The 115,343-nt window shown below is 62.2% G+C and carries 102 protein-coding genes, 5 tRNA genes and 1 pseudogene (1 of these 108 running past the window's edge); 40 read left to right on the plus strand and 68 right to left on the minus strand.

The genetic code is table 11. The annotated features are described in order from the left end of the window. Positions 1 to 667, plus strand: a pseudogene (locus B8784_RS21720) (hypothetical protein); the annotation flags it as partial. A gap of 64 nt (positions 668 to 731) precedes the next feature. Here B8784_RS21720 and B8784_RS20435 read toward each other — a convergent pair. The 3 genes from B8784_RS20435 to B8784_RS20445 form a co-directional block, all read right to left on the minus strand. Continuing rightward, positions 732 to 1,790, minus strand: a complete 1,059-nt coding sequence (locus B8784_RS20435) for a Leu/Phe/Val dehydrogenase (RefSeq protein ID WP_084399922.1) — start codon at positions 1,788 to 1,790, stop codon at positions 732 to 734. A 62-nt stretch (positions 1,791 to 1,852) separates the two neighbouring features. Continuing rightward, positions 1,853 to 2,839, minus strand: a complete 987-nt coding sequence (locus B8784_RS20440) for an alpha/beta fold hydrolase (protein WP_084399923.1) — start codon at positions 2,837 to 2,839, stop codon at positions 1,853 to 1,855. Then, positions 2,836 to 3,426 carry a uracil-DNA glycosylase family protein gene (locus B8784_RS20445; protein WP_233356265.1) on the minus strand — a complete coding sequence of 197 codons (591 nt, stop codon included), beginning with the start codon at positions 3,424 to 3,426 and terminating at the stop codon, positions 2,836 to 2,838. Before B8784_RS20445 ends, B8784_RS20440 begins: the two co-directional genes overlap by 4 nt. Before the next feature lie 119 nt (positions 3,427 to 3,545). Between B8784_RS20445 and B8784_RS20450 the strand changes: the two genes are divergently transcribed. Both B8784_RS20450 and rlmJ read left to right on the plus strand, forming a co-directional pair. Then, positions 3,546 to 5,363, plus strand: a complete 1,818-nt coding sequence (locus B8784_RS20450) for a M28 family metallopeptidase (protein ID WP_084399925.1) — start codon at positions 3,546 to 3,548, stop codon at positions 5,361 to 5,363. 48 nt (positions 5,364 to 5,411) lie between these two features. Beyond that, a complete protein-coding gene (gene rlmJ / locus B8784_RS20455; protein WP_158085771.1) occupies positions 5,412 to 6,152 on the plus strand; it encodes a 23S rRNA (adenine(2030)-N(6))-methyltransferase RlmJ in 741 nt (246 codons plus the stop codon). Here the strand turns inward: rlmJ and B8784_RS20460 are convergent, their stop codons facing one another. After that, complete coding sequence (locus tag B8784_RS20460) at positions 6,153 to 7,799, minus strand: sensor histidine kinase (protein WP_158085772.1); 1,647 nt, start codon at positions 7,797 to 7,799, stop codon at positions 6,153 to 6,155. Between the two features lie 194 nt (positions 7,800 to 7,993). Here B8784_RS20460 and B8784_RS20465 point away from each other — a divergent pair, with 194 nt between their 5' ends. Next, entirely contained in the window at positions 7,994 to 9,262 is a 1,269-nt protein-coding gene (locus B8784_RS20465; RefSeq protein WP_084399928.1) for an FAD-dependent oxidoreductase, read from the plus strand. A 24-nt stretch (positions 9,263 to 9,286) separates the two neighbouring features. Further along, positions 9,287 to 9,841 (plus strand): acyl-CoA thioesterase, encoded by a 555-nt coding sequence (locus tag B8784_RS20470; protein WP_084399929.1) that lies wholly within the window; start codon positions 9,287 to 9,289, stop codon positions 9,839 to 9,841. 6 nt (positions 9,842 to 9,847) lie between these two features. On the opposite strand, the gene B8784_RS20475 is transcribed toward B8784_RS20470, so the two are convergent. Beyond that, positions 9,848 to 10,738, minus strand: coding sequence for a LysR family transcriptional regulator (locus B8784_RS20475; protein ID WP_084399930.1), 891 nt, complete (start codon positions 10,736 to 10,738; stop codon positions 9,848 to 9,850). A 105-nt stretch (positions 10,739 to 10,843) separates the two neighbouring features. Between B8784_RS20475 and B8784_RS20480 the strand changes: the two genes are divergently transcribed. Further along, a complete protein-coding gene (locus B8784_RS20480; RefSeq protein ID WP_084399931.1) occupies positions 10,844 to 11,953 on the plus strand; it encodes an S-(hydroxymethyl)glutathione dehydrogenase/class III alcohol dehydrogenase in 1,110 nt (369 codons plus the stop codon). 88 nt (positions 11,954 to 12,041) lie between these two features. On the opposite strand, the gene B8784_RS20485 is transcribed toward B8784_RS20480, so the two are convergent. From B8784_RS20485 to B8784_RS20535, 11 genes are all read right to left on the minus strand, one after another. Next, complete coding sequence (locus B8784_RS20485; protein ID WP_084399932.1) at positions 12,042 to 12,359, minus strand: 2Fe-2S iron-sulfur cluster-binding protein; 318 nt, start codon at positions 12,357 to 12,359, stop codon at positions 12,042 to 12,044. A 233-nt stretch (positions 12,360 to 12,592) separates the two neighbouring features. Then, positions 12,593 to 13,690 carry an aromatic ring-hydroxylating dioxygenase subunit alpha gene (locus tag B8784_RS20490; protein ID WP_158085773.1) on the minus strand — a complete coding sequence of 366 codons (1,098 nt, stop codon included), beginning with the start codon at positions 13,688 to 13,690 and terminating at the stop codon, positions 12,593 to 12,595. Positions 13,691 to 13,754: 64 nt separating this feature from the next. Continuing rightward, positions 13,755 to 16,274, minus strand: a complete 2,520-nt coding sequence (locus B8784_RS20495; RefSeq protein WP_084399934.1) for a TonB-dependent receptor domain-containing protein — start codon at positions 16,272 to 16,274, stop codon at positions 13,755 to 13,757. A gap of 153 nt (positions 16,275 to 16,427) precedes the next feature. Beyond that, positions 16,428 to 17,477, minus strand: coding sequence for a FecR family protein (locus B8784_RS20500; RefSeq protein ID WP_084399935.1), 1,050 nt, complete (start codon positions 17,475 to 17,477; stop codon positions 16,428 to 16,430). Then, complete coding sequence (locus tag B8784_RS20505; RefSeq protein ID WP_084399936.1) at positions 17,474 to 18,013, minus strand: RNA polymerase sigma factor; 540 nt, start codon at positions 18,011 to 18,013, stop codon at positions 17,474 to 17,476. Before B8784_RS20505 ends, B8784_RS20500 begins: the two co-directional genes overlap by 4 nt. 149 nt (positions 18,014 to 18,162) lie before the next feature. After that, a tRNA-Val gene (locus B8784_RS20510) sits at positions 18,163 to 18,238 on the minus strand. A gap of 96 nt (positions 18,239 to 18,334) precedes the next feature. Beyond that, the gene (gene lon, locus B8784_RS20515; protein ID WP_084399937.1) at positions 18,335 to 20,740 is read right to left on the minus strand and encodes an endopeptidase La; all 2,406 of its coding nucleotides are present in this window, start codon (positions 20,738 to 20,740) and stop codon (positions 18,335 to 18,337) included. Positions 20,741 to 20,885: 145 nt separating this feature from the next. Next, positions 20,886 to 22,151, minus strand: a complete 1,266-nt coding sequence (gene clpX / locus B8784_RS20520; protein WP_084399938.1) for an ATP-dependent Clp protease ATP-binding subunit ClpX — start codon at positions 22,149 to 22,151, stop codon at positions 20,886 to 20,888. Between the two features lie 120 nt (positions 22,152 to 22,271). After that, a complete protein-coding gene (locus B8784_RS20525) occupies positions 22,272 to 22,895 on the minus strand; it encodes an ATP-dependent Clp protease proteolytic subunit (protein ID WP_084399939.1) in 624 nt (207 codons plus the stop codon). A gap of 198 nt (positions 22,896 to 23,093) precedes the next feature. Further along, positions 23,094 to 24,497 carry a type I glutamate--ammonia ligase gene (gene glnA / locus B8784_RS20530; protein WP_084399940.1) on the minus strand — a complete coding sequence of 468 codons (1,404 nt, stop codon included), beginning with the start codon at positions 24,495 to 24,497 and terminating at the stop codon, positions 23,094 to 23,096. A gap of 58 nt (positions 24,498 to 24,555) precedes the next feature. Then, the gene (locus B8784_RS20535; RefSeq protein ID WP_084399941.1) at positions 24,556 to 24,894 is read right to left on the minus strand and encodes a P-II family nitrogen regulator; all 339 of its coding nucleotides are present in this window, start codon (positions 24,892 to 24,894) and stop codon (positions 24,556 to 24,558) included. A 310-nt stretch (positions 24,895 to 25,204) separates the two neighbouring features. On the opposite strand from B8784_RS20535, the gene B8784_RS20540 reads away from it, so the two are divergent. The 5 genes from B8784_RS20540 (at position 25,205) to tig (ending at position 29,043) form a co-directional block, all read left to right on the plus strand. Beyond that, positions 25,205 to 25,909 (plus strand): Coq4 family protein, encoded by a 705-nt coding sequence (locus B8784_RS20540; protein ID WP_084400060.1) that lies wholly within the window; start codon positions 25,205 to 25,207, stop codon positions 25,907 to 25,909. After that, the gene (locus B8784_RS20545) at positions 25,906 to 26,445 is read left to right on the plus strand and encodes a histidine phosphatase family protein (protein ID WP_084399942.1); all 540 of its coding nucleotides are present in this window, start codon (positions 25,906 to 25,908) and stop codon (positions 26,443 to 26,445) included. The genes B8784_RS20540 and B8784_RS20545 overlap by 4 nt, the downstream gene beginning before the upstream one ends. 168 nt (positions 26,446 to 26,613) lie before the next feature. Continuing rightward, positions 26,614 to 27,456 carry an NAD(P)H-hydrate dehydratase gene (locus tag B8784_RS20550; RefSeq protein WP_143435663.1) on the plus strand — a complete coding sequence of 281 codons (843 nt, stop codon included), beginning with the start codon at positions 26,614 to 26,616 and terminating at the stop codon, positions 27,454 to 27,456. A gap of 42 nt (positions 27,457 to 27,498) precedes the next feature. After that, positions 27,499 to 27,583, plus strand: a tRNA-Leu gene (locus B8784_RS20555). Between the two features lie 125 nt (positions 27,584 to 27,708). Next, positions 27,709 to 29,043 carry a trigger factor gene (tig, locus tag B8784_RS20560; RefSeq protein ID WP_084399944.1) on the plus strand — a complete coding sequence of 445 codons (1,335 nt, stop codon included), beginning with the start codon at positions 27,709 to 27,711 and terminating at the stop codon, positions 29,041 to 29,043. A gap of 14 nt (positions 29,044 to 29,057) precedes the next feature. Here the strand turns inward: tig and B8784_RS20565 are convergent, their stop codons facing one another. Beyond that, entirely contained in the window at positions 29,058 to 30,554 is a 1,497-nt protein-coding gene (locus B8784_RS20565; RefSeq protein WP_158085774.1) for an SdrD B-like domain-containing protein, read from the minus strand. Between the two features lie 234 nt (positions 30,555 to 30,788). Between B8784_RS20565 and B8784_RS20570 the strand changes: the two genes are divergently transcribed. After that, on the plus strand, positions 30,789 to 31,334 hold the full coding sequence (locus B8784_RS20570; protein ID WP_233356266.1) for a c-type cytochrome: 546 nt from the start codon (positions 30,789 to 30,791) through the stop codon (positions 31,332 to 31,334). Between the two features lie 18 nt (positions 31,335 to 31,352). On the opposite strand, the gene B8784_RS20575 is transcribed toward B8784_RS20570, so the two are convergent. Together B8784_RS20575 and B8784_RS20580 are read right to left on the minus strand one after the other, a co-directional pair. Beyond that, positions 31,353 to 32,048 carry a hypothetical protein gene (locus tag B8784_RS20575; RefSeq protein ID WP_084399947.1) on the minus strand — a complete coding sequence of 232 codons (696 nt, stop codon included), beginning with the start codon at positions 32,046 to 32,048 and terminating at the stop codon, positions 31,353 to 31,355. A gap of 47 nt (positions 32,049 to 32,095) precedes the next feature. Beyond that, complete coding sequence (locus B8784_RS20580) at positions 32,096 to 32,587, minus strand: MarR family winged helix-turn-helix transcriptional regulator (protein ID WP_233356267.1); 492 nt, start codon at positions 32,585 to 32,587, stop codon at positions 32,096 to 32,098. 350 nt (positions 32,588 to 32,937) lie between these two features. Here B8784_RS20580 and B8784_RS20585 point away from each other — a divergent pair, with 350 nt between their 5' ends. The 4 genes from B8784_RS20585 (at position 32,938) to dacB (ending at position 36,361) form a co-directional block, all read left to right on the plus strand. Further along, entirely contained in the window at positions 32,938 to 33,213 is a 276-nt protein-coding gene (locus tag B8784_RS20585; protein WP_084399949.1) for a hypothetical protein, read from the plus strand. A gap of 108 nt (positions 33,214 to 33,321) precedes the next feature. After that, complete coding sequence (locus B8784_RS20590; RefSeq protein ID WP_143435664.1) at positions 33,322 to 33,903, plus strand: GNAT family N-acetyltransferase; 582 nt, start codon at positions 33,322 to 33,324, stop codon at positions 33,901 to 33,903. After that, on the plus strand, positions 33,900 to 34,904 hold the full coding sequence (gene hemB, locus B8784_RS20595) for a porphobilinogen synthase (RefSeq protein ID WP_084399951.1): 1,005 nt from the start codon (positions 33,900 to 33,902) through the stop codon (positions 34,902 to 34,904). Before B8784_RS20590 ends, hemB begins: the two co-directional genes overlap by 4 nt. A gap of 65 nt (positions 34,905 to 34,969) precedes the next feature. After that, positions 34,970 to 36,361, plus strand: coding sequence for a D-alanyl-D-alanine carboxypeptidase/D-alanyl-D-alanine endopeptidase (gene dacB / locus B8784_RS20600; RefSeq protein ID WP_158085775.1), 1,392 nt, complete (start codon positions 34,970 to 34,972; stop codon positions 36,359 to 36,361). 30 nt (positions 36,362 to 36,391) lie between these two features. Here dacB and B8784_RS20605 read toward each other — a convergent pair whose 3' ends face one another. Genes B8784_RS20605 through B8784_RS20615 form a run of 3 tightly spaced genes read right to left on the minus strand, consistent with a single transcriptional unit; the run spans position 36,392 to position 38,726 of the window. After that, a complete protein-coding gene (locus B8784_RS20605; protein ID WP_084399953.1) occupies positions 36,392 to 36,826 on the minus strand; it encodes a DUF1801 domain-containing protein in 435 nt (144 codons plus the stop codon). Positions 36,827 to 36,856: 30 nt separating this feature from the next. After that, positions 36,857 to 37,855 carry a TIGR00341 family protein gene (locus tag B8784_RS20610; RefSeq protein WP_084399954.1) on the minus strand — a complete coding sequence of 333 codons (999 nt, stop codon included), beginning with the start codon at positions 37,853 to 37,855 and terminating at the stop codon, positions 36,857 to 36,859. A gap of 1 nt (position 37,856) precedes the next feature. After that, positions 37,857 to 38,726: an NAD(P)-dependent oxidoreductase gene (locus B8784_RS20615; RefSeq protein WP_084399955.1), complete on the minus strand. Its 870-nt coding sequence runs from the start codon at positions 38,724 to 38,726 to the stop codon at positions 37,857 to 37,859. Between the two features lie 199 nt (positions 38,727 to 38,925). Between B8784_RS20615 and B8784_RS20620 the strand changes: the two genes are divergently transcribed. Genes B8784_RS20620 through B8784_RS20650 form a run of 7 tightly spaced genes read left to right on the plus strand, consistent with a single transcriptional unit; the run spans position 38,926 to position 46,830 of the window. Beyond that, entirely contained in the window at positions 38,926 to 39,609 is a 684-nt protein-coding gene (locus tag B8784_RS20620; protein WP_084399956.1) for an OmpA/MotB family protein, read from the plus strand. 46 nt (positions 39,610 to 39,655) lie between these two features. Beyond that, positions 39,656 to 41,494 (plus strand): SLC13 family permease, encoded by a 1,839-nt coding sequence (locus B8784_RS20625; RefSeq protein WP_084399957.1) that lies wholly within the window; start codon positions 39,656 to 39,658, stop codon positions 41,492 to 41,494. Between the two features lie 18 nt (positions 41,495 to 41,512). Next, a complete protein-coding gene (locus B8784_RS20630; protein ID WP_084399958.1) occupies positions 41,513 to 42,271 on the plus strand; it encodes an arginyltransferase in 759 nt (252 codons plus the stop codon). A 49-nt stretch (positions 42,272 to 42,320) separates the two neighbouring features. After that, positions 42,321 to 43,436, plus strand: coding sequence for a TRAP transporter substrate-binding protein (locus tag B8784_RS20635; protein ID WP_084399959.1), 1,116 nt, complete (start codon positions 42,321 to 42,323; stop codon positions 43,434 to 43,436). Between the two features lie 9 nt (positions 43,437 to 43,445). Continuing rightward, positions 43,446 to 44,114, plus strand: a complete 669-nt coding sequence (locus B8784_RS20640; protein WP_084399960.1) for a TRAP transporter small permease subunit — start codon at positions 43,446 to 43,448, stop codon at positions 44,112 to 44,114. Continuing rightward, positions 44,104 to 45,684, plus strand: a complete 1,581-nt coding sequence (locus B8784_RS20645) for a TRAP transporter large permease (RefSeq protein ID WP_084399961.1) — start codon at positions 44,104 to 44,106, stop codon at positions 45,682 to 45,684. Before B8784_RS20640 ends, B8784_RS20645 begins: the two co-directional genes overlap by 11 nt. 15 nt (positions 45,685 to 45,699) lie before the next feature. After that, on the plus strand, positions 45,700 to 46,830 hold the full coding sequence (locus tag B8784_RS20650; protein ID WP_084399962.1) for a pyridoxal phosphate-dependent aminotransferase: 1,131 nt from the start codon (positions 45,700 to 45,702) through the stop codon (positions 46,828 to 46,830). Here the strand turns inward: B8784_RS20650 and B8784_RS20655 are convergent. Continuing rightward, positions 46,827 to 47,387, minus strand: a complete 561-nt coding sequence (locus tag B8784_RS20655) for a LemA family protein (RefSeq protein WP_084399963.1) — start codon at positions 47,385 to 47,387, stop codon at positions 46,827 to 46,829. The two genes, B8784_RS20650 and B8784_RS20655, sit on opposite strands and share 4 nt — an antisense overlap. A gap of 62 nt (positions 47,388 to 47,449) precedes the next feature. Next, positions 47,450 to 49,684 carry a DNA topoisomerase IV subunit A gene (gene parC / locus B8784_RS20660; protein ID WP_084399964.1) on the minus strand — a complete coding sequence of 745 codons (2,235 nt, stop codon included), beginning with the start codon at positions 49,682 to 49,684 and terminating at the stop codon, positions 47,450 to 47,452. 82 nt (positions 49,685 to 49,766) lie between these two features. On the opposite strand from parC, the gene B8784_RS20665 reads away from it, so the two are divergent. Next, positions 49,767 to 50,465: an extensin-like domain-containing protein gene (locus B8784_RS20665; protein WP_084399965.1), complete on the plus strand. Its 699-nt coding sequence runs from the start codon at positions 49,767 to 49,769 to the stop codon at positions 50,463 to 50,465. Here B8784_RS20665 and recO read toward each other — a convergent pair. From recO to rpoZ, 7 genes are read right to left on the minus strand one after another with little or no spacing between them, the layout of a single operon-like run. Next, positions 50,462 to 51,193 (minus strand): DNA repair protein RecO, encoded by a 732-nt coding sequence (gene recO / locus B8784_RS20670; protein ID WP_084399966.1) that lies wholly within the window; start codon positions 51,191 to 51,193, stop codon positions 50,462 to 50,464. The two genes, B8784_RS20665 and recO, sit on opposite strands and share 4 nt — an antisense overlap. Then, positions 51,193 to 52,140, minus strand: coding sequence for a GTPase Era (gene era, locus B8784_RS20675; protein WP_084399967.1), 948 nt, complete (start codon positions 52,138 to 52,140; stop codon positions 51,193 to 51,195). Before era ends, recO begins: the two co-directional genes overlap by 1 nt. Then, positions 52,130 to 52,900 carry a ribonuclease III gene (gene rnc, locus B8784_RS20680; protein ID WP_084399968.1) on the minus strand — a complete coding sequence of 257 codons (771 nt, stop codon included), beginning with the start codon at positions 52,898 to 52,900 and terminating at the stop codon, positions 52,130 to 52,132. Before rnc ends, era begins: the two co-directional genes overlap by 11 nt. Next, positions 52,897 to 53,310 (minus strand): holo-ACP synthase, encoded by a 414-nt coding sequence (gene acpS, locus B8784_RS20685; protein ID WP_084399969.1) that lies wholly within the window; start codon positions 53,308 to 53,310, stop codon positions 52,897 to 52,899. The genes rnc and acpS overlap by 4 nt, the downstream gene beginning before the upstream one ends. A gap of 23 nt (positions 53,311 to 53,333) precedes the next feature. Beyond that, a complete protein-coding gene (pyrE, locus tag B8784_RS20690) occupies positions 53,334 to 53,915 on the minus strand; it encodes an orotate phosphoribosyltransferase (RefSeq protein ID WP_084399970.1) in 582 nt (193 codons plus the stop codon). Next, a complete protein-coding gene (locus B8784_RS20695; RefSeq protein WP_233356269.1) occupies positions 53,912 to 56,155 on the minus strand; it encodes a RelA/SpoT family protein in 2,244 nt (747 codons plus the stop codon). Before B8784_RS20695 ends, pyrE begins: the two co-directional genes overlap by 4 nt. 6 nt (positions 56,156 to 56,161) lie before the next feature. Further along, positions 56,162 to 56,512 (minus strand): DNA-directed RNA polymerase subunit omega, encoded by a 351-nt coding sequence (gene rpoZ, locus B8784_RS20700; RefSeq protein WP_084399972.1) that lies wholly within the window; start codon positions 56,510 to 56,512, stop codon positions 56,162 to 56,164. 133 nt (positions 56,513 to 56,645) lie between these two features. On the opposite strand from rpoZ, the gene B8784_RS20705 reads away from it, so the two are divergent. The 7 genes from B8784_RS20705 (at position 56,646) to B8784_RS20735 (ending at position 64,962) form a co-directional block, all read left to right on the plus strand. Beyond that, positions 56,646 to 57,221: a LabA-like NYN domain-containing protein gene (locus B8784_RS20705; RefSeq protein WP_084399973.1), complete on the plus strand. Its 576-nt coding sequence runs from the start codon at positions 56,646 to 56,648 to the stop codon at positions 57,219 to 57,221. After that, positions 57,214 to 57,864, plus strand: coding sequence for a uracil-DNA glycosylase (locus tag B8784_RS20710; protein ID WP_084399974.1), 651 nt, complete (start codon positions 57,214 to 57,216; stop codon positions 57,862 to 57,864). The genes B8784_RS20705 and B8784_RS20710 overlap by 8 nt, the downstream gene beginning before the upstream one ends. Positions 57,865 to 57,972: 108 nt before the next feature. Further along, the gene (gene parE, locus B8784_RS20715; protein ID WP_084399975.1) at positions 57,973 to 59,973 is read left to right on the plus strand and encodes a DNA topoisomerase IV subunit B; all 2,001 of its coding nucleotides are present in this window, start codon (positions 57,973 to 57,975) and stop codon (positions 59,971 to 59,973) included. A 114-nt stretch (positions 59,974 to 60,087) separates the two neighbouring features. Further along, a complete protein-coding gene (locus B8784_RS20720) occupies positions 60,088 to 61,008 on the plus strand; it encodes a hypothetical protein (protein ID WP_084399976.1) in 921 nt (306 codons plus the stop codon). A 2-nt stretch (positions 61,009 to 61,010) separates the two neighbouring features. Next, the gene (locus B8784_RS20725; RefSeq protein WP_084399977.1) at positions 61,011 to 62,183 is read left to right on the plus strand and encodes a GNAT family N-acetyltransferase; all 1,173 of its coding nucleotides are present in this window, start codon (positions 61,011 to 61,013) and stop codon (positions 62,181 to 62,183) included. A gap of 95 nt (positions 62,184 to 62,278) precedes the next feature. After that, positions 62,279 to 63,700: an amidohydrolase gene (locus B8784_RS20730; protein ID WP_084399978.1), complete on the plus strand. Its 1,422-nt coding sequence runs from the start codon at positions 62,279 to 62,281 to the stop codon at positions 63,698 to 63,700. Then, a complete protein-coding gene (locus B8784_RS20735; RefSeq protein ID WP_084399979.1) occupies positions 63,697 to 64,962 on the plus strand; it encodes an amidohydrolase family protein in 1,266 nt (421 codons plus the stop codon). The genes B8784_RS20730 and B8784_RS20735 overlap by 4 nt, the downstream gene beginning before the upstream one ends. A gap of 9 nt (positions 64,963 to 64,971) precedes the next feature. Here B8784_RS20735 and B8784_RS20740 read toward each other — a convergent pair whose 3' ends face one another. After that, positions 64,972 to 65,706, minus strand: coding sequence for an NUDIX hydrolase (locus B8784_RS20740; RefSeq protein ID WP_233356270.1), 735 nt, complete (start codon positions 65,704 to 65,706; stop codon positions 64,972 to 64,974). A 196-nt stretch (positions 65,707 to 65,902) separates the two neighbouring features. Between B8784_RS20740 and B8784_RS20745 the strand changes: the two genes are divergently transcribed. Continuing rightward, positions 65,903 to 66,589 carry an EAL domain-containing protein gene (locus B8784_RS20745; RefSeq protein ID WP_158085776.1) on the plus strand — a complete coding sequence of 229 codons (687 nt, stop codon included), beginning with the start codon at positions 65,903 to 65,905 and terminating at the stop codon, positions 66,587 to 66,589. Here B8784_RS20745 and B8784_RS20750 read toward each other — a convergent pair. Beyond that, positions 66,586 to 67,758, minus strand: a complete 1,173-nt coding sequence (locus B8784_RS20750) for a DUF2336 domain-containing protein (RefSeq protein WP_084399982.1) — start codon at positions 67,756 to 67,758, stop codon at positions 66,586 to 66,588. The two genes, B8784_RS20745 and B8784_RS20750, sit on opposite strands and share 4 nt — an antisense overlap. A 112-nt stretch (positions 67,759 to 67,870) precedes the next feature. On the opposite strand from B8784_RS20750, the gene B8784_RS20755 reads away from it, so the two are divergent. Beyond that, positions 67,871 to 69,091: a CaiB/BaiF CoA transferase family protein gene (locus tag B8784_RS20755; protein ID WP_084399983.1), complete on the plus strand. Its 1,221-nt coding sequence runs from the start codon at positions 67,871 to 67,873 to the stop codon at positions 69,089 to 69,091. On the opposite strand, the gene B8784_RS20760 is transcribed toward B8784_RS20755, so the two are convergent. Next, complete coding sequence (locus tag B8784_RS20760) at positions 69,040 to 71,772, minus strand: M1 family metallopeptidase (protein ID WP_084399984.1); 2,733 nt, start codon at positions 71,770 to 71,772, stop codon at positions 69,040 to 69,042. The genes B8784_RS20755 and B8784_RS20760 overlap by 52 nt on opposite strands. A gap of 139 nt (positions 71,773 to 71,911) precedes the next feature. On the opposite strand from B8784_RS20760, the gene xth reads away from it, so the two are divergent. Further along, the gene (gene xth / locus B8784_RS20765) at positions 71,912 to 72,691 is read left to right on the plus strand and encodes an exodeoxyribonuclease III (protein ID WP_084400061.1); all 780 of its coding nucleotides are present in this window, start codon (positions 71,912 to 71,914) and stop codon (positions 72,689 to 72,691) included. A 3-nt stretch (positions 72,692 to 72,694) separates the two neighbouring features. On the opposite strand, the gene B8784_RS20770 is transcribed toward xth, so the two are convergent. From B8784_RS20770 to B8784_RS20810, 9 genes are all read right to left on the minus strand, one after another. Next, positions 72,695 to 73,078, minus strand: a complete 384-nt coding sequence (locus tag B8784_RS20770) for a hypothetical protein (RefSeq protein WP_143435665.1) — start codon at positions 73,076 to 73,078, stop codon at positions 72,695 to 72,697. A gap of 83 nt (positions 73,079 to 73,161) precedes the next feature. After that, on the minus strand, positions 73,162 to 74,889 hold the full coding sequence (ilvD, locus tag B8784_RS20775) for a dihydroxy-acid dehydratase (protein WP_084399986.1): 1,728 nt from the start codon (positions 74,887 to 74,889) through the stop codon (positions 73,162 to 73,164). 85 nt (positions 74,890 to 74,974) lie between these two features. Then, positions 74,975 to 75,619 carry a GNAT family N-acetyltransferase gene (locus B8784_RS20780; RefSeq protein WP_084399987.1) on the minus strand — a complete coding sequence of 215 codons (645 nt, stop codon included), beginning with the start codon at positions 75,617 to 75,619 and terminating at the stop codon, positions 74,975 to 74,977. After that, positions 75,609 to 76,550: an aldo/keto reductase gene (locus tag B8784_RS20785; protein WP_084399988.1), complete on the minus strand. Its 942-nt coding sequence runs from the start codon at positions 76,548 to 76,550 to the stop codon at positions 75,609 to 75,611. Before B8784_RS20785 ends, B8784_RS20780 begins: the two co-directional genes overlap by 11 nt. Before the next feature lie 12 nt (positions 76,551 to 76,562). After that, on the minus strand, positions 76,563 to 77,585 hold the full coding sequence (locus B8784_RS20790; protein WP_233356271.1) for an isoaspartyl peptidase/L-asparaginase family protein: 1,023 nt from the start codon (positions 77,583 to 77,585) through the stop codon (positions 76,563 to 76,565). Positions 77,586 to 77,601: 16 nt separating this feature from the next. Continuing rightward, positions 77,602 to 80,445 carry a valine--tRNA ligase gene (locus tag B8784_RS20795; protein WP_084399989.1) on the minus strand — a complete coding sequence of 948 codons (2,844 nt, stop codon included), beginning with the start codon at positions 80,443 to 80,445 and terminating at the stop codon, positions 77,602 to 77,604. A 90-nt stretch (positions 80,446 to 80,535) separates the two neighbouring features. Then, positions 80,536 to 81,390 (minus strand): DUF2497 domain-containing protein, encoded by an 855-nt coding sequence (locus B8784_RS22125; RefSeq protein ID WP_084399990.1) that lies wholly within the window; start codon positions 81,388 to 81,390, stop codon positions 80,536 to 80,538. Between the two features lie 102 nt (positions 81,391 to 81,492). Further along, positions 81,493 to 82,785: a TolC family outer membrane protein gene (locus tag B8784_RS20805; RefSeq protein WP_084399991.1), complete on the minus strand. Its 1,293-nt coding sequence runs from the start codon at positions 82,783 to 82,785 to the stop codon at positions 81,493 to 81,495. Positions 82,786 to 82,892: 107 nt separating this feature from the next. Further along, complete coding sequence (locus B8784_RS20810; protein WP_084399992.1) at positions 82,893 to 83,546, minus strand: protein-L-isoaspartate O-methyltransferase family protein; 654 nt, start codon at positions 83,544 to 83,546, stop codon at positions 82,893 to 82,895. A gap of 152 nt (positions 83,547 to 83,698) precedes the next feature. Here B8784_RS20810 and B8784_RS20815 point away from each other — a divergent pair. Together B8784_RS20815 and B8784_RS20820 are read left to right on the plus strand one after the other, a co-directional pair. Then, a tRNA-Cys gene (locus tag B8784_RS20815) sits at positions 83,699 to 83,772 on the plus strand. A 262-nt stretch (positions 83,773 to 84,034) separates the two neighbouring features. Then, a tRNA-Asn gene (locus tag B8784_RS20820) sits at positions 84,035 to 84,110 on the plus strand. 42 nt (positions 84,111 to 84,152) lie between these two features. Here B8784_RS20820 and B8784_RS20825 read toward each other — a convergent pair. The 17 genes from B8784_RS20825 to B8784_RS20905 form a co-directional block, all read right to left on the minus strand. After that, complete coding sequence (locus tag B8784_RS20825) at positions 84,153 to 84,671, minus strand: hypothetical protein (protein ID WP_084399993.1); 519 nt, start codon at positions 84,669 to 84,671, stop codon at positions 84,153 to 84,155. Then, positions 84,668 to 85,429, minus strand: a complete 762-nt coding sequence (gspN, locus tag B8784_RS20830) for a type II secretion system protein N (protein WP_084399994.1) — start codon at positions 85,427 to 85,429, stop codon at positions 84,668 to 84,670. The genes B8784_RS20825 and gspN overlap by 4 nt, the downstream gene beginning before the upstream one ends. Beyond that, on the minus strand, positions 85,426 to 85,923 hold the full coding sequence (gene gspM, locus B8784_RS20835; RefSeq protein ID WP_084399995.1) for a type II secretion system protein GspM: 498 nt from the start codon (positions 85,921 to 85,923) through the stop codon (positions 85,426 to 85,428). The genes gspN and gspM overlap by 4 nt, the downstream gene beginning before the upstream one ends. Then, positions 85,920 to 87,089 (minus strand): type II secretion system protein GspL, encoded by a 1,170-nt coding sequence (gene gspL, locus B8784_RS20840; protein WP_084399996.1) that lies wholly within the window; start codon positions 87,087 to 87,089, stop codon positions 85,920 to 85,922. Before gspL ends, gspM begins: the two co-directional genes overlap by 4 nt. Positions 87,090 to 87,092: 3 nt before the next feature. Further along, entirely contained in the window at positions 87,093 to 88,073 is a 981-nt protein-coding gene (gene gspK, locus B8784_RS20845) for a type II secretion system minor pseudopilin GspK (protein ID WP_084399997.1), read from the minus strand. Next, positions 88,070 to 88,696, minus strand: coding sequence for a type II secretion system minor pseudopilin GspJ (gene gspJ, locus B8784_RS20850; protein ID WP_084399998.1), 627 nt, complete (start codon positions 88,694 to 88,696; stop codon positions 88,070 to 88,072). The genes gspK and gspJ overlap by 4 nt, the downstream gene beginning before the upstream one ends. Further along, positions 88,693 to 89,076 carry a type II secretion system minor pseudopilin GspI gene (gene gspI / locus B8784_RS20855; protein ID WP_084399999.1) on the minus strand — a complete coding sequence of 128 codons (384 nt, stop codon included), beginning with the start codon at positions 89,074 to 89,076 and terminating at the stop codon, positions 88,693 to 88,695. Before gspI ends, gspJ begins: the two co-directional genes overlap by 4 nt. Then, entirely contained in the window at positions 89,066 to 89,551 is a 486-nt protein-coding gene (locus B8784_RS20860; protein WP_143435666.1) for a prepilin-type N-terminal cleavage/methylation domain-containing protein, read from the minus strand. The genes gspI and B8784_RS20860 overlap by 11 nt, the downstream gene beginning before the upstream one ends. Then, the gene (gene gspG / locus B8784_RS20865; RefSeq protein WP_084400001.1) at positions 89,552 to 90,004 is read right to left on the minus strand and encodes a type II secretion system major pseudopilin GspG; all 453 of its coding nucleotides are present in this window, start codon (positions 90,002 to 90,004) and stop codon (positions 89,552 to 89,554) included. A gap of 13 nt (positions 90,005 to 90,017) precedes the next feature. Beyond that, positions 90,018 to 91,232 (minus strand): type II secretion system inner membrane protein GspF, encoded by a 1,215-nt coding sequence (gene gspF / locus B8784_RS20870; RefSeq protein WP_084400002.1) that lies wholly within the window; start codon positions 91,230 to 91,232, stop codon positions 90,018 to 90,020. Between the two features lie 2 nt (positions 91,233 to 91,234). Beyond that, a complete protein-coding gene (gspE, locus tag B8784_RS20875; RefSeq protein ID WP_084400003.1) occupies positions 91,235 to 92,725 on the minus strand; it encodes a type II secretion system ATPase GspE in 1,491 nt (496 codons plus the stop codon). Between the two features lie 46 nt (positions 92,726 to 92,771). Continuing rightward, positions 92,772 to 94,718, minus strand: coding sequence for a type II secretion system secretin GspD (gene gspD / locus B8784_RS20880; RefSeq protein WP_084400004.1), 1,947 nt, complete (start codon positions 94,716 to 94,718; stop codon positions 92,772 to 92,774). Positions 94,719 to 94,725: 7 nt separating this feature from the next. After that, positions 94,726 to 95,535, minus strand: a complete 810-nt coding sequence (locus B8784_RS20885) for a type II secretion system protein N (protein ID WP_158085777.1) — start codon at positions 95,533 to 95,535, stop codon at positions 94,726 to 94,728. A 163-nt stretch (positions 95,536 to 95,698) separates the two neighbouring features. Then, a complete protein-coding gene (locus B8784_RS20890; RefSeq protein ID WP_084400006.1) occupies positions 95,699 to 98,383 on the minus strand; it encodes a TonB-dependent receptor domain-containing protein in 2,685 nt (894 codons plus the stop codon). 105 nt (positions 98,384 to 98,488) lie between these two features. After that, the gene (locus B8784_RS20895; RefSeq protein WP_084400007.1) at positions 98,489 to 101,371 is read right to left on the minus strand and encodes a hypothetical protein; all 2,883 of its coding nucleotides are present in this window, start codon (positions 101,369 to 101,371) and stop codon (positions 98,489 to 98,491) included. Positions 101,372 to 101,844: 473 nt separating this feature from the next. Beyond that, entirely contained in the window at positions 101,845 to 102,726 is an 882-nt protein-coding gene (locus tag B8784_RS20900; protein WP_084400008.1) for a glycoside hydrolase, read from the minus strand. A 161-nt stretch (positions 102,727 to 102,887) separates the two neighbouring features. Then, positions 102,888 to 103,385, minus strand: a complete 498-nt coding sequence (locus B8784_RS20905; protein ID WP_084400009.1) for a ferritin-like domain-containing protein — start codon at positions 103,383 to 103,385, stop codon at positions 102,888 to 102,890. A gap of 156 nt (positions 103,386 to 103,541) precedes the next feature. Between B8784_RS20905 and ligD the strand changes: the two genes are divergently transcribed. Continuing rightward, positions 103,542 to 105,125, plus strand: a complete 1,584-nt coding sequence (gene ligD / locus B8784_RS20910) for a non-homologous end-joining DNA ligase (RefSeq protein WP_084400010.1) — start codon at positions 103,542 to 103,544, stop codon at positions 105,123 to 105,125. 10 nt (positions 105,126 to 105,135) lie between these two features. Here the strand turns inward: ligD and B8784_RS20915 are convergent. Further along, positions 105,136 to 105,211, minus strand: a tRNA-Thr gene (locus B8784_RS20915). Between the two features lie 142 nt (positions 105,212 to 105,353). Here B8784_RS20915 and B8784_RS20920 point away from each other — a divergent pair. Together B8784_RS20920 and metG are read left to right on the plus strand one after the other, a co-directional pair. Continuing rightward, positions 105,354 to 105,809 carry a hypothetical protein gene (locus B8784_RS20920; RefSeq protein WP_084400011.1) on the plus strand — a complete coding sequence of 152 codons (456 nt, stop codon included), beginning with the start codon at positions 105,354 to 105,356 and terminating at the stop codon, positions 105,807 to 105,809. A gap of 176 nt (positions 105,810 to 105,985) precedes the next feature. Then, positions 105,986 to 107,728, plus strand: a complete 1,743-nt coding sequence (gene metG, locus B8784_RS20925; RefSeq protein WP_084400012.1) for a methionine--tRNA ligase — start codon at positions 105,986 to 105,988, stop codon at positions 107,726 to 107,728. Here the strand turns inward: metG and B8784_RS20930 are convergent, their stop codons facing one another. Both B8784_RS20930 and B8784_RS20935 read right to left on the minus strand, forming a co-directional pair. Continuing rightward, on the minus strand, positions 107,729 to 108,544 hold the full coding sequence (locus B8784_RS20930; protein WP_084400013.1) for a hypothetical protein: 816 nt from the start codon (positions 108,542 to 108,544) through the stop codon (positions 107,729 to 107,731). Between the two features lie 83 nt (positions 108,545 to 108,627). Further along, positions 108,628 to 109,410, minus strand: coding sequence for a hypothetical protein (locus tag B8784_RS20935; protein WP_084400014.1), 783 nt, complete (start codon positions 109,408 to 109,410; stop codon positions 108,628 to 108,630). Positions 109,411 to 109,576: 166 nt separating this feature from the next. Here B8784_RS20935 and B8784_RS20940 point away from each other — a divergent pair, with 166 nt between their 5' ends. Continuing rightward, positions 109,577 to 110,950: a M20 metallopeptidase family protein gene (locus tag B8784_RS20940; protein WP_407646501.1), complete on the plus strand. Its 1,374-nt coding sequence runs from the start codon at positions 109,577 to 109,579 to the stop codon at positions 110,948 to 110,950. Between the two features lies 1 nt (position 110,951). On the opposite strand, the gene B8784_RS20945 is transcribed toward B8784_RS20940, so the two are convergent. From B8784_RS20945 to B8784_RS20965, 5 genes are all read right to left on the minus strand, one after another. Next, positions 110,952 to 111,917, minus strand: a complete 966-nt coding sequence (locus tag B8784_RS20945) for an alpha/beta fold hydrolase (protein ID WP_084400016.1) — start codon at positions 111,915 to 111,917, stop codon at positions 110,952 to 110,954. Continuing rightward, positions 111,914 to 112,618 carry a hypothetical protein gene (locus B8784_RS20950; protein ID WP_084400017.1) on the minus strand — a complete coding sequence of 235 codons (705 nt, stop codon included), beginning with the start codon at positions 112,616 to 112,618 and terminating at the stop codon, positions 111,914 to 111,916. Before B8784_RS20950 ends, B8784_RS20945 begins: the two co-directional genes overlap by 4 nt. A 75-nt stretch (positions 112,619 to 112,693) precedes the next feature. Beyond that, positions 112,694 to 113,896 carry an acyl-CoA dehydrogenase family protein gene (locus tag B8784_RS20955; protein WP_084400018.1) on the minus strand — a complete coding sequence of 401 codons (1,203 nt, stop codon included), beginning with the start codon at positions 113,894 to 113,896 and terminating at the stop codon, positions 112,694 to 112,696. A 125-nt stretch (positions 113,897 to 114,021) separates the two neighbouring features. Further along, on the minus strand, positions 114,022 to 114,402 hold the full coding sequence (locus B8784_RS20960) for a hypothetical protein (protein WP_143435667.1): 381 nt from the start codon (positions 114,400 to 114,402) through the stop codon (positions 114,022 to 114,024). A gap of 112 nt (positions 114,403 to 114,514) precedes the next feature. Continuing rightward, a protein-coding gene (locus B8784_RS20965; RefSeq protein ID WP_084400020.1) for an acyl-CoA dehydrogenase family protein crosses the window boundary here: on the minus strand, positions 114,515 to 115,343 show its 3' portion. The gene runs 287 nt beyond the window's last position; 829 of the gene's 1,116 nt are visible here — the last part of the coding sequence; its start codon lies off the right edge, out of view — the gene reads right to left on this strand; it ends in the stop codon at positions 114,515 to 114,517.

A 115,343-nucleotide genomic window follows, 5' to 3' on the forward strand; every position in this document is an offset into this window, starting at 1 on the left:
GCTTTCCATAAGCGCACCGGCGCTGCTGGATGCCGAGCCCCCTGCCCTGCCGGACCCGGACGCAGCCAACCGCGCCTCGGCCCCGCAGCCGCAGCTTGCCAAAACGGTCGCCCTCGAAGCCGAGAAGGCCGACGAGTCAGGCCAGAACGACGGTGACGAGACCACCGAAGCCAGGACGGCTGAAACCGAGAAGGCCGAGAAGCCGAAGTCGCGCCGTCGCCGCAGCCGCAAACCTGCGGCCGCCAGGGACAAGGCCAAGAGCGAGCAGGCCAGCAGCGAGGCCGAAACGGGTGAAGCAACCCCCGCCGAGACCAAGCCAGCCGAAGAGCAGCCACCGGCTAACTCCAGCCCGGCCGAGGTGACGGCAGAGGAAGTTCCTGAGCCGGCCAAGCCAGAGCCGGAACCGGCAAAGGACAAGCCTGCAGACTCCAAAAAGGCGGTGAAGGCTGACAAGACCGAGTCCAAGGCCGAGACAGAGACGTCACCGGTGAACCCTGACCCCGCGCCTGAGCCGGAAGCAGCCTCCGAGACCGACAGCCCTGCTGCCGCCGTCTACGATCCCGACAAGCCGCTTGCGAGCGAGCCTGTCCTGGTCAATGAAGAGGGCGAGAAAGCCAAAGCTGAGGACAAGCCGAAGAAACGCGGCTGGTGGTCCCGCGGGCGCTAGTCCATCAGATTTTCAAGAACAGATCCTGAGCCCCATCCCGGTCTTCCGGGGTGGGGCTTTTCATTCAGTCGGATGTTTCGCCAGCCTTGGCGGCTGCGATCCGGGCCCGGGCAATGCGCTCGGCCACAAAGTTGGTCGGCTGGCCGTTGCTGAGCGCCTCGTCGAGGACTTCGCCCAGCGTCTCGATCAGGATGTTGAGCTTGCCCATCACCCAGTTACGTGAATAGGCGCCCGAGATCTCGGCCGCGACATTGATGATGCCCCCGCCATTGATGACATAGTCGGGCGCATAGAGAATGCCGCTCTCCTTGAGGGCGGCGTCCATGTCGGGACTTGCCAGCTGATTGTTTGCGCCGCCAGCCACGACTTTCGCTTTCAGGCGCGGCAGCGTTGCCTTGCTGATGACAGCCCCAAGGGCGTTGGGCGAGAAGATGTCGGCATCAACGTCATAGATGTCATCGGTCTTGATCATGGTCGCGCCCGTCCGCTTGCATACGTCATCGAGCGCGTCCTCGTCGACATCGCAAACAAAGAGCTTGGCGCCTTCCTTGGCGAGGTGATCGCAGAGATAGCCGCCGACCGAACCAACGCCCTGAACGGCAATCGTGCGTCCGGAGAGGTCATCGCTGCCGAAAGCGCGGGCGGCGCAGGCTTTGATGCCGCGATAGACGCCCAGCGCCGTGATAGGCGAGGGGTCGCCACTCGCGGCCTCGCCACTGTCGAGGCCGGCTACATATCTCGTCTGCCGGGCGACCATGGCCATGTCATGGGTATCCACTCCGACATCCTCGGCGGTGTAATAGGCTCCGTTCAGCGACTCCACGGCCCGCCCGAAAGCCTCGAACAGCGCTTCCGACTTGTCGGTCTTCGAATTGCCCCAGATGACGGCCTTGCCGCCGCCGAGCGGAAGCCCGGCCATGGCATTCTTGAAGCTCATCCCCTGGGAGAGACGCAGCGCATCGCGAAACGCCTGCTCGCCTGTCTCATAGTGCCACATCCGGCAGCCGCCGGCGGCTGGACCGCGTGCTGTGGAATGCACTGCAATAATTGCGCGCAGGCCGCTTTCTTCATCTTCGAAAAAGTGCACGCCTTCATGCCGGTCATATGAGGGATGGTCGAACATCGATTACTCCTGCAACTGTGATTGCGGCTTAGCGCCCCGACAGGCACAGTCAACCCGACACATTATCCTGCGGGAATGTTTGACGCACGAGATGGAAAGTCTGCCGAAGGATTTTCCAAAAATGACAGAATATCGGCAAAAACCATGTCCGCCTGAAGATCTCTCAGGAGCATATGGTAACCATCCTGATAGTACGCTGTGCGCACATGCTCCGGCAGGATGCGGAGTGTACGCTTCATCGCTGCCGGCGGAATGACAATGTCCTTCGCCCCGTAAGTCACCAGGGTCGGCAGCCGCTCAGGCAAGGTGGGCGCTGACTGGTGTGCCTCTTCCATAAGCGCCACGACCCCATAAACTTGGTCGATCCGGTTGTCTTTCAGCGTCAACGGGTCTTCCCAGAGGTCGCGCAGCATCTCGATATTGTCCGACGGTTCGATCTTCACCCCGCGCGGCGGGCGCACAACCCAGGCGGGGCGGACATGCGCGGACAGCCACAGACTGCCGCTATAGAGCCAGTTGAGTGCGCCCCAGCCGCGCAGGCCCGGTCCGGACAGGATCAACCGGTCGACCCCTTCGGGCGGGGCCTCGGACCCAAACGTGGTCATCGCCACGGCGCCGCCCATGGAAATCCCGATCACGGCCAGCGGCGTATCCGGATGCCGGGCCTTGGCGAGCATGATGGCGGTTCGCAAGTCCTGACGCATGAGTTGCGGCTCCGGCCATATGCCCGGTTCCGGCGAGCGTCCGAAGCCGCGCTGATCATAGGCATAGGTGGTCACCCCGCGCTCGGCCAGCCATGGCGCGATCATGTGGAAGGCATTGGCGTAATCGTTCATGCCGTGAAGGCCGACCACGATAAAATCGGGCTCCGTTGTATCAGCTTGCCAGACCGTCAGCCCAAGCCTGGCCCCGTCAAAGCTCACAAACTCATTGGCATCGGGCGAGAAGTGCGGGGTCACGATCGTATCCGGTTGAAGCGATTCCTGTAGCCGTGGCGTGGCACAGCCAGCGACAAGACAAAGCAATAAGCCAAGCGCGAGCCATCTCATAGCCGGGCCCTCACCATATCCCGCAAGACCGGCAGCACCTCGCCCTCGAACCACGAATTTTTCTTGAGCCAACCATTGTTGCGCCAGCTTGGATGCGGGGTCGGTAGCACACCATGGTTCTCAAGATAGGTTCGCCAGTGCATCACGGTTTCCGTCAGCGTTCTCTTCCGGGCGGCGCCCAGATGCCAGGATTGCGCATAGCCGCCGATCGCCAGGACGAGGTCGACCTGCGGCAGGCGCTCCATCAGACCCGGCCGCCAGGTCGGCGCACAGACCTTCATCGGCGGCAGGTCGCCGCCCTTGGCATCATAACCGGGAAAGCAGAAGCCCATGGGTGCAATCGCGATCCGGCTCTCATCATAGAACTCCTCGTCGCTGACGCCCATCCAGGTCCGCAGCCGGTCGCCTGACGGGTCGGCAAACGGCTTCGACAGCTTGTCGGCCAGATTACCGGGCGCCTGGCCGGCAACCAGTATCCGGGCGGTCGTCGTCGCCCGGATGATCGGGTTGGGCGCGCGCTGCATGGCGTCCTCACACAGACGGCACGCGCGAACCTGTTTCAGGAAGGGCTGCAGATCGTTGGTCACGCCTGAAAAATGCCCCTGCCCCCGGTAAGTTCAAGCGGATCTGTCATGCTCAGCCGCTTGCTTGTCCCGTTTGAAGGGCTGTGCAACAAAATCAGGCAATAGATATGGGAGATTCTCCAATGAGATCCTGGCTGGTCACAACTGTTGCCGCCATCGCGCTGGCAGCCTGCTCGCAGGCGAGCAACGACACCGAAACCACTGAGGCTGAAGGCGCAGACGCCAATGCTGCGGCCGAAACACCGGAAACCACCGATGGCGCGGAGTCGACGGAAACAGCGGACACCGCGTCTGGCGATATTCTCCTCCCGCTGCCGGAAGAGACGTCGGCAGAGATCACGGCCGACGATCTCGCCGTACGCATCGAGACACTCGCCAGTGACACCTATGAAGGCCGCGGGCCTGGCTCGGAAAAAGGGGAAAAGGCGGCTGACTGGATCGCGGCCGAGATGGGCCGGGTCGGCCTTGAGCCCGGCGGCGAGAACGGCTCCTGGTTCCAGACGGTCAATATGGTCGAGCAGACCCTCGACGAAGGCGCGTCCAGCCTGACCTTCGAAGGCGGCGCGTCCGGTGAGGCCATGCCCATGACGCTCAAGGAACAGGCCGTCATGTGGACCAAACGCCAGAACGCCAATGAACTCGAATTCGACGATTCCGATCTGGTTTTCGTCGGCTATGGCGTTGTCGCTCCGGAATATGACTGGAACGACTATGCAGACCTCGATGTCGAGGGAAAGACGGTCGTCATCCTCGTCAACGATCCGGGCTTTGCCCGCGGCACCGACGACCTCTTCAAGGGCAAGGCGATGACCTATTATGGCCGCTGGACCTACAAGTATGAAGAAGCGGCTCGTCAGGGTGCGACAGGCGCCATCATCGTCCACGAAACCGCGCCGGCCGCCTATGGCTGGGACGTGGTGAAGAACTCCTGGTCCGGCGCACAGGCCGACCTCGTTCGCCCGAATGGCGGCGCAGACCGGGCCATGTATGAGGGCTGGGTGACGCTGGACGTCGCCAAGAAACTCTTCGAGGAAGCCGGTCTCGATTTCGAGGCACAGAAGCAAGCCGCCAAGGAGCCGGGCTTTACCGCCGTCGACATGGGCGACCTGACGGCCTCGGGCAAGCTGGTTCAGTCGATCACCAAGATGGAATCCCGCAACGTGGTCGGCGTGCTTCCGGGCACCGAAACGCCCGACGAGTACATGCTCTACACCGCCCACTGGGACCATCTCGGCAAGAAGTCGGGTGAGAAGACCGGCGCTGCGGGCGAGGACTTCTACCGCGATGACATCTTCAACGGCGCCGTCGACAATGCCACGGGTGTCGCCGCGATGCTGGACATTGCCGAAGCCATGGCCACCGAGGAGCATCCTCGGTCCGGGCTGTTCGTGTCCGTCACGCTCGAGGAATCCGGGCTGCTCGGCTCGAAATATTATGCCGAGAACCCGACCGTGCCGCTCAGCGATATCGTCGCCGGTGTGAACATGGACGCCCTGCTGCCAGTCGGACGCACCAAGGACATGGTCGTGATCGGCTATGGCGCCTCCGAACTGGAAGGCATCCTGGAGTCCAAGATCGAAGCTCAGGACCGTACCATAAAGCCGGACACAAAGCCGGAAGCCGGCTACTTCTATCGCTCAGACCACATCTCCTTCGCCAAGAAAGGCGTGCCGATGCTGTATGCGGATGGGGGCGTCGACAAGCGCGATGGCGGGGAAGCCGCCGGCATGGCAATGGCCGAAGCCTATACCGTCCAGCGCTATCACAAGCCCATGGATGAGTATTCCGATGACTGGGACCTGTCCGGCATGGTCGAGGATGTCCAGGCGCTGTATCAGGTCGGCCTCGAAATCATCAATTCCGACGAGTGGCCCACCTGGTATGAGGGCAACGAGTTCGAGGCGGCCCGCAAGGAGTCGCTGGCCAACAGCGAAGACTAGGCCTTGCTCTCCTATCAACACGGCTTTCATGCAGGAAACAGGGCGGATGTGTTCAAGCACGCCGTCCTGTTTTCGATTCTGCAAATTGCGGCGCAGGCGCGGCATCCATGGCTCTATATCGAGACGCATGCCGCGGCCGGCACCTACGACCTGACCGATAACCAGGCCCGCAAGACGGGCGAGGCAGAGGAAGGCGTCGGCCGTCTGCTCGACATGAAGTCTCCGCCGGAGGCGCTTCAGCCCTGGCTGGACTATGTGCGCGGCCGCACCATTCGCAACTATCCGGGCTCCCCTGCCCTTGCCCGCCAGTGCCTGCGCGATCAGGATCGGATGATCTTCTTCGAGAAGCACCCGGCGGAATATGAAAAGCTCTCCAAATCGCTGTCAGGCGATATGCGCACGCGCGCCCTGAAGGAAGACGGCTACAAGGGCGCCCTCACCCTGCAGCCGCGCAGCAAGGAACGGCTGCTGGCCTTCCTCGACCCGAGTTATGAGACAGAACGCGACATGGAGGCGCTGGCCGAATGGCTCCCGCGGGCGATGAAGCGGTGGCCGAAAGCGGCCTTCCTGATCTGGCTCCCCCTTTTCAAGGATGAGCGCGAACAGGAGTTCGGCCAGTTTCTCTCCAGCCTGGATTTTGGCTTTGTCGCCGGCGCACACTGGCGCCCGGACTCCGACAAGGACACAGCCCTTGCCGGCTCGGCCATGATCGGCTTGCGCACGACCCCAGCCATGGCACGGCCGGCCTATGCGATTGCGGAAGCCCTCGACGCGCTGTGGGCGCGCTGATCAGGCGGCTTTCGGATCGGCCTTGTGACCGTCATCGATGACGGCCGATTGCGGCAGGGTCAGAACGGCGGTCGTCCCGACCCCAAGGCGTGATTTCAGCGTCACCTCACCCGACAACAGACGCGCCAGATGACGGCACAGGGTCAGCCCCAGTCCTGTCCCGCCATACTGCCGGTCGAGGTTCGAGTCGCCTTGATAGAAAGCCTCGAAGACCCGTTCGAGCTTGCTTTCGGCAATCCCGCAACCAAAGTCGCGCACCGCGATGAAGGGGTTGCCGTCATCGTCCAGGCCGGCCCGGATGACCACCTTCTGGCCCGGTCGATTGAACCGGATCGCATTGGTGATGAGGTTGATCAGGATACGCTTCAGCGCCGTCTCGTCCGTCATCAGCGTGGAGAGCTTGGAGGAAACGGCCACATCGAACGTATCGAGGGTGGACTTGTTCTCGAAACCGGCGGCCAACGTAATGGCTTCGGTAAGGACGGTCTTGGTGTCGATAGCCGTCGGATTGATTGCGATCCGGTCCAGGCCGACCTTGGAATAGTCGATGATGTCATTGATGAGCTTCAGGAGGTGCGTGCCGCTGGTGTGGATATTGTCGGCATATTCGCGCACATCGGCCTCTGACAGACGGATCTTGGAGTCGCCCTTCATCAGCTTCGAGAAGCCGAGAATGATGTTCATGGGCGTGCGCAGCTCGTGGCTCATCGTCGAGAGGAACCGGCTCTTGGCCGCATCCGCCTCGACGGCTTCGCGCTGAGCCTCGATCAGCTCGCGCTCGCGCGTCTTGAGCGCGGTGATGTCGGTATGCACCACCACGGCGCCGCCCTTGCTGGTCGGCCGGCTCGAACGCATCAGCCAACGGCCGTTCTTGAGCAGCACAGGGACGCTGTCATCGCCGGTATTGAAGTCCGGCTTCTCACCGCCGAACCAATCGCGGTGGCGGGCATTGGCGATCAGCAACTGGTCATCGGCATCGTAGAAGGCAAAGGCGTCGTTCGAGGATTCGATGGCGTCGGCCAGCAGCTCGCGCGAGGACTCGCTCTGCATCGCCTGCTCGATCATGTCGAAGATCAGCCGGTAGTTGCGCGCGCCGCCAATCAGAAGCGCGGCCGTGAACGACAGCGCCAGCAAGGTCACTTCCAGCGCGAAGGGCGAGTTGAGAATGATGTTGATGGTGAGCATCACCGTCACGCTGCCGATCAGGAAGCGGCTGCCCACACGCGCCACAGGCCCGAGGATCGACATCGTGCCGGCGCCCATGCCGGCGATCACGATACAGATGAAGAGGTTGGCCAGCTGGTTGTCGGAATGGAAGAGATACGCCGATCCGCCCCAGATCACGCCAAGCACAACCGACGAGGCTTCCGCCTTGCGCAGGAGGCGCACCGAGACCCGGCCCGTATTCTTGCGTTTCGAGAAACGCCACCAGGAATAGACCTGCATCGCTGAATAGAGCAGAACTGGCACAAACCAGACGGCGACTTTCCAGAATGCGACATATTGCAGGAAAGCGACCGAAAAGATCGTTCCGTTGACCAGATTGATAATGGCCATCGGCACAAGCAACCGCACGAGAAGCGACTGCATTTCGCCATACACACGGTATTCCACTGGCGTCTGAGGCGCCGGTAGTCGGTCAAACAAGAGTTTGATCCAGGAATGACTGGTTGCGGGCATGGCCATTGAAATACCGCTACACAAACATTCTTAACTTCCCGCAAAACAAAGCAGTCCAAATGATTTGAATACATTGAGAGGTTGGATAACGGCTCTTAATACTGCCTTGGCGTGTTCGGGCAGATTTTGTGGCCTGCGTCTTGCGAACCCGCAGTAGAGTTATGAAGCATTCCGCATCCCTTCCCAGCGTAGGCATTATCGGCGGCGGCCCGGCAGGGCTCAGCCTTGCCCGCCTGCTTCATGAGAGCGGCGCCTTCACCCCGACCGTCTTCGAATCCGAGGCCAGGCCCGGCGGCAAATCCTTCTCATTCATTCACGGCGAATCGGTTGTCGAAATGGGCACCTGCTACACCACGCGTGCCCACCATCGCGTGCTGGACTGGATGGGCCAGGCCGACATCGATCTGCGCCCCCTGGGCGAGCAGCTTTTCGATGGGGAGGACTTCCTCGATTATGTCAAACGCGGGCCCGGCGCCCCGCTGGCCGTGCAGACGCTGCGCTTCCTTCTGGCCCGCCGCAGGCTTGTCTCGGCGCTCAAGCGAAAAGCGATCCCGCACTGGGCCGAGGTCGAGGCCGCACAGCCGGTCAGCGAATGGCTGCGCCGGCGCAAGCTGCACAAGATCGAGCGCTTCATGTACCGCTCGCTCACCAATCTCGGCTATGGCTTTGTCGACGAAACCCCGACGGTCCAGGCTCTGCGCTGGAACGATCTGGACCTTATCCTGACCGGTCTGCTGAAACAGCTGAAGATGCCGGTCCAGGGCTGGACGACTTTCTGGGAAGGCGCATCCGCCGGACTGGATGTGCGGCTGGGCCAGCCCGTAAAGCGGCTTGACCGCAGCGGCGACAAACCCGTCATCGTGACGGCGGAAGGTGCCGAGCAGGCCTTCGATATGGTGGTCTGCTCCATCCCGCTCGACGATCTCGCCCGCATCGCCACGCTCAGCGAGAATGAGCAGGCCGTCGCCGACGCGATCCACTGGAATGGCTATACGACAACGCTGGTCGCGGTGGAGGACTGGTTCACCGACGTTCAGGTGCAGGCCTATAGCAGTGCTGTCCTGCCCGGCTCGCCCCGCGGGCGTATGCTTTCAGCCCGCCTCGACGGGCATGAAGCTGACCTTGGCGGCCACCTCTATCTCACCGGCCAGCTGACCGGCGATTATACCGGCCCGGAACTCGAAGAACTTCTACGTGCCGAGATCACGGAACGCGGCGGCCATCCGGTCAACGTCATCCTGCAAAAGCGCTGGAAGTATTTCGCCCGATACGACCGCACCGCCGTCGAGAACGGCCTGCTCAGACGCCTGCGCGACATGCAGGGCGAACAGGACACCTGGTACACCGGCTCCACCTTCTCCCACGAGGCTGTTTCCAACATCGTCAATTTCAACGCCAAACTGGTGCAGAATATGCAGGGCACGGGATAATCAGCTATCCATGGCCATGTCCCGATGAACCTTTTCCTCCGCCTCCTCATGACCTTCATCCGGGCCAGACTGTCGAAAGAGACCCCGGGCCTGTTCGAGACAACGCGGATCCGCTCGCGCGTCATGCTGACCGATCAGGACATGTTCGCCCATATGACGAACAGCCGGTATTTCTCCTTCAGCGATCTCGCCATCATCAACTACATCGTGCGCACCGGCTGCTGGACCAAACTGCGCAAGCAAGGCTGGTTTCCGGTGGTCTGTTCGGAATCGGTCACCTTTGCCCGCATGCTGCGGGCCCATCAGGCTTTCACCGTGGAAACCCGGCTCGTCGGGTGGACCGACACCTATATCTGCCTCGAACACTGTTTCCTGCGGGGCAAGAAGGAAACTGCGACGGTGCGCATCGTTGCCCGCTTTGCCAGCCGCAAGAAGGACCGCGTCCTGATGGAGGATGTGACCGCCCTGCTCGGCGTCGAGGACGCTTCGCCGGAGCTGCCGGACACCTATCTCGGCATGATCGACGACGTCCAGGAGGCACGCACCCGCAAGAGCGAGGCGAAAGCCGTCCCGGCCTGACACGTATCACACAGGCGCGTTCAGCTCCCCCGGCAGGTCCGAGACAAGCCGGCTGATCATCTCCTCGACCTTCGGCAGCGTGTGCATCCGGCGCGGATAGATCGCCCAGATTGGCTCCGGCGCCTCCTCATTTTCTGGAAGCAGACGCACGAGACTGCCGTCGCGCAGGAAGCTCGCGACATACAGCATCGGCAGCTGGCATATGCCCATCCCGGCCACGGTCGCGTCGAGAATGGCCGCACTGCTGGAGCAGCGCCAGCGCCCGGCCGGCTCATAGGTCACCGGGCCGTCATCATTCCTGAAATGCCAATGGGCGGAATTGCCGATCAGGCAGACATGCTCCTGCAAGTCCGCAATGGAGGACGGCTGGCCGTGCGCGGCCAGATAGGATGGCGCCGCGCAGAGCAGGAAGCGGCGTGTGCCGACCTGCTGGCCGATCAGTCGGCTGTCTCCGATATGCCCGGTGCGGATGCCGAGATCATAGCCCTCCCCGATCAGGTCCACGAGCCGGTTCGACAGGTCGAGACGGATCGAGATCCGCGGATACTGTTCGGCAAAACGGCGCGTGATGGGCGCCACATAGCGTTCGCCAAGCGAAACCGAGCACGTAATGCACAACTCGCCCTGCGGCTCGTCATCCCCCCGCACAAGCGCCAGGGCCGCATCGCGCTCCTGGATCAGCCGGCGGGCACGCACGATCAGCTCCTCACCGGCATGTGTGGGCCGCACGGTCCGTGTCGTGCGAAAGAAGAGCGGCACCATGACCCGGTCTTCCAGCGCGGCAACGGCCCGGCTCACATGCGAGGTGGAGACCCCGAGCAGGCGCGAGGCGCCTACGAAGCTGCCAGTATCGCCGACCGCGACGAGTTCTTCCAGGCCCTGCCAGTTCCGGTCCATGTTATCCCAATACAGCAACAAACAGTTTCAAAATACGTGGTTTATCCCAGTTTCCTTCGCGTAGTATAGGGAAATGCACACAGAAAGATCGGAAGGATCGCGACCATGAAAACCCGCGCCGCTGTTGCGTTTGAACCGAAAAAGCCACTTGAGATCGTCGAGCTGGATCTGGAAGGCCCGAAGGAAGGCGAGGTCATGATCGAGATCATGGCCACCGGCATCTGCCATACCGACGCTTATACGCTCGACGGGCTGGACTCCGAAGGCATCTTCCCGAGTGTGCTCGGCCATGAAGGTGCCGGCGTCGTGCGCGAAGTTGGCGCCGGCGTGACCAGCGTGAAGCCGGGCGACCACGTCATCCCGCTATACACGCCGGAATGCCGCCAGTGCAAAAGCTGCCTGTCGGGCAAGACCAATCTCTGCACCGCGATCCGGGCGACCCAGGGCAAGGGCCTGATGCCGGACGGCACGAGCCGCTTCTCCTATAAGGGCCAGACCATCCACCATTATATGGGCTGCTCGACCTTCTCCAATTACACCGTCCTGCCAGAAATCGCCGTTGCCAAGATCGATCCGGACGCGCCCTTCGACAAGACCTGTTATGTCGGCTGCGGCGTCACCACGGGCGTCGGCGCCGTCACCAACACCGCCAAGGTCACGCCCGGCTCGAATGTCATTGTCTTCGGCCTCGGCGGCATTGGCCTCAACGTCATCCAGGGCTGCAAGATGGTTGGCGCGGACATGATCGTCGGTGTCGACATCAACCCGGACAAGGAAGAATGGGGCCGCCGCTTCGGCATGACCCACTTCGTCAATCCGAAAGACGTCTCCGGCGACATCGTCTCCCACCTGGTCGAGCTGACCGGCGGGGGCGGCGACTATACGTTCGACTGCACCGGCAATACCGACGTCATGCGCCAGGCGCTGGAAGCCTGCCATCGCGGCTGGGGCGAGAGCATCATTATCGGTGTCGCCGAAGCCGGCAAGGAAATCGCGACCCGGCCCTTCCAGCTGGTCACAGGCCGCGTCTGGAAAGGCTCCGCCTTTGGTGGCGCAAGGGGCCGCACGGATGTGCCGAAAATCGTCGAATGGTACATGAAGGGCAAAATCGAGATCGACCCGATGATCACCCACGTCCTGAAGCTCGAGGACATCAATAAGGGCTTCGACCTGATGCATGCCGGAGAAAGCATCCGCAGCGTGGTGGTCTACTAGGAAGCGGGTTGGCGCGCACGAGGCTGTCTCGTGCCCAGCCAGCCACGCTCGAGATAGAGGCCGGGGCCCAGTGCCCCGGCCTTTTGTTTTACTCTTCCGGCGCGATCGTGATCCGGATCTGGCCGAGGTCGTCGGTCACCGGGATCTGGCATGACAGGCGCGAACGCTCCGTGCGGTGCTCGGCGAAATCCAGCAGATCCTCCTCATCGAGATCCATGGGCGGTATGGCGTCCGCATTGGCTTCCTCGACATAGACATGGCACGTCGCGCATGAGCAGCAGCCGCCGCATATGGCCTGGATTTCATCGAAGCCGTTCTCGCGCAGGGTCTCCATGAGCGACAGGCCCTGCTCGACCTCGATCGAGCGCGTCGTACCGCTGCGATCTGTAACCGTGATTTGAACCATAAAGTTTTTCCAACCTGCAAAACTGGTGTGAAGGCCTGCCCAGTGCCCGGTTCGACCCGGCGGGCAGACAAGGAAACGGCAAGCTGCGGCCGCCACAGCGTGACGGCCTGCAGCCTGACCGGCTTTCATGGTGGCGCAGATGAAGCGCGCACCACACTCGACACGATGGCGTGCCGGATATCGCGTCCGGGACAGGCCAAACGGGAGGTATGCCCTGCCCCGGACGCGCGCCGCTATTCAGCGGCAACCGCAGCCTCTTCCTGCTCCTCGGCGGCCATGCGCGCGAACATGCGCAGGACCCGGATGCCGCCCTCATCGGTCTTGATGATCTTCTCGCGGAAGTTCGGGCGGTGATCGCGTGCGACGATCTCCTCGATATCCTCGAGCGCGACCTTGTCTTCCATGAAGGCCCCCTCGCCGACCGTGCGCATGCCTTCGCGCAGTTCCTCGGTGTCGACCGCTTCATCATAGGCAATGGCCCAGAGATAGTGGGTCGAGGTCTGCGTTTCCGGCGTCATGATATGGATGACGTGCTGGACGTCGCGCTTGGGGGGCTCGGAGGCGTCCGTGGTGATCTGCGTGCCGACATGCATGCCCGGGATCTGCACCAGGTGCTGTGCCTCGCGGTTCATCGGCGCCTTCAGTGCCGCTGCCTCGACAAAGGCCGGCGGCAGGTCGGCATCCTCATGGATCTCGCGCTGGCGGATCATATTGCCGTCTTCTTCGATCTTTGAAGGCGCGGCAGCATGTTCGGGCCGGGCGATGTTCCACTTGGCGTGCAGGAACGCAAAGTGCGAAAGGTCCATCAGGTTCTCGTGAAGGCCGAGATAGTTGGCCTTCATGTACATGTAGCCTTTCACATGCGTCCAGCCGGGCGAGGTGCACCAGTCCTGATAGATCATGCGGGAATAGTCCGGATTGGCCGGATCGCCCATCCAGATCCACAGGAACGGCCCGTCCTCGACCAGCGGATAGGCATCGAGACGGATCGAGCGCGGCGCGGCATTGAGCGCCGGCACCAGCCCGCACGAGCCGTCCGGATTGAACTCGATGCCGTGATAGCCGCAAACGATCCGGTCGCCCTTGATCGTCCCCGTGTGCAGCGGGAAGGAGCGATGCGGGCAGCGGTTCTGCACCGCGACCGCCGTGCCATCCTGCGTACGGTAGAAGACAATGTCCTCCTCAAGAATGGTGCGCCGCATGGGCTCGCGCGTGATCTCGTCGGAAAACGCGGCGACGTACCAGTAATTCCGCAAGAGCGGCGTGTTGCGATCGGCGACCCCGGTCGATTTACTTCCAATTTTCATTTTCTTGTCTGCTTGCTGTTGCATGGTCCCTTCTCCTTTCATGTTGGGCACCGAAGACGTGTGGAGCGGTCACCCCGCCCGCCCCCTGTTAAAAATCCTTCGCGAGTGTGAAGCCGTAGGTTCGCGGCGGCGCATAGGCGGCCGAATCCTTGAGCGGCCCCGCCTGCAGGAATGTGTAATAGCGCTCGTCCGTGAGGTTCCTGGCCCAGAGGCGGACGCTCATCCCATTGTCCCAGCGATAGCCGGCGGACGTGTTGATCAAGCTGTAGCTCGGCTGCTCCAGCCGGTTCTCCGGATCGGAGAAGAAGCCCGAATTGTGATAGAAGCTTGCCGCCAGCGTCACCTCGCCATTCCCGGCGCGAAACGAATAGCGCGGGGCGAGGCTGAAGGTCAGGTCCGGCGCGCGCTGCGTCGTCTTGCCGGCCAGGTCTGCTGGCACGACTGCATTGCCGAACGGCGGCGCTTCATTCGGCACATAGGTCGGCCCGTTCGGAAACTCGGTATATTCGCTGTCGAGAAGGCCGATCCCGCCGGAAATATGGAAGCCGGTGCCCGCGCTGAAGGCGAAGTCGGCGTCGATCCCCTTGATCTCGGCCCCGGCGGCATTGACGACGAAGAGAGAGCCGGTCCGGGTGATGCTGACGGCCAGGTCCTGATAATCGTAGAAGAAGCCGGCGACATTGAAGGTCAGCGCGTCGAAGAAGGTCGTCTTCAGGCCGACCTCATAGGCATCGAGGACCTCCGGACGGATGGCCACCTGAGTGGCTTGCGTGCCAGGCTCCGGAAGGTTGTATCCGCCGCTCTTGAAGCCACGGCTATAGGAAATATAGCCGAGAATACCGGGCGCAAATTTGTGATCCAGGATTGCCCGGTATGTCAGCTTGTCGAAGTCATCCTCTTTTTCGAAAACCCCGCCCGGCACAGGTGTTTCAGCGAGACTCTGCGCGGAGAGTACCTGCCGGGTGGATTCGAATTCGTAAGCGTCCTGCGTATAGCGAATGCCAAGCGTGATATTCGTGGCGTCGAAGACCGCGTACGTACCCTCGGCAAAACCGGAATAGGAATCCAGTTTCTGCTTGTCCTCGAATTCGAAAGTATAGGTCGGGTCGGCGACGGCCGGATCGAAAATCAGGCCCGTCAGGCGGCCCGGGTCATACTGGCTGTTGGAGTGGAAGTAGTAGAGCCCCGTCACCCATTGCAGCGGACCGGCCGTATTCGAGACGAGGCGGACTTCCTGTGAAAAGGTCCGCGTCGGCGACGTCAGATCGAGGGTCAGGAACGGGGCAAGACTGGCATCCTGGTCGATCACCGCGTGCATGTCGGTCTTGCGGTAGGCGCTTATGCCGACGAGATCGGCAAAGGACATCTCATGATTGATGTGCAGGCTGACACCCGCCTGCTCGATCCGGGTGAGATCGCTGCCCGCCCCCGCTGTGTTGAAGTCTCCCGCGAACTCTGTGCCGCCCAGGCCAATCGTACCGGGAAAAATGCTCGGATTGGCCCCGAAATCGGACTCCAGTCTGGAATAGTCCCCCGAGATTTTGACGCTGGTCGCTTCACTCAGATTGATCAGAATCTGGGCGCGGACATTCCAGTCCTTGCTCTTCTGGGTTTCCGCCCCCGTCGTGACGGACTCGCCATAGCCTTCGGACTGCTTGCTGCCCGACAGGGCGATATTCGCCGCGATGGTCTCGCTTAGCGGGCCGGTCGCGTAAAAGTCGCCCTGTACCGTCTCATAATTTCCATAGCCCACCGAGACGCGCCCGGAGGGCTCGAGCGCGGGCTGTTTGGTCTTGATCTGGATAACCCCGCCCGTCGCATTCCGGCCAAACAGCGTGCCTTGCGGCCCCTTCAGCACCTGGACATTTTCGATATTGTCGAGCGCGAACAGGTTGGCATTGGGCGAGGCGATATAAACATCGTCGACATAGATCGCGACAGGCTGCTCGGCTCCGGCGCTGGCGGTCGCGCTGCCGACGCCACGCAGAAACGGGATGGCCGCGAACGAGCCTTGCTGGCTGAAATCCAGGGTCGGGGTTGTGACGGCAAGCGTATCGGTCGCATCGACGCCGATCAGTTCGGCTTGCTCACCGGAAATCGCCGAAACCGCGATCGGCACATCCTGAAGGCTTTCATCCCGCCGGCGCGCATTGACGATGATGACATCCAGCGTCGCGGTCTCGTCTTGCCTGGCTGTTCGTTGCGGCTTTCGCGACGGCGGTTCAGGCCGCGCCTGCGCAACTTTCCGCGGCCGTGTGGCCGCCTCTTCGCGTGGCTCGCTGGCATAGCCCCCGCCCACAAGCAGCGTGCCGTCCTCATTGACCGTATAGGCGATGCCCGCCCCGTCCAGCAGGAGGTGGATCGCCTGCTCGGTTGTGTAAGAGCCCTTGATATCCGGGCTGGTCTTGCCGCGAACATCGCGCTCCTGAAAGAAGACCTCGACGCCGCTTTGCTTGCTGAACTCCGTGAGGGCGAGGCCGAGATCCTGCTGCTTGATGGAGAGGTCGTGCGCGGCATCCTCGTCTGCATGGGCAAGGCCGCCCGCGAGAACGAGCACAGCCGCGCTGAGCATGGCGGACCTGTAGCCTTTTCTCGCCTGGTCTTGCATTGCACTCCTCCCGGGTACGCCGCCTTTTTTGTTCTGGCGTACGTCTTTCGACACCCATATTTTTTGTGGGCGTTCAATTTTTTATTGTTCTACTAGGTTCGACGCGCCAGTCGCAAAATGTTGTAAAACTTTTTTCGAAAAAGGCGTCGTGCGCTACTCGCGCCAGACCAGCGTCAGCTCCGTGGCGCCCGTGCGCTGCACCTCGACCGGTGCCATGTATTCAAGCGCGTTCAGAAAGGTCGAGGCGCGGCCGAGGTTGAAGGCGCCGGACACGCGCAGGTCGGCCAGGCGCGGATCATCGCCCAGCGCCAGCTTCTGCTTGGAATACCGGTTCATCTCGGCAATCACTTCCGACAGCAGGCGGTCGCGAAAGATGATCTTGCCGGAGCGCCAGCTTGTCATCTCCGTCACATCGACGGTCTCGACCTGCTGCTCCCGCCCAGACACGACGAGACGCTCACCCGGATGAAGGCGCACGCCGGACGCAGGTTTGGCATTCGCACCACCGCCGGCCGCCGATGGGGCGTCATCGACATCGACAAGCCCCTCAACCAGCGTGACCGCAATGCGCCTGGCCGGCTCGTAATGGACATCGAACACCGTGCCGAGCGCCATGACCTGCTTGTCACCGGCGGTAACGATGAAGGGCCGGTCGGCATCCTTGGCGACCTCGAAATAGCCCTGCCCGCGCGACAGCTCGATCTCCCGGCGGGCATCGGTAAACCGGACTTCCATCGCGGAATCGGTGTTGAGAACAACCTCGGAGCCGTCAGAGAGGGTAACCGTGGAGCGCTCGCCCACCGCCGTCTCATAGGTTTCGGCCGCGACATGGACCGGGGCTTGCGACACAGGCTCGTTCTGCGACATCAACACGGTCGTGACGGCAACAGCCGCCACCACACAGACGCAGGCGGCGACCGCCGACATGAGCGCGCCCGGCCGGCGCCATCCTGGCGCTTTATTGTCGGCATGCGCCTGGTCGATCAGCGCCTGCATGCGCGGGTCACCCAGCAGACGGTCGCCGACGGCATTGCCGCGCTGGATCCGCTCGAACACCTCGGCATGATACGGGCTCTGCGCCTTCCACGCCTCGAAGGCATAGCGGTCCTCGGGGCTCGCCTCCGGCGCGGACAGCTGCACGACCCAATAGGCGGCCATGTCTTCAACGCTGTCCTGATTGTCTTTCCGTTCCCGCGAGGTCATTTCCTATCACCAAGGGCGAGGCCCATATGTTTGGTTGCAGCCAGCAAGTGCTTGTCCACGGAACTGACAGACATCCCGAAGCGCCGGGCCGCCTCCTTGCGCCTAACCCCATCCATCCGGCAGAGCAGATAGACATCGCGCGTGCGAGACGGGAGCGCATCGAGCGCTTCCACGAACCGCTCAAAAGCTTCCTTACCTAATAAGACGCGCTCAGGGTCCAACCTTTCAAAGGAATGGACAAAATCATCGTATTCGACGTTCGAGGCCTCGCCGCGGCGGTGCGTCTTGCGCCAATGGTCGCGCCAGATATTGGCGGCGCACTGCATGAGGAAGGCTTCTGCGTTTTCGATCTCGCCTTCGCCCTGGCGTGCGGCCAGGCGGAGATAGACATCGTGCACGAGATCGTCGCAGAGATGAGCTGGCGCGCCCCGCCGCGCAAAATAGCGCCGCAAGGCCGCGCCATATTTTCTGGCGAAGAGGTCCAGTTGTATGGGCTCACCGCCCCCTGCCCTCGACTGTTTCCGATTGACACCCATGAGATCCTGCCAGGTTTGGCCGCGCGACTGGCGCAGATGACTGGTTCGCCGGATACGAACATATTTTCAGCCTGGGCGCCACTCGGCGGCGGAAACGCCTCCGGAAACAGCCGAAAAAGGATGCAATAACAAAGACATATCTGGGGGAATGGTGGGCGGTAACGGGCTCGAACCGCTGACCCTCTCGGTGTAAACGAGATGCTCTACCAACTGAGCTAACCGCCCTCTGTGTTCAGCGCTTTCTGCGGGACGTTGACGCGAAAAGCAAGACGGCCCCTGTCGTTTGAAGCAGGGGCCGTCTCTTATCCCTGGAGTATTCGCCTAGTGGCGGATGGTCTCTCCGGTTTCTTCCGTGCCGGGCTTGCCGGCGAGCGTGGCCTGCAGGGCCGCCTCGTCCTCGTCCGACCATTCGATCGGCGCAAGCGGACGGGTCAGCGCGCGGGCAAACACCTCATTGATGTCGGTGACAGGCACGATCTTCAGACCTTCCTTAACCTGATCCGGAATCTCGGTGAGATCTTTCTCATTCTCTTCCGGAATGAGGACCGTCTTGATGCCACCGCGCAGCGCGGCCAGGAGTTTCTCCTTCAGCCCGCCGATCGGCAGGACACGGCCCCTCAACGAGACCTCACCCGTCATGGCCACATCGCGGCGGACCGGATTGCCGGTGAGCAGCGAGACGATGGCTGTCGTCATCGCGATCCCGGCCGAAGGCCCGTCCTTGGGCGTCGCGCCGTCCGGCACGTGGACGTGGATGTCCGTCGTGTTGAACTGGCTCGGCTTGATACCAAGCATGACAGCCCGGGAGCGAACAAGCGAGCTTGCCGCCTGGATCGACTCCTTCATCACGTCGCGCAGGTTACCGGTGACCTTCATCAGGCCGCGTCCCGGCATCTGGACGGCTTCGATGGGAAGCAGGTCGCCCCCTGTCTCGGTCCAGGCAAGGCCGGTGACGGCACCGATCTGGTCTTCCTCGTCGGCCAGGCCGAAGCGGAATTTCCGGACACCGGCAAACTCGTCGAGATTGTCGGAAGTGACTTCGATGACGGTCTCGCCCTTCTGCGTGATCTGGCGCACGGCCTTGCGGGCCAGACGGGCCAGTTCGCGCTCGAGATTCCGCACACCGGCTTCACGCGTATAGTAGCGGATGAGGTCGCGGATGGCTTCCTCGTTAACGATCCATTCGCTCTCGGCAAGGCCGTGATCCTTACGGATCTTGGGCAGGAGGTGACGCTTCGCGATCTCCAGCTTCTCCGGTTCGGTGTAGCCGGCGATGCGGATGATCTCCATCCGGTCGAGAAGCGGCTGCGGCATGTTGAGCGAGTTCGCCGTCGTCACGAACATCACGTCCGAAAGGTCGTAATCGACTTCCAGATAGTGGTCGTTGAACGTCGAATTCTGCGCCGGGTCGAGCACTTCGAGAAGCGCCGAGGCCGGATCGCCGCGATGGTCCATGCCCATCTTGTCGATCTCGTCGAGCAGGAAGAGCGGATTGCCGGACTTGGCCTTCTTCATCGACTGGATGATACGGCCCGGCATGGAGCCGATATAGGTCCGGCGGTGACCGCGGATCTCGCTTTCGTCACGCACGCCGCCAAGCGACACGCGGACAAAGTCACGGCCCGTGGCTTCCGCAATCGAGCGGCCGAGAGAGGTCTTGCCGACGCCGGGCGGGCCGACGAGGCAGAGGATCGGGCCTTTCATCTTCTTGGTGCGCTTCTGCACAGCCAGATATTCGATGATCCGTTCCTTGACCTTCTCGAGACCGTAATGGTCGTGATCGAGCTGTTCCTCGGCCGCATCGAGATCGGTGGAGATCTCCTTGCGATTGCCCCAGGGCAGCGACAGCAGCCAGTCGAGATAATTCCGCACGACGGTGGATTCCGCCGACATCGGGCTCATCTGGCGCAGCTTCTTGATCTCCTGGTCGGCCTTGTTACGGGCCTCCTCGCTGAGCGGGGTCTCACGGATCTTCTCCTCGAGCTCGGCGACCTCGTCGCGTTCTTCACCGCCATCGCCCAGTTCGCGCTGAATGGCCTTCATCTGCTCATTCAGGTAATATTCGCGCTGGGTCTTCTCCATCTGGCGCTTGACGCGGTTCTTGATCTTCCGCTCCATCTGCATCATGCCCATTTCGCCTTCCATGAGGGCGAACACCTTCTCGAGGCGCTCACGGGCATTCGACAGTTCAAGCAGTTCCTGCTTGTCGGAGAGTTTGACCTGCAGCTGGGAAGCAACCGCATCGGCCAGCTTGCCGGCTTCGGTGATCTGCGAAACCGTCGCGACCGATTCCGGCGGAATCTTGCGGTTGAGCTTCGCATAGTTCTCGAACTGGTCGATCACGGCACGCGAGAGTGCCTGCACCTCGCCGGTATCGCCGGCTTCCGGCTCGATCAGCTCGACATCGGCATCGAAATAGCTGTCGCGGTCATTGAACTCGACGATCTGCGCCCGGCTGGCGCCTTCGACGAGCACCTTGACCGTCCCGTCCGGCAGCTTCAGCAGCTGCAGGATCGTGGCGACCGTGCCGATCTTGTGAATGTCGTCTGACGCGGGCTCATCGGTCGACGGGTCCTTTTGAGCAACGAGCATGATCTCGTTCTCGCCTTCGTCGACCATTTCCAGGGCCCGAACGGATTTGTCACGGCCCACAAACAGCGGTGCGACCATGTCGGGGAAAACAACTATGTCCCTCAGGGGAAGGACAGGGAGGGTCTTCTTGGGCATAATGCCTCCTCTCGATTCCATGGATCCTGCTCAGCAGCGATCCTGCCGGGCGCCCCCGCATGGTGGACGATTCCGGCTTCCTGATAAAGATGTGGAGGTAAACGCAGGCCATTCAAGCAGGCCTGCGCACAAGGAATGTCAGCTTTTAGGACGCTTCGCTCGGCTTGGCCGCCTTTGCGTGCACATGCAGCGGCGCCGCATGGCCTTCGACCACCTCGCCATTCACGACGATTTCCTCGACACCGCGCAGGTTCGGCAGCTCGAACATGGTGTCGAGCAGGATGCCTTCGAGGATGGAGCGCAGGCCGCGGGCCCCCGTCTTGCGGGCAATCGCCTTGCGGGCCACAGCGGTCAGCGCCTCGTCGGTAAAGGTGAGCTTCACCTCCTCCATGTCGAAGAGCCGCTGATACTGCTTGAGCAGCGCGTTCTTCGGCTGCGTCAGGATTTCGATGAGGGCTTCCTCGTCGAGATCCTCGAGCGTCGCGATCACCGGCAGGCGGCCGATGAATTCCGGAATGAGGCCATAACGTTGCAGGTCTTCCGGTTCCACATCGCGCAGGATCTCGCCGACGCCGCGGGCGTCCGGATCCTTCACGTCGGCGCCGAAGCCCATGCGGGTGCCTTCCCCGCGCGAGCTGATGATCTTGTCGAGACCGGCAAAGGCACCGCCGACAATGAACAGGATGTTCGTGGTGTCGACCTGCAGGAATTCCTGCTGGGGATGCTTGCGCCCGCCCTGCGGCGGCACAGCGGCAACCGTGCCTTCCATGATCTTGAGCAGCGCTTGCTGCACCCCCTCGCCGGAGACGTCGCGCGTTATGGACGGATTGTCGGACTTGCGCGAGATCTTGTCGATTTCGTCGATATAGACGATGCCGCGCTGGGCGCGCTCGACATTATAGTCTGCCGACTGGAGCAGTTTCAGAACGATGTTCTCGACATCCTCACCGACATAGCCGGCTTCGGTCAGCGTCGTCGCATCGGCCATGGTGAACGGCACATCCAGGATGCGCGCCAGCGTCTGCGCCAGCAGCGTCTTGCCGCAACCGGTCGGCCCGACGAGCAGGATGTTCGATTTCGCCAGCTCGACCCCGTCGGAGGTCGAGGCGTGCGAGAGGCGCTTGTAGTGGTTGTGAACCGCAACGGAGAGAATGCGCTTGGCGTGCGCCTGGCCGATCACATAATCGTCCAGCACATCGCAGATTTCGCGCGGGGTCGGCACACCGTCCTTCGACTTGAAGCCGGTCGCCTTGCTCTCCTCCCGGATGATGTCCATGCAGAGTTCGACGCATTCGTCGCAGATGAACACCGTGGGGCCGGCGATCAGCTTCTTCACTTCATGCTGGCTCTTGCCGCAAAAGGAACAATAAAGCGTATTCTTCGAATCGCCGGTGCCGTTCTGTTTCGTCATGGCTACCTCAATGCTTGCGATGAATTAACGCACGATTTATGCCGCGCGACATTCTCGCTTGATAATCGATCATATTTTTTCAGTCCGGACGCGCAAGTGCAGCTGCGCATCAATGCCGGACTATTTGTCCTCGTCGCCCTGACGGCGCTCATAGACCTGATCGAGCAGGCCGAAATCCTTGGCCTCGTCCGCCGTCATGAACGTATCCCGATCAAGCTTGCGCTCGATCGTATCGTAATCCTGACCGGTGTGTTTGACATAGATATCATTCAGCCGGCGTTTCAATTCGAGAATTTCCTCGGCATGGCGTTCGATGTCGGTCGCGACACCGCGATAGCCGCCGGAGGGCTGGTGAACCATGACGCGCGCATTCGGCAGCGCGATCCGCATGCCCTTCTCGCCGGCCGCGAGCAGCAGCGAGCCCATGCTGGCCGCCTGGCCGACGCAAACCGTCGAGACCGGGCAGCGGATGTATTGCATCGTGTCATAGATGGCGAGCCCCGAGGAAACATAGCCGCCGGGGCTGTTGATATACATCGAGATCTCTTTTTTCGGGCTCTCGGACTCCAGGAAGAGGAGCTGAGCCGTCACCACGCTGGCGGTATTGTCGTCGATGCCGCCGGTCACAAAGATAATGCGTTCCTTCAGCAGCCGCGAGAAGATGTCGAAGGCCCTCTCTCCGCGGCTCGTTTGTTCAACGACCGTCGGGACAAGGTTCAGAGCGGTGATGTAAGGGTCGGTCATTCGAGCGTTCCAGCCTGCTTGGTTCATTGTCGAGTGCGTATGTGGTCGCAGCTTGATGCATATTTGTCTATGCCGGGATTCACGCAAGGGCCAGAACGCATTTATCCACCGCCTGGCACTGAACTTCATCCTTACCCGGCAGAAAAACGCCCCGGACCGAAATCCGGGGCGCCTTGGTCATACGGGCCGTCTGTCGGCTTAGACCTTGTAGTACATGTCGAATTCGACCGGGTGCGGGTGCAGCTGCAGACGCTCCACCTCTTCCATCTTGAGATCGATATAGGCGTCGATCTGGTCGTCATCGAACACGCTGCCCTTTTTCAGGAAGCCGCGGTCGGCATCGAGGCTTTCGAGCGCCTCACGCAGCGAACCGCAGACCTGCGGGATCGACTTCGCCTCTTCCGGCGGCAGGTCGTAGAGGTCCTTGTCCATGGCGTCGCCCGGATGGATCTTGTTCTCGATCCCGTCGAGACCGGCCATGAGCAGCGCCGAGAAGGCCAGGTACGGGTTGGCCGTCGGGTCCGGGAAGCGCGTCTCGATGCGCTTGGCCTTCGGGCTGGAGCCAAACGGGATACGGATCGAGGCAGACCGGTTGCGGGCCGAATAGGCCAGCATCACCGGGGCTTCGAAGCCCGGCACCAGACGCTTGTACGAGTTGGTCGATGCGTTCGTCAGCGCGTTCAGCGCCTTGGCGTGCTTGATGATGCCGCCGATGTAGAACAGGCAGGTTTCCGACAGGCCGGCATACTGGTCGCCGGCGAACAGCGGCGAAGAGCCGTTCCAGATCGACTGGTGGACGTGCATGCCCGAGCCGTTGTCGTTGAAATACGGCTTCGGCATGAAGGTCGCCGTCTTGCCGTACTGGGCCGCCACATTGTGGACGACATACTTGTAGAGCTGCAGGCGGTCAGCCATCGAGGTCAGCGTCGAGAACTTCATGCCAAGCTCGTGCTGCGCCGGGGCAACCTCGTGGTGATGCTTCTCCGGCTCCAGGCCGAGCTCGCTCATGATGCCCAGCATTTCCGAGCGCATGTCCTGTTCGGAGTCGATCGGCGGGACCGGGAAATAGCCACCCTTCGTATGCGGGCGGTGGCCCATATTGCCCATCTCGTATTCCTTGTCCGTGTTGAACGGCAGCTCGGTGGAATCGAAGGAATAGCCGGTCTTGTGCGGCTCGGTGGACCAGCGGACATCGTCAAACACGAAGAACTCGGCTTCCGGGCCGAAATAGGCGGTCGTGCCGACACCCGATTGCTTCAAATAGGCTTCGGCCTTCTTGGCGGTCGTGCGCGGGTCACGGCCATAGGGCTGCTCGGTCATCGGATCGAGAATGTCGCAGACTACGGCCAGCGTCGTCTGTTGGAAGAACGGATCGATGACCGCTGCGCTCGGGTCCGGCTTGAGCAGCATGTCCGACTCATTGATCGTCTTCCAGCCGGCGACGGACGAGCCGTCGAACATCTGCCCTTCCACGAAGAAGTCGTCATCGACCATGCCCTTATCGAAGGTGACGTGCTGCATCTTCCCGCGCGGGTCGGTAAAACGAAGGTCAACGAACTCAACGTCCTTTTCCTTCATCAGCTTCATAAGATTTTCGGCCATTTAGCCCTCCAGTTTAAAACGTAAATCGTCCGGTTGTGTGTGTGCGGCTCAGGTCCCCTTAGAGCGCGCTTTCCCCGGTTTCTCCAGTACGTATCCGGACCGCTTCGCTGACATCCGATACGAAGATCTTACCATCGCCGATCTTGCCGGTATGCGCGGCTTTCGAGATCGCTTCAATGGCGCTGGGAACGCTGTCGTCCGCGATCACCAGCTCGACTTTCAACTTTGGCAGGAAATCCACGACATATTCCGCGCCGCGATAGAGTTCGGTGTGCCCCCTCTGGCGACCAAACCCCTTTGCCTCCGTCACGGTCATGCCCTGCATCCCCACAGCGTGAAGGGCCTCCTTCACGTCATCAAGTTTGAACGGTTTGATGATCGCTTCTATCTTTTTCATCGCCGGATAAACCCTTTCCACCTGTACTGTCGCTGACCTAACAGCCTCGTTCATTAGCGCGATATTTGAACCCGACAAATCGACGCCGTACAAATGCTTTTGCACGCTTTTTGATCGTCACTGGTGATTGTTTGTGCATAGCTTGATACCCCTGAAAATGACGGTCGCGTCATTGTTCAAAGGGGGCCGCCGTGCTAGTTAGTCTGTCAAATCAGCCCCTTCCGGCGACACGGATATGACCACCGCTTCTTATTATATAGATCCCGCGCGCGAGGCGCCGCGATTCCGCCCGCTGAAGGCGTGGCGTCACATGCAGAAGCTCATCGCCAACAAGGAAGATACCGAGCAAGTCTTTCACATCATCGAAGCCCTCAACGGCAAGGCGGCCTTCAAGGATTTCGAGCGCTTCATGGCGACGCCGGAAGGCCAGTCCCAGCTCAGCAAGCGCACCGTCCTGCCCCCGATTCTCGATGACCACACCCCGCTCCATTCGCTCCCTGAAGGCAGCGTTGGCCGCACCTATGCCGAATTCATGGAACGCGAAGGCCTCAGTGCGGCCGGCCTTGTCGCCGAAAGCGAGAAACGCCCGGCGGCCTGGCGCGAAATCGAGGATGATCTGCTCTGGTACGGGAATCGCCTGCGCGACACTCATGACATGATGCACATCCTGACCGGCTATGGCCGGGACGCGCTCGGCGAGGCCGCTCTGCTCGGCTTTACCCACAGCCAGCATGGCGGCGCGGGTGTCAGCTTCATCGCCTTTATGGGCGGGCGGCAGATTTCAAAGGCCGCTCCGAAAGCCGCCCGGATCCGCGACGTGATTCGCGAAGGTCGCCGCAATGGCAAGATCGCGCACCGCATCATCGAACAGGACATCGAGGCGCTTCTGCCGCGCCCGCTCGACGAGGTCCGCCAGGCGCTCAATATTCCCGAGCCGGTTCTCTACCGACGCGCGCTCGACATCATGGCGCAGGATGGCCTCGACCCATTCAAGGTCATGGAGACCGCGGCTTGATCTGTCTGGTACGTCACGGCGAAGCCGCCGCTGGATGGGGCCATGCGGCCGATCCCGGCCTCTCGCCGCTCGGCGAGAAACAGGCCGAAGCCGTTACCACAACACTGAAAGCCGCCAAGGCCGAGCGCATCGTGGCCAGCCCCATGGCACGCTGCCAGCAGACCTCCCTGCCCTTTGCACACGAAAGCGGCCTGGCCGTTGCAACCGACCGGACCGTCGGTGAGATCCCGACCCCGGACGGGCTTGAAGACCGCGTCGCCTGGCTGCGTGAGTTCATGGCGGGCTCCTGGTCGAATGCGCCCGCCCTGCTGAAGGGCTGGCGGGAGGACCTGATCCGCACGATCGAGACCATGCCGGACCACACGGTCGTCTTTACCCATTTCGTCGCGATCAACACCATTGTCGGGCATCTCGGTGGTTCGCAAAACGTTACCAGCTTCCGGCCGGGGCATTGCTCGGTCACCTGGCTTGCCAAGGGCGCCGACAGGCTGGTCGTCGAGCAACTTGGCAGCGAAGCCGCCACCAAAATTCTCTGAAGGCTTTTTCCTGCACCTTTGAGTGTACCCTTCAGGCGTACTCCCTACTGCACTCTCCAGGTGTACCGTCCCGAAACAGTCGGAGGGCCGTTTCGTCCGACCGGAGGGTTTTGCCCATCGCGGGAGCTTCGGTTATTCAGATGCCAGATCTCTCAGGTAGGATAGAGCATGTCCGGTATGGCCCACACCAACACTCCCGAACTCTGGATCGGCGCCTGGCCCTGGCCGTCCGATGACACGCACAAGCATGCCCGCGGGGCGCTGGGGTGTGTTTCGGGGCCAGCCTCCTCGACGGGCGCGGCCCGGCTTTCGGCCCGGTCCGGCCTGCGCATCGGCGCGGGCCTCGTGACGCTGTTCTCGCCACCCGGTGCCGTCCTCGTGAATGCCAGCCACGAAACGGCCGTCATGGTGAAAGCCTTCCGCGACACCGATGAGCTCGCCGCACTGGCCGGGACCTGCCGCTGCGGGCTGATCGGCCCGGGCGCCGGGGTCACCGATGAGACTCGCGCCAACACGCTGACCGTGCTGAAAGAAGCCCGTTCGGCCGTGCTCGATGCAGATGCCCTGAGCGTGTTCAAAGATGACACCGAGACCCTCTTCGCCGCGATCGACAAGCCGGCCATCCTCACGCCCCACCCCGGTGAGTTCAAACGCATTTTTCCCGACCTGCTGGATCAGCATGACCGCGAGACTGCCGCCCGGATCGCCGCAGAGCGCAGCGGCGCCGTGGTCATCCTGAAGGGACAGGTGTCCGTGATTGCTGCGCCTGACGGGCGCATCGTGCGCAACACCCACGCCACGCCCTTTCTGGCGACAGCCGGCAGCGGCGACGTGCTGGCCGGTATCGCCGGCGGCCTGCTGGCGCAGGGCATGACCGCGTTCGATGCGGCCTGTGCCGCCTGCTGGGTGCATGGCGAACTGGGCCTGCGGCTCGGGCCGGGCCTCATCGCCGAAGACCTGCCAGAGGCCCTGCCAGAGCTGCTCAGCGAGTTTTATGACAGCAGGCCTTGAACCGGCTCGCGCCTCGAATTACGAGACCCGATCGCATCACATGCGGATGTGGCGAAATTGGTAGACGCACCAGATTTAGGTTCTGGCGCCGAGAGGCGTGGGGGTTCAAGTCCCTCCATCCGCACCATGTGAAATTGCTAATGTCCCCCGCATAGACAGGGATGCAACGCTGTGACATACACCGCCGCTTCAAGGACATTGTAGGCCAGCGACTGGGCAATCCAGCCCCGATCGCGCACAAGGAATGAAATCATGGAATGCACCGAAACCACCGATGGCCTGAGCCGCATGTACAAGGTCAAGGTGCCTGCGAGCGAGCTGCAAACCCGTCTGGATGAACGCATTGAGGAAATCCGTCCGCAAATGCGCCTGAAGGGCTTCCGCCCAGGCAAGGTCCCGGCATCTCACGTCCGCAAGATGTTCGGCAAGTCCATCATGGGCGAAGTTGTCGAAGCGGTGATGAAGGAATCCAGCGAAAAGGCGATTGCCGACGCTGAGGTCCGCCCGGCTTCGCAGCCCGACATGCACATGGAAAGCGACATGGACAAGGTGCTCGATGGCGAAGAGGACCTCGCCTATCACATGCACGTCGATGTCATGCCAGACTTCGAGCCGGCCGACGCTTCCAAGCTGAAAGTCACCCGCCCGGTTGCCGATGTCGACGACGAGATGCTTGAAGAGGCTCTTGGCCGCGTCGCTGAGAACAACATGAAGTATGAGGCCCGCGGCAAGACCGCAAAGGCGCGCGACGGCGATGCTGTCGTGATCGATTTCGTCGGCAAGCTTGACGGCGAGCCGTTTGAAGGCGGGGCCGCCGAAGGCCACTCCCTTGTGCTGGGTTCCGGCAGCTTCATCCCCGGTTTTGAGGAGCAGCTCGTTGGCCTGAAAGCCGGCGATGAGAAAGAGGTCGAGGTGAAATTCCCGGACGAATACCAGGCCGAGCACCTCGCCGGCAAAGACGCCGTCTTCGAAGTGAAGGTTCATGAAGTTCGGGCGCCGAAGAAGCCTGAAATCGATGAGGAATTTGCCAAGGGCCTCGGTATCGAGTCGCTCGACGAGCTGAAGGACATGGTGAAGCAGCAGCTTCAACAGGAGCTCGACAATGCGTCGCGCTCAAAAGCCAAACGCAGCCTGCTCGATGCGCTCGACGAGAAGCACGATTTCGAACTGCCGCCGAAGATGGTCGACATGGAATTCGACCAGATCTGGCAACAGCTGCAGCAGGAAATGGATGCCGGCCGCGTCAGCGAGGAAGACAAGGACAAGTCCGACGACGACCTCAAGGCAGAGTATCGCAAGATTGCCGAGCGCCGCGTGCGCCTTGGCCTCGTGCTTGCCGAGATCGGCCGCCTGAACGACATCCAGATTTCCGAGCAGGAAGTCCAGCAGGCCCTGGTCCGCGAAGCCCAGCGCTTCCCCGGCCAGGAACGTCAGGTCATCGAGTTCTTCCAGCAGAACCCGAACGCCATGGCCCAGCTTCGCGCCCCGATCTACGAAGACAAGGTCGTCGACCACCTCCTCGAGCAGGTCGACATCACCGACAAGAAGGTCTCACGCGACGACCTTCTGGCTGAAGACGAAGAATAAGCCAGGCTGAAAGCCTAGCCTTTTGAAGGCCCGGTGGAGATGTCATCCGCCGGGCCTTTTCTTTTGTCCCGTCGCCTCTGCGTGAGCTGGATCGTCTTTCCACCGGCGGCGTCCGCGTCGAACACTGCCGAGCGAATCCTCATGGGGACGAGGTGCTGAGGCTGCGCCGGTGTAATATCGATGACGCGACCGCCTACTTCCTGCCAGCCGATCATGGCGCGCAACCGGTATCGCCCGGGCGCCAGCCCCTCAAAGGCATAGTGCCCGAACGCGGCCGACTGTGTCTCGATGACCGTCGATGTCTCCATGTCGATCAGCTGGACCGTTTCGCCTTCGAGCCACGCATCGCCACGGCTTTTTTCGCCATCGCGATTGGCGTCGAGAAAAAGGGTACCCCGGATCTGCCCCGAAACCTGCACAGCGATTTGCGCTCGTGTCGAGCGCTCTGTGCTGAGCGTGACCGTGTCTGCTCCGCGCTCAAGGACGCCAAAGCCCAATGGCAGGCTGTGGGGCTTCACCCGCACGCGATAGTCCCCTTCGCCCAGAATGCGGGCAACATACCCTTCCCCATCAGGATGAGCCCTTGCAGGGGATGGTTGCGCAACCGTCAGGGCTGCCGGCTGAAACAGAGCCTCCTGCGGCATATGCTGCCCATCACCATTGCCGTCAAAGAACATCTGAAGTGTCAAATCGGCGGAGACGGCTTGTTTTGTGGGCTGCGTGTGCTCGGTGAGCCTGTTCTTGCTCCGCTCCGGCGCATGATCCCCGAGCGGTTTTGCCGGTTGTTGCGCGGTCAGCATGCTCGTGGCAGGGCGGTTTATGGGGCGTGCGCCCCCACGACGTCCAGGAGCAAGGCTGGCCTTGAGCAGCAAAGAAGCTTCCAGGCTCGGCGGCTGGGTCATGCCGATCCTGGCGTTCTTGCGCCGCGCTTGAGGGTCAGGCGACCGGACATCACCCTCCACGCGTGTTTGTGGAACCGGCCTCAAGGCAGCCTGTAACAGCCTGGGGTTGCTCACAGCCGGCATCGACTCCTCGTCGGCCTGCGGGGCGATCGATGGAATCGCCCAATCATCCTGGCTACGCCAGTCGCCTGAAGAACGGCCTCCCGCCGCAGGCGTCCAGACCGCAGCGACAAGTTCGCTGCTTGAGCGAGACAGGCCACTAGCCTGTGTCGGGCCATAGCTGGCACGCTGGACCAGCGCAGGCTCTCTGCGTTGTGGTGGCGTGCGATGCGTCATGGCATCCGCCATAGAAACCGGGCTGACGTCCAGCTCTATACCTCGGTCATAGGCTTCCCTCACGGCCGAGCGCACGGAGCGCACATTGCCGTTTGCAAACCGGGTTTCGTATCGCCAGGCCGTTACCGGCGCCGCGTCTGTCTCAAGGGCACGAAGGCCTTCATGGCCGAGCACCTGCAAGGGCTGATCGCGGACATCGCTTCTGGCCAGTGCGGCCGGAGACGCACCAGCAGCCATGACAATGGCAAGCAGAAGGACACGAAGGAGGTTCATTCCGGGTAAGGCCAGCCCCTGCCAAAACACACCCTTCAGCTTTATGCCGGCTGGCTTAACGCCTCGCTCATGAAATCCATCAAATCTGCAGGGAATAGCGCCCGCTTGCGACAACGCGCCCCAAAGCCGCACAGGCCAGGAGGGCATAGTCTGCAAGTCCTGAAGCCCCAAAAGCCCAAGAAAAAGCTTTATGTTATGCCAATAACGCCGCGATTTTTAACAGCATTTTTCCTTGTGGCGACATTTCTGATTGTCGGGTGCGATGGCGGTAAAACCTCCGCGCCGGCACCGGAGCCTGCTCCGGCACAAGAGACGCAGGACGCGAATGTTTCCGGTCAGGAAGGGTCTGCGACGGGCTCTCCCGCTACGGGAGACGAGGCCTTTGCCGACCTACCGGCGCCATACAGCGAGGCCGATTACGCCCTTGGCCGACGCACCTTCAAACTGTGCAGTAGCTGCCACACGGTCGTGGAGGGCGGCCGAAATCTCGTCGGACCGAACCTTCATGAGATCATGGGACGCCAGGTCGGCTCACTGCCATCCTTCAACTATTCGCAGGCCCTGTCGGACGCCGATTTCGAATGGACGCCTGACCGGCTTGAGCACTGGCTTGCCAACCCCAGAAGCTATCTGCCCGGCAACAATATGACCTTTGCCGGTGTGCGCCGCGAGCGCGACCGTCACGCCGTCATTGCCTATCTGATGGTGGAAAGCGGCTATCAGCCCGAGGGCGATGCGTCTGCAGAGGACAGCGGGGACGGAGCAAGCCCCCCGCAATAGCGTCAAAGCTGCCGCAATCTAGAACGTCTTGGCCAGCGCGAGGAAGGCGGCAGTTTCCTCGAATGCGCCTCCGAATTCGGTGGTTGTGCCCAGGGAGACATCGGCAAACCCGCTCTTCCAGAGCAATTCAAACTGGTATTTCCGCGAGCGGGCATTCGCCGAACCCTCATCGAGCCAAATCTGCGAGACGGTCCAGAGATCCCCGACAAGCTGCTGGCCATAGCCGGCCTCGAGCCTGTGCCGGACACAGCCATCCTCGTGAGCCCTCACAGCGCCCTCGGCAAACCAGAACAGGTCCCATTTCTGCTTCTTGCCAATCTGCGCCGACTGGCCGAGCCCCGCACGGACCTCTGCGCCAAGCGCCTCGCAGCCGGCCGCGCCACCAATCGCTTCGCCCTTCAGCGCTCCGGCTTCCAGCGAGGCTATGAGACTCTTGGGCAGGTTGAAAGATCGCCGCGCCGTTATACGCCAGCCATCCTTGTCGTATTCACTGAAGTCATCGAACTGGAGGCGCTCATATTTGAGCGTCAGCGTCCAGTCATCATCAAGGCCGTACTCGCCATAGGAATCGAGACGCACCGCATCCAACGATTCCAGGCTGACACGGGACACGGCAAGCCGGGCATAAACCTGTTCATCGGCTCGCCCCCACGGACCAGCCGATGCCTGTTGTGCCTGCAGCACAACCAATAGGAACAGCCCCCACCCACGCATCGGTGGAGACCCTAGCAGGGCCTCCACCAGATGTTGAGCGAAAAGATTTAGAGGCGAAAGCGGATCTGATCGGACCAGAAGCGCTCAAGACGCGATACGGTCTTATTGAGCTGCGTCAGATCCGTCGGGCGGACGCTGGCCGTAGGCTCAAGCGCCGTCGCCTGTTTGGCGAAGAGGCTTTCCACACGCTCACGAACTGCATGGCCGCGATCGGTCAGCTTCAAGTGAACCGTCCGCTTGTCGGCCTCGGAACGCGACTGGACCAGATAGCCGCCTTCCTGAAGCTTCTTGATGTTGTAGGAGAGGCTCGTGCCAGCAAACGCGCCGCGGGCCCGCAGAGTGGAGGCCGGCGTTTCACCCTCGCCAATTTCATAAAGCAGCAGCGCCTGGACGCCCGTCAGATGGCGTTCGCCGCCACGTTCGAGGTCATCCTTGACGACGTCGTGCAGGCGGCGATGCGCCTGCTCGAGCAGCGAAAGGGATTTCAGAAAGGATTCAGCAACCGTATCACCGGTCGCTGCTTGTGCAGCGTTGTTCATTGTTACCACCATCATCACTCAACTTTTGTTGTAGTTTGATGAGAGTTAGCCTGATCTTCCTGATATTTCGTTAAACATGCCTGCATGGAAGGTCCGATTCGTTAACAAAAGGCGCAAATTCCCTAATTTCAGGCCGCCATATACACGCAGGACGTGCAAACTACAGCTTAGCTGCAAGCCTCACTGGAAGCCTTCACCCCACAGGGGCATATATTGGCAGTAGGCAACTATCGCGATGACGGCAGCGTTATTCTCCTGTGAAAAGCGCGCCACACAGCATTTCTATGTGAGCTGCGTTCTGCAATAAATATTGCGAATCATGCGAGATGAACGGGATTGGATGAGCCGGTATGAGTGAAAGTCGCGCCCATCAACGCTACGATCTGAGCACAACCGGCACCCTCATTCTCGAGACCGGGTTCAAGATCTCATTCGTCGTAAAAGACATGTCGCAGCGCGGTGCAAAGATCCTGCTGGAAAGCAGCACGATCCTTCCCGAGCGTTTCATCGTGGAGATCGTGAGCGTGGACCGCCAGAAGATCAAACGCTGCAAGGCCTCCCGCCAATGGCAGCGCGGCCCGCTTGTCGGAATCCGGCTCCTGAGTTCCCAGACCATCTCCCTGTGACCTGCTGGCTGCGCAGTGTGGCCCAAGTGTGACAGACATCCAATCACGTCCCGTGCATAGTATGATCTGCCGCGCCGCGGGTGCGGCCTCCTCTCTTGCGATCATTCTTTGTCTGCCCGTCGTCTGTCCATGCTGCGCAAATGCCCCTCCTACACAATTGCACCGGCCGGCCCGTCCGACATTCCGCGCGTGATTGAGGTCGACAAGGCTGCAGGCACGCTGTTCGATCCGACCGGGCTCCTTAGTGAAGATGCCCTGGCCGATCATGTGCCCGAGGAGGTGCTGATCAGCGCAATCCGGCAGGACCAGCTGGATGTCGTGCGCATGGAGGATGGGCTGACGGTCGGATTTACCCTGGTGTCGCATCGCGGAAAAGGCCTTTATCTCGATCAGATCAGTGTCGACCCGGCGCATGGGCGCAAGGGAATTGGCCGGGCGCTGATGGACCATGTCATTCGCAAGGCAGTAGACAACGGCTTTCCGGAAGTGACCCTCTCGACCTTCCGCGACCTCGCGTGGAATGCCCCTTTCTACGCATCGATAGGCTTCCGCCCAATCCCGCGTAAGGCGATGGAGGACTTCATGTTCGACATCGAAGAGGCGCAGAAGCCCTTCATGGATGTATCCAAACGGGTTTTCATGAGAAAACGTGTTCGCAGGACGCCATTTCGCGTTACAAGGTCGGCATGACGACTGCGTTTCCCCAATCCTTCCCGCACACCCGCCTGCGGCGTCTGCGCCGCGCTCCCTGGATCCGGCAGCTGAGCGCCGAGAACAGCCTTACACCGGCCGATCTTATCTGGTCTGCCGTGGTTCATGATGGCGAAGAGCCGAAGATCCCCGTCGGGTCCATGCCAGGCTTTCACCGGCTGAATGTCGCCGAAGCGGCCAAGGCGGCAAAACGCGCACGAGACCTCGGCATTCCCGCCATTGCCATCTTTCCGCACATCAATCCCGCCCGGAAGGATGAAACGGGGCGGGAAGCCTTGAACCCGAACGGGCTCGTACCCGACGCGATCAGGGCCATGAAGGATGCCGCCCCGGAAGTCGGCATCATCTGCGATGTCGCGCTCGACCCCTATACCAGCCACGGCCATGACGGTGTCATCGATGAAACCGGCTACGTACTGAATGACGAGACGACCGAACTTCTGGTCGCCCAGGCCGTCGAGCAGGCCCGTGCCGGGGCCGACATCGTTGCCCCGTCGGACATGATGGACGGCCGTGTCGGCGCCATACGCGAGGCGCTCGAGAGCGAGGGGCATCGCAATACGATGATCCTGTCCTATGCCGCCAAATATGCCAGCGGCTTCTATGGCCCCTATCGCGACGCCATCGGATCGGCCACAGCCCTGAAGGGCGACAAGAAGACCTATCAGCAGAACCCCGCCAATTCCGATGAAGCCCTGCGGGAAGTCGCCATGGACATCGCCGAGGGTGCGGACATGGTCATGGTCAAACCGGGCCTTCCCTATCTCGATATTATCCGGCGCGTTTCCGAGACCTTCGCCATCCCGACCATCGCTTTCCAGGTCTCGGGCGAATACGCCCAGATCAGGGCGGCCGGTGACCAGGGCTGGATCGATGGCGAACGGGTCATGATGGAAGCGCTGATGTCCTTCAAGCGCGCCGGGGCCTCCGGCATCATCACCTATTTCGCCGAACAGGCCGCCGAGCTTCTGAACGCGTGATCCGGGCCCCTCTCCTGCATACGCTCGCGGTGGCACTCACCGCATCCCTGTGTGCATGGCCGTTAGTGTCTGGCCCAGCGGCGGCCCAGACGCAGGCGGGCTTTGACGAGACCTCCCTCGCCGACCTTGAGGGCGGGCGTTGGGGGATCAGCCTGATTGCCCTGGATGGCACGCCATTGATCCGTGTGAATGCGGACAAGCGGTTCGTGCCCGGTTCAACCCTGAAACTTGTCACCACAGCGTCGGCCTTTCACTATCTCGGCGATTACGGAAATGCCGGCTGGCCGCAGGGAACAGCCCTTTACCGCCAGCAGAGCGCTTCAGCCCCTTATCCGGATCTCATCCTCGTCGGCTCAGGCGATGCCACCTTGTCCTCAGGTGAAGGCTGTGAAGAGAACTGCCTGGACACCCTCGTCGAAGCAGCCCGAACGGCCGGCCTGACGGATATTCACGACATACAGGTGGATGACAGCCTGTTCGAACCGCCCACCTGGCCTGACGGGTGGAGCCATGAAGACCTTCGATTCGGCTATGGCTCCGCAATATCAGCACTCAGCATTGATGACGCCATTGCCAAGGCCACGATCGAGCCGGGCCCTGCCATCGGCGCCGCCCCGGCCCTCACCTGGCTGTCGCCCATCCCCTACCCGCTTGATGTCAGTCAGGCCGAAACCGTGGCCAGCGGCTTTGAGCTTGAGCTGCACAAACAGCCAGCAGCGCCGGGCGGCCAGGTGTTCGGGACGATTGGGCGCACCCTGAGCCCCGTGCTCCTCGAACTTGGCCTCGATGACCCATCGCTGCAGGCTGGCCGTGTCTTCCGCGACAGTCTCGCCCGCCATGGCATACGCGTGCATGGAGAGGTGACGCGCCGGCCTGCCCCAACCGAGGCGCCCGTCAGCGGCTTCACGCCCCAGCTGATCTCGCGTCTTGCGCCGCCGGATCCGCGCGAAACCCTGCGTGACATCCTCTATGACAGCAATAATTTCCATGCCGAAACCCTGCTGCATCATGTCTCGCTTGTGATGGGCGACAAGACGGAAGAAGCCGGGCTCGACCTGATGACGCATCTGCTGCTTGAGTCCGGCACACCTGAAACGCAATTCAACCTCGTCGACGGATCCGGCCTCTCCTTTTACAACCGCGTGTCGCCAGACACGCTGAGCAACCTTCTGGTTTGGGCCTCCCAGCAACCCTGGTTCGAGGAGTGGTCCAGCCTGCTCGCGGCAAGCGGCCAGAACGGAACCCTTGAGCACCGTCTTGCCAGCCGCTCCTTCCGGGGCGTCCTGAGAGCGAAAAGCGGAACGGTTTTCGGTGCAGATGCGCTCGCAGGCTACTTCACCGCCGAAAGCGGGCAGACCGTGGCCTTCAGCGTCATCATCAATGACAGCGCGCTCAGCCACGCGGCCGCGCGGGCCGAGATTGATGCATTTCTGAAGCAGATGATCAGAGCGTTATAGTCGCTCGGCCCCTCGTGCCGGTCTGACGGCCTATTCTTCCCAGGTCTCGTATTTTGCCCGCATGTACTGCACATCGTCGCGGATCATCTCCGCCAGAACGTCTTCGTGGATGTCGGCAAGCTTGTTGATGTAGAGACAGGCCTTCCCGGTCTTGTGCTTTCCCAGCCGGGCAAGCTGCTCCTTTTCTGCCGGAGAACCAGACAGGACATAGAGCGCCAGATTGGCCTTGCGCGGCGAAAAGCCGGTCAGCATGAAGTCGCCCTCGCGGCCGCTCTCATATTTGTAGTGATATCGACCATAACCAATGATGCTTGGCCCCCACATTTTCGGCGCGAGCCCGGTGGCTTCAAAGAAAAGCGCAAGCAGCCGATAAGCATCCTGCCGGCGGGTTTCATTCTCGACACTGGCAATGAAATCCTCGGGGGATTGCCTGGCCGGCTTTGTCTTGTTGTCGGCCTTTGTCATTTCGTCCCCGGTGCGCAGCCCCGTAAGGATTTAGCCGAACTCCACCGCCTGCTCCAGATCCAGCACAATAATCAGGATCGTAACGATGATCAGAAACCCTGCCGACAAGGCTGCATTGAGCCAGGTTGCACGCGTCGCATTGCGCTGATCGATCCAGCCGCGCGGGCGGATATTCTTGAGCCTGAACACAATCAGCGCCGACAGGATCAGGCAAGCAATGTTGAGCGTAAGAAGAAGGCCTGCCCGCAAGGCAAAGCCCCATTCCTGCGCGCCCAGAAACAATCCGAGCGCCGCCCCCGGCGGCAGGAGCGCTGCGGCGACCATCACACCGACGAGCACGGCGGCTTTTCCCTGCGCCATGGAGAGGGCCGCCGCCCCGCCAGCGGCCAACGCCAGCGCCACGCCGTCCAGCCTGACCTCGGTTCGCGACATCAGCTCATGGCTGTCGGTGTTCAGTGGCAGGAAGAAGGACAGAAGGAAGGCAACCGCCAGCGCCACCCCGATCCCGGCAGCGAGCGTTCGAGTCGACTCCTGGATCAGCGGATAGTTGCCAAGCCCGGCGCCGAGCGAGAAACCAAGGATCGGCCCCAGGAGGGGCGCAATCACCATGGCGCCAATCACGGCCGCCACCCCGTCTGAATTCAGGCCAATAGCGGCCACGATGGTCGAAAGTGCCGACAGGATGAGAAAGTCCCGCGTCAGTGCCGCATCCCGCGATACATCATCGAGAAGCTCTTCGCGCAGCACCTGAAGGTTGGCGCGGGCATCCTCGTCTTCCAGCGGTTCCGGAACCGGCAGGGTTGCCTCGAGCGGGATCATGGTGATCCGCCAGTCACGGCGGTCGCGCAAGGCATCCTGAAGCGTGTCGGTGAGCGCCTGGCTGCGCCCGTCATGGGCAATGACACGGATCAGGATCCGGTCATGCTGTTCAACCGGAAACGCGATCCAGTCGACCGGCGCGAACGCCTTGATCGTGCGCACGACCGCATCGCGGTCCCTGAGCTTCAGGTGAACATCGATCTGGCGCACGTCAGTCCTGCTTCGGCGTGTGCAGGCGATTGATCAGGCTGGACGTGTCCCAGCGATTGCCGCCCATGGCCTGGATATCCGCATAATACTGATCGACAAGCGCCGTTAGCGGCAGGCTGGCACCGGAGGCACGGGCGGCATCGATGGCAATGCGCAGATCCTTGCGCATCCAGTCGACCGCAAAGCCGTGATCGAACTCACGGTCCGTCATCGTCTCCCAGCGGTTTTCCATCTGCCAGCTCTGCGCGGCCCCGCCAGAGATGGCCTCGATCACTTTCGACACGTCGAGACCGTTGCATTCAGCAAAATGGATGCCTTCCGACAGCCCCTGCACGATCCCGGCAATACAGATCTGATTGACCGACTTCGCGAGCTGGCCGGCCCCGCTTTCACCGATATGCGTGATGCGGGCTCCATAGGCTTTCATGACAGGCCGGGCTTTTTCCATGGCTTCGGTTTCGCCCCCGCACATGATGGTCAGCTTGCCGTTTTCCGCGCCCGCTTGTCCGCCCGAGATCGGGGCATCGATAAAGGTCGCACCGCGCGCCTTGCAGCGTTCATGAAGCCGCCGCGCCAGATCTGCGCTCGCCGTCGTATGGTCGACCACGATCATGCCGGCAGCCAGATTCGGCTCGATGGCATCGAAGACCGCCTCGACATCGGGGTCATCGCCCAGGCACATGAAGACGAACTCGCTGCCGAAGACGGCACCGGCCGGATCCTCTACAGCCTCGCCTTTGTTTCCATCGGCCCATTTATCCGCTTTCGCGCCGGTCCGGTTCCAGACCTTCACGGTATGGCCATGCTTCGCCAGGTGCCCGGCCATCGGATAGCCCATCACGCCGAGACCGAGAAAGGTACATTTGCTCATTGGCTAGTCGTCCCTGTTTCGTTTGCTGCCTCGCGCCCAACCTATGGTGCGGCGGGCCCGATCCCAAGGCCCGGATTACAAGACCTGTTCGCTATTCCCACGATGATAAGGATTTCCGTGAAATTGCAACGTTCTGTGAGACGAGACCTCAAGACGACCATGTTAACCAGGGCATACAGATCAGAATGATCGGATCAGGATGGTTACTGACTATGCCTCACCGCGCCGTACGGGCAGAACGCCCCAGGCGCCGACGCGCCGGAGCGGTGCCTGGAAGCTCGCCTATGCGGATTTCCTGACGGCCCTGTGCGCCTTCTTCCTGATCATGTGGCTGGTTCACGGCCTCTCAAGCGACGGCAAGAATAACCTGGCCGAACAGTTTGGCGCTGCCCATGCCACCTCTATGACTCAAGATAATGCCGAAACAGGCCTCAGTGTGGCTGGACAGGCGAGAGACCTGCTCTCGGCATCAGCCCTTGTCGAATCGGGCGGAGGTAACGTTCTCCTCCAGGCCGGTACATCAGATCTTCGAATCGAGCTCACCGACAGGGCGGGGCTGCCGTTGTTCGAGCGTGGGAATGCACAATTGAATAGTCGTGGAGACACGCTCATGAAGCTTGCCGCGCAGGCCATCATCACCCTCGGCATTCCCGTCTCTATCGAGGGCCACACCGACAGCCGGCCGATCGAGCGCGCTGATTATTCGAACTGGGAGCTGTCCTCGGACCGGGCGAATATTGCCCGCCGCAGCCTGATCTCCAACGGCGTCCCGGCGGAGCTGGTACAAAGTGTGGCCGGTCTCGCCGACACCCGTCCGATTGCTCCAGATGCCCCCTACTTGCCACAGAACCGGCGCTTGAGCATAGTCTTCCATCTTGAATAACGTTCGACGGCAACAGAGCCGAACGACGTCAAGGTGAGGAGGCCGGATGGCCGCAGAGTTTCTTACGCAATGGCCCATGTGGGTCAGTCTGCTAGCGGTCCTCGTCACCATTCTTCTCTACATGTTCGACCGCTGGTCGATGGAGATCGTTTCGGCTGGCGTGATCGCTGCCCTGCTGCTGATCTTTTCGCTGCCCGGTGCCGTGGGCACGGATGGGGAGCCGATCACTTCAGCCAACTTGCTTGCAGGCTTTGGCAACCCGGCCCTCATCACCATCATGGCCCTGCTCATCGTCGGTCAGGGCCTGTTCCAGACCGGGGCTCTCGAAGGCCCGACGAAGGCACTTCTGTCATCCTACGGGAAACGGCCGGTCTCAACGTTATTGATGACCTTCCTGTCTGTCTTCGCGATCAGCGCGTTCACGAACAATACGCCCGTCGTGATCATGTTCTTGCCGATCATGAGCTCCATCGCGATGCGAATGAAGACCTCGCCGTCGCTGCTCATGATGCCGCTGAGCTTCGTCTCCATCCTTGCCGGCATGACGACCCTGATCGGGACGTCGACCAACCTTCTCGCCGCCGACGCCCTGCGCCGGATCGACGGCATCCGGCTCGACTTTTTCGAACAGACCTCAATGGGCCTCGTGCTTGCCGCTATCGGCATGGTCTATATTCTCGTGATGGCCCGCTTCCTCTTGCCGGACAGGGGAACCTTCGCAGAGGAAATCGTCCCGTCTGGCAAGCAGTTCGTCGCCCAGATCGAGGTGACGCCCAATCACTTCCTCCTCGGCAAGCGCCCGGTGGCGGGCATGTTTCCCGATCTCAAGGACATGACGGTCCGCATGATCCAGAGGGGCGAGCGGGCAATCCTGCCGCCGTTCGAGGACTTCGAATTGCAGATGGGGGATCTCGTCATCGTGGCGGCCACCCGCCAGTCCCTTTCGGATTTGCTGGCCTCGAAACCCGGTATGCTGCAGCAGATCTGGCGGGGCGATGGCAACTCGGAGGCTGTCGATACGGATGTCCCGCCGCTCAGCCTTGTCGAAGCCGTAGTCGCGCCCGGGTCCCGCATGGCCGGCCGGACGGTGGAGCTGATCGGTTTCCGGCGGCTGACCTCGGCAGTCGTGCTCGGCATTCAGCGCCGCTCCCGCATGATTCGCGCAAAGCTCGGCGAAATTCGTCTCGAAGCCGGCGACACCCTCTTGCTTTGCGGGCCCGACGATGCGTTCCAGAGCTTGCGCGCGAGCCGCGATGTCATCCTGCTGGAATGGTCGCAGAAGGAAATTCCCATAACTGCTCGCGGTCATGCCGCACGGCTGATCGCCATCGCCATGGTTCTGGCGGCCGCGCTCGGTGTAACGAGCATTCTCATCGCTTCGGTTCTGGCGGCTGTCGCCATGATCCTCCTGCGGTGTCTGAACACCCGGCAGGCAGGCCGGGCGCTCGATCTCAAGATTTATCTCGTCATTGCCGCCGCCCTGGCCATGGGGACGGCGCTGGAACAGACCGGCGCGGCTTCCCTGATTGCCAACCTCGTGGTCAGCGCAGCCGCGCCCTATGGCCAGCTCGCTGTCCTGTCAGCGATTTTCCTGGCGGTCGCCATCCTGACGAATATTCTGAGTAATGCCGCAACGGCCGTGCTCTTCGCCCCGGTCGCCCTGGAGGCGGCCCATGCGTCGAATGCCGATCCCCTGCCCTACATCCTGGCGATCATCTACGCAGCCAATTGCAGTTTCGCCTCACCAATCGCCTATCAGACGAATATGCTCGTAATGGCGCCCGGTCATTACAGATTTTCGGATTTCATAAAGTTTGGTGGTCCATTATTACTCGTGATATGGGCAGCATTTACCGTACTTGCCCCTTGGCGATTTGATCTATGAATGCCTTAATCGGTGACAATGAAGCTTGATGAATCCCTCTTTACTGTACCCGGCATACGCCGCGGCCTTCGGTTCTACGTCACCGGACCGACGCCCTGCCCGTATCTGGCCAACCAGTATGAGCGGAAAGCTTTTACGCATCTTAGCCAAGCATCCCCGGATTCGCTGCACAACCAGCTGAGCGAGGCAGGCTTTCGCCGCAGCCAGTCGGTCGCTTACCGTCCAGCCTGCCCGAGCTGTAATGCCTGCCGCAGTGTCCGGGTCGATACAGCGAATTTCGAGCCCAGCAAGAATCAGATGCGCGTCCTGAAACGCAATGCCGATCTTGTGCGCCGACCGGTCGAGCCCAAGGCGACGCGGGAGCAATTCCGGCTGCTCAAGAACTACCTGCTGTCGCGCCATGACGGCGGCGGCATGTCGGAAATGGGCTTCCGGGAATATGCCGGCATGGTGAACGAGACACCGGTCCAGACGCTACTCTTCGAATACCGCGAGGGAGAAGGCGAAGATGCCCCGCTGGTCGCCGTGGCACTTACGGACATCCTGCGCGACGGCTTCTCGATGGTTTATACCTTCTTCGATACCCGGCAGCCGAAGCGAAGCCTCGGCACCTACATGATCCTTGATCACATCATGCATGCGGATGCCTTCAGCCTGCCGCATGTCTATCTCGGCTACTGGATCAAGGAGAGCCCGAAGATGGACTATAAGCGCCGGTTTCAGCCGCTCGAGGTGCTTGACGGGCCTGTCTGGCGTCGGCTTGAAGAGGACGAGTAGGGCTAGAAGACGATTGATCGCGGGTTCATACGCGTGACTGGGGGAGGAAATGATACGCAGACGGAACCTGCTTGGTGCAGGCTTGCTCGGTGTTGGAGGCGCCGCGGCCTCTTTCAGCACGCCACATAGTTCAACCAGTGTCTCGGCCCCCTCCGTCAACAGGCAACGCCGTCGTTTCAACATGGTGACGACCTGGCCGAAGGGCTTGCCCGGCCTCGGCCAGGCCGCCGAACGGGTCGGCCAACGCATCGCCGCCATGTCGGATGGCCTGATGGAAGTGAAAGTCTTCGCCGCGGGCGAACTGGTGCCGGCTTTCGAAAGCTTCGATGCAGTCGCGAACGGGTCTGCCGACATGTATCACGGCGCGGAATATTACTGGACCGCGAAGTCGCCTGCCTACCCCTTCTTCACCGCCGTCCCCTTTGGCATGACCGCCCAGGAAATCATGGGCTGGATCGATTTCGGCGGCGGCCAGGAACTCTGGGACGAACTCTCGGCCCAGTTCGGCGTCAAATCCATCCAGGGCGCCAATACAGGTCACCAGATGGGCGGCTGGTTCCGCAAGGAAATCAACAGCCTCGACGATCTGGTCGGTCTCCAGATGCGCATCCCCGGACAAGGCGGCGACGTGCTGCGGGCGCTGGGTGGCTCCGCGAAGGCCTTGCCCGGCGGGGAAATCTATCAGGCCCTGCAGACGGGCAATATCGACGCCACCGAATGGGTTGGCCCCTGGAACGACTACTCGCTGGGCTTCTATCGAGAGGCTCCCTATTATTATGGCCCCGGTTTCCATGAACCGGGCGCCAGTCTGGCGGTCGGCATCAATCGCAAGCTCTGGGATAGTCTGACGGCGGGCGAGCAGGCCGTGATCAAGGCAGCTTGCGAATCCGTCAATCACACCTCGCTGGGCGAATTCACCTATCAGAATGCCGTCTATCTGGACCTTCTCGTTCGCGAGCACGGCGTGAAGCTGCGCTCTTTCCCGGATGATGTCGTGAAGGCCATGGCGGAAGCCTCGCGTGACGTGCGCGCCGATTCCGGCAAGGACGGGATCGAAAAGCGGATCTATGAGAGTTTCGAGGCTGGCCTGAAGACGATGGCCAACTGGGCCTCGGTATCCGACGGCCCCTATTACGCCGCCCGCGAACTGGGCCGGAAAGGCTGAGCGCTCCAGATGGACCCGGCCCTTTTCCTCAAGCTCGGCGCCTTCCTGAAATGGATCGGCATCTGCCTGCTGCCCGTCTTCCTGCTGCCCTTGCTGACCCTCGTCATGCCCGGCACCTTTGGACGCCTGACAAAATTCGTCAGCGCGCAGATCGACCGGGCGACGCACTGGGCCCTGATCGCCTCGGCCGGCTGCGCCATGGCGCTTGTGCTTTTCCAGCTGATCGTCGTGATCGCCAGCTATGCTTTTGCGCTTTCATGGACCTGGATGTCCGAGCTCGTCATCTACGCCTTCGCCGCGATGTTCATGCTCGGGGCTGCGTCAGCGCTCAAGGATGATGCCCATGTCCGGGTCGACATCCTGCGCCCGCGCTTTGGCGAAGACGGCCGCAACTGGATCGAACTGGCCGGGACCTATTTCTTCCTGTTTCCGATCTGCATCCGGCTTCTGATGACGGGCGAGCAAGGCCTGACCCGCTCCTGGTCCCTGTTCGAGGGGTCCCGGGAAAGCGACGGCCTGCCCATCCTCTTCCTGTTCAAGACCCTCGTACCGGTCTTCGCGGTCCTGATGCTGGCGCAGGGACTGTCCGTTGCCTCCAAGGCTGCGTTGCGCTTGACGGGGCAGACGCCGCCGGATGACGAGGCCAAGCCCGCAATGAGCAGTCATTATGGAGCTTGAACTCCTTCTTGCCCTCTCAATGTTCGCGGCGGCCATCGCCGCGCTTCTGGCCGGTTACTCCGTCGCCGTGACGCTGGGCGGTGTAGCGCTCATTTTCGCCCTTATCGGCATGAGCCTCGACATCTTTCCGGAGTCACTGCTCACGAGCCTGCCCAGCCGTATCCAGGGCGGCTCCATCATGCAGAACGAGACGCTGGTGGCTGTGCCCCTCTTCATCCTGATGGGGGTCATCCTTGAACGCTCTCGCGTCGCCGAGGACCTGCTTCACGTCGCCAGCCGGCTGCTAGGCGGCGTGCGCGGCGGCCTGGGGTATGCCGTGGTGATCGTCGGCGCGCTGCTTGCTGCCTCAACCGGGATTGTGGGGGCCACCGTCATCACCATGACGCTGATCGCCCTGCCCTCGATGCTGCAGCAGAAATACGATCCGCGCCTGGCCACGGGCACCATCGCTGCCTCAGGCACGCTGGGACAGATCATCCCGCCCAGCATCGTCCTGATCCTGCTGGCCGACGCGATCTCGAATGCCGCCAGCCAGGCCGCGTCGAAAATGGACATTGGCGGCTTTGTCGTCTCTGTCGGCGACCTGTTCTCCGGCGCGCTGATCCCCGGCCTGATCCTTGTCGGGCTTTACCTTGCCTGGATTGCCATCACCTCTGTCCTGCGCCCGGAGCAGTGCCCGTCCGTCGTCCATGACACCTCGCCACCGCTGACGCGCAATGAAGTCGTCTTCGGTCTCGGCGCGCCGCTCTTGCTCATTCTTGCTGTGCTCGGCTCCATCCTGACTGGCATCGCCACGCCGAGCGAGGCGGCCGCAGTTGGGGTCGCAGGGGCCATCCTGCTGGCCGGCATGCGGCTCAGTACGTCTGGCGATCAGCTGTTGCTTTCCCTGATCTATATTGCCTTTGCAGGCCTCGCCGTCATTCTTGTGGTGACCAATCTCGTCGACATGCGGCTCGGCGTAGCCGGCGCCGGCGCGCTTGCCTTCGGGGCTGTGGGCATTGCCGTCATCGCCAGCGCGGTCTTCCTGGCCGGCATCGCCGCCGGCATTCTCATCCTGCACAGGCGTCAGCAATTGCAGCCCGCCCTGCGCAGCGGCGTCAACATCACGGCGATGGTCTTCCTGATCCTGATCGGCGCGTCGCTCTTCTCGCTTGTTTTCCGCGGCTTTGGTGGGGACGAGATTGTCGCCGACATGCTCCATTCCATACCCGGCGGGCGCTGGGGCGCGCTGGTCGGGGCCATGGTGGTGATGTTCCTGCTCGGCTTCTTTCTGGACTTTATCGAGATCATCTTCGTGGTGGTTCCGCTCGTGACCCCACCCCTGATCGTCATGGGCTTCGACCCGGTCTGGCTCGCCATCCTGATGGCGCTCAACCTCCAGACCAGCTTCCTGACACCACCTTTCGGCTTTGCCCTGTTCTATCTGAGAGGCGCGGCGCCGGAGGGCGTGAAAACATCTGAAATATGGCGAGGGGCGATTCCGTTTATCGGGCTTCAGCTGATGATTATCCTGCTTGTCGCCGCCATCCCCGCGCTCGCAACCTGGCTGCCGGGGCTCACTGCAAAATAGGACAATGAGAGACTTATGGGTGTAGAGATCGATCCCTTCCACGCGATTTCGATCAGCCGGCTTGCGCATGAGCTGAAGGCTGAAGGCCGCTCCATCATACACATGGAGTTCGGCCAGCCCTCGACCGGCGCGCCCCGTAAGGCGATTGAAACCGCCAAACAGGTGCTCGACGAAGACGGCTTGGGCTATTGGGAAAGCCTGCCGCTCAAGAAGCGGCTCTGCCGTCACTATGAAGAGACCTATGGCGTTGAGATGCGCCCGGGCCGCATCGCCCTCACTGCGGGGGCCTCGGCAGCCCTCGTCTCGGTGCTCACCAGCCGTTTCTCACCCGGCGACACGATCGTCATGGCAAGGCCGGGCTATGTCGCCTACCGCAATACGGTGAAGGCGCTCGGCATGACAGCGCTGGAGCTGGAGTGTGGCCCTGCGGAACGCTTCTCCATTACGGCCGAGCGTCTGGCCAGCCTGGAAACTGCGCCGGATGGTCTCATCCTGGCAAGCCCGGCCAATCCCACCGGGACGATCATGCCAGCAGACGAGCTGGCGGCCATTGCCAAGGTCTGCCGGGAACGAGGCATTACCATCGTCTCGGACGAAATCTATCACGGGCTCAGCTATACCGGCCCGACACATTCGATGCTCGAATTCGAGCCGGATGCCTTTGTCATCAACAGTTTCTCGAAATATTTCAGCATGGCCGGCTGGCGCCTTGGCTGGCTGGTGTCGCCGGAGGCCCACACCGACAAGACAACCGCATATACCGGCATCCTTTTTCTCGCCGCCCCGTCGCTCGCCCAGCATGCCGCGCTGGCCGCCATGGACGAAGATGAGGAGCTGCAAGGCCACCTGGAGACTTACCGGGCCAACCGCGCCTTGCTTCTGGAGGCCCTGCCCCGGCTCGGCCTCGGAGAGATCGCGCCGCCGGAGGGCGCCTTCTACATTTATACCAATGTCGAAGCGTTCACCGATGACAGCATGGCGCTCTGTAAACAGATCCTGCAGGACACCGGCGTCGTGCTGGCGCCGGGCGTGGACTTCGACCCGGTGCGCGGCAAGGCCTATATGCGCATCAGCTTTGCGGTTTCCCATGAAGAAACGAAAGAGGCGATCCGGCGGCTGGAACGCTGGTTCGCGGAGAATACCTAGAACTTGACTTCCGGCACGGTCGAAAGCTCGGTCCTGTCGCCGCCAAGATCGAAGAATTCGCGTTCGGGGAAGTTGAACATGCCAGCGACGATGGAGTTCGGGAACTGCTCGCGCGATGTGTTGTAGTCCTGAACGGCGGCGTTGTAGAAACGACGGGCCGCAGCGAGCTTGTCCTCGATCACCGAGAGCTCATCCTGCAATTCCTTGAAGTTCTCGTTCGCCTTCAGGTCCGGATAGGATTCGGCCAGCGCGAAAAGACGCCCGAGGGCGCTCGTCAAAGCGCCTTCAGCCTGTGCCATATCCCCCGGCGACTGGGCCGCCACGGCGGAATTGCGCGCCTGGACGACCTCTTCCAGCGTGCCGCGCTCATGCTCGGCATAGCCCTTAACCGTCTCGACCAGATTGGGAATGAGGTTCTGACGCTGCTTCAGCTGCACATCGATGTCGGCAAAGGCCTGATTGCACCGCTGCTTCTTTGCGACCAGCGAATTGTAGATGCCGATCAGGAAAACGGCGACGATCGCCAAGGCGCCGAGCAGGATGTAAAGCACAGTCATCGGGATCCTCCACCCTCGTTTCCCTGCAAACCTGAGTAGCCGTCACGCCATGTGCTGGCAAGCTATCCGTTGAATTGTCCCGATTTCGGGAAGCCCTTGGGCACAGCCTTGCCGGCCTGGGCCCGCTTGCCGAGCCATTCTTCCCATTCCGGGAAGCCACGGGAGCGACCCGCCGCATCGCGCACGAAAAGGCCATCTTCCTTGTGGAAGGTCATGGCGTCTTTCAGCTGATCCTTGCCGCGATAGGTCTGCAGTTTCACACCCTTGCCGCGCGGCATCTCCGGCAGCTCTTCCAGAGGGAAGACCAGCATCTTGCGGTTGGTGCCGACCACAGCGATATGATCGCCCTCGACAATTGAACAGAGCACCAGCTTGCCACCGCCTGTATTCACGGCCGACTTGCCGGCCTTGCGGTTTGATTCCAGCTCGCTTTCCGGGACGATGAAGCCATAGCCAATGTCAGAGGCCACCAGCCGCTTGCGCTCGCCTTCCAGCTTGAACATGGCGACAATGCCGACATTGTCTTCAAGGTCGATGGAAAGCCGGATCGGCTCACCATGCCCGCGACCGCCCGGCAGCTTGTCGCACGTCAGCGTAAAGGCGCGCCCGTCACTCGCCATCAGAACGATCTTGTCGGTCGTATAGACTTCCTCGCTGAGATAGAGGGAGTCGCCTTCCTTGAACTTGGTCGCCTCAAGGTCGAGGCCGTGGCCTTTCATCCCGCGGATCCAGCCCATCGAGGAGAGAACAACGGTCAGCGGATCCTTCGGAGTTGAGGCTTCCAGCGCTGCGCTAAGATCGATTTCGGGCGCATCCTCGAAGGAGGCGCGGCGGCGCCCCAGATCGCTGTCCGGGTCGAACGCCTTGCGAGCTTCTTTCAACTCCTTGCCGACCTTCGTCCACTGGCGGCGCGTGGAGTTGAGCAGCGACTGGATGTCGGCGCGTTCTTCGGTGAGCGATTCATGCTCGCGCTTGATCTCCATCTCCTCAAGCTTGCGCAGGGCGCGCAGGCGGAGATTGAGGATCGCTTCGGCCTGGACATCGGTAATCCCGAACCGGTCCATCATGACCTGTTTCGGCTCATCCTCCTCGCGGATGAGCCGGATCACCTCATCGATGTTGAGATAGGCGATGAGATAGCCGTCGAGCAGGTGGAGACGCTTCTCGATCTTGTCGAGCCGGAAGGCGGCCCGGCGCACCACGACCTCACGGCGGTGGTCGAGATAAGCCTGCAACACGTCCCGCAGTCCCATGACACGCGGTGCGCCCTTGTGGAGCACGTTCATGTTCATGGAGAAGCGCGATTCCAGGTCGCAGAGCTTGAACAGGCTCTCCATCAGCACATCGGGCTCGACGGTCTTGGCGCGCGGTTCGAGGACGATGCGGATATCGTCGGCGCTTTCATCCTTCACATCGCTGAGAAGCGGCGCCTTTTTCGTCTCAATGAGTTCCGCCAGCTTCTCGATCAGACGCGACTTCTGCACTTGGAACGGAATCTCCGTCACCACGATCTGCCAGGTACCGCGGCCGAGATCCTCCACATGCCAGCGCGCCCGGATCCGGAAGCCGCCCCGGCCTGTCTCATAGGCCTCGCGGATGGCACTGCGCGGCTCGACCACAATCCCGCCTGTCGGGAAGTCGGGGCCCGGCATGACATTCATCAGCTCGGAAATCGACGTATCCCTGTTCTCGATGAGCAACAGGGCTGCATCGATGACTTCGGCGACATTGTGTGGCGGAATGGAGGTCGCCATGCCGACGGCAATCCCGGTCGCGCCATTGGCAAGCAGGTTCGGATAGCCCGCCGGCAGGACGACCGGCTCGGTGTCGGTCTCGGAATAGTTGTCCTTGAAGTCGACCGCGTCCTCGCTGAGCCCCTCGAGCATCAGCTTGGCGGCTTCGGTCATGCGCGCTTCGGTGTAACGATATGCGGCTGCGCTATCGCCATCGATATTGCCGAAATTGCCCTGCCCGTCGACGAGCGGATAGCGCACGGAAAAATTCTGGGCGAGGCGTACCAGCGTGTCGTAGATCGCGCTGTCACCATGCGGGTGATAATTACCCATCACGTCGCCGACGATCTTGGCGCACTTGCGGTAGCCTGCATCCGGATCGAGCTTCAGCTCCCGCATGCCGTAGAGGATACGGCGCTGGACAGGCTTCAGCCCATCGCGCACATCCGGCAGCGCCCGTGACGTGATTGTCGAGAGCGCATAAGCGAGATAGCGCTTCGTCAGAGCTTCGCTCAGCGGCTCGTTGATTATATTGCCATCATCATGATCCATAGTATCGGACATGTCGGCTCCTTCGATCGGCTCACTGGCAGGGCAGAATCAACACTTCTGCAAAGGTAAACAGAAAGACCGGATTGGTTAAGGAATGAACAACACGCTGACCCGCACCATAAAGCAGCTCGGCATTGCTGCTGCTGTCGTGCTTGGCATTCTTGTTCTGAACCGCTTCCTCCCGCCGCAACACAATCCGCTGAGGCCGATCGACCTGACCGATCCGATCGGGATTGCCACACATTTCAAGCTGGCACGCATCAAGGACGACCATGGCCTGTGTTACTCCCTGCTCGACAAGGCTGAGGTCGGCTATACGCGTCTGCCTGAGGATGCCGGGACCGAGCGATGCCCGCTCCAGGACGTTCTGGTGCTTGACCGCTCGCTGATGCCCTATTCCGTGGCACCTCTTCGCATGACCTGCCACGAAATGGCGGCCCTGTTCATCTGGGAGAATGATGTCGTGCGCCCGCTCGCCGAAGAGATGTTCGCCTCACCGGTCGAGGAAGTGCTGAGCTATGGCAGCTTCTCGTGCCGTAACATTGCCGGGACCAACCGCCTGAGCGAGCACGCCCGTGCCAATGCCATCGACATCAAGGGGTTTCGCCTCGCCAACGGTGAGGTCATCGATGTCCGCGAGCACTGGCGGGAAACGAGCGCCCGTGGGGACTTCCTGAAGGCTGTCCATGAAGGCGGGTGCAAGGTGTTCTCGGTCGCGCTCAGCCCGGATTACAATGCCGCCCACGCTGATCATTTCCACTTCGACATGGGCAACGGGTCGCTCTGCCGCTAATCGCGTCTGGAAAGCCGCCGCGCAAGCCGCCGGCGCGCCTCCGGCAGATCCTTGTTGATCGCGTGGAACAGCCGCCGCTCGACGAAAAAGCCTGTCAGCGCCAGTCCGCTACGGATGTCGTCGCCGTGCGCCGGCGCCGCCGGATCGCAGAGAAATCGCGGCAGGACGAGGAGCCGGTCGACATAGTCTTCGGCTTCGGAGCCTTTCACAGCGCGCCCTGTCCTGGGCGAGACGTGTGTCAGCCCGTCATTCGCGCCGGAGACCGCGCACTGGTCGAGATCGAGCCCAAACCCAAGCGCCGAAAGCAGGCCCAGCTCCCAGCGTACATAGAGCGCGGGCCAGACGGCATCATCTTCCAGACTGTCCAGGAGCAGAAGGCTCGCTTCGTAAATGTTGGAGCCCGCCTGATCGCCCTCGTTCAGAACGCCGCGCAGCAAGGCACTCACCGAGGCGACGGCGGCCAGCGCATCCGGCAGGTCCAGCAGGCGTGCCGCGCGGTGCTTCGAGGCTTCGGCCACATCGAACCGGCCAAGCTGCTCTTCAAGACGACCGGACCATGACAGATCAACGGAGTTTCCCGCCTCGAACTGCCCGCGCTTCTTTCGCGAGGCCCCGCCATAGACGAGCCCGGACCGCCGCCCGCGTGTGCGGGTCAGGACGTCGAGAATCAAACCACTTTCACCGAATTTCCGCCCGCCGAGGATGAGCCCCTCATCGCGCCAGTGCATCAGGTATCGAACTCCAGGCCGAGATGCGCATAGGATTCCCGCTTCTCCTGCCACTTCTCATCGACCTTCACAAACAGGAAGAGATGGACACGGCGGTCGAAAAGTTCGCTCATTTCCTTGCGGGCAGCCTTGCTGACGGCCTTGATCGTCTGTCCGCTGCGGCCGAGCACCATGGATTTATGGCTTTCGCGCCCGACAATGACGGCCTGCTGGATCTTCACGTCGCCATTGCGGAAATCTTCCCAGGTCTCGGTCTCGACCGTCAGCTGGTAAGGCAATTCCTCATGCAGGCGCAGCATCAGCTTCTCGCGCGTGATCTCGGCGGCGAGCAGCCGCGCGGGGATATCGGCGGACTGCTCGGGCGGATAGAGCGCGCCGCCTTCCGGCATGCGGTCGGCCAGCGCCTTGAGCAGGACATCCATGCCGTCGCCCTTTTCGGCGGAGATCATGAAGATGTCGGAATAGACGCCCATTTCGTTGAACTCTGCCATCAGCGGCAGAACCTGCTCATGCGGGAAGAGGTCGATCTTGTTGAGCGCGAGCATGACCTTGCGCCCGGAGGATTTCAGCGTCTCGATCAGCGCCCGGTCATCGGCAACCGAGCGAGTCTGCGCCGGAGTTGCCGCCCCCTCCTTGTCGGCGATCCAGGCAGCCGCATCGACCAGGTGGACCACCGCATCGGCATCGTCCGCGCCTGTCCAGGCCGCCTTGACCATGGCTCGGTCGAGCCTGCGGCTTGCCCCGAAGATGCCGGGCGTGTCGACAATGACGAGCTGGGTGTCATCGGTGTGGGCAATGCCGCGGACGGGAAACCGTGTTGTCTGGACCTTGTGGGTCACGATCGCGACCTTGGTCCCGACCAGGGCGTTGGTCAGGGTCGACTTTCCGGCGTTCGGCGCACCGATAATGGCGACAAAACCGGCCCGACGGATGTCTTCAGCTTCCATTGCGCAACAAATCTCTCAAAAGGCGGTCGGCGGCAGCCATTTCCGCTTCCTGTCTGGAGCGGCCCTTCTCAACCGCCTCACCCCATCCGTCAACACGTGCTCTGACGGTAAAAACCGGCTCATGGTCCGGCCCGGCCCGGTCGACGATCTCGTAAGCAGCGTAAGGCGCACGATTGGCCCCGCACCAGTCGCTCAGCCGGGTCTTCGGATTCTGCTGGGAAACCTCGCGATGAACCAGCTCCATGATCCAGTGCCGGGTGATGAAGTCCCGTGCGGCATCCAGACCGCCATCCCGATAGATGGCGGCAATCAGCGCCTCGACCGCATCGGCGACACTCTTGTCATAACTGCCGCGCTTGTTCTTCTCCATCGATGGATCGAGAAAGAGGAAGGGGCGAAGACCCAGGCCCTCGCCGACCTCGGCGCAGGCTTCACCGCTCACAAGCTGGTGGAACAGCTTGGTCAGATAGCCCTCGCGCTCTGCCGGAAACCGGGCAATCAGCACCTCTGCCATGACAAGGCCAAGCACGCGGTCACCCAGGAATTCCAGCCTCTGGTTCGAGAACTGTGCATCGCCATCATAATTGTCGATCAGGCTGGGATGGGTCAGCGCGCGGTTGAGCCAGTCGGCGTTCTTGAAGGCATAGCCCAGCCGGCCCTCAAGCTCAGCCTGGCTTTCCGCATCGAGTTCGGGGCGCTTGCGCCTTGCCGCCTTCCCGGCCGCGCGCAATCTTGTACGTTTCGGACGTGCATTCTTCATGGCGCGAGCCTTATGGGCATGGCCTCGATAATGACAACTGCCGACGCCCACGGATGATCATCGGTAATTGTGAGGTGGATGACAGCTTCATGCTCGTCCGGCATCAGCGCAGCAAGCCGTGTCGCCGCACCACCGGTCAGCGCCATGGTGGGTTTGCCTGTAGGCAAGTTCACGACCCCCATATGCTTCCAGTGTACACCACGCCGGGGCACGCCGGTGCCAAGCGCCTTGGCGCACGCCTCCTTGGCGGCAAAGCGCTTTGCATAGGTTTCCGCGCTGCGCCGGCGGCGTTCGGCAAGCGCGATCTCGATGTCCGTAAAGCAACGCTGTTTGAACCGGTCCCCAAACCGCTCAATCGAGCGCTCGATGCGCTCGATATTGCACATGTCATTTCCCATGCCGATGATCATGGCCGGCTCACGCCTCCTCGCACTCAGGCCAGGCCGCGGCTGCCCGGCTTGATGGCTGGTATCGCTTCCAGCTCGGGAGGTAAATCATCCGCGGCATAATCAGGAAAGTCGACCTGGGCGAGCGAAACAAGCTTGCAACCAACATCCGCCGCTCCGTTCGACCGGTCGATAATGCAGGAGCCACCGACAACTTCGCCCGGCAGCGCATCCAGGGCCTCAACCGTTTCGCGGAAGGAAAGCCCTGTCGTGACAATGTCCTCAGCGACGAGAACGCGCTCTCCGTCCTCGATGGAAAAGCCCCGCCGGAAGCTGAGCTTGCCGTCGGAGCGTTCAGCGAAGATGGCCCGGCAGCCTAGCTGACGCGCGAGTTCATAACCGGGAATGATGCCGCCCACAGCCGGGCCGGCAACAACATCGATCTGGCCGAATTCCGCTTTCACCCGCTCCGCCAGCGCCGCGCAAAGCCTGGCCGACAGGTCTGGTCTGGAAAAGACGAGGGCTTTCTGGAGAAAGACCGGGCTGCGGCGGCCTGACGAGAGAATGAAATGACCTTCGAGAAGAGCGCCAGCTTCGCGGAACACCTCAAGCACGTCTTCACTGGTCAAGTCGCAGCCTCCTCAATCCGCTCGACGCTCTCCACAACGGCGAGCGCCCGCAATGCGGCCTTTATCTGCTCCAGATGGCGCAGGTCCTCAACCTCGATATCGAAGGTCAGCTGCAGAAAATCGGAGGTCCGCTCGCCCGTCTCGACGCGCGTGATATTGCCGCCGGCCTGCGCGATGGCCGAACACTGGCTAGCCATGACGCCCTTCTTGTTGATCGCTCGCACGGTAATCCGGCCGACCGCGACGACGCCCTGCTTGGCGACCTCGTTCCAGCGCAAATCGACCCAGAGGTCTGGCCGGTCTTCATATTCGGCCACACGGCGGCAATAGATGGTGTGAATCACCAGGCCCTTTTCCGGTTCCCGCAGACCGATGATCCGGTCGCCCGGAATCGGATTGCAGCACTCACCGAGGTGTAGCGTGACACCAGGTGTCAGGTCCTCACCGGCCACCATGCGACTGGCATGATCGTCATCCAGCACGGTCCGGTCCGCCGGGATCGACTGGACCGGCTCATAGCCCGGAAAGACGGTGCGGATAAAATCGGAAGTGTCATAGCGCCCGCGGCCAATAGCTTCGGCGAGCGCTTCGGCGCTGTCGAACTCGGCGCGGCGCGCCACACGCGGAAGGTCCACTTCGAACGGGTCGAGACCGGCGCGGCGCAGGTCGCGGTCGATCAGGGTGCGGCCCAGACGGACGAACTCGGCCTGCTCACGATCACGGATGAGCCGGCGGATGGCCGAGCGGGCCCGGCCCGTCACGGTCAGCGCTTCCCAACCCACGGTCGGGCGGGCTTCTTCCCGGCGCAGGATCTCGACAACATCGCCATTCTTCAGCGGCGTGCGCAATGTCCGCACCACGCCGTTTATCTTCACCCCGTCGCATGTGTCGCCGACGGCCGTGTGAACTGCATAGGCAAAGTCGAGCGGCATCGCCCCGCCCGGCAGGATGATAAGCCGGCCTTTCGGCGTGAAGGCGAAGACATGCTCGCGGTACATTTCGAGCTTGGCATGCTCGAGAAATTCGTCAGGCTCGGCCCCGTCGGCCAGCAACTCGCCAAAGGCGCGCAAATTGGCGCCCGGATCGAGACCGGCCGCCTTCGAGGATTCGAGGTCGAAACCGTATTCGCTGTTCTTGTAGGTCCAGTGCGCGGCAACGCCGTGTTCGGCGGTCCGGTCCATCGCCTCTGTGCGTATCTGCAGCTCGACAAGCCGGTTGCCGGACGCGCGCACGGTCGTGTGCAGCGAGGCATAGCCGTTCGGTTTCGGTACCGAGATGAAGTCGCGGAAGCGATCCGGCAGGCATGCCCATACCGTATGGAAAGCACCAAGCAGCTGGTAGCATTCAATGACGTCCGAGACGATCACCCGGAAGGCAAAGATGTCGGCAACGTCCCGGAAGGAAATCGATTTCTTCTCCAGCTTCCGCCAGATCGAATAGGGCTGCTTACGCCGGCCTTTTACACGCGCCTCGATGCCCTGCTCGGCAACGATCTGCTTGATCGCGAACCGGATGCGCTCAAGATCATCGGCATTTTCCGATGACAGATCCTCGAGCTTGCGGATGATACTGTCGCGCGCAGCCGGATTGACGTGATGGAAGGACAGATCCTCCAGCTCGGAAGCCACGGCATACAGACCGATCCTGCGGGCCAGCGGCGCGTAGATTTCCATCGTCTCACGCGCGATGCGCGAACGCGTCTCTTCCTTCGGCACGAAGTGAAGCGTGCGCATATTGTGGAGTCGGTCAGCCAGCTTCACCAGCAGGACGCGAACGTCATTGACCGTCGCCAGGATGAATTTCTGGAAGTTCTCGGCTTGCTTGGACTTTTCCGACTTGTAGTCGAGCTTGCCAAGCTTGGTGACGCCATCGACCAGTTCAGAGACATCATGCCCGAACCGGGTCTCGATCTGCTCGAGCGTGACGTCGCAATCCTCGACCGTGTCGTGAAGCAGCCCGGCCATGATCGTGCACTGATCCAGCCGGGTCTCGGCCAGCAGCATGGCGACCTGGACCGGGTGCGAATAGTAAGGGTCGCCGGATTTTCTGAGCTGTTCGCCGTGTTTTTCCTTGGCGAAGGCGTAAGCATCGGTCAGGCGCGGGACATCTGCGTCAGGGTGATACGCCCTGATCGTATCGACGAGGTCCTGAGCTGACGGGATTTCAACAGGCGCGCCAGAAGCACGCCGCTCCATATTGGGGGGCGACCGGTCTGAAATTGCTGCGGCCGCACTGCTCATATGGATCTAGAACCTATCGTCGCGCCCCGACTCCAGCTCGGCCTGGTAAGCGCGCATGACATCTTCTTCGCTTGCCGCAGGCGCTGCTTCGAGAGCTGCCTTGTCGGCTTCGCGCTCTTCTTCCTCACCAGGACGGACTTCCTGAAGGTTGGCAATCAGGCCCTCGCGCACGACATCCAGGCTGACGGCGCGCTCTGCGATTTCGCGAAGCGCAACAACCGGGTCCTTGTCATTGTCGCGGTCGACTGTCAGCGGCGAGCCTTCGCGGATCATGCGGGCGCGCTGAGCAGCGACAAGGATAAGCTCAAAACGGTTCGGGACCTGCTCGATGCAGTCTTCTACAGTAACACGTGCCATGGGGAAATTCTCCTGTGACCGTTTTGTATATGCGCTGCAGCAACTCTAGGCAACCCGGCGCTTGCTCCAAATGCAGTTCACAGATAGCCTTGAAGGCTTTCCCGCTAGATATTGATCAACGGACCTTTCTACAATGGTATTTTACAAGGATGAGCGCCTCGCCGTCTTCATCGACGGAGCCAGTCTCTATTCGAGCGCCCGCGCCCTCAATCTCGAGATCGATTTCCGCAAGCTGCTGGCCGAATTCCGCGATCGCGGCCATCTTCTGAGAGCGAATTACTACACCACCATCCTCGAAAATGACGATTACAGCCCGATCCGACCGCTGGTCGACTGGCTTGCCTATAACGGCTTCAATGTTGTGACCAAACCAGCCCGGGAATTCACCGATCGCGAAGGCCGCCGCCGCGTGCGCGGCAATATGAATGTCGAGCTGACGGTCGATATGGTCGCCACGGCGCCTTTCGTCGATCACATTGTACTTTTCGCCGGCGATGGCGATTTCCGCCGGGCTGTCGAAGCGACCAAACAGCATGGCGTGCGGGTCACCGTCGTCTCCTCGATCAAGGGCCAGCCACAGACTGTCGCCGACGAATTGCGCCGCGAAGCCGACAGCTTCATCGACCTCTCGGACATGGCCAAGCTGATCGCCCGCCCGCGGCGTGACAGCGATGACGATGACCGCGATACGGACGACGATTATGACTGAGCGGCAAGATGTACCTGCCGAGCCGCCCGTCGATTGTTCCCTCTGCCCCCGTCTCGTTGCCTACCGCCTCGAGAATGCCGAAAAACATCCCGACTGGTTCAATGGGGCGGTGCCCTCCTTCGGCGACCCCCAGGCCTCGATCCTGGTCGTGGGGCTGGCGCCCGGTGTCTCCGGAGCCAACAAGACCGGCCGGCCCTTTACTGGCGACTGGGCGGGCGACCTGCTTTACGCCACGCTCGACAAGTTCGGCCTGTCCAGCGGCGCCTATGATGCCCGCCCCGATGACGGGCTCGCCCTTCACGATGCGATGATCACCAATGCCGTGCGCTGCGTGCCCCCTGCCAACAAGCCCGTGGGCGCCGAAATCAACACCTGCCGGCCCTTCCTGCAGGCCCGCATCGACGCCCTTCCCCGGCTCAAGGTGCTCCTTTGCCTGGGCAAGATTGCGCACGATTCGACAGTGCGCGGGCTCGGCCTGAAACTGAAGGACCATCCCTTCGGGCACGAAAGCGAGTACACGCTGCCGAATGGCCTGACCCTGCTGTCGAGCTATCACTGCTCGCGTTACAATACGAATACACGCCGCCTGACGCCCGAAATGTTCGAATCCGTCTTCGCCCGCGCACGGGCCCTGTCTGCCTGAAGAACAGTCTTCTGTGGACTTCCGAGAGGGTTAACGCGCCATTAACGGCTTCCGCCTGTGATTAGGGCTCGTATCATTCCGGTGAGTCGGTCTAGACGGAGTCCTTTGATGGCAGCCCTCAACCAAGCCCAATTGTTCGACGACATGACGCCAGACCAATCCGGTTACTCCGCCAAGGACATCGAAGTCCTGGAAGGCCTTGAGCCCGTCCGCAAACGCCCCGGTATGTATATCGGCGGCACGGACGAGCGCGCCTATCACCACCTTTTCGCCGAAGTCCTCGACAATGCGATGGACGAAGCCGTGGCCGGCCATGCCAGCCGGATCGAGGTCCATCTCGGCGAAGACGGCTACCTCACCATTGTCGACAATGGCCGCGGCATCCCGGTCGATCCGCACCCGAAATTCCCGGAGAAGTCGGCGCTGGAAGTTATCATGACGACACTGCATGCCGGCGGGAAGTTCTCCGACAAGGCCTATGAGACCGCCGGCGGCCTGCACGGTGTCGGCATCTCGGTGGTGAATGCGCTGTCCGAGCGCGTTGAGGTCGAGGTGGCCCGCGACAAGAAACTCTATGTCCAGGCCTTCGAGCGCGGCCATGTGACGGGCCCCGTCGAACTGCGTGGCGCGGCCCCGAACCGCCGAGGCACGAGCGTGCGTTTCAAGCCCGATGTCGAGATCTTCGGCGAAAAGCTCCGTTTCAAGCCATCGCGCCTGTTCCAGATGGCGAGATCGAAAGCCTATCTCTATCGCGGCGTTGAAGTGCGCTGGTCCTGCGCACCGGAACTCCTGCCGGAGGATTCCAAGGTCCCGGCTGAAGCCGTCCTCACCTATCCCAACGGCTTGGCCGATCAGCTGGACGAGGTCTTCAAGGACAAGGAGATGATTACGGCCGAGGCCTTCTCCGGTCTTGTCGAGACAGATGAAGGCAAGGTCGAGTGGGCAATCGCCTGGACACCGGCCGGCTTCGGCGAAGCCGACGGCTTTTCACGCTCCTACTGTAACACGATCCCGACACCGGATGGCGGCACGCACGAGGCGGGCCTTCGCTCAGCCATCACCAAGGGCCTGCGCAATTATGGCGAACTGACCGGCCAGAAGAAGGCCTCCAACATCACGGCAGACGACATCATGTCCTATGCGGGCATTCTTCTGTCGGTCTTCATTCGCGGCCCGGAATTTGTCGGCCAGACCAAGGACAAGCTCTCGACCACAGCCGCCTTCCGCCTGGTCGAGAATGCCGTGCGCGACCGTTTCGACCATTGGCTCGCCGCCAGTCCGAAAGAATCCGACAAGCTGCTCAACTGGGCCATGGAGCGCGCCGACGACCGGGCGCGCCGACGCAAGGCCAAGGAAGTGGCCCGCAAATCGGCCACGAAGAAGCTGCGCCTACCCGGCAAACTGGCCGACTGCTCCAAAAGCGGGCCGGAAAACACCGAACTTTTTATCGTCGAGGGCGACTCGGCTGGCGGCTCCGCCAAGCAGGCGCGCGACCGGGCGACCCAGGCCATTCTGCCCCTGCGCGGCAAGATCCTGAACGTTGCCTCTGCCTCGCATGACAAGCTCGAGAAGAACCAGGAGTTGTCGGACCTGATGCTGGCGCTCGGCACGGGGCTGCGGACGCGATTCAGCATTGATGACCTGCGCTATGAGCGCGTCATCATCATGACCGATGCTGACGTCGACGGTGCGCACATTGCCTCGCTGCTCATCACCTTCTTCTACCAGATGACCCCCGGTCTGATCGAAAGCGGCCGCCTCTACATGGCCATGCCCCCGCTTTACCGGCTCAGCTACAAGGGCAAGTCGGTCTACGCCATGAATGACGAAGACAAGGCTGAGCTGATGGAGAAGGAATTCAAGGCGAACCAGAAGGTCGAGGTCGGCCGCTTCAAGGGTCTGGGCGAAATGAACCCCGTTCACCTCAAGGAAACGACCATGGACCCGGCGACCCGTCAGCTTGCCCGGATCACCCTGCCCGACTCCATGGACGCCCTGACCGAGATGCGCCCGGCCGAACTCATCGACACGCTGATGGGCAAGAAGGCCGAACACCGCTTCCGCTTCATCCAGGAAAATGCCCACTTCGCTGACGATCTCGACATCTAGAGCCGCTGGCCGACAGGCTTCGGCCTGCATCTTGCTCACCTGTCCCTGAAGTTTGCCGGACAAGGCCCGGAATAGCCGGGTCATCCCGCAGACTGTTACAGGACGGGACAGATCATGGCGATCAACTGGCCGGCAAACGCCCGAAAGTCATTTGGATCGGACATCCTTCAGGCGAGCCATACGCTCGACCAGTCTCCGCTGTTTTGCGACGCCGCTCTCGCCGCCCTCCTCGATGCCTATCCGCGCGACCAGCTCGGCATCTGGACCTTTGGCGAACATGGCGAGGGCGAAGAAGCCCCCGTCAGAGGCCGCGCCCCGGACCTCTCAGGCGAAGAGCTTATGCAGGCCGTCCGCCGCGGCCGGATCTGGCTCAACTTGCGGGCCGTTAACGCCAAGGTCTCAGACTATGGGCCCACGGCCGATGCCATTTTTGGCAGCCTCGAACAAGCTTCGGGCCAGAAGGTCTTCAAGCGCGATATGGGCGTGCTGATCTCCTCACCTGGCGTGAATGTTCATTATCATCTCGATATCCCGCTCGTGTCGCTGTTCCAGATCCGTGGCGAGAAAACGATGTGGGTCTATCCGGCAACGGTGGACTTCGCACCGGATGAACGCCTGGAATCCATTGTCCTGCGCGAGCAGGAAGAAGGTTTGACGTTCAGGCAGGCTTTCGAGACGTCGGCTCGCCGCATCGACATGAAGCCCGGCATGGCGGTCACATGGCCGCAGACCGCGCCCCACCGGGTCCAGAACGGTGACATGCTGAATGTCTCGCTGTCATGCGAATTCATGACACTTCCTGGGCTGATCCGCGCCAATGCGCTTTATGCCAATGGCAAGCTGCGGCGCCAGTTTGGGGCGCACCCCAAGCGACCGAACGGTCTAACGCCCGCCACGCTGGGCAAGGCCGCTTTGGCCCGGCTGATGAAGCAGGCCGAGAAAAGACGGATAGCAAACGGGCCGACGCCTGCGACCTTCGAACTCGATCTCTCTGCGGCCAATTGCGTGCGCCCCCTCTCCGGCGTGGAGGCCTGAGCGTGGCCCGCGCAACGCCTCTCCCGCCTGACATGACCTGCCGGCTGGTGCGCTACGGCGACCTGACGGCAGCCGACCTCGACAAATGGCGCATGTTGTGCCGCACGCATGAGACGTATGACAGCGCGCTTCTCCAGCCGGAATTCGCGTATCTTGTCGCCTGTGTGCGCGACGATGTCCGCATCGCTCTCTACGAAACGAATGAACGTCTGGACGCCGTCCTTGCTATTCATCTGCGCCCGGACGGGCTGGCACGGCCCCTCGGCGCGCCCTTTTCTGATTATTCGGGCCCAGTCTTCCATCCAAGCTCGCAACTTGTCCTGCCTGATATGCTCAGCGCGGCCGGTATTGCGGCCTATGACGCCCCGGCGACGCCCGACCCATGGAGCAGGATCGACCCGCCTGCCGACATGCTGGAGCAGCCGGAGTCCGAAGACAGTCATGTCATCCGGCTAAACGGCGTGAGCCCCGCCACACTTCTGGAAACCCAGAGGGCCGCCCACCCGAAGCGCTTCAAGAATTTCCGCCGGCTTGCCAGCCAGATACAGCGGGATATCGGTGAGTTGCAGCTCAGCTGGGGTCGGCCGGATGAGACGACCCTGGAAACGCTTCTTGCCTTCAAGAGCGAGCAATACCGGGCCTCGGGCTATGTCGATCTGACAACAGCCACCCAGTCGCGCCGCCTGCTACAGGCCGTCGCGACCAGTGAGCATGGTTTCTGTTTGTCGCTGAAGGTCAAGGATACGCTGGTGAGCGGGCATTTCGGCGTGAAGGTCGGCACCGCCTTCCATCCCTGGATTGCCGCGTTCAATCCGGCCTTCGGCCATTACTCACCGGGCAACCTGCTTCTCCTGAACGCGCTGCAGTCTCTCGATCGCATGGGGATCGAGACCTATGACCTTGCCAATGGCCATGACCATTACAAGAAATACTTCGCCAACGCCTCGCGCCCGGCAAAACCGGTCTTTGCCACAGGACACGGGCTGAGAGCCTGGCGTCACACACTCAACCGCAAGGTCTGGAAACTGGCCGGGGCGAATGCCCCCTTCTCCCTCACAGCGCGACTGAAGCGCCGCATGGACCAGATCGCTGTCAGCGAGTTCGCCGTCCTGCCGCGTCTTCATGCCTTTGGCTATGCCCTGATGTCGCGTACCCTGCTGCGCAAACGGGCCTGACGGTCACAAAGCCGCACTTTTCGTCTGTTGCCATTGCAACAGCTTGCGAATTGGTCAGTATGACGAGAAAGTCATAAGCTGTCAGAGGGGCTTTCATGAAAACGTCTTTGAGCGTCGCTGCGGCGGTCGCAGTGCTTCTCAGTGTCGGCGCCTGCGGCGGCGATGGTGGGGACGAGACACCCGATAAGCAGGCAAGCAACGAAAAGGCCTTCGACAAGGATCCCTATCCGTCGACCTACAACGCCTATCCCGCAGGCGCGGTTTTGCTTCAGGGCGCCACGGTCTATGACGGGCTTGGCGGCATCGCCGAAAACCAGGACGTGCTGCTGAAGGATGGCGCCATCGAGGCAATTGGCGAAGACCTTGAAGCCGGAGAGGATGTCGAGGTGATCGACGCCACCGGCAAATACGTCACGCCGGGCATCATCGACAATCACTCCCACCTTGGCGTCTACCCCTCGCCGAGTGTCAGCGCCCATCAGGACGGCAATGAAATCTCCGCGCCTGTGACGGCGGAAGTCTGGGCCGAGCACGGCCTCTGGCCACAAGATCCGGGCTTCAACCGGGCTCGCGCGGGCGGGGTGACCTCGATGCAGATCCTGCCGGGCTCCGCCAATCTCTTCGGCGGGCGCGGCGTGATCATCAAGAATGTACCGGCCCGCAGCGTCCAGGGCATGAAATTCCCCGACGCGCCCTACACGCTGAAGATGGCCTGCGGGGAAAACCCGAAGCGCGTTTATGGCTATGGCAATGGCCGCTATCCGGGCGGCGCGCCGTTCTCGCGCATGGGCAACATGGCCGGCTATCGCGGCGCCTGGATCGACGCCCAGGAATACAAGGCCAAGTGGGACAAATGGGAAGAGGAAGGCGGCGACCAGCCGGCCCGCGATCTTGAGCTCGACACGCTCAAGGGTGTGCTCGAAGGCGACATCCTCGTCCACATGCACTGCTACCGCGCAGACGAGATGATGCAGATCATCGATATGTCGAAGGAGTTCGACTACAAGATCTCCTCCTTCCACCACGCCGTCGAAAGCTACAAGATTGCCGACACGCTGGCCGAGGAAGACATCTGTTCCTCGATGTGGGCGGACTGGTGGGGCTTCAAGATGGAGGCCTATGACGGCATTCGTGAGAATATTCCCTTTGTCCACAATGCCGGGGCCTGCGCCATCGTGCATTCCGACAGCGACATCGGCATCCAGCGCCTGAACCAGGAGGCCGCGAAGGCCCTGGCCGATGGCAAGCGGGTCGGCCTCGAGATCTCGAAGGCCGAAGCCTGGACATGGCTGTCGGCGAACCCGGCCAAATCCCTCGGCATCTTCGACCAGACCGGCTCTCTGGAACCCGGCAAGGACGCCGATGTCGTCCTCTGGTCGACAGATCCGTTCAGTGTCTACGCGCAGGCCGAGAAGGTCTTTGTCGACGGGGCCCTGATGTATGACCGGGACGATCCGGACTATCAGCCCGTCAGCGATTTTGAACTTGGCCAGCCCGGCGAAGGAGACGTGAAATGATCAGGACAGTTATTAGTGCCGGACTTGTCAGCCTCTCCCTGCCGCTGATGGCGTCGGCCCAGTCGGTCGCCGTGACCAATGCGAAACTCTGGACCGGTGACGAACTGGTCGAGGGTGCCACAGTCGTCATCCAGGATGGCAAGGTTGCCGCAGCTGGTGAAGACGCAGACGTGCCGCAAGGCCTTGAGGTTGTGGACGCCGACGGGGCCTGGGTCACGCCCGGTATCTTCGCGCCCTATACGCAGATCGGCATTGTCGAGGTTGGCGCCGAGGACACGACCAATGACGCCGCCGCGCCGATGTCCTCCTATGGGGCGGCTCTGGACATGGCCGATGCATTCAACCCGATGGAAACGACCATTCCGGTCACCCGCATCGAAGGGGTAACGCGGTTCGCCGTGGTGCCGGGCTTCGGCTCGACCCTGTTCGGCGGCCAGGGCTTTGTCGCCGACAGCTCCGGCGATGGCGACTCCATCACCAAGCCGGCCGCCTTCACTTTCATCAATCTCGGTGAAGGCGGCGCAGCCCTGTCGGGCGGCTCACGGCCAGCGGCCTGGGCGACGCTTCGCGCTGCGCTGGTCGATGCCCGCACCTATCCCGCGCGCTACATCGCCAGCGACAAGGGCGACGCGCTTGGGCGCCTTGACGCGCAAGCCTTCTCGGCAGCCGCCAAGGGTCAGCAGCTCATCCTGATCGCCGTCGACCGCGCCAGTGACATCCGCCATATCATCGACCTCAAGGCCGACAATCCCGCGCTGAACATCGCCCTGGTCAGTGCCACGGAAGGCTGGATGGTCGCCGATGAACTGGCTGAAGCCGAGATTCCCGTCATCATCGACCCTTACGACAATCTCCCGGGCAGCTTCGAGACGCTCGGCGCCACGCAGGAGAACGCCCAGCGTCTCATCGACGCTGGCGTCGTCACGGCGATCAGCTATTTTGACGACAGCACGCACCAGGCCCGCCTTATACTGCAAGGCGCCGGCAATGCCGTGGCCAATGGCGTCGATCATGAAGACGCGCTGCGGGCGATCACATCGGCTCCGGCGGAAATCTTCGGCACGCCTGAGCTGGGCTCACTGGAACCCGGCGATGTCGGCGACCTCGTGATCTGGGACGGCGATCCGCTGGAAGTGATGAGTGCGCCTACGCGGATCTATATCGACGGTGTTGAGCAATCGCTGGAAAGCCGCCAGACCGAGCTGCGCGACCGTTATCTCGATCTGGATGAAAGCGAAAAGCCGATGGCCTTCAAGCACTAGCTTGAAGGCCTAGCGGCGCGCGACATTCGAGACCTTCTCTAGCGGCTCGATGGTTTGGCCATAGCCGGCCTCGACCGGAATATGCAGGCATGGATTGCCGTTCTCGTCCTCGCCGACGACCGGCAGCACGGTCACCACGCCTTCGCCCCTGAAACGGGCGATTGCGTCATCGACCCGTGCTGTCTCGGCGAGCTTTCCGAGATTCATGCGCGTCGGGAAGATGATGGTCGCCTCTCCGGCTTCCTCCATTTCCAGCGCCCGCGCCGGTTCGAGCCAGACGGAATCGGTTGTCTCCCGCCCATCATGACGGGCCAGCTGTTGGGGCGGCGTCGGAGCCAGATAGAAATGCGTGTCGAACCGCTTCGGCATCATGTCCGGCGTGATCCAGTGGCCGAAATGAACGAGACTGTCCAGCGCAAGGACGAGGCCATATTCCCTGACGAGTTCGATAAAGCTGTGCTCGCGCCGGTCGACAGCCGCCCGGAAAGGGCTCAACGCATCGGCGACATCTGCGCCCACCAGGGGCGCATCCGCCCCTCGCGCACCTGACGGGCGGGCCAAGATGATCCCGCTTTCCTCATAGGCTTCGCGAATGGCCGCAATTCTGGCCGCGCGTTCGGCGCCGGAAAAGTCGCCATCGACCAGATCCGCCCACCCCTCAGAGGCATCCTCGTCATGTGTCTTGCCGCCCGGGAAGACCAGGGCGCCCGCCGCGAAATCGATCTGATAGTGACGTTCCACCATCAGGACCTCCAGCTGAGGAGCATCCCGGACCAGAAGTATGGTTGCTGAAAGATGCGGCGCAGCGTTTGTCTGACTCACTCTTATCCTCCCGAAACTTCAGGCAAATTTTACGGAAATCCGCATTTTCGTATGCGCCTGATTTAAATCTTGCTGCGCTATGACTGCGCTTCCCGACAATCACAGACACAGGTGCGGCATGCAACACGTCAGAACGCGCGTTCAGCCTCAAGGCGCGACATTTCCGGTTACACAACCCGTTCGGTTCGAGCCCGTCATACACCTGGTCAAAGGCGATATCGTCAATCTGATCGCCGAGACGCCGAAGCGCTACGAAGAATTCGTAGCCTTCGGCCCGTCGGGCATGCTCGCCGACACGCCGTCGCCTGCCGCATGGCTGGCCGACATGGTCGAGACCGTCGCCCGCGCTGCGGCCGACGAAGCTGCGCACTCGCGTCCCCTGATGGTCTCTGCCCCTATCGCGGCCATGATGCACCCTGACACGCCGAGCGCCTGCGAAGCCGCTGCTGCGCGCAGCCGCATCCTGCCTCAGGAGATCTGCATCGAAGTCACCGACGCATCCCTCTCTCAATCGAAGAAGGACGTCACTCGCAGCATTGAAGCGCTGCGCCGCAAGGGGTTCCGTATCGCCATCGACGCCACGCAGACCTGGTGCACCCCGCTGGATACGGGCCTTCGCCTGATGCTCGACTCGGTGCGCATCGATGCTGGCGAACTCTGGCGCTCATCGGACCTGATGAACCGCGTCGAAGCAGCCGTCGCCTGCGGCATGGCCGTTATTGCGGAGAAAGCGCGTTACCGCGACGGGAGCGATCTTGCCGCGCTCGGGATCGATCTCGGCGCGCGTCCGCGCACAGACGCCTAGCCAGCCTGAACCTGGCGCGGATGATCGTCCTCAGTCTCCTCGCCAGCGGCCTGCTCGGCATAGATATCCAGCTTGTCCAGAAGATAATCCAGGTCTTCCTTCGGGATGGCCTGGAACTGGGTCAGAACGCGCTCGATCATACGGGCGCGGAAACGTGCCTTGTCGTTCGGCCCGCCGTCCAGTTCGGTTTCATGGAAGACATTGACGGCCGCCTTGAAGGCCGGAAGCAGTTTTCGCGGCAGCCCGGCCCGGTCAAAGATGGCCGCAAGCCCGCGCGGGCCCGCATCATGGATCATGAGCCAGACACGGTTATAAGGCACGCCTGAAAGCTCTGCGAGGGCCTGTTCGACGAACCTCATGTGTCCGATGCACAGCGCGCGCATGATCAGCGAATGGGTCAGGCGTCCATTCAGGTCGAGCTGATGGACGAAATATTCCATGTCGTGGCTGCGGTCAGCCTGCTCGACCAGGTCGATGGTCGCCCGTTCCCGCGTTCCCGAGGCCAGCTCAATGGCGATCTGCGCGGGCAATTCATGCTTGTTGACCAGAAGGTCGAAAACCTGGCCGGAGACGAGAGAGACGAGCTTCTCGGCGATATGGACGGGAATGTGCTCGCGCCGGATAATCGCTTCCTTGAGGCCCTCATTGTCGGAGAAACGCTGGATGGACTGTTCATAGGCCTTGTTCGTCCAGCGGGCACCCTGGTTGCGCGCAAGCACGGTAACGGCCTCGGAGGCACCGTGTTCGCTGATCACTTCGCACAGCTCTTCATTGACGTGTTCGCGTGAAGCAATCGCCGCCTGCTTGGCATCGGTCACCGCCAGGACAAGCTCGATAAGGTCTTCATCGGTGAAAGCAGGAGAATATTCGAGTACAGGCAGCGCGACCGCCTCAATGTCCTGGGCCAGCTTCAAGGCGACATCGCGCGGCAGGCGCGGCGAGTTTCTTAGCGTGACGGAGAGCGTGCGGCGCACAAGGTCTGCGGTGTCCTCGGCCAGGATCTGGATGATCTCTTCAGCATAGGTCCGCTCTTCGTCGCCGAGGGCGTCCGTGGCGATCCGACGGCAGAGACGATGGGCAATGCTTGCGCGCTCCTCCGGGGTCTCCCCTTTCATGAGCCGCTCTATGTCCTGGTCGGACAATTGCGGACGCATGCTTGCAATACTCATCTAACACGCCTTCTCTAGGGCCCGAATCTGATTTGCTGACAATTGATCTGTGGCGGTTAATTTCCAGTTTACCAATCCCGCAATTGCAGAAAGATAACAGGGGAGGAACCTTATGCTCGAAGGCATCCGCGTAATCGAATACGCGACTTACATGGCCGCGCCCGGCGCCGGCAGCATTCTCAGCGACTGGGGCGCTGAAGTCATCAAGATCGAACCGCCGGGCGGCGATCCGATCCGGAAATTCTTCAAGACGCTCGGCACCGACATCCAGGACAATCCTGTCTTCGACTTCGACAATCGCGGCAAGAAGTCCGTCGCCCTCGACACCCGCACCGATGCCGGTCAGGCCATTTTGAGGGAACTGGCCGAAAGCGCCGATGTCTTCCTCACAAATGTCCGCCCCGGCGGGCTGGCCCGCTCCGGGCTCGATTATGACAGCCTGAAAGCAGTCAATCCGAAGCTCGTTTATTGCAGCCTGACCGGATACGGCCTCGATGGACCGGATGCCGACAAGCCGGGCTTCGATGTGGCGAGCTTCTGGTCCCGGTCGGGCGCGGCAAGCGCGACCATCCCGAAAGGCCAGGAGCCCTTCCCCTGCCGAACCGCCTTTGGCGATCACACGACCAGCATTTCCGCGGCCGCCGGCATCTGTGCCGCGCTGGTCGAGGCCGGCCGCACCGGCAAGGGGCGGCTCGTGGAAGCCTCCCTCCTGCGGACCGCGCTCTACACAATGGGGTCGGACTTCGCGATCCAGCTCTTTTTCGGACGGCTGGGCTCCACCAAGGCCCGGCATGAGCAGACCGTGCCAATCATGAATTTCTTCCGCACAGCCGACGATCACTGGCTGTGTATTGTTGCCCGTCAGGGGGAATCCGACTGGGCACCGATCTGCCGGGTGATCGGACGCGAAGACCTGATCGATGACGAGCGGTTCAATTCCGCCAAGGGCAGACGCGCCAACGCCCGCGAATGCGTCGACATTCTCGATGCCGGATTTGGTCAGTTCACCCGCGAGGAGGCCGCAAGGCGCCTCGATGAGCATGCCATCGCCTGGGCGCCAGTCCAGACCCTGGCCGAAGCCGCACAGGACCCGCAGGTCAAGGCCGCCGGCGGGATCGTCGATGTCCTCTCCTCGGCCGGTGACGGGTCGAGCTACTCAGCCCCGGCCTCCCCGGTCCGTTTCCCCGGCGCAGACGATGGGCCGAAAGGCGCGGCTCCCCATTATGGCCAGCACACCCGCGATATTCTGGCGAGCCTTGGGCGCAGTCAGGACGACCTCGTTCAGTTGCTCGACTCCGGTGTCATATCGGACGGGACAAAGCGGGCAAAATAAGTCTGGACATCCTCGGTCTTCGCCTTGCGGAAGGCCATGCAGAGCTGGATGCTTTCGATGGCTTCCGAAAGCGCTCGCTCATGGCCCGGGGCCAGGGAGCCGTAAAGCTCGAACAGCTTTTCGAGTTCCCTGATGCCCTCGGCGCTGCAGAGGCTGGAGGCCAGGCGCGGTGTTGAGCGGGGCCGCTGGCCGGGGATGATGTCCACAAACTCCGGATAATGGATCTGCAGCCAGGCCCATGTCCTGTCGCGCGTTTCCGGCTGACGCATCTGCCCCTGCACGATCGTGTAGTTCTCACGAGTCCCGAGCTGTTGCGAGAGCGCCAGCTCCAGAATGTCATCGACAAGCTCCGGACGATTGTTTTCACCGATGGCATAGGCGGCCGCGCGCTCGAAGGTCGGGTCATCTATGGAGGCGATGCTGTCGAGCAGATTGTCGAGAAAAGGCTTGCCGTCTTCCTGCATGGCGATGGCCAGGGCCGTGGAGAAGTCGTCACTGGTCAGCTTGCGCGTGTCCTCGGCGCTCCGCATCCCGACATAGGCTCTTGCGGCATCGGCAAACGCCGTGCGGAGGTCACGGTCCTTCCCGTCACGGGCAAGGAAGGATTCCAGCCGCGACCGCAGAATGCGGTCATTTTCGTCGTCGGTCTCGCCGGTCGCCTCCAGCCGTGGGCGAAAAACACGCATGATCTCAGCCTGAAAACCGGCCTCGGCAGCCTCGTCGCCGACCGTCAGGGGCGCCAGGCCGCCATACGCCCGCATCGCCTGACGCACGACCTGGCGTTCCGGGCGAATGGCCCCGGCATTGACGATCGCCATGAGCGCGCTCAGCGAAATCCCGCCCGCCTCGTAGCTTGCCATCGCGCTATCAATCGCAGTCAGCGCTTCCCCGCCGCTCAGCTTCGGGAAGTTGACGGCCAGCGTCGCCCACTGCGTCTCCGGCATGTCGAAGCGCCAATAGCCGCGCCCTTCGGCATTGGGCATGATCCAGGCCGGACAGGTCTCCATCGCCTCAAACCGAATGGAGTGTGTGCGCCCGTCAATCATCTCGCAATGGCGCGCGGCGCCCTCTTCCGCCCCGGTGACCATGCAGTACGGAATGGTCCAGCGCCGCTCCTCCTCGATCGGGCTACCCAGCGGCTCGTATCGGCTCTGCGCCAATTCCACTGTCGGGGCCTTGTTCTCCTCGCAGACAAGCTCCGCCCGGACGGTGGGCAGGCCGGACTGTTCGACAAAGCTCCGGAACGCCTTGGTGAGATCGGGTTCGTCGGTTTCCTCACCGATAACCTCGAAGAAGTCCGGACTGTCGGCCACCGAATCCTCGAACCGTTTCAGGTAGCGCCCGAGAGCCGGGCGAAACGTCTCCGCCCCGAAATAGGAATCGACCATCCCGATCACGGCCTGGCCCTTGTCGTAGGTGATCGAATCGTAAGCGTTGCGGATATCTTCGTTCATCGTGATCGGTTCACGTACGGCGCGGGCGCTGTTCAGGCTGTCGAGGCGCATGGCATTGAGGTTCTCGGCCAATGCGTCCAGCCCATAACCGCCCTCCGGCTCGAGCTCTGACAGGACGATGCCGGTCGCCCAGCTCGAAAACGCCTCCTTCAGCCAGAGATCATCCCACCAGGGCGGCGTGACGAGATCGCCGAACCACATGTGGGCGAGCTCATGGCTGTGAATGTTGAGCAGCGAACGCCGTGCGGCCGGCCCACTGGTCGGGCCATAGAGGATGCGGCTTTCGCGATAGGTGATCGCGGCGGCGAGTTCGGTTGCCCCGCTCGGCCATTCCGGAGCCACGACGATATCAAGCTTCTCATAGGGATAAGACAAACCGAAAGCGCGCTCGAAAAAGGTGACCATCGGCTCGGTCATCATCAGCGCATAGGACAGGTCCTCGCCCTTCCCCACCCGGGTATAGCCGGTGAGCGGAATGCGAACCTCACGCACCGCATTCGGCGCAAGCGAAGGCCCCTGCACCTTTTCGAACGGGCCAACAGCCAGCGACAGCAGGTATGTGGGCAAGGGCCGGGAGCGCTTGAAAGCGATCCTTGTCTTGCCGTCATCGACCGGCTCGCTGGTCTTTTCCGGCGTGTTGGCAATCGCAAGATCCTCTTCCGGTATGGTCAGCGTCACATCGAACGGCGCCTTGAAGCGCGGCTCGTCGAAGCCCGGCATGAAGCGGCGCGCCTGAATGCTCTCCGACTTGGCGAGCGCATAGGCGCGTCCTTGCTCATCGACGCGGAACATGCCGGCGAGATTGGCGTCGAAGGCGGCAGCATAGTCGATTTCGACCGTCACCTGCCCCGGCCCCATTGGCCGCGGAAAGCCCAGCCAGGCGACGCCGGACTTCAGGACATCCCGCCAGATGCCGTCTTCAGGCTCCTTGCCCGGCGACCAGACCGTGACATCCCGGATCTGAAGATCCTGACCATGCAGCCAGACACCTGTTGCCGGCCGGTCCAGGTCGAGATCGATCGTCACCGTGCCATTGAAACGCGACTGGCGCGGGTCGATGTCCATGTCGAGCTTGTAGAGGGTCGGGCGCACGCCCTGAGGCAAGGGCCCGCGCGGGGCATTGGCGTAGAGTTCGGCCAGATCTGGCGGCTGCGTCTGCGGCGTTGGCCCACAGGCCGCAACAGCCGTCAGCAGCATGACTCCCAAAAACCCCAGCACATGTTTCATTCGCCCGCCTCCCCTTTCTGGCTCAGCATCCAGGCCAATGCGGGATCAATCAGCCCACCCCGCCCTTACATCAGCTAGACGATTCTTTTTTCGTTACCAGCCAATGGCGCATCGGGGGAATCCCGCCTATACGGGCGGCATGAAGATAGCGACATGGAACGTCAACTCGATCAAGGCCCGGCTTCCCACTGTTCTGGAGGTTCTGAAGACCATCGATTGCGATGTCGTCTGCCTGCAGGAACTGAAGTGCGAGACCGATGCCTTCCCGTATCTCGAAATTGAGGAACTCGGCTACAATTGCGCTGTGAATGGCCAGAAGACCTATAATGGCGTCGCGCTTCTGTCGAAGTTCCCGCTGGAGGACATCCAGAAGGGGCTGCCCGGCGACGACGGGGATGATCAGGCCCGTTATGTCGAAGCGCTCATCATGGCCGACACGCCTGTTCGCGTTGGCGCCCTCTACCTGCCGAACGGCAATCCGGCCCCCGGAGATAAATACACCTACAAACTCGGCTGGATGGACCGGCTGGCCGCCCATGCCAGAGGCTGGCTGAAGCAGGAGGAACCCTTCATTCTCGCCGGGGACTACAATGTCATTCCGCGCGATGAAGACTGCTGGGATATTGCCGTCTGGCGCGATGATGCGCTGGCCCTTCCGGACTCGCGCGCCGCTTACCGTCAGCTCAAATGGCTCGGCCTGACCGATGCCTATGAAGCCGCCGACGGGCGCGCCCACGAGTACACGTTCTGGGATTATCAGGGGGGCGCCTGGCAGAAGGGACACGGTATCCGAATCGACCACCTTCTGCTCTCACCGCAGGCGGCCGACCGGCTGGAAAGTGTCGACATCTTCAAGAAGGCCCGGGAGATGGAGAAACCATCAGACCATGTGCCGATCATCGCCGAACTGTCGGACTAGCGCCTACTTCGTGGCGCACTGCTTGTTGTAAGCAGCCACATCGGCGTTCATGTCGGCGGCTCGGGTCTGAAGCGTCTTTTCCGTCTCACGCAGCTCGGCCTTGAGCGCTTCATAGTCCTGTTTGGCCGCATCCGCCTTGGCCGCTTCCTCATCACCGAAAAGGCGCGTGACTTCAGCGGCTTCCCAGGTTTCACCGGCAGCCTCGACCTCTTCGAGCATTTCGTCACGCTTGGCCGTCAGCGTCTTCAGCTTCGACTGCTCGGCCTTGATGGTCTTTGCCTGAGCCTGGCACTCGGCCCGGGTGGAGGCCGAGTGAGCAGACGCGTGCGGCGCCGCAAGGACGGCGGCGCTCATCAAAAGGGCTGGAAGGATAACAGTGTGTCTCATGGCATCTTCATATCAGCTTGTGCGTGAAGCCTCACTGAACAAGACGGCCACAATTTGGCACCGATCCGGCGATTTCCAGCCAATCAGATGTCGGCATAGACGTGACGTTCGCCCTCAAAGCCTTCATGGGTGACCGCGCCAAGATGGGCCGGCCCGACAAGCTTGGCGAACTTGGCAAGCGCCCCGGAGCCATAACGGGTCTCTTTCGGCGACCAGGCCTTGCGGCGTTTTTCAAGCTCCGCCTCGTCAACTTCAAGGTCGATCCGGCCGGTTTCGGCGTCGATACTGATCATGTCGCCATCCTCGACCAACCCAATCGGGCCGCCTTCCTGCGCTTCCGGGCCGACATGGCCGATGCAGAAGCCGCGCGTGGCGCCCGAGAAGCGCCCGTCGGTGATGAGGGCCACCTTGTCACCCATGCCCTGACCGTAGATCGCTGCCGTTGTCGACAGCATCTCGCGCATGCCCGGGCCGCCCTTGGCACCTTCATAACGGATGATGAGCACGTCGCCTTCGTTGTAGTCGCGGTTCTCGACCGCCTTGAAACAAGCGGCTTCGCCGTCAAAGACACGGGCCGGGCCACGGAACTGAAGCTTCTTCAGGCCGGCCACCTTCACGATGCCGCCATCGGGGGCAAGCGAGCCCCAGAGCCCGACAACACCGCCGGTCTTCGTGATCGGATCGCTGGCCGGGCGCATGACTTTCTGGCTCGGATCCCAGGTCACATCCTTGAGGTTTTCCGCCCAGGTCTTGCCGGTCACCGTCATGCAGTCGCCATGGATAAACCCTTCTTCATAAAGGGTTTTCATCAGCATCGGCACGCCGCCGGCTTCGCCGAAGTCCTTGGCGACATAGTCGCCGCCGGGCTTGAGCGATGCGATATAGGGCGTCTTCTGGAAGATCTCGGCGACATCCTTGAGCTCGAATTTCACGCCGCACTCGTGCGCCATGGCCGGCAGGTGAAGCGCGGCATTGGTCGAGCCCCCGGTCGCGGCCACCACAACGGCAGCATTTTCGAACGCCTCGCGCGTGCAGATGTCGCGCGGGCGCAGATTGGTCTCGATCAGGCGCATCACGGTCTTGCCGGACTCAACCGCATATTCGTCGCGATTGGCATAGGGCGCCGGCAGCGCCGACGACAGAGGCAGGGCGAGCCCGATCGCCTCGGACACACACGCCATGGTGTTGGCCGTGAATTGCCCGCCACAGGCGCCGTCGCCCGGACAGGCGAGCTTTTCCAGCGCATTCAGCTTCTCGTCCGTCATGTCATTGCTGCCGGCGGCATGGGCGCCAACTGCCTCGAAAATGTCGAGCACGGTGACGTCGCGGCCCTCGAAGCGGCCCGGCAGGATCGATCCGCCATACAGGAAGACGGACGGCACGTTCAGCCGCAGCATGGACATCATCATGCCCGGCAGGGACTTGTCGCAGCCGGCAATCCCGACCAGCGCGTCATAGGAATGCCCGCGCATGGTGAGTTCGACCGAGTCGGCGATGACTTCGCGGGAGACGAGCGAGGAGCGCATGCCCTCATGGCCCATGGCGATGCCGTCGGTCACGGTGATCGTGCAGAACTCGCGCGGCGTGCCGTCAGCCTCTTTCACGCCCTCGGAGACAGCATGGGCCTGACGCAGAAGCGCAGTATTACAGGGCGCGGCTTCATTCCAGCAGGAGGCGACGCCAACGAAGGGCTTCTGAATGTCCTTGGTCGACAGCCCCATGGCGTAATAATAGCTGCGGTGCGGCGCACGCGACGGACCCTCGGTCACATGGCGCGACGGCAGGCGTGACTTGTCCCATGTCTTGCTCATCGCTGGCGGTCTCCACTCTATAAACTGTTGCGGGCCTCATAGAATGCGCAGCCCCGGAGGGCTAGTCTATGCGGCATAAATTTCCTCAAAACCTCCGACCGGATGCAGGCCGGGCAATTTCTGCCCCGGCGGTGCAGCTGACGGTACACCTGGAGAGTGCACTAGAGAGTACACCACTCGGTGCACCGGGGCAGAGCGGCTTGCGCATCAGGAATTCAAGATCACGATGATTGCCGACCGGGAAGAGGAACTCGCCGATCTTCTCGAAACCGTAGCGCTCATAGAGCCGTCTCGCGCCGTCATTCTCCGAAAAGACGCTGAGATACATTTCAGGCGCGTTCTGCGCGTGGGCCCAGGCGAACGCCTCCTCCATGAGCCTCGTGCCAAGCCCCCTGCCCTGCAGCGGCTGATCGACATAAAGGCGCTTCAGTTCGACAGCGCCGGGCTCGGCGGCTTCCGCTGGCAAAGTCAGCGGCCCGCAGACGAGATAGGCGCCAAGAGCCCCGTCCCCGGTTTTGCCGACCCGCACCAAAGTACCCGGCGTGGCAAGCGCCGTGCGATAGACGTCATGGCCATGCTCGGCGTCGAGAAAGGCCGACAGGTCTTCAGGCTTGTAGAGATGGCCGAACTTGTCGGTGAAGGTCTTGCGCGACAGGGCGACAAGGGCATCGAGATCGCCCGCCTCTGCGTCGCGCAGGATCACGTCCGACACGTGTGCTTCAGGCTGCATTGAGCTTGTTCATCTCTTCAGCCGACAGGCGGAGCTCTGCAGCCGCCATGATGTCCTCAAGCTGTGCCATGCGCGTCGCACTGGCGATCGGCGCGGTGACGCTCGGCCGGGCCATCAGCCAGGCGAGTGCGACCTGCGCCATGGTCGCATCATGAGCGTGAGCGACCTCTTCCATCAGGTCGAGCAGCGCCATGTTGCGGTCGGTGAACCAGTCCTTCATGCGCCGCCCGCGCGGGCTCTTGTCGAGATCGGCCTCGCTTTTGTACTTGCCGGTCAGGAAGCCCATGGCGAGCGCGAAATACGGAATGACGCCGAGATCCCAGTCGAGGCAGAGATCCTCCAGCGGGCCTTCATACTCCTCGCGCGTCATCAGATTGTAGTGCGGCTGGAGCACATCGTACGAGGCCCGGTCCGACGCCTCGCCGGCATCGAGCGCCGCTTTCAGCCCGGCTGCATCATAGTTCGACCCGCCGACGAAGCGCACCTTGCCAGCCTTCACCAGCTGGTCATGCGCCTCCAGCGTTTCCTCGATGGGGGTTTCCGGATCGGGAAAGTGCGAGAAATAGAGATCGATATGATCGGTTTTCAGGCGCTTCAGCGACTCCTCGCAGCGGGCCACGATCTGATCGGCCGAAAGACCTTTCTTGCCATCGCCCATATCCCCGCCGACCTTGGTGATCAGGAAGAGATCATCACGGCGCTTGCGGTCGGCCAGCCAGTTGCCGATGACGGTCTCGGATTCGCCGCCCTCATTGCCGGGAATGAAGCGTGTATAGATGTTGGCGGAATCGACGGCGTTGAAACCGTGATCGAGAAAGGCGTCGAGCAGGTTGAAACTGGTGGCCTGGTCGGCGGTCCAGCCAAACACGTTGCCACCCAGCACGAGCGGCGCGATCTCGGCACCGGTGCGGCCGAGCGTGCGCTTTTGCATGGCGGTCTCCTTTTAGTCCTTCTTCTCGAAGATGGCCGTCTCAACCGCGCCTGTCGAATCCATCATGCCGCGATACATGCCCTTTGAGTTGAAGACATAGTCATACTGGCCTTCGCCGCCCATGACGATGACACCACCATCGCCGCCAAGGTCTGCGACCTGGTCGAGAGCGTTCTCGGCGGCCGCGCCAATGCTGTCTCCGGCAAGCTCGACGCGGGTGCAGATCGTCTTGGCGACGCCGACCCGGATGAAATATTCCCCATGGCCGGTGGCCGAGACCGCACAGACGCCGTTCTGGGCATAGGTCGCCGCGCCAATGAGTGGTGAGTCGCCGACCCGGCCTGGCGCCTTGGCCGTCATCCCGCCTGTCGTGGTGGCTGCGGCCAGATTGCCGTCCTTGTCGATAGCGACCGCGCCCACCGTGCCATGCCGGTCGGCATCGGTGCGGCTGCGGGTCTCCAGCACGCGGTCCAGCGCCTTCACGCGGCGTTCGGTGGTGAAATAGCTGTTCTCGACCGTTTCCAGGCCAACCGACTCGGCAAAGTCATCCGCGCCCTGTGCGGCAAACATGACGTGCTCGGAATGGTCCATGACCGCACGCGCGGCCAGGATCGGGTTTTTCACATGCTTCACACCGGCGACCGAGCCGGCATTGCGATCACGCCCGTCCATGATGGAAGCGTCCAGCTCATGCTCGCGCGCAGCTGTGAGGACCGCGCCCTTGCCGGCATTGAACAACGTATTGTCTTCCATGGTCAGGACCGCAGCCTGCACGGCATCGACCGAGGTCCCGCCCTCCTTCAGAACTTCGGCCCCCGCATCGAGTGCGACTTCCAGCGCGGCGCGGTAATCGGCTTCCTGCTCGTCGCTCAGATTTTCGCGCAGGATGACCCCGGCCCCGCCATGAATGACGATGCGCCATTCCGGCGTCTCGGCTTCAGCGGCGGCAGCTTCGCTTCCCGGTTCGGCGACCGTTTCAGAGCCACAGGCGACAATCATGAGCGATAGCAGAAGGGGAATGATGGCACGGGTCAATCTGAGTAGCCTCCGGTCAGCTGAACGACGCCAATTGTTCGCGGGCCGAAGAGAGCTTGGCAAGGGTTGCCGTCCATTCTGTCACGCGTTCGCGGTTTTCCTCGACAATCTCGGGCGGCGCCTTGGCGACGAAGTTCTCGTTGGCGAGCTTCTTCTCGGTGCCGGTAATGTCCTTCTGGAGCTTGCCCATCTCCTTGTCGAGGCGGGCAATCTCGGCGGCCGGATCGATGACATCCAGGATTTCCAGCGCAACCGTTTCGTCGCCCGAGGCAATCGTCACGGCGCGGGCCGGCTTGTCCTCGGTGACGGTAAAGCTGCCGAGCCGGGCGAGCTGTTTGATCGGGGTCTCGTTCTCCTTCGCCCAGGCTTTCACCTTGTCGGAAGCGCCGATCAGCGACGCGGAAATCTGCGCACCCGCCGGCACGTTGAGGACCGAGCGCGTGGAGCGGATTTCGGACACGGTGTCGAGCACCCAGGCCATTTCGGCTTCGGCCTCCGCGTTGGCCCAGGCATCCCCGAAGGCCGGCCAGTCCTGCACCATGAGGAAGTCCTCGCGCGCGCGGCTCTCGTCTTCGGTCTGCTCCCACAGCGCTTCGGTGACGAAGGGCGTAAACGGGTGCAACAGTTTCAGCGTCTGGTCGATGACCCAGCCGCAGGTCTTGCGGGTTTCGGCCTTGGCGGTCTCGTCCTCGCCATTCATGACCGGCTTGATCAGCTCGATATACCAGTCGCAGAGCACGTTCCAGATGAACTGGTAGAGCGCGTCGGCGGCTTCGTTGAACTTATAGGCCTCGAGGGCCTCGGTGATCGCACCGGCCGCCTTGCCAAGCTCGGCCGCAATCCAGCGGTTGAGCGGCAGCTTCAGCTCGCCGGGTGTCAGCGCATGGCCGAATTCGCAACCATTCATCTCAGCAAAGCGCGCCGCATTCCAGAGCTTGGTGGTGAAGTTGCGATAGCCTTCGACCGCGCCCTTGGAGAGGCGGATATTGCGCCCCTGCGCGGCGAGGCGCGCAAAGGTGAAGCGCAGCGCGTCGGCGCCATACTCATCGACCAGTTCCAGCGGGTCCATGGCGTTGCCCTTGGACTTCGACATCTTCTGGCCCTTCTCGTCGAGAACGAGCGCGTGGATGTAGACGTCGTGGAAAGGCACCTCGTCCATGAAATGGATGCCCATCATCATCATCCGGGCGACCCAGAAGAAGATGATGTCATGCGCGGTGATGAGCACGCTGGTCGGATAGTATTGTTTCAGCGCCTCGGTCTCTTCCGGCCAGCCTTGGGTCGAGAACGGCCAGAGGGCGGAGGAGAACCAGGTGTCGAGGACGTCTTCGTCCTGCACCAGCTCGGTCGGTTTGCCATAGTGACCATCGGCCTTCGCCTGCGCAGCCGTCTCATCATGGGCGACAAAAATGGTCCCGTCCGGTCCAAACCATGCCGGAATCCGATGCCCCCACCAGAGCTGGCGGGAGATGCACCAGGGCTGGATATTGTCCATCCAGTTATAATAGGTCTTCGCCCAGTTCTCGGGCACGAACTTGGTCTCGCCCGAGCGCACGGCCTCGACCGCCGGTTTGGCGAGCTCTTCGGCCTTCACAAACCACTGGTCCGTCAGCATCGGCTCGATCACCACGCCGGAGCGGTCGCCGAAAGGCTGGGTGATGAGCTTCTCCTCGATCTCGATCATCAGGCCGTCGGCATCGATGTCGGCGACGACCTGCTTGCGGGCCTCATAACGGTCGAGCCCGCGATAGGCTTCCGGCACGAGGTTCAGCGCGTCCACCTCGGCGGCGCTGGCCGTCACCTCACCCGCCGCGATGGCCTTCGCCTTGCTCGCCGCCGCCTCATAAGAGCCGCCATCCGTACGCATCTGCGCGCGGTCGTCCATGAGCCGGTACATCGGAATCTTGTTGCGCTGGGCAACGCCATAATCGTTCTCGTCATGCGCGCCGGTGATCTTCACCGCGCCCGAGCCGAAATCCGGGTCGGGATAATCGTCGGTGATGATCGGGATCAGGCGGCGATGCTCCTTCGGGCCGACCGGGATCTCGCACAGCTTGCCGACAATCGGCGCATAGCGCTCATCATCAGGATGGACCGCCACCGCGCCATCGCCAAGCATGGTTTCCGGCCGCGTCGTGGCAATCGAGATGTAGTCGCGCTCTTCCTCGAGCGTGACATTGCCGTCCTCGTCCTTCTCGACATAAGTGTAGGTCTCGCCGCCGGCGAGCGGGTATTTGAAGTGCCACATATGGCCCTTCACGTCCCGGTTCTCGACTTCCAGGTCCGAGATGGCCGTCTGGAAATGCGGGTCCCAGTTCACCAGGCGCTTGTCGCGATAGATCAGCCCTTCATTGTAGAGATCGACGAAGACCTTGCGGACGGCTTCCTGCATCTGGTCGTCCGGATTGTGCCGGTCGCCCATGGTGAAGCGCTCATTCTCCCAGTCGCAGGAGGCCCCGAGGCGTTTGAGCTGATTGATGATCTGTCCGCCGGACTGCTCTTTCCATTCCCAGACGCGGTCGATAAATTTCTCGCGTCCGAGGCTCGTACGGCTCTCATTGCCACCGGCCTCAGCCAGCTGGCGCTCGACCACCATCTGGGTCGCGATGCCGGCATGGTCGGTGCCTGGCTGCCAGCGGACATTCTTGCCGCGCATGCGCTCGAAGCGGACCAGGATGTCCTGCAACGTATTGTTCAGCGCATGGCCCATATGCAGCACGCCGGTGACGTTCGGCGGCGGGATGACGATGGAATAGGCCTGCGCGCTCGTATCGCCGGAGGGACGGAAGCAGCCTGCCTCCTCCCAGCGCTCATAGATACGGCCTTCTGCGCTCTGCGGATCGAAGCGTTGGTCGAGCATTCTTTTCGTCAGTCCATTCGTCAAAAACACAAACAAAAGGCGCGCCGGTCAGGGCGCGCCTCGTCTCTATAACAAAGTTATCGTGAGGTTCTAGCGTGCCATGCGGGCGATGCGCTGTACTTCCTCTTCGACTTTCCGTTCCACAATGGCCGGAAGGTTGGCGTCCAGCCACTCCTTGATCATCGGGCGGAGCATTTCCGTCATCAGGCCTTCCAGCGTGTTCGGGTTGTCGGTGTCCTCCGACTGCTTGACCATGAGCTTGCCAAGCGCGCTGGCGGCAGCGCCGGCGATGCGTTCGTCGGTGAGGCCTTCACTGGCGGCCTGGGTCGTTTCGGTCTTGCCTCTCAGCATGGCAGATTGTCCGGTGCTTGTGGGTTGCGGCTCTGGCTCGGCTTGCGGGGTGAAGGTCGGCTCGGGCTCTGGGATTGCTTCGGCCTGAGCTTCCGTCTCCGCCATTGAAGGTTCCCATTCGGCGGCGGGCTCGTCAAAGCTTTCCTGCGGCATATCCGCGGCAAGAACCGGCTCTTCCTCGTCCAGGTTCACGGCTTCCAGGTCGAAGTCCTCAAGTTCCTCGATGCCTTCATCGGCGTCGAAGGCCGTCGACGCTTCTGCTTCTGTGCCCTCATCGCTGGCAAGGTCGTCAAACATCGACTCATCGACATCGGAGAGAAGATCGTCGTCTTCGTCGGCCGCCCCGATCGGGTCGATTTCTTCCTGCGGATCGGAGGCAAGTTCCTCGACGCTGCCGCCGCTCTGCTCGATGACATCATCGAGCGAGAGATCCTCGAAATTTTCCTCGTCGGACACATTGACCGAAACAGACGGTTCCGCACGCGCTGCGGGCTTGCCCGAACCGCCGGCACCCTCGCCATCGTCGGCGATGATCTTGCGGATGGAGGCGAGGATTTCCTCCATGGTCGGTTCTGATTGCGCTTTTTCGGCCATTCCCAGCTCCCGAAGGTCTATGAGGTACCCCTCTAGGGGCTACATCGCGTCGGTTAATGAGGTGTTATGACGGATTCGAGCACCGAGTGCACATCCGTACTGCTATTCCCGAACGGAAAGCCCCAGACGCGCCGGTGTCAACTGCCCCATCGCGGCCAGCAGCTGATGCGCAGCGACATAGCGGTCGCGCTCGGCGGTGGCGAGCGCCAGGCGCGCTTCCAGCAGCTGCTGTTCCTGCTGCAACACATCGAGCGTCGTGCGCACACCGACAGAGAGTTCCTCCCGCGCGCCTTCATAAGCGATTTCGGCTGCGTCGACCTGACGCCGGGAGGCGGCAACAGACTGCTCTGCAGCCTCATGGCCATACCAGGCCTGGGCCGTCTGCGTGCGAATGATTCTCTGGAACTGGGCGATCTGCGTGCGCGCCCGGCTGAGCGCGAGCTTCGATTCCTGGAGCATCGAGGTCTTCGCACCGCCGGAATAGAGCGGAATGCGGGCCTGTGCCCCGGCGCTCATGCTCGTATCGGTCCAGCCTTCGGTATGATATTCCTGCAGGCCGGCCTGGCCGATAATGGAGACTTCCGGGCGCAGCGCGCCTTTCGCGACATCGACAGCCTCGCGGGCAGCCCGCTCTGCGTGCTGGGCGGCCTGCAGATCGGGATTGGACTCAAGCGCGATGGCGAGCGCTTCGTCAAACGTGTCGGGAAGGTCGGGCGCGGACGGCACGGGTGTCATGAGACCGGCTTCGAGCCCCGTCAGCTGGGCATAATTGGCAAGGCTGCCCTCCAGCCGGGCCTGCGCGGCAGCCAGTTGCGCGCGCCCGCCTTCAAGACGGGCTTCCGAGAGCGCCACATCGGTGCGCGTCACATCGCCAACGTCAAAGCGATCCTGCGATTCGGTGAGCTGACCTCTCAGCAGATCGATACTGTTTTCCCGGATGGAGATCACTTCACGGTCGCGGATGATGTCGACATAGGCCGTCACCGTGTCGAGCAGCAGCCGCTGGCCTGTACTGTCGAGCTGCGCATTCGCCGCCATCGCGCCGGCCCTGGCCTGGCGCACGCCGGCATCCAGCCGCCCGCCTGTATAAACCGGCAAGCGAGCTTCGAGCTGTGTCGAGGCCACGGGACGGTCGCCCAGATTGAAGGCGAAAGGCCGGTCGGAATCGATCGATTCGTAAACATAGCTGCCGAACAGATCGACCGTTGGGCGCCGGTTTGCGCGCGCCTGGTTGATACGCTCGCCGGCTATGGCCGCCGAATCGCGTTCCGCCTCCAAGGTGGGACTATTCTGCCAGGCCGCCAGCAAGGCATCGCGCAGCGTGTCTGCACCAGCAGGAAGCGGCATGGCCGCCGCCGCCAGACCCAGCACAGCCGTGACCAGATATCTGGACATCTTCCCTCATCCTTCTCACCTGCCGGTTTCTAACATGAAACCGCAAGTCAGTGAACAGCGTTCACTTCCTGACAGGCGTTCAAGATGGGGGCAGGCCGAGCCGCTGTCTAGAAGACAAAAGAGCGCTTCTTGTCGAAGCCGGGCAGCTTGGGTGGACAGGCATCGAAGGCGTCGCGATAGGAAACGATGTCACCGGACTTGGTATAGACGCGGCCGCGACCGAGATCGTGAGACACCGGAACCGGGACGCCGAGACGCCCGCCTTCGGCGAGCTGGTTGAACCAGGCTTCCGGGGCTTCCTCGATCATGCCGGTCACGAGAATGATGTCGAACGGGCCCTGATCCGGCAGGCCGGCCTTCAGGTCGCCATGGACAGCGACAGCGCGGTCGATGCCGAGCTTGCCGAAACGTGCCGTCATTTCGTCGACCAGCGTCTCGTCGTCTTCGAGCGCGATGACCGTCTCGACGAGTTTCGCCAGAAGTGCCGTCTCGTAACCGGCACCCGCGCCGATCACCAGCGCGATGTCGGACGGTTCCGGCTCCAGCGCCTTCAGCATCTTGCCGAGGTCGCGCGGCGTCCAGAGGGCGCGGCCCTCACTGGTCTCGATCTCATATTCGGCATAGGCGATGGACTGGTCCGGTTTCGGCACGAAAGCCTCACGCGGGGTGTGAAGGAAGGCCGAGACGATGCCCGTTTCGGTGACGTCATTCGTGCGGATCTGCGAATCCACCATGATCCGGCGCATCTTGTTGAAATCCATGGCCCCGTTCCTTTTCGCAGCTCTTCTGCCTTCGGTGATCCGCCAATATCTCAGGCCCCGCCCGCATGCAATGCGACCTATGTGCGAAAGGCCGCTTTATGCGATTGCAAGCGGTCCCGGCGGCTGCTATCTGTCCGCGTCGCTCTGATGAGGGCCCTGTGGCGGAGTGGTGACGCAGCGGATTGCAAATCCGTGTACCCCGGTTCGATTCCGGGCGGGGCCTCCAGACATTTCCCTTTCTGAAATTTTCTGTCCCGGCCAAGTCCCTGACATGCGGCAATTCTTTCAGGAAGCCCGCAAACTTCGGAAATGCGGTTTACCCGCCATTAACCAATCCCGCCGATACATACTCGTGTCTTCTTTGGAGACACCCACCATCACCCAACGCCTCGGCGGGAGTTCATCTCCCGCCGTTTTTTTGTCAGCTGCCTGCAAACGGGCGTTTGACACCGGCGTTTCGTTTGCTATTGGAGCCGTCTCGCAGGTGATCCGCGATAGCTCAGTTGGTAGAGCAGGCGACTGTTAATCGCCCGGTCGTAGGTTCGAGTCCTACTCGCGGAGCCAGCGAACTTCTCCATAGACATGATCGAAAGAGATAAGCCCGCCTCAGGGCTCGCAGGCGCGTACGCCCAGAACGGGGATGACGGTGCGCCAGCCTTCCGGCGTGGTGACGGTGAGCCGGCCCGATTCGACGCGCTGGCCGCCCTGCAGCTCATCGCCCGGCACAATGGTCAGCATGACCTGTTCTCCGCCTGGCGCGGCGAAGCCCTGTTCGGTCATGAACTCCCCAAAGATCACACCGCTATTGACCGTCTGGACGAGCTCGACGGTCTCTGCGCCGAGCTTCATGGTCGCCCGGCCCGTCTGGGACTTCTCGAAGAAGATGAACTGGGTCGCGTCCGTCTTGCTCCACAGGAACAGGCCGCACTCATTCGATTCGAGCTGCTGGGGGCCAAGCCCTGATTCGGGCACGACATTCACAGCCGGTATCAGCCCGGAGGCCGCCCCCTGCCCTTTGGCGGCTGGCTGACTCGCCGTTTGGCTTCCCGTCTCTTTCGATGTGGACGAACAGGCCGATACGGCCAGCAAGGAAAGGGAGACTGTCAGGATAAGGGCTCGTTTCATGGGGCACCGGCTCCGGCTGTCTGGCTGCTGCTGCGTTCATAGCTCCAGCGCCCATCCTCGCGCGCAAAACCGGCATTGGCTAGCAGCGTTTCGATATCGCTGTCGGACGTATCGGCCTCGACACTGATTTCGGCCTCTCCCTGCAAATGCGCGCGGCCATTGACGGAGACTGTGTCTCCATCCGGCCCGGCGCCCTGCATCACGAAACGGAAAGCGCCGTCTTCACAGGCCAGCGTGCCGGTCAGGTCCGAGAAGCTCCGGCCGAACTGGCGCGCGGCCAGAGACAGCGTGTCGGACCGGATCTCACCGCTGGCCGATGTGCAGCGAAAATCATCGATTCGCGCCGAGCCTCCCGACAGGCGAAACGTCCCTCTAATCGCGCGTAAGTCCGGCGACAGGCTTTCCAATGCAGAGACTTTCTGCTCCAGGCGGACATCCTCGGCCCGGTAAGTGCTCTCGCCGGCCAGGACGAGGGTCGCCGCGCCGCGACCGCCGGCCCCGCCCCATTGGACGTCGAGGGCTGGCTTGAAGGAGAGAAGCGACATAGGCGCCAGCGCAACGTCCACATCGCCGACCGGCTGATTGCGGAAATAGACGCCCATGACCCGGCCGTCCCACACCGTGCCTTCCGACTGCGTCCACTGCACGCCCATCGCATTGAGCGGCAGCCGGCTCAGCGCGAAGCCGAGCGGCACCTGCGACAGCGCGAAGCCCGCAAGGGCCAGCACGGCGATGAGGATTAGGACAAAGCGCATCATCCCGCCGTCTCCCCGGAAAGTTCGACCGTGGCGCGCACGCGCCCATCCTGGGCCTGGTCGAGGCTCATCCGCTCGATCCGTCCGCCCAGCCGGCCTTCGACCTGGGTCAGCCAGTAAAAGAACTGGCGCGCATCGGCGCCTTCGAAGACGAGCGCGAAACGGCCATCGTCATTGCCCTGCAGCCGCGAAATGGCGAGCCCGGAGGCCTGGGCGGCCTGAGTGACCGCCGCCTTGAACGCATCGGGTTTGAGCGCGGAGGCCGTCGAAACCGTCATGCCGGTCGTCGCCGGCGTGCGCGCCCGCTCAAGCGCGACCAGCCGCTCAAGACGGGCGAGTTGATCGGCCGCCGTCTGACGCGCCTGACGGGCCTCTGCGCGCGCATCCAGCGATGGTGTCACAATGCCATACCAGGCGACCAGCAGGGCCAGCAGACCGCCCGCCAGGGCGATCAAAAGCTTCTCGCGCAGTGACAGACCGCTCCACCAGCTGCTCATGAGCCCGCCTCCATTACGAACTCGCCAAGCACCCGGTTGCCGGACTGGCGGGCCTGGCCGAGCGAGACCGAAAGGCCGCTTTTTTCCAGGCGCTCGCCGATCGCGTCGGCTTCGGAATAGGAATCGAAGACGACCGTGGCCGTGAGCCGCCCGCCATCGGCGTCGTATCTCAGCGAGCGGACTTCCGCATTGGCCGTCGGCTGGACGGCTTCATAGAGCGCGGCCGACATGATGGTCGGGCGAACGGCCCCGACAGACCGGCTCTCCTTCTGCTGCAGACGCGTCAGCGCCGCGGGCAGATTGCCCTGCGCCTCCGGCACGGCCGTGTTCAGCAAATTGTTCGTGCGCATCCGCAGCGACTCGGTCTGTCCCTGAAGCGCCGAAGTCTCGAGCCAGACACTGCTAATCCATGTCACGGCTGCGACAGCCGCAAGCGCTGCCACTGGCCGCCAGCGGGAAAGCCCGCCTAGCTGCATGGGCTGACGCAGGCTGTAATCGCCCTGGCGCAAGGAAATACGCGCGCGTTCCGGCGCCTGCTCGTGCCAGCCGGCAAGCTGCACAAGCCAATCCTCACGCGAGCCAACAGCCGGACCTGCCGCAGTCATGCCCGCCAACCTTGCCAGCCGCTCGCCATGGACGGCATCGAGGCTGGCCGGCGCAAGTGAGGAGATCAGATCGTCCGGCGCATCCGCGTCCAGCGCAAAGGCGTCGTCGCCAGCGTTGAAGAGGATTTCCTGCGGCCCTTCCACGGCCATGTTTGCCTCTGGAAGACAGTCATGCGCGGCGATGATGTCGGCCTCCGGCAGCCCGGCCTCTTCGAGACAGCGCATCCATCGCTGCATGTCTGCGTGAGAGGCGACATGGATAGTGCGCCGCGTAGTCGAACCAACCGGGCCCAGTGCGACGTGCAGAGCCTCGACCGGTTCGGCGACATCCTCCTCAACCGCGAACTGCGCGACGCGCAGCGCCTCGGCCGGCTTGCGCGGTGGAATGGCAGCCTGATGCACCGCGACAGCCGTTCCCGGGGCAATGGCAACAGCCTCACGGACTTTTCCCGCATGGCCGGATGGACCGGTGTCGGCCGCGATCCAGCCGCCCTGTTCGCGCCAGGCAAAAAGCGGCGCATCACCGTCGAGCCCCGGAAGAAGGATGAAAAGCTCAGCCAAGATCTACCCTCGCCTTTCCAGCCGTAGCAATCTGGCCCGGCCGTTCGCCTCGATCGCATAGAGAAGCGCGACCGAGCGGCGTATTCCCCGATACTCGATCGCCGCATCGACGCCAATATGGCTGGATGCCACCGACAGCATGTCCATCCGGCGCAGATCGGGCGCGATCTCGGCAATGGCCGGCTCGGCGGCAAAGACTTCGAGACTTTCCCAGCCGCCGGGCGGGCGCTGGAAGATTACATCGCGGGCTGCCTCAACCCGAAGCGCCCCGGACATGGCCAGCGACAGGAGCGGTGCCTGCGCTTCGGTGAGCGTATTGATGTTGATGACCTGCGGCACACGCGACGGCATGGCGCAGACCAGCGGTTCGAGCGCAGCCAGAACGGACGGAGAATAGCCCCGCACAGCGCGAAGCTCCGAAAGGTTCTGCAGCGGCTGGCCGGAGGTGCGATAGGCTGGCTTTTCACTGCGATAAAAGCTGTCCTCAGCACCCCCCAGTTCCGGCGACTGGTCGGCGTCGATCCAGTCGGACAGCGTGGCGGCGACGGCTCTCTCGTCGATCCCGTCAATGTCGGCGAGGCGGACAAGCTCGGCATAGTCCTGGAGTGCGTCTGTTCCTGTACGGCCAGCCGGCGTCGGCGCGCCGAGCGCATTCACATTGAAGCAATTGCTGGCATCATGGCCACGCAGGGTGATCATGCCGGCCTCGATCGGAAATTCGAGCGGCTCTTCGAGCCTTGGCATGCCCGCATGGAGCCGGCCTTCCGTTGCGCCGACAAGATCACCGACAAGGCGTTCGCCAAACTCCGCCGATCCGGCCACGAACCAGCCGGCCTGCGTTGCGGCATCGAGCGTTTTCGCCCGCTCGGTGCTCGCCAGCACCGCCGACGAGAGTAGCACGCCGACTGCCGACATGGCTGCGACAATCATCAGCACGGTGACCAGGGCAACGCCTGCCTCATCTGTTCTCTCACCCGGCCTCATGACACATTGCTCCGGGCCGTGATTGTCAGAGCACGCCCATCCTTGAAGGTGATCTCGACATCTATTGCCTCAGGCAGGACATCGGCGGGCGGCACAGGGGTGCCCTCCCAATAGGCTGACCGTTCGCTGCCGCGCCAGAAACCGAGACGGACATCGGCGACATTTTCAAGCAGCACGCGCCGGACCATCGGCGTTGACGGTGCCGGGTCGGGCCGAAGCCAGGCTTCCCGAACAAGTTCGCCCTCATCGCTCAGCGTGTAGCGGACCGCCTGAAGATCGCTGCGCGGCGCCTGACCGGCTGGATTAAGCCAGCCGCTACGCACAAAGCTCATCAGGGCGTCGGTTCGATTGGTCTCTCCGCCGGCCAGTGTCTGCAGGCCCTGCCCGGACTCCGGCGGCGACCAGCCGCGCGCGGTCAGGGCCGCGAGGTCATTGCGGATGAAGGCCTGGGCGATGTCGATCTCACGAAGAGCGGCTTCCCGCTCGCGAACCTGCTTGCCTGCATCATTGGCGCGCAGCAGCAAACTGCCGCCGGCCACCGACACCATCGACAGGACAAGCAGCGCCACCAGCGTCTCGACCAGGGTGAACCCGGCTTCGGGTGTCTTCGCACGCTCCGTCATGACGCATCCGCTTTGAGTGTCACGAGTCGGGCAAGTGTCTGGTCCTTGTCCGCCAGCTGGACCCTTACTTCCAGGCGCAACAGACCGTCCTGCCCAGTCGGCGCGGTCACCATCATCCAGTCATAGATGCGCCCCATCTGCTCTTCCGTGCCGGCTGTCTGCCCGATCACGGCAGGCTCCGGGTCGGCCATGGCGCGCGCCAGGACATTCTCTGCTGTCGTGCGCGCAAACAGATGCGTCTCCAGACGCGCAGTATGCTGCACCGCGCCCGAGGAGAGCTGCATCAGCGGCACCGCCGCCAGTGACAGGATGCCAAGCGCGGCGACCGTCTCGACAAGGCTGAAGCCCTGATCGTCCTTATGCTGGCGCTTATCCCGCATCGGTTTCCACCACCTTCCCGTCCGGCGTCAGGCTCAATGTCCGCGTCGCCTCATCCCCGATGATCTCGAACCGGGCCGCCCGCATCTCCCCTAACGGGTTGATCACAAGCATCGCCTGCTTCTCGCGCAGACGGCGCGGGCCGGCTTCGGCGGACCGAATCTCGACATGCATGCCGTCAGGCAGGGACAAAGGCGCGAGCGCCATGGGCTGCCAGGTCTCGCCCGTCCATTGCAGCGCTTCGAGCCCTCTCTCACCGGCCTGCAAAGCGACCACCTCGCCGGTCAGGAGGCTGCGATCCGACAGGGTCTGGACCATCATTCGGACCTTGCGCACAGCCCTGTCACCAGAGGAGTCGCGCGCCGGCAGCGTCATCACGGCAAAGCCGGCGACGAGCGCCATGATGAAGACGACTAGCAGGACCTCGACCAGAGTCATGCCGCTCTGGCGGCTGGAGGCGGGGGGCGCGAACGTCAATCAGAGGTCCCAGACGCTGAGATCGGCATTCTCGTCTTCGCCGCCTGGCTGGCCATCGGCGCCGAGCGAAAGCAGGTCGAATGGCCGCGACGGATCTTCGGCGGGTTTGCGATAAACAAAAGGCCGCTTCCAGCCATCGAGCGGGACCTTGTTGATGTAGCCGCCCTTGCGATAGCTGCCATTGCCTTCCGCCCCGGCCGGGCGCTCGGTCAGGGCATCGAGCCCCTGCTCCGTGGTCGGATAATCATACATGTCGAGGCTGTACTGCTGCAGCGCGCCGTTCAGCGAAGAGAGCTGGGCGCGCGTCGTCTCGACCTGGGCGCCGCTGCGCGCCCCCATGACATTGACCATGACGACGGTCGACAGAAGGCCGATGATGAAGATCACGACCATGATCTCGGTCAGCGTGAAGCCGGCTTCACTGGTCGGGGCGGGTTTTGGCTTTCGGGTCATCTTGTCTCTCCTCCTAGCCGATGGCGAGTGTGTTGATCTGAAGGATGGGCAGCATGATCGCGAGCACGATGAGCGCGACGATGCTGGCCAGGAAAACGATCATCAGGGGTTCGAGCAGGCCAAGCGCGACCGTTGAGGCATTGTCGAACTCGTCCTCGAGATAATTCGCCGCGCGCTCCATCATGCCGGCAAGGTCCCCGCCGCGCTCGCCGCTGGCGACCATGTGGAGCAGCATGGGCGGAAACACCGTCTCGGCCCGCATGGCACGCGCGAGTGAAGCGCCCTCTTCCACCCGGCGGCGGACATTGGTGACCGCTTTCCTGAAGACGGCATTGGACATGGAATTGCGCGCCGCCGCCAGGCATTCCGGCACCGGCGCGCCGCTCGCCGACAGGGTCGCGAACGTCCGCGCAAAGGCAGCCGCCGCCACACCGCGCGCGAGCTTGCCGATCACCGGCAGCGACAGGATCACCCGGTCGCGCGCTTCGGCCATGGCCGGGCGGCGGAAGAGTCGGCGCAGGGCCCAGCCCGCCGCAATCAGGACGAGCAGCAGGACGAGCCCCCACTGGCGAAGGAAGCCGGATACCGCGATCACCACCTCGGTCAGCCAGGGCAGCTCCTCGCCCAGCGTGTCGAACTGCTCGACAATGGCAGGCACGACGAAAATCATGAGCAGCGTGACGACGACCAGCGCGATGACGCTCAATACGATTGGATAGATCAGCGCCGACATGATCTTGTTGCGGATCTTGCGCGCCTTCTCGAGGTGATTGGCGAGCCGGTCCATCACCTCATCCAGCCGTCCGGACGACTGCCCGGCGGAGATCACAGCGCGATAGAAAGGCGGGAAGGCTTTCGGCGCGCTGTTCAGTGCTTCCGGCACGGAAAAGCCGTCCGTGATGGAGGAGCGCACGCCCATGAAGACCTTGCGGGTCGCAGGCTTCTCGGCTTCGGCGGCGACCGATCCGATGGCCTCCTCGACCGGCGTGCCGGATTTGACGAGCAGAGCGAGCTGGCGCGTGGCGACGACCAGGTCTGCGCCTGACAGCTTCTGGTCATGCCCGCTGACGGCGCTCGCCGAGCGGCCCTTGCGGCTCTCGCTGACATCAAGCGGCGAGAGCTGGCGCAAGCGCAGTTCCCTGCGGGCCGCCCTTGGGGAATCGGCGGTGATCACACCGGAGGTGCGCTTCCCGTCGGTCCCGATCGCCTGATAGTCATAGACGGCCATGCTCAGCCCTCTTCCTTGCGGCAGACGCGGAGCACTTCCTCGACACTGGTCTGGCCCGCCACGACATAGCGCCGGGCATTGCGGAAAAGCGTGTCATGGTCGCGGAAGGCGTGGGCTTCCAGATCGTCGTCGGAGACATCGTCGCGGATGAGCTGGCGCACCTCCTGGTCGACCAGCAGCAGCTCGTAAACGCCGAGCCGGCCTTCATAGCCGGTCTGCGAACACGCCATGCAGCCGCGCGGGCGATAGAAGTCGTGGGCCTCCTCCAGTGGCACACCGAACATCGCCTTTTCGTCCTCGGTCGCCTCGTGAGCGACCTTGCAGTGGTCGCAAAGCTTGCGGACCAGACGCTGGGCCAGGACGGCGCGCATGGTCGCGGCGATCACATAGGGCTCAATACCCATGTCGCGCAGGCGTTGGATCGCTCCGGCGGCGCTGTTGGTGTGTACCGTGGAGAGCACGGGCCGGCCGGTCGAGGCGAACTCGAAGGCGACCTTGGCGGTTTCGAGGTCTCGGATCTCGCCGACCATGACAACATCCGGATCGTGGCGCAGGATGGCGCGCAGCGTCGCCGCAAAGGTGAGGCCGACCTTGTGGTGCATCTGCGTCTGGCTGATGCCTTCGAGGCCGTACTCGATCGGGTCTTCCAGCGTCATCACATTGCGCTGGCCATTGTTCAGCACCGACAGCGCCGAATAGAGCGTCGTCGTCTTGCCAGAGCCGGTTGGCCCGGTGACCAGCGTAATGCCGTTAGGCTGGGCCAGCACGGCACGCACACGCTCCAGCGTATCCTCGTCCATGCCAAGCTCGTTGAGCCCCAGAAGTGCATTGCGCGTATCCAGCAGGCGCATGGTCACCCGCTCGCCATAGCGCGACGGCAGCGTCGAGACGCGCACATCGATGGAGCGCCCGCCAATCGACAGTGAGATGCGGCCATCCTGCGGAATGCGCTTCTCGGCAATATCGAGCCGCGCCATCACCTTCACGCGGCTGGTCAGCGGAGCGGCCAGGCGCCGCGACGGGGTCAGCACTTCCTGCAACACCCCGTCGATGCGGTAGCGCACGGAGAGATTGTCCTCATGCGGCTCGATATGAATGTCAGACGCGCGCCGTTTGACGGCTTCATAGATGAGCCCGTTGATCAGTCGCACGACCGGCGCATCATCGTCGCCGTCCAGCAGGTCGGCCGTCTGCGGAATGTCGTCGATCAGCGAGAGAAGATCGTCCTGTCCTTCCATCGCCGCTTCAGTATCGCCGCCATCGACCGCGCTGCGGGCATAGGATTCCGAGAGCTCGCGCTCGAACTGTGCGGCATCCAGATGTTCATAGCGCAGCGGGCGGCCAAGTGCGCGGCGCGCCTCGACGATGGCGCGCGGATCGGCCCCGGCGCGCACACCGAGCCTGACACCGCCGTCTTCTTCCCCCATGACGACAAGGCCCTTGTCGCGGGCAAAGGCGTAGGTCAGCGTCCTCTGGGCTTGCAGAGCCGTCATCGACTGCCTCCCGCCACATTCGTCATGACACCGAGAACACGCATGCCTATTGCCCCCCTGGCGTGCTGCTCAGCACTTCGCCAAGGAACTGGCCCAGGGAGACGTCCACATCGTCGCCGCGCAGCAATTCCTGCGCGCGGATGTAATTGTAGCTGCGGGCCGTCACGCGAGAGGCGCTTTCGCGGTCACGCACAATGGTCGGCTTGATGAAGACCATGAGATTGGTTCGCGTATGGCCCTTGCCTTCCGAGCGGAACAGGTTGCCGGCCACCGGAATATCGCCCAGCAGCGGCACCTTGGAATTCACCGTCGATTCCGTCTGCTCGATCAGGCCACCCAGCACGATGATCTCGCCATCGTCGGCCAGCACGCTGGTCGAGATGTTGCGCGTATTGAGGATAAGGTCGGGCGAGACACTGCCCACCTGGCCAAACACGCTGGAGACTTCCTGGAAGATGTCGAGCCGGACCGTGTTGTCGGAGGAAATGCGTGGGGTGACTTCCAGCTTCACACCGACATCCTCGCGCTGGACAGTCCGGAAGGGGTTGCTGTTGGCATCGCCCAGAACCTCGCCCGACGTCAGCGGGACGTTCTGGCCGACGAGCAGCGAGGAGGTGCCATTATCAAGCGTCATGTTGAACGGCTTGGAGAGCACGCGCGAATTGGTGTCCTCCTCCACCGCATTCAGGATGGCGCCGAACAGCGTGTCGCCGTCCTGACCCGCAATCCCAAGCAGCGTTCCGTTGGAGCCGAGCAAAGAGCTCACCGCCGCATTCTTGAAGGGATTGTTGCTGCCATTGTCGGAATCGCCATCGCTGAAGACATCCGGGTTCAGGATTGCGCCGGCCAGGGCGAGCAGATTCGGCGCCGAGCGCGAGAAACTGGTGCTGGCAAAAGGCGTCGAGGAATCTCCCGTGCCCGAGAGAAGGAACTGGACGCCAAGCTCGCGGGCGGTGTCATCCGACATCTCCACGATAATCGCCTCGACGAGCACCTGCGCGCGGCGCCGGTCGAGCGCGTCGACCACCCGCTCCATGGCGAGCAGCGTGTCCGGAGCCGCGCTGATGATCAGCGAATTGGTTTCCGGATGGTGGGCAATCGTGGCCTGCACGGCCCCGTTTTCGGCGGGCCCGCGTTGTTCGGCCATGGTGGCGGCGATCTTCTCCAGAACCGGAACGATCTCTTCGGCCTTGGAATTGTTGAGCTGGATCACACGCAGATTGTCCCGCGTCGGCTCGGCCTGATCGAGCTTCGAGGCGACCTGCAGAGCCCGTTCGACGATCGTGCCGTCACCGCGCACAACGATGGAGTTGCTGGTCGGCGACGAGGACACCTCGAAATTCGGTACCGGCTCGCCGTTCCGCGTGCCAAGCAGGCCTCTCAGAATGTCGGCCATTTCCTTCGAGGGCACGCTTTTCAGCGCCAGCGTCTCCACGCTGGTGCGGTCATCCTTGTCGAGCTCGGAGACAATGTCGCGGATACGCGGCATGTTCGAGGCATAGTCGACCACCACGACGGAATTGGAGCGCGCATTGGCCACGACCTGTCCCTGGGCATCGACGATCGGCTTGATCATTTGCGCGGCATCGGCGGCATCGAACGTGTCGAACTGGAAGACCTGTGTGATGAAGGCGTTCGGACCGGCACCGCCCGTCGCCTCCCCTACGGCCAGCTGTTCCGGCACGATGCGGTAGACGCCCTTGCCCGCCGGGATCGCAGTAAAGCCATTTACCCGCAGTGTCGACAGGAAGACCTGGAAAACCTCATCGGTCGTCATCGGCGCCTGCGAGAGCACCGTCACACGGGTCCGCGCGACATCCGGATGCAGGATGAAGGTGTAGCCGGTGATGATGGACACGTCATCGATCAGCGCCGTGATCTCGACATCGTCCAGGCTCAGCACGTGACGTGACGCCTGCGGCGACTGCATCTCGGCATGAACCGCCGGTGCGGCCAGTGCGATCGTCGCGATTGCTGTGAGCAGTGTTTTCATGAGCCCCTCACCCTTCCTTGAAACTTATATCGATCAGACGTTCCTGCCCGGCGCGGACGATGCTCACACGCACCGTGCGCGCCGTCCTGAACCGGTCCAGCAAGGCGGCTGTCTCCAGACCAGCCACGTCTGTCCCATTGATGGCAACGAGCCGGTCGCCCGGCTCCAGACCGCCCGCGCGCATCAGCGAGGCATCGCCGCGCGGCTTAAGGGCGATCGCGCGCACGCGCCCGCCCTGTTCTTCTGGTGTGGTTTCGAGCCCGGCCACGAAGGTCGTCGCGGTCACACCCGGCGCAAAGGACGGGACCTCTTCATCCTTGACCTCACGGGTCTCGCCCTGCGCCTCGGAGGGGTCGCTAATGACGGACAGGCCGGCCTCGCGCCCGCCGCGCATCAGGGTTTCCTCGCGCCCCTCCCGCGAAATGATCACCCGGTCCGACAGGATGCGTTCTAACCGCACGCCCGGCAGGATCTCGTCTCCCAGCTCGAAGCGCGTCGCTTCATTGTCCGGCGTCACGATGGTGGCCGAGCCACCCGTTTCGCCCGTCGACATGAAGAGAGCGACGAGTTTCAGGTTCAGCTGGGTCTCCGGGGCATCCGGCACGGCATCGACCGCCTCGCCCGAGGTTTCGAACGGATTGGCCGAAGTCAGAAGGCTGAGATCCGCCTGAACACTGGCCGCAGACGCCTCGATCACGGGCGTCGGCAGCGCGCGCGGCGTCAGCGGCGACACAGCCGGGCCCGGCGCCACGATAAGCCATATGATGCGCGCCGCCAGGAAGGCCGTCACCAGAACGAGCAAGACAAGCAGGCTCACCCGCGCCACTCCGGCAAGGCCGGGCGCCCACACTGGCATCGAAAGTCTACTTTTCAACAGCGTCATTTTTTTATCGTTTTGAGGGGGCGGATTGCTCCGCCCCCATCCTTTTTTCCTTCCGGGCCATGGCGGCCCTTTTCAGCAAGTGCGGCTCGCCTGCCTCCTAGAAGCGCCGCTTCAACTCGAACGAAACAGCCGTTCCGATGTCGTAGACATCGACATCGATCCGGTCGCCGCCGCGTTCCTGATAAGCCTCGTATTCGTCACCCAGCAGGTTCTTCAGCTTGAAGGTGAATTCGTAATCGCCACCGCGATAGCCAAAGCGCTGGTTCAGAACGAAGTCGACGGTCGTCGGCGGCTCCTCGATCACGGCGGGGATGCCGAGCGACAATTCTTCGCCGGACCTGATCCGCTCGCTGGCGTGATTGATGAGGATGTTCGCCTCCCGCCCGGCTGCTTCATCGGTATAGACGAGCTGAAGGTTGAACAGATGCTGAGACTGGCCCTGCAGGCGGCGGCCATCCTCGATCTGGCCGGCGCCCGGCAGCAGGTTCGGCGTCGCCGTCGTGCCCACGAGCGCACTCGTGATCACACATTCGTCCGGGAACTGGGCACAGAAAGCATCCGAGCCGAGCCCAAGGTCTCTCGGGTTCCGGCCGGCCGTAACCTCGGAATCGGACCAGGTGTAGTTCGCCTTCACCGTGACGTCGCGGTCCTGGAACCAGTCGAGCCCGAACATCGAATAGATCGGCAGGACCTGCTCATATTCGAGCTCGGCCCCGTAAAGCTCAGCACTCGGAACATTGATGAAGGTGGTGATGTCATCATCACCGATCCGGTCGTTCACTTCCTCGATCGGGCGGTCCATCTCCTTGTAGAAGATGCCAAGCGTGATGAACTGGTCGCGGGCGAAATAGTATTCGCCGCGCAGGTCATAGTTTTTGATGGCCGCATTCACCAGGAACGGGTTACCCTGGAAGGTCACGTCCGTTTCGGTGTTGAGGAACTCGGTCGGGGCCAGTTCGCGGAATTGCGGCCGCGTGATGGTCTCGGAGAAACCACCCCGGATCTGGAGATCGTCAAACGGGTTCCAGGTGATCGTAACGGCCGGAAGCAGGTCGTACTCGTAATCGCAGCCCTCGCCCGGCTCATTGTCGATACAGGACTCGTAAGGCGGAGAATTGTCTTCGACCGACAGAAGCCGCGTATCGATTGCCTCGATTGCCCGCTCATAACGGACACCGACAGCGCCGCGCAGGAACGGCGTGATCTGGGTGTCGAACCCGGCATAGCCGGCATCGACTTCCAGCGTGGCGACATACTGCTCAGGGAAGAGCCGCCCGCCGATGGACTGGGAATCCAGCAGCCCACGCGCATAGAGATCGGCGGCGAGATAGTCGATCCGTGTGCTGGAAATCGGAAGGCCGTCGAGCGAGAAGATGCGCGAGGTCGCGAGGCGGTCATTCTCGGTATAGGCATAACCGGCTTTCAGGTCCGTCTGGCAGAACAGGAAGCAGTCTCCGCCACGCTCCAGAGGCAGTTCGAGATCAATCCCGAGGTCGGTCGAGTCATCGTCGATGGTGCTGAAGGTGAAGGTCGTGTCTTCATCGTTCGACAGGGTCTGGAAGCCTTCGCCCGTATCCTGATAGGTGATCGAGAACTGATACGGCGCATTGCGCTGCGCCTCCGAATAGGAGGCCCGCCAGGAAACGCTCAGATCCATCAGTGACGGGAAGAAGTGCTCGCCGGAAAGTTGCGTCGTCCAGAGCTGGCGCTCGATCCATTCGAGATTGTCCTGGCGCTGCAGGTTGCCTTCGATGCTGACACCCTGCGTGGTGCGCGCCTCCTTGTCGGTGGACCGCGTGATCAGCGCGGTGCCGCGGATCTCGTGATTGGAGAACAGGTCGAAGCCGACGGTCGCGAAGCCGTTGACGCCGATATTGTTCTCCGTGGAATTGAAATCATTGTCGGTCCGCACCGAAAGCCCGCCATCGGCGGCAGAGTTCGCCAGCCCGCGCGTACCCTGTTTCGTCGCCCAGGAATTGGAATAGGACGCAGAGGCCAGCACACCCATGGAGATGTCATTGCTCAGGTCATAGCGCTGGCCACCGGTCGCATCGATGGAGAAGTCGGGCCCGACCGTGCCTTCCTGCATGATCAGCAGGGAGGAGTCGTTCGTCAGGCTTCGGGCGAAATCGGCATCGGGCTCGCCATCCTCCGGCAGGCGCGGCGGGGTGCGCACATTGTCGGAAACGCCGAGAAAATCGAGGTCGCCACCATCATAAAGCAGGCCGTCCTGGAAAGTCGCTTCGGAATTGCCACCGACAGAGGCCGACACTTCGAAGAAGGCTTCGTCCGGCACCGTCTTGGTGCGGATATCGACAAGACCGCCACCGAATTCCGCCGGCAGTTCCGGCGAGAAGGTTTTCTGGACCAGAATGCTTTCCAGAACAGATGTCGGGAAAAGATCGAGCGGCGCGACCCGGCGGAGCGGCTCGGGGCTCGGCAGCGGGGAGCCGTTCAGCGTCGCGCCGGAATAGCGCTCGTTCAGGCCGCGAACATATACGAAGCGGGCATCTTCCGAGGTCGAGATCCCGGCCACCCGCGAAAGCGCGGAAGCGGCGTCCGCATCCCCGGAGATCTGGAAGTCATTAGCGTCGATGAGGCTCGAGACCTCCGATGTCGAACGCTTTTCGTCCGGAATGAACTGGCCGCGCACGACCACGCTTTCCTGGCGAAGCTCTTCGCCCTGATCGTCAGAAGATTCCTGGGCGGTTACGGGCGAAAGGCAGGCCAGCGATGCGCCCGTCAGCAACGCCAAGCGAAAATAGGTGGCAGGTTTCAACATGATTTCCCCCTGGGAGGAGAGGAGTCACCTCCTCTGCAATGTCTGTAAAAGATGAAGCAGAGCGACCCCGTTCGGGACCGCTCTGCTCTGAACTGTCAGCGGTCCTTAGTTGCTCGTGGCGTCTCCGGAGAGATCGACCGTCCAGCCAAGGAACCAGTCATCGTTGGCGTCCTCGACAGCGCCGACATAGGTGGTCGCTTCGAGCTCGCCCGTGCTGGAGACGTCGAAGACCGGAATGTCTTCGGATGCCCCCGGGACGACCCCGGTCGCACCATCGACGAAGGAGAAGCCGGTCAGGCTGTTCGTGCCGGTGACAATGTTGGCACCTGCCGGGAAGTCCGGCACACCAAGGCTCGCATCGCTCGGATTGTCGCCGTCGTCCTCGAAGTTCTGGGTATTATCCAGGAACAGCGAGGCGATAACGAAATCGCCATTGTCATAGTTCGTGAAGGTCTCATCGGTGTCGACATCGAGGCCAACCGACCAGTCAACGATGATGCCGTTGGCAATCGTGCCGGACATGCCGCGGCGGAACAGGGCGCCCTGCTGGGTTGCCGGCTCACCCGAATTGATCAGGGTGAAGTTCGAGACGCTCGGCGCGGACACAGGCGTCTTCGACGGTGCGCCTTCGCGGTTGTCAGCTTCGATGCCGCGCGGATCGCCCGACATGCTGCCATTCGTGCCCTGAACGCCCGGATAGGCGATCGCATATTGCAGCGAGCCTCTCCAGCCATCGGTCCAGTCGATGCTGTCGTCACCGACGCCCGTCACGACCACGTGATCGGCCGAAACCGTGCCGCCGAACCATTCGATGCCGTCATCGAGATTGTTGGCGACCTGGATGTGGCTGACTTCCGTGCCGGAGCCGACGCCCTGGAAGGCGATGCCGTTTAGCTCGTCATCATTGGTGAGCCGGATGCCGGCATACTGGACGCGCGTATAGAGCAGACGGCCGCTATTATCGGTGTCGTCACCCCCGCCAAAGAGGCCGGAAGCGCCCTCACCCTGCTTCTCGCAGTCAACCGTGCCGCCCGTGGCACTGCCATCGATACAGGCATTGATGCCGGCGCGGCCATTGATGACCAGACCGCCCCATTGGCCCTTCAGGCTGTCGGTTGCCGTGGTGCTGCCGTCGACGACACCCTTGGAGGTGAAGACGACGGGCGCATTGGCCGTCCCGTTGGTCACAAGACGCGACCCGCGGGCCACGATGAGGTAATCGTCGTCGCCTTCGGCAACAACGGTCACACCCGGCTCGATGGTCAGGGTCGCAGAGGCCCCGCCGGCCAGCGGGTTCGCCGGATCGGCGCCGAGGTCGGACCCGACGACAACCGTGCCATCAAGCTCGTAGATCAGCTCGTCGCCATTCGCGAGCGTGAGATCGTCCTGAAGCTCGCCGCCCGGAACCAGGCAGAGCGTCTTGCCGTCAAGCGTGCCGTCCTCGGTCGTACCGTCCGGGCACCCCGCCGGCGGGAAGAGCGTGCCCGGCTGGGCAAAGAGCGCCCAGTTCGCGGAGACGGTTTCAGACGGGCCGAACGCGCCGATATAGGTCGTTGCTTCGAGCTCACCGGCGCCCGAAACGTCAAAGACCGGGACATCAAGCTCTTCCTGCCCCGGGAAGTAACGGTCGCTCAGCGAGTTGTTGCCCGCGACGATGTCGTTGCTGGCAGCGACGCTGGACAGGTTGTTGTCGATATCGTCCTGATCGTCGGCGAAGGTCTGATCGGCATCGATGAAAAGCGAAGCCACCGTCAGGTCCGTGCCGAGCCCGGCATAGGTTTCGTCACCGTCGATATCGAGACCCGGCGTATAGCCACCGGCCACGATACCGTTGACGACGAGGCCCTGCATGCCCCGGCGAAGCAGGATGCCCTGCTGGTTGCCGTCGGAGCCGATGAGCGTGAAGTTGGACACGTTCGGCGAGGAAACCGGCATGGCCGTCGGGTTGCCTTCGCGGCTGTCGGCCTCGATGCCACGCGGATCGCCCGAAGTCGGGACATCGGAATTCACAACAGCGAATTGCAGGCTGCCCTGCCAGCCATCCGTCCAGTCGAGCGAGTCGTCGCCAGCACCGGTGATCACGACGTATTTCGCGCTGACCGTGCCGCCGAACCACTCGATGCCATCATCAAGGTTGTTGTGAACCTGGACGTGATCGACATTGGTGGCCGAGCCGACACCCTGGAAGGCGATGCCGTTCAGCTCGTCATCCGTGGTCAGACGGGCGCCAGCATATTCAACACTCAAATAGCTGATCGAGCCTGAGTTGTCGCCGGCATCGCCGCCACCGAAGAGACCGGAGGCGCCTTCACCCTGCTTTTCACAGTCGGCCGTACCGCCCGTGGCGCTACCGTCGATACAGGCATTGATCGGGGCGTAACCATTGATGATCAGGCCGCCCCACTGGGCCTGCGTGCCGTTCTCGATGATCGAGGAGTTGGTGTTGTCATCGTTGATGGCTGCGCGCGCGGTCATCCGGACCGGGGCGCTTTCGCTGCCGTTCACCTGGATCTGCGAACCGCGATTGATGACGAGATAGTCGTCAGAGCCGTCGCCGGTGCCGTCGGCTGCCGCCCCGTACAGGACCGCGCCTTCGTTCAGGGTCAGCGTTGCCGACGTGCCGTCATCTTCACCAACGAACACTGCGCCGCGGATGGCGACGGTTACACCGGCCGGAATTGTCACATCGGTGGTCAGGATCGTCTGATCGGCGCCTTCATCCCCCAGCGCACACACGTCGACGCTCGAAAAGCCTTCGGACGCAATCGCGTCGAACGTGGCCTCGGCGGTGCCGGTCGGGCAGCCGGCCGACGGAATCAGGTCGATCGTCGAGGAAGCCGGCGGTGGCGGCGGTGGCGGCGGCGGTGGCGGTGAACTCGGCGGGCTTCCTGCGCCCGGGGAGGAAATGTCTGTGTCGGAACAGCCAACGATTGCAAGTGCTGCAGCGCTGGCGAGGAAAACGAGACGCAGGCTTTTCGCCGTCTTCATAATAGCCCCCTTCGGCTTTTTGATACATCGCAAGAGCGGAAATCGAACGCCGACTCCCTGGCTCGCCGGGGCTATCGCACAGCCGCTTAACAGTATTGCGACATCACAAAACCTTCACAATGCTTGTCATAAATATGTAATATTTGTTTTCGAAGTGTCGTGATGGATCGACCGAAGTTTACATGACACTATACAGAATTCATCGTAATCATTTGATAGTAATCATATGCCGAAGTTGCCCTATTCTCCGTTAGCGGAGCGAGGGCGTGCCCCAAGGAGGGTGCGCCAAAATTATCCGGTAAAAACAGCCACCTCAGGCATGGACGCGGCAGGAAAGCCACACTTCATCCAGATTGAAAAGAATCTTGGATAAATCACTATCATTAAACGAAGAAAGCCGCCCGCGGGGGCAAATCCCGGCACAGGCGGCTTGATACGGAAGACGTTCAGCCTGCGCAGGCTCCTAAAGCGGGCTAGCTGCCTGCCTCCACAGTGCCGACGCCCTTCAGGGCAGCCTTCATGGAAATCATCATCAGCTCGCCTTCTCTCGAGAAAAAGAACGTCGAGCCGTCCGCGCTGACACCGGCGCCAAAGTCGATGCCGGGCGTATTGACGGGCGCGCCGAGGTTCTGCGGCATTTGCCATATGCCGGCTTCATCGCGCGTCGCCGTCCAGATATCGACGATGCCGAGCTTCGGCTTGCGGTGGCTATAGAAGAAGATCCGCTGACCGTCCGGCGTTACGGCAATATGGGCCTCGGCCCTGATATGATTGAAGCCCTCGGGCATCATGGAGATGGTCCACTCACCCGTCTCTTCATCCAGGGTGGCTTCAAAAATGTCATGCCCGCCGACACTGTCATAGCCATTGGAGGTGAAATAGAGACGGCCCTCCTTGTCCATGGCCGGGTTAAGCTCATCGGCGCCGGTATTGATCGCTTCCGGCAGAGGTTCGGGCGTGCCCCAGCCATCGCCATCGACGGCCACACGCCAGATATTGGCGTCTCTCTGACCGCGGTCGAACACCTCCTCATCGGAGGCATAATAGAGCATGCCATCCGCAAAGCTGAAGGATGGATTGGTAAGCTTGATGCGGTGCGGGAAATCGAGCTTTTCCGGCGCGCTCCAGCCACCATCGCCTTGCTTGCGCATTTCGAACAGGTTCGTGATATCGCCGTCTTCCTTGGCGAAGACGCGCACCGCCCCATCGGGCGACTCTGTCAGGCCATAAGCCCGCGTGAAGGCTGTCGGGGCCTCGGCGTCAGGCAGGACGGGTGTCGGCTCATCGGGCGGCGCAACCGCCTGCGAGCAAGCCGAAAGAACACATACCGAAAGGGCCAGCGCTCCAAGTTTCATCACAAACCTCCCAGAACCACGACAATCGGCGGGGTCTTACAGGTCTGTGATGACGGTTTTCTAACACCCACTGCAGTGGGTGTTGTTCGTCCGCACAAAAACCGTCCGGCGGCTGCGGGGAAACCCGGCCACCGGACGACTCATTCGATAGAAGATGCGTTCTAGTGCTGGGCGGCCTTGTTGACCGAGCCGAGCGCGATGCCGGTCATGTGGGCGTCGCCGCCCTCGGTCTCTTCCTTGCACTCGCGCAACTTGTCTGCATCGCTATCAAGCCCGAGACGTTCGGCAAACGCCACCACACAGCCATAACCGGCCATACCATAGTGCGCCATGCGCTGGTACTGGGTGATGATCATGGCGTCGCGGACATCATCGTCACCGAAATCTGCATCGAGAACGTGGGCCTTCACTTCCTTCACGAGGCCTTCCATACCCTTGCAGAATTCTGCGGTCGGCTTGGCATCGTGGGATTTGACGATATTGCCGACAACCTCAATGCCCTGCTCGATGCCTTTCACGCCGCTGCCGAGCGCCTCTTTGAGTTCGCTCGATTTGGCGACATCCTGAAGCTTGCGCGTGGCATCAAGGGCCTGACGATTGGCGCTGTAGATGTCCTGCAACTGGTCGATATAAACGTCTTTCAATGACGACAAAGCCATTCTGGCCTCCTTGCTTAATGATCTGCCAGATCAATGCCTGGCCCCGCGGTTCTGTTCCCGGATCCATCGCGTCGCGGCCTCTGTTTTGAGACACATCAAGGAACCCTCCCGCATGTTTGACAATTGCACTGTGACGGGAGGACAGGATCCGGACCCATGCCCAGGCGCAACAAGGATACGCTCGACACATACCGGCAGAAGCGGGACTTTTCGACCAGCCCCGAGCCGGATGGGAAGGCCAGCAAGAAGGCGAAGACCTCTTCCGGCAAGGAGACGCTCGCCTATGCCATCCAGAAACATGACGCCACGCGGCTTCATTATGACCTGCGGCTTGAGCTCGACGGCGTCCTGAAAAGCTGGGCAATCACCAAGGGCCCAAGTCTGAACCCCTCCGACAAGCGCCTGGCCGTGCGCACCGAAGACCACCCGCTGGACTATGGCGGCTTTGAAGGCGTGATCCCCGAAGGCTATGGCGCCGGGACCGTCATGCTGTGGGACCGCGGCGGATGGGTGCCCCACGGCGATCCGCATAAGGGTCTGGAAGAAGGCGTGCTGAAATTCGAGCTGAAGGGCGAGCGCCTGAAAGGCGGCTGGGCGCTCATTCGCATGAAGACAGATGACAGCAAGGAGAACTGGCTACTCGTCAAGGAACGCGATGAGCATGCCGACGAGGAGAGAGATCCCCGCACGGCCTGGCAGGCCAGCGTCGTTTCCGGCAGGGATTTCGAGGAAATTGCCGAGGCGGCAGACGCGGGCGATACTGCCCGCCAGACAGGGGCCAGCAAGGCGAAGGCCGTGAAAGACAAGCCATCACACAAGCATACCTCAGAGGCAGCAGACGAAGCCGCCATCCTCGGTGTGCGCATCACCCATCCCGACCGCGTCGTCTACGACGAACAGGGCGCAACCAAGCGCGAGATCGCGGCCTATTATGCCGAACTGGCGCCGCGCATGCTGCCCCATATCAAGGACCGGCCAGTGAGCCTGGTGCGCTGCCCCTCTGGCGCAGGCGGGAAATGTTTCTTCCAGAAGCATCACACCGACTCCATCCCCGAGGCGATCGGCGAAACTCAGATAAAGGAGAAGGATGGCGAGACGGCAAGCTATCTCCTTCTGAACTCCCCAGAAGCGCTTGTCTCTGCCGCGCAGATCGGCGCGCTCGAACTGCATATCTGGGGCGCGCGCACCGACAAGCTGGAACGCCCCGACCGGCTCGTCATCGACCTCGATCCGGATGAGGGCATGGCCTTCTCCAAGGTGAAGGAGGCGGCTGTCGAGATCCGCGATGTATTGGAGAAAGCGGGCCTGAAATCCTTCGCCCTGCTTACAGGCGGCAAGGGTATCCATGTGGTCGCACCGCTCGAGCGCCGGCGCGACTGGGACGAGGTCAAGCAGGCCGCACGCGGGCTCGCCAGAAGCCTCGCCGATGCCGATCCCGAGACTTATGTGGCCGAAGCCTCCAAGGCAAAGCGCAAGGGCCGGATCTTCATCGACTGGCTGCGCAATGAGCGTGGCTCGACAGCGATATGCCCTTACTCCCTGAGGGCGCGCCCGGGCGCGCCGGTCGCAACGCCTGTGCGCTGGGACGAACTTTCAGGCATCGACAGCGCGGCGCAATATACGCTGTCGAACATCCGCCAGCGCCTCTCCAGCCTCAAATCGCCCCCGTGGGAAGGGTATGACGACACCCGGCAGTCGATCACGAGCGACTTGCTTGAGCGCTTCAGGGCGCAGGACTGACAACGGAAAGTGGTGCCGGCTGAGGGACTCGAACCCCCGACCCCCTGATTACAAATCAGGTGCTCTACCAGCTGAGCTAAGCCGGCCGACTCCTGCCCTTTAAGCTGACGGCGGTGTGAGGGCAAGATTCCTTTGTAAGATCATGTGTCAGCCACAATTGAACTGGTTTACGGCACCTTTTTGCCGCTGCTGCGTTGTTCATTCAGTGTTGCAAGAAGGAGCACTGACATGAAACGGATTATTCTCGCGACCACGGCTGCTCTCGCTTTCGCTTCCGCGCCGGCTCTGGCAGACGAGGCGCGCACCCCGCCGCCGAGCGAACCCTATTATGCCCCGCCGCAGACAGGCTGCGAAACGCTGGACCTGAAAGTCTATTTCGAGCCGGGCACGGCCGAGCTGACCACCTTTTCCCGCGATGTCATCCGTGAAGCGCGCGAGCAATTGTCCGGCTGCGCCGTCGTGAAGCTGGATGCGACGGCCAAGGCCTCGGATGCCAAGACCAAGTCCGAGAAACTGTCGCTTGCCGAAGCCCGCCGTGTGACGGTCATGAAAGAGCTACAGGCCCACGGCATCCGCTCGCCCGAAACGGCCACCAAGAGCGATGTTTCGGCTGAAGCCTCCGACAGCGTAATGACACGCAATGTCGATGTGGTGCTCGAGGCCGAACCGGCCATGGTCGGCTAATCGCGAGAACATTCTTCCCGACAAGGCCCGGTGTCTCCAAGACGCCGGGCTTTTTCATTGCGGCCAGCGGCAGTGTTTCCTCCGTTTGCCCCGTTTCATTTTTGGTTTGCCGCGTTATGAGTGGCGCCGAAAACGCGTGGCGGGAAAGCCGCAAGCGCTGAAAAACGGACGCTATCATGACCGACACTGGCAAACGCCGCATCCTCGTGACCTCCGCCCTGCCCTATATCAATGGGGTCAAGCATCTCGGCAATCTGGCGGGCTCCATGCTGCCGGCCGACGTGTTTGCCCGCTTCCAGCGCCTGCGCGGACACGATGTCCTCTATATCTGCGCCACCGACGAGCATGGCACGCCAGCCGAACTCGCCGCCCAGGCCGCCGGGGTTTCGGTTCGCGACTATTGCAATGAGCAATTCAGGATCCAGAAGGATGCCGGCGACGGCTTCGAGCTGTCCTATGATTATTTCGGCCGCTCGTCCGGCGAAGAGAACGCCCGGCTAACCCAGCATTTCGCGCACGTCCTCGAAGAGCATGGCCTGATCGAAGAGCGCAATATGCGCCAGGTCTATTCCGTCGACGATGGCCGCTTCCTGCCTGACCGCTATGTCGAGGGCACCTGTCCGCATTGCGATTTCGAGAAGGCGCGCGGCGACCAGTGCGACAATTGCGGGCGCCTGCTCGACCCGGTGGACCTGATCGATCCCTATTCGGCCGTCTCCGGCTCGAAGAATGTCGAGATCCGAGAAACCCTTCACCTCTTCCTGCTGCAGTCGAAGATGCAGGACACGATCCGCGCCTGGGTCGAGAAATCGACCGACTGGCCGCCGCTGGCCCGCTCGATCGCGCTGAAATGGCTGGATGAGGGCCTGCGCGACCGGGCCATCACGCGCGACCTCTCATGGGGCGTGCCGGTAACGAATGCCGATGGCTCGATCCGGGAAGGCTTTGAAAACAAGGTCTTCTATGTCTGGTTCGATGCGCCGGTCGAGTATATTGGCGCGACCGAGGAGTGGGCCAAAGCGAAGGGCGAGCCGGATCTCTGGCGCAGCTGGTGGCGCACAGACGAGGGCGCCGACGATGTCGAATACGTCCAGTTCATGGGCAAGGACAATGTTGCCTTCCACACCGTCTCCTTCCCCGTGACAATCCTCGGCTCGGAAGAGCCCTGGAAGCTGGTCGACCGGCTGAAAGCCTTCAACTGGGTAACCTGGTATGGCGGCAAGTTTTCCACCTCCAACAAGCGCGGCGTCTTCATGGACCAGGCGCTGGACCTGCTGCCGGCGGACTATTGGCGCTGGTACCTGATCGCGAACGCGCCGGAAGGCTCTGACGCAGCCTTCACCTGGGAAGGCTTCCAGGCCTCCATCAATTCGGACCTGGCCAATGTGCTCGGTAATTTCGTCAACCGCATCACCAAATACTGCGCGTCGAAATTCGATGGCCAGCTGCCCGCCACCGGAAACGCCGGTGAGGCCGAAGCCTGGATCACCGAAGAGCTTCAGACCCGCCTGCCGCAGCTCGTCGAACACTATGAGAATATGGAGTTCCGCAAGGCGGCGGCTGAAACGCGGGCCATATGGGCCGCCGGCAACGAATACCTCACCAAGGCCGAGCCGTGGGTGAAATACAAAACCGATGTCGATGCCGCCGCAGTCGGCGTGCGCACCGGCCTGAACCTGGCCGCCCTGTTTGGCATCATTGCCCAGCCGGTCATTCCGGAAGCCGCCGGCATGATCCTCGATGCGCTGGGCATTCCCGACGAGAACCGCACGCTGACGCCGGAGAGCCTGAAGGACGTGCCGGCCCTGCTGGACGCGCTGCCGCACGGGCTCGCCATCACGCCACCGGACGTCCTCTTCCGCAAGATCGAGGACGACCAGGTGGCCGAGTGGACAGAGCGTTTCGGCGGCGAGGGCTGATCAGCCTTCCAGGGCGCTCATCGCCCTGAACAGGGCTGCCGTGCGCGGCTGCTCCTCCTTGAGAAGCTCCTCCATGACAAAGATGGTGGCTGCGCAGTAGCGGGTCGCATCCGTGTCGCTCAGGCCCTGGCCGGCCGGAAGGCCGAACGCCTCCATATGGTCGGGATTAGCCTGCAGCCTTGTCAGCATCCAGTCCATCAGGTCCTCGCGGCTGGCGGTTTTGATATCCCCGACCGGGCCTTCCTCGAAGATGGCGATCATGATGTCGGTCTCGCGCCTCTGCATGGAGTCTGAAATGACGTCCGCATCGGATGGCGGCAGGCCGTTTATGTTGCGAACACATTCCTGCGGCGCCTTGCGGACGAGTTCCTGGTAAGTGTCGGTTGTGTGCGCCACCAGCGCTTCGAGGTTGCTATCGCTGGCCGTCATCATGGCCTCGCCAAAAGCGGCAAGCAGCTTTGGACGGATCGCGGCGCCGGCCTCATAGGCGGCCTCCTGCTCGAAATTGCCCGTCTCGATGAGCAGGCCGAGCGCCTCGATGAACTCGTCATAGATATCCGGCCGGTGCGCCTTCAGGGAGACCACCATCCGCATCGTCTCATTGCCGCCATCGGCAAGGTTGCGCATCGTCTCGGCGGCTTCCTTGCGCGAGGCCTCGCTCACCTCAACCGTCTCAGAGGAGGCGGGCGATGCCGTCTCCTCCGGCACCTCCGGCGCGGGCGGGTCCGTCGGCTCCGACGGATTGCAGGCGGCAAGCCCGATCAGGAGCCATGGCGCAAGCACGGCCGCAGCAAGTCGATGGTGGAAATGTCTCATCCTGGTCCCCTTGAGATAAAGCTGATCCACTCTGACAGGCGCAGTCCCGCGGCAATCCGGGTCAGAACCCGCCCCGAAGAAAGCTAGTCGACCGGCCGGGTGACGATGAGTTCGTTCATCCGCCGTGTCCGGCGCTTGGCGAAGAGGACGTTGTGCATGCGCCAGACCTCGCCATCGCCAAGCGTCACCTCGATATCGCCAGTGACGACGAGCCCCAGGATGCGGTGTCTCAGAAAATCATCCGAACGGTAGCGGCAGCGCGCACTCGCCCCGCTTTCGGCCCGGTCGCCACTGCCCCAGAAGACGCGCTCATGCAGCTGTCCCGGCACGACTTCCCAGTAGCGCACCTTGTCGAAGCCGAAGATCATCAAGGCCCACATCACGAAGATACAGAGGCCCGTGAACAGGTAGAAGGTGTTGCTCATCCGGATATCGAGCTGACCGAGGAACTGGGCAATCGGCCCGGACAGATTGGCAAAGGTCAGCAGTATAAAACCGATCAGCAGAATCAGGCCGAAAATCACGGAATTCGCGCCCCTGAGCCGCACTGTCGTCGAAAAGATCACGAAGACCAGCGTAAAAACGAAGATCAGGCCGAGCATCCGCTCCCCGGTCTGGGTGCCGGCAATGTCCGTCCACTGGAAGAAGAAGAACAGGAAGCCCAGGAGCCAGATCGGCCACCAGTAGAGAATCGGCGAATGGGTGTAGACCTTCATCGGCTGCAGCTGATCGAGGTCCAGCCCTTCCCGCTTCTTGGGCTTGGGTGACTTGGCCGCCGAATGGCTGACAGCCGGGCCCTTGTCGGATGGCGGAGGTGTCGGAGGCGGGCCTTCCGGGGGTGGCGGCGGCGGTGTCGTATCGCTCATGGCTTCCTCCAGGCACGCATCCGTAACCCGATCATCTTAGACGACATTGGGCCCCTGACAATCACTCTCGCCCGACCCCGGCAGCCAGGCCGACCGGGATTGGTCTCTGGCCGTCACCGAAACATTTGATACATTGCAGACAGGACATGAATCCGGAGGACTCCCCATAATGATCATTCGCCGTTCGCTCGTTTCGCCCCTGCTGGCTCTCGCCGTCATGACAACTGCACCGGTGGCCCAGGCACAGGAGTCCACCCCCGCGCCGGGAACCGAGCTTATGGAGCTTTACACCTGGCTGCACCAGAACCCGGAACTCTCCTTCAAGGAAAAGACAAGCTCGGCGGTCCTGGCGGCCGAGCTGGAAGATCTCGGCTTCAGCGTGACGACCGGCGTCGGGGACGACTGGGTTCGCAACAAGTCCATGGAAGATGAAGGCACCGTGCGAGATGGCGTCGGCGGCTATGGCGTTGTCGGCGTCTATGAGAATGGCGAGGGGCCGACCGTGCTCATCCGCACCGATACCGACGCCCTGCCCGTGCCGGAGGAGACCGGTCTCGACTATGCCTCCAAAGTCACCGGCATGACCTGGACCGGCGTTGAAAGCCCGGTCATGCATGCCTGCGGCCACGATGTGCACATGACCAACTGGGTCGGCACGGCCCGCAAGCTGATCGAGAACAAGGATGACTGGTCCGGCACGCTCGTCATGATCGCCCAGCCCGCCGAAGAACTGGGCCTTGGCGCCAAAGCCATGATCGAGGACGGGCTCTACTCCGACTTCCCGCTGCCGGACTACAACCTCGCCCTGCATGTCTCCGCTTCGGCGCCAGCCGGAACGGTCGCCTATTCCAGCGGCTATGCACTCGCCAATGTCGACAGTGTCGATATTCATGTGAAAGGCGTGGGCGGACATGGCGCCTACCCGCACACCACGAAAGACCCGGTCGTCGTCGGCTCGTCCATCGTGATGGCACTGCAGACGCTGGTCGCGCGCAATGTCGACCCGCAGAAACCGGCCGTTGTCACGGTCGGCTCCTTCAAGGCCGGCGCCAAGCACAACATCATCTCGAACGAGGCCGAACTGCTTCTGACCGTGCGTTCCTATGACGACAACACACGCCAGCTGCTGCTCGATGGCATCAAGCGCATCGCCAAGGGCCAGGCGGAAAGCTATGGCGCACCGGAACCGGAGATCCGGATCGATTCCGACTATACGCCCTCGACCTACAATGATCCGGCCATGACCAATGAGGCCGTCACCGCCATCAAGGGCGCGATCGGCGAGGAGAATGTCACCGAAGTGACCCCTGTCATGGGCGGCGAGGACTTCTCGCAATTCGGGCGCACGCAGGAAGATGTGCCCGGCCTGATCTTCTGGCTCGGTGCCGTCGACCCGGAGACCTACGCCCAGTCGGAAGCCGGTGAAGTCGAACTTCCCTCGCTCCACTCCTCGGGCTTTGCCCCGGATGCGGATCTGGCGCTCGAGACGGGTGTGAACGCCATGACGGCGGCCGCGATGGCGCTGTTCAACAAGAGCTGAGCTAGAGCGAGGTCAGCCAGTCGATCAGGAGACGGTTGACCTCATCGGGGCGCTCCTGCTGGGTCCAGTGGCCACAGCCCTCCAGCAGGTGCGCGCCGCGCAGGCCCGGCAGGTTGGGTTTCATCGTGTCCACCGGGTCGCCCGGAAACATCTTGAGGACGAGATCGCGTGTGCCGCCGATAAAGAGGCTCGGCTGGTAGATCTTGTGATCGGCCAGCCGCGTCAGGAAGGCATGGTCGCGCTCATGATTGCGATAGCGGTTCAGCGGCCCGCGAAAGCCCGACTGCTCGAACTGAGACGCGTAATAGGCGACATCCTCCTCGCTCAGCCATGGCAGCGGCATGTCCGGCTCCGGCAGGCGGTGCAGAAGCGTATCGCCATGTTTCTTGTCGGTCGGCCATGTGCCATCGGGGGCGTCGCCGGAAATGGCATAGTAGAACCGGCGAATGCTTGCCGCCGGATCGGCTTCGAGTTCGGCTTCCGGCGGGCCGATCTCCTGAAAGTAGACCTGATAGAAGAACAGGCCGCGCGCGGTGAAGAACTCGCGAAAGACCTGGATGGCCGGTTTGTCGCCCGGCGGGATGTAAGGCACCGAGAGCCCTGCCACGGCTGCGAACTGGTCGGGAAACAGAAGCGCCGAATTCCACGCAATCGGCGCGCCCCAGTCATGCCCGACCAGGAAAGCCGGCGCGCCGGGCTGCAGCGTGTGGGCAACGCCCGCGACATCCTTGGTCAGCGTCTCCATGTCATAGGCCTCGACAGCCTCCGGCCTGTCGGACCCGCCATAGCCGCGCACATCGATCGCCGCCGCCGTGAAGCCGGCCGCCGAGACAGCGTCCAGCTGATGGCGCCAGGAATACCAGCTTTCCGGAAAGCCGTGCACGAACAGGACAAGCGGCCCTTCGCCCTTCACGGCCACGCGCAAGGTAACGCCATTGGTTTCAACATGGCGGAAATCCGGTGTCATGGCGCTTCGCCCTCTGCACTCTGGTTCTGGATCGACTGGATAAAGGCGACCGTGTCGGGATGGGTAAAGATGCGGTAGCCGCGATCGCTTTCGAGCGTACTGAGTTGCTGGAGCACGCCGGCGACCTCGATCGGGACCACCTCGACCGCCTCTTCCGGCATGCCCTGCCCTGCCAGCCGCTTGGCCAAATCCTCTGCGTCGTCATAGCTCAGCAAGATCGGCGTTACGGCCTCGCCGTTCATCTGCACCTGGGCTTCGTTGTCATTGGCGGTGACAAAAAAGGCCGGGGCAGCGAATTCACCGACCTCCGGAGAAAGGGATGCCGCCTTTGTGCGATCATCGGCAGCGCCTTCGAAAAGCACAGGCCCGTTCCAGCCGCCCAGGACGTTGACCAGCGGAATCGCGCCCGGTCTGGCGTCCGCAATCTCCTGGTTCTGCAAGGCCGCCTGGGCCGCAGACGGCTCGAGAAACACCATCAGACCATTCTGGCCCTGCTCTGTCTTGCGGGAAACGGCGCGTCCGTCACTGTCCATGAGGACCACGACCTGAAAGCCGGATAGCGCCATCTGCATGGGCGACGGCGTAGAGGGCTCGGCTGCCGGTGGCGCCGCAGGCGCGGGCGTTTCGCTGCCCTGGGCATAGGCCGGGGCGGCCAGCCCACTTATTATGGCGAGGCTGAGCGAGGCGAGAGCTGTTTTCATGGGAGGCGCTTCCTTTTTCAATGGCTGCGCACGCGAGGCTAGAGAGCCCCGCGGCACAACTCAAGGAAACCCGTCTCAGCCCTGTTTCAGGGTCTCGAACGGCACGTCCTTGTCGACACGCACATCCTGGGGCAGCCCCAGCACGCGCTCGGCAATGATGTTCTTCAGGATTTCGTCGGTCCCGCCGGCAATCCGCAGGCCGGGCGCCCACATGAAGCTCTGCTGGAACAGGCCGTTGGCCGGCATCGTGTCGGTATCGTTCATAATGCCGTAATGGTCCTGCATCTCGATGGCCGAGTTGCAGATGTCCTGAAGCTGGTTGGCGGTGATGATCTTGCCGATGGAGTTTTCCGGCCCGGGCGTCTCGCCGCGCGAAAGCGCCGTCTGGGTGCGGAACTTGGTCAGGCTGTAGCCCTGGGCGGCGACATACCAGTCAGCGAGTTTCTCGCGGAAGGCCTGGTCGGTGAGCGAGCCCGTGCCGCGGGCATACTCCATGATTTCCTTCCAGTCCGGCCCCGGCGAGCCGCCGACCGCAAGGCGTTCGTTCATCAGCGTCACCAAGGCAACCTTCCAGCCGGCACCGACATCGCCAAGGCGGTCGGAGTCCGGAATGCGGACATCGGTGAAATAGACCTCGTTGAACTCGCGCCCGCCGGACGCCTGGTGGATCGGCTTGGCTTCGACGCCCTTCTGCTTCATGTCCACGATGAACATGGTCAGGCCCTTATGCTTCGGGGCCTTCGGATCGGTCCGCGTCAGCAGGATGCCATAGTCGGAATAGTGCGCGCCGGTGGTCCAGACTTTCTGGCCATTGATGACCCACTCGTCGCCATCCTTGACCGCGCGGGTCTTCACGCCCGCCACGTCAGAGCCAGCAGCCGGTTCGGAGAAGAGCTGGCACCAGATCTCCTCGCCCATCAGAGCTGGCTTCACATAGCGCTTCTTGTGCTCGTCCGAGCCAAAGGCGATGACTGTCGGGACGCACATGCCGAGCCCGATCGCGAACGGGCCGACCGGCGCGTCGAACTTGCCCTCTTCCTGGTTCCAGACGACCTGTTGCATGGACGTGCCGCCACGCCCACCCCACTCCTTGGGCCAGGTGATCTGGGCAAAGCCGCCCTCGGCCTTCGTCTTCTGCCAGGCCTTGGCGCGCTTCAGGAATTCCTCGCCAGACCCACGCCGAGGGGCGTTGGTGTCTTTCGGCTTGAGGTGCTTTTCGAGAAAAGCGCGGGCTTCCTTGCGGAACTCTGCTTCTTCAGGGGTATCGTTGAAGTCCATGCGTATCCTCCTGCGGCAAATGGCAATGCTCTTGTGAACACAGTATAGGCCGACTGACCGGCCTGCCCAGCCGTAGCGTCGGGTCAAGACGCGAGAAAACCCCAGCGCGGAAGCCCCGTGAGCGCCTAGTAATCCAGGCTGAAGCCAGGGCAGTAAGGCTTGAGCGTTTCCCGATAAGCGCGGCTCGCCTTCTGGAACGTTCCCGTCGCCATGGGATGGCTCGGATCACCGGGCTCAATGCCCTCGGCAGAGCGGGAAACCGCCTTCAGCTCATCCACCTGCGCCGAAACGTCATCGGGCAGTCCAGGTTGAAGCGACTCCAGACCGGACCGGGCTTCAGCGCCGGTCATGCCGGCCTTGCCGACCATTGCAAGCTCGAGCTTCGACATGGCCACAATGAGGGTCATGCACTTGTCTTCGTTCATCCCATCCTGAGCGATGGCCGGGCTCGTCATGACCCCGAATGCACAAAATGCCGCGAAAGCCGTTCTCTTTACAGATGCCATGGATCGGTCCTCGTTTACGCTAAGAAAGCGCAATCCGTACCATCCGGAGCGAGCGCTTCAAGCCCGCCATAGCAACAGTTTACACCCGGCCGGCCCATGCGCTGGCCCGGGCTTAAGCAGCGTTCTTGCGCTCGAGGGCGGAAACGAGTTTTTCCTTCCAGACCTTCGGCGCGCCGGCCTGTACGGCCAGCAGTTTGGCGCGACGATAGAAGAGGTGGCAATCCACTTCCCAGGTAAAGCCCATGCCGCCATGCGTCTGGATGTTTTCCTTCGAGGCAAACCAGTAGGCATCGCTCGCAGCCAGCCGGGAGGAGGCTGCCGCTTCCGGCAGCTCCGAGGCGTCCGTCGAGAGCGCCCAGGCCCCGTAATAACAGTTCGAGCGGGCGACCTGATTCTTCACATACATTTCGGCAAGCTTGTGCTTGATCGCCTGATTACCGCCGATCGGACGCCCGAACGCGTAGCGCTCCTTGGCGTATTCGGTGCCCATTTCGAGACAACGGTCGGCCCCGCCAAGCTGCTCGAAAGCCAGCAGGACAGCGGCCCTGTCGAGCAGTGCCTCATTCAGCGATGCGCCTTCGCCGGCCTCACCGATACGCACACCCGGCGCGCCATCGAACTTGATCTCGGCATGGCTGCGCGTCGGCTCCAGCGTCTGGACCGGTGAGCGGCTAACGCCCTGGGCAGTCAGGTCGACCAGGACAAGGCTGGCGCCGCCGCCTTCCTTGGCGAGGACAATAGCGTGCGTAGCGACATCGCCATCGGTGACGGGGATTTTCGTACCGCTGACCTTCGAGCCATCGAACGTCGTCTTGAGCTTGTCGGCATCGACCGGGCCCGGCCCTTCGCTGGCGGCATGGCAACCGATGACCTCGCCGCTGGCGACCTTTGGCAGGATGTCTTTCTTCTGGTCCTCGCTGGCGGCCAGCTTCAGCGCCTCG

The organism is Henriciella aquimarina, assembly GCF_002088975.1.
Taxonomy (GTDB): domain Bacteria; phylum Pseudomonadota; class Alphaproteobacteria; order Caulobacterales; family Hyphomonadaceae; genus Henriciella; species Henriciella aquimarina.

Coding starts and splice junctions, on each gene's coding strand:
- B8784_RS20435 (WP_084399922.1), bottom strand. CDS start 1,790: ATGTTCGACCATCCCTCATATGACCGGCATGAAGGCGTGCACTTTTTC.
- B8784_RS20440 (WP_084399923.1), bottom strand. CDS start 2,839: ATGAGATGGCTCGCGCTTGGCTTATTGCTTTGTCTTGTCGCTGGCTGT.
- B8784_RS20450 (WP_084399925.1), top strand. CDS start 3,546: ATGAGATCCTGGCTGGTCACAACTGTTGCCGCCATCGCGCTGGCAGCC.
- B8784_RS20465 (WP_084399928.1), top strand. CDS start 7,994: ATGAAGCATTCCGCATCCCTTCCCAGCGTAGGCATTATCGGCGGCGGC.
- B8784_RS20470 (WP_084399929.1), top strand. CDS start 9,287: ATGAACCTTTTCCTCCGCCTCCTCATGACCTTCATCCGGGCCAGACTG.
- B8784_RS20475 (WP_084399930.1), bottom strand. CDS start 10,738: ATGGACCGGAACTGGCAGGGCCTGGAAGAACTCGTCGCGGTCGGCGAT.
- B8784_RS20480 (WP_084399931.1), top strand. CDS start 10,844: ATGAAAACCCGCGCCGCTGTTGCGTTTGAACCGAAAAAGCCACTTGAG.
- B8784_RS20485 (WP_084399932.1), bottom strand. CDS start 12,359: ATGGTTCAAATCACGGTTACAGATCGCAGCGGTACGACGCGCTCGATC.
- B8784_RS20490 (WP_158085773.1), bottom strand. CDS start 13,690: ATGCAACAGCAAGCAGACAAGAAAATGAAAATTGGAAGTAAATCGACC.
- B8784_RS20495 (WP_084399934.1), bottom strand. CDS start 16,274: ATGCAAGACCAGGCGAGAAAAGGCTACAGGTCCGCCATGCTCAGCGCG.
- B8784_RS20500 (WP_084399935.1), bottom strand. CDS start 17,477: ATGACCTCGCGGGAACGGAAAGACAATCAGGACAGCGTTGAAGACATG.
- B8784_RS20505 (WP_084399936.1), bottom strand. CDS start 18,013: ATGGGTGTCAATCGGAAACAGTCGAGGGCAGGGGGCGGTGAGCCCATA.
- lon (WP_084399937.1), bottom strand. CDS start 20,740: ATGCCCAAGAAGACCCTCCCTGTCCTTCCCCTGAGGGACATAGTTGTT.
- clpX (WP_084399938.1), bottom strand. CDS start 22,151: ATGACGAAACAGAACGGCACCGGCGATTCGAAGAATACGCTTTATTGT.
- B8784_RS20525 (WP_084399939.1), bottom strand. CDS start 22,895: ATGACCGACCCTTACATCACCGCTCTGAACCTTGTCCCGACGGTCGTT.
- glnA (WP_084399940.1), bottom strand. CDS start 24,497: ATGGCCGAAAATCTTATGAAGCTGATGAAGGAAAAGGACGTTGAGTTC.
- B8784_RS20535 (WP_084399941.1), bottom strand. CDS start 24,894: ATGAAAAAGATAGAAGCGATCATCAAACCGTTCAAACTTGATGACGTG.
- B8784_RS20540 (WP_084400060.1), top strand. CDS start 25,205: ATGCAGAAGCTCATCGCCAACAAGGAAGATACCGAGCAAGTCTTTCAC.
- B8784_RS20550 (WP_143435663.1), top strand. CDS start 26,614: ATGTCCGGTATGGCCCACACCAACACTCCCGAACTCTGGATCGGCGCC.
- tig (WP_084399944.1), top strand. CDS start 27,709: ATGGAATGCACCGAAACCACCGATGGCCTGAGCCGCATGTACAAGGTC.
- B8784_RS20565 (WP_158085774.1), bottom strand. CDS start 30,554: ATGAACCTCCTTCGTGTCCTTCTGCTTGCCATTGTCATGGCTGCTGGT.
- B8784_RS20575 (WP_084399947.1), bottom strand. CDS start 32,048: ATGCGTGGGTGGGGGCTGTTCCTATTGGTTGTGCTGCAGGCACAACAG.
- B8784_RS20580 (WP_233356267.1), bottom strand. CDS start 32,587: ATGAACAACGCTGCACAAGCAGCGACCGGTGATACGGTTGCTGAATCC.
- B8784_RS20585 (WP_084399949.1), top strand. CDS start 32,938: ATGAGTGAAAGTCGCGCCCATCAACGCTACGATCTGAGCACAACCGGC.
- hemB (WP_084399951.1), top strand. CDS start 33,900: ATGACGACTGCGTTTCCCCAATCCTTCCCGCACACCCGCCTGCGGCGT.
- B8784_RS20605 (WP_084399953.1), bottom strand. CDS start 36,826: ATGACAAAGGCCGACAACAAGACAAAGCCGGCCAGGCAATCCCCCGAG.
- B8784_RS20615 (WP_084399955.1), bottom strand. CDS start 38,726: ATGAGCAAATGTACCTTTCTCGGTCTCGGCGTGATGGGCTATCCGATG.
- B8784_RS20620 (WP_084399956.1), top strand. CDS start 38,926: ATGGTTACTGACTATGCCTCACCGCGCCGTACGGGCAGAACGCCCCAG.
- B8784_RS20625 (WP_084399957.1), top strand. CDS start 39,656: ATGGCCGCAGAGTTTCTTACGCAATGGCCCATGTGGGTCAGTCTGCTA.
- B8784_RS20630 (WP_084399958.1), top strand. CDS start 41,513: ATGAAGCTTGATGAATCCCTCTTTACTGTACCCGGCATACGCCGCGGC.
- B8784_RS20635 (WP_084399959.1), top strand. CDS start 42,321: ATGATACGCAGACGGAACCTGCTTGGTGCAGGCTTGCTCGGTGTTGGA.
- B8784_RS20640 (WP_084399960.1), top strand. CDS start 43,446: ATGGACCCGGCCCTTTTCCTCAAGCTCGGCGCCTTCCTGAAATGGATC.
- B8784_RS20645 (WP_084399961.1), top strand. CDS start 44,104: ATGGAGCTTGAACTCCTTCTTGCCCTCTCAATGTTCGCGGCGGCCATC.
- B8784_RS20650 (WP_084399962.1), top strand. CDS start 45,700: ATGGGTGTAGAGATCGATCCCTTCCACGCGATTTCGATCAGCCGGCTT.
- B8784_RS20655 (WP_084399963.1), bottom strand. CDS start 47,387: ATGACTGTGCTTTACATCCTGCTCGGCGCCTTGGCGATCGTCGCCGTT.
- parC (WP_084399964.1), bottom strand. CDS start 49,684: ATGTCCGATACTATGGATCATGATGATGGCAATATAATCAACGAGCCG.
- B8784_RS20665 (WP_084399965.1), top strand. CDS start 49,767: ATGAACAACACGCTGACCCGCACCATAAAGCAGCTCGGCATTGCTGCT.
- recO (WP_084399966.1), bottom strand. CDS start 51,193: ATGCACTGGCGCGATGAGGGGCTCATCCTCGGCGGGCGGAAATTCGGT.
- era (WP_084399967.1), bottom strand. CDS start 52,140: ATGGAAGCTGAAGACATCCGTCGGGCCGGTTTTGTCGCCATTATCGGT.
- rnc (WP_084399968.1), bottom strand. CDS start 52,900: ATGAAGAATGCACGTCCGAAACGTACAAGATTGCGCGCGGCCGGGAAG.
- acpS (WP_084399969.1), bottom strand. CDS start 53,310: ATGATCATCGGCATGGGAAATGACATGTGCAATATCGAGCGCATCGAG.
- B8784_RS20695 (WP_233356269.1), bottom strand. CDS start 56,155: ATGAGCAGTGCGGCCGCAGCAATTTCAGACCGGTCGCCCCCCAATATG.
- rpoZ (WP_084399972.1), bottom strand. CDS start 56,512: ATGGCACGTGTTACTGTAGAAGACTGCATCGAGCAGGTCCCGAACCGT.
- B8784_RS20705 (WP_084399973.1), top strand. CDS start 56,646: ATGGTATTTTACAAGGATGAGCGCCTCGCCGTCTTCATCGACGGAGCC.
- B8784_RS20710 (WP_084399974.1), top strand. CDS start 57,214: ATGACTGAGCGGCAAGATGTACCTGCCGAGCCGCCCGTCGATTGTTCC.
- parE (WP_084399975.1), top strand. CDS start 57,973: ATGGCAGCCCTCAACCAAGCCCAATTGTTCGACGACATGACGCCAGAC.
- B8784_RS20720 (WP_084399976.1), top strand. CDS start 60,088: ATGGCGATCAACTGGCCGGCAAACGCCCGAAAGTCATTTGGATCGGAC.
- B8784_RS20730 (WP_084399978.1), top strand. CDS start 62,279: ATGAAAACGTCTTTGAGCGTCGCTGCGGCGGTCGCAGTGCTTCTCAGT.
- B8784_RS20735 (WP_084399979.1), top strand. CDS start 63,697: ATGATCAGGACAGTTATTAGTGCCGGACTTGTCAGCCTCTCCCTGCCG.
- B8784_RS20740 (WP_233356270.1), bottom strand. CDS start 65,706: ATGGTGGAACGTCACTATCAGATCGATTTCGCGGCGGGCGCCCTGGTC.
- B8784_RS20745 (WP_158085776.1), top strand. CDS start 65,903: ATGCAACACGTCAGAACGCGCGTTCAGCCTCAAGGCGCGACATTTCCG.
- B8784_RS20750 (WP_084399982.1), bottom strand. CDS start 67,758: ATGAGTATTGCAAGCATGCGTCCGCAATTGTCCGACCAGGACATAGAG.
- B8784_RS20755 (WP_084399983.1), top strand. CDS start 67,871: ATGCTCGAAGGCATCCGCGTAATCGAATACGCGACTTACATGGCCGCG.
- B8784_RS20760 (WP_084399984.1), bottom strand. CDS start 71,772: ATGAAACATGTGCTGGGGTTTTTGGGAGTCATGCTGCTGACGGCTGTT.
- xth (WP_084400061.1), top strand. CDS start 71,912: ATGAAGATAGCGACATGGAACGTCAACTCGATCAAGGCCCGGCTTCCC.
- B8784_RS20770 (WP_143435665.1), bottom strand. CDS start 73,078: ATGAGACACACTGTTATCCTTCCAGCCCTTTTGATGAGCGCCGCCGTC.
- ilvD (WP_084399986.1), bottom strand. CDS start 74,889: ATGAGCAAGACATGGGACAAGTCACGCCTGCCGTCGCGCCATGTGACC.
- B8784_RS20780 (WP_084399987.1), bottom strand. CDS start 75,619: ATGCAGCCTGAAGCACACGTGTCGGACGTGATCCTGCGCGACGCAGAG.
- B8784_RS20785 (WP_084399988.1), bottom strand. CDS start 76,550: ATGCAAAAGCGCACGCTCGGCCGCACCGGTGCCGAGATCGCGCCGCTC.
- B8784_RS20795 (WP_084399989.1), bottom strand. CDS start 80,445: ATGCTCGACCAACGCTTCGATCCGCAGAGCGCAGAAGGCCGTATCTAT.
- B8784_RS22125 (WP_084399990.1), bottom strand. CDS start 81,390: ATGGCCGAAAAAGCGCAATCAGAACCGACCATGGAGGAAATCCTCGCC.
- B8784_RS20805 (WP_084399991.1), bottom strand. CDS start 82,785: ATGTCCAGATATCTGGTCACGGCTGTGCTGGGTCTGGCGGCGGCGGCC.
- B8784_RS20810 (WP_084399992.1), bottom strand. CDS start 83,546: ATGGATTTCAACAAGATGCGCCGGATCATGGTGGATTCGCAGATCCGC.
- B8784_RS20825 (WP_084399993.1), bottom strand. CDS start 84,671: ATGAAACGAGCCCTTATCCTGACAGTCTCCCTTTCCTTGCTGGCCGTA.
- gspN (WP_084399994.1), bottom strand. CDS start 85,429: ATGATGCGCTTTGTCCTAATCCTCATCGCCGTGCTGGCCCTTGCGGGC.
- gspM (WP_084399995.1), bottom strand. CDS start 85,923: ATGAGCAGCTGGTGGAGCGGTCTGTCACTGCGCGAGAAGCTTTTGATC.
- gspK (WP_084399997.1), bottom strand. CDS start 88,073: ATGAGGCCGGGTGAGAGAACAGATGAGGCAGGCGTTGCCCTGGTCACC.
- gspJ (WP_084399998.1), bottom strand. CDS start 88,696: ATGACGGAGCGTGCGAAGACACCCGAAGCCGGGTTCACCCTGGTCGAG.
- gspI (WP_084399999.1), bottom strand. CDS start 89,076: ATGCGGGATAAGCGCCAGCATAAGGACGATCAGGGCTTCAGCCTTGTC.
- gspG (WP_084400001.1), bottom strand. CDS start 90,004: ATGACCCGAAAGCCAAAACCCGCCCCGACCAGTGAAGCCGGCTTCACG.
- gspF (WP_084400002.1), bottom strand. CDS start 91,232: ATGGCCGTCTATGACTATCAGGCGATCGGGACCGACGGGAAGCGCACC.
- gspE (WP_084400003.1), bottom strand. CDS start 92,725: ATGACGGCTCTGCAAGCCCAGAGGACGCTGACCTACGCCTTTGCCCGC.
- gspD (WP_084400004.1), bottom strand. CDS start 94,718: ATGAAAACACTGCTCACAGCAATCGCGACGATCGCACTGGCCGCACCG.
- B8784_RS20890 (WP_084400006.1), bottom strand. CDS start 98,383: ATGTTGAAACCTGCCACCTATTTTCGCTTGGCGTTGCTGACGGGCGCA.
- B8784_RS20895 (WP_084400007.1), bottom strand. CDS start 101,371: ATGAAGACGGCGAAAAGCCTGCGTCTCGTTTTCCTCGCCAGCGCTGCA.
- B8784_RS20900 (WP_084400008.1), bottom strand. CDS start 102,726: ATGAAACTTGGAGCGCTGGCCCTTTCGGTATGTGTTCTTTCGGCTTGC.
- B8784_RS20905 (WP_084400009.1), bottom strand. CDS start 103,385: ATGGCTTTGTCGTCATTGAAAGACGTTTATATCGACCAGTTGCAGGAC.
- ligD (WP_084400010.1), top strand. CDS start 103,542: ATGCCCAGGCGCAACAAGGATACGCTCGACACATACCGGCAGAAGCGG.
- B8784_RS20920 (WP_084400011.1), top strand. CDS start 105,354: ATGAAACGGATTATTCTCGCGACCACGGCTGCTCTCGCTTTCGCTTCC.
- metG (WP_084400012.1), top strand. CDS start 105,986: ATGACCGACACTGGCAAACGCCGCATCCTCGTGACCTCCGCCCTGCCC.
- B8784_RS20930 (WP_084400013.1), bottom strand. CDS start 108,544: ATGAGACATTTCCACCATCGACTTGCTGCGGCCGTGCTTGCGCCATGG.
- B8784_RS20935 (WP_084400014.1), bottom strand. CDS start 109,410: ATGAGCGATACGACACCGCCGCCGCCACCCCCGGAAGGCCCGCCTCCG.
- B8784_RS20945 (WP_084400016.1), bottom strand. CDS start 111,917: ATGACACCGGATTTCCGCCATGTTGAAACCAATGGCGTTACCTTGCGC.
- B8784_RS20950 (WP_084400017.1), bottom strand. CDS start 112,618: ATGAAAACAGCTCTCGCCTCGCTCAGCCTCGCCATAATAAGTGGGCTG.
- B8784_RS20955 (WP_084400018.1), bottom strand. CDS start 113,896: ATGGACTTCAACGATACCCCTGAAGAAGCAGAGTTCCGCAAGGAAGCC.
- B8784_RS20960 (WP_143435667.1), bottom strand. CDS start 114,402: ATGGCATCTGTAAAGAGAACGGCTTTCGCGGCATTTTGTGCATTCGGG.